This is a genomic window from Pontibacter rufus, assembly GCF_015694705.1.
In the GTDB taxonomy this organism is placed as follows: Bacteria; Bacteroidota; Bacteroidia; order Cytophagales; family Hymenobacteraceae; genus Pontibacter; species Pontibacter rufus.
The window spans coordinates 115344-213690 of the sequence record NZ_JADQDR010000010.1 but is presented as its reverse complement, the minus strand read 5'-3'; the positions used below and the strand labels follow the sequence as shown (position 1 = coordinate 213690).

The window sequence follows — 98347 nt, the reverse complement described above, 5'->3', positions numbered from 1 at the left end:
AGAAAAACAGCAGCTAACACTGTGTAAACGGCAGCATCGGCCGACGACCTTCGCCGCCGTTTACACTAGTCCGTTAGTGCCAAGTTTAAGAAAGACCAATGGACAGAGAATATTTTCAATTTTATGACGGAGAGAAAATGGGCATTAAGACCATTGAAGACGGAGTGATTATTCCTGCCGTTTATGACTTTGTAGAACCTTTTTCTGACGGACTTTTTAATGTAACACAAGCGAACACTCATGCTTATTTTGACTGCTATGGGAAAATTGTTCTTCCTTTTCAAAACAAATATGAATCATACGGAAATTTTACTGAAGGACTTGCACGTGTTAGAATAAATGAAATGTGGGGCTACATAGACAAAGCAGGAAAAGAAACAATAAAACCTCAATTTCATTTCGCTGAAGAATTTTCAAATGAATTTGCTATCGTAAGGAATTCTGAAGACAAATATGGAGCAATTGACAAAACAGGGAAATTAATCATCGACTATGAATTTCGTATTCTAACGAAATTTGAAAATGGTTACGCAAGATTTGGTGACTATAAAACTTACGGACTTATTGACAAATCTGGAAAGATTGTGATTCCTCAAGAATACATTCACATTGGACCAGTTGAAAACAATAAAGTGAAAGTTCAAATTAAAGAGGGTGAAAAGTATAAGGAAGGCGTTCTGACAATCGGAGGGTCTGTTGAATGGAATAATAACCTTGATAAAGTAAATGAATTTAATCTGAAACGAAAACAATTCATTACAATGACCGAAGAACTCATTCAAACAATGTATAGTGACGGTTGCCCTTGCGAATACCAAAGATTTAGAAACTACATTCAATGGGATAAGCCAGTTAGTTTTCTTGACCAACAAGAAATCTTTTTCATTTTCTCAAAGCACTTAGAAAAAGATGTCGACAATTCAATTAAATGTAAATCGTGCGGAACGACCTATCTTGAAAGTTGGGAGGAGTATAGTATAGCATTACAAGTAATTAATGTCAAAATAACAAAGACAGGAAATTTCACAGAGAAAGGCGCAAAAGTCCAATCTAACATTCCAGTTAGTCTTGGCTTTCACGGTTATGACATAGACAAATTAAAAAAAACATATAAGCAGACAGACAACGAAACTGTAATTAATTACCTGAAAGAAAAACCTGGCACTAACAGCACCTTGCCAAAAGCGGGGCGTTCGTGGGTACAGAAACTTTTCGGCAATTAATAAACATTAGTGGTAGCTTGACAGGTTGGTGCTCCGAAAGCCCCGCCTTCGGCAAGCTGCAAACCGTTGGCATAAATTTATAATAAGAAGAAGGCAATGAAAAAAATACTTATTGGGATTGTTATAGGTATTGGACTCTTGTTCCTTTTCATACTAGTTAAGGGATTATTCGTTGCTCAACTTGAGGTTCCGAAAAACCATGTAACTGTCCGAATTTCAATAAAGTCTAAGAATGAAATTGATAAATTAACCTTGACCTCTTCAAGTTCTAAACAAATAATCAAGTTAGAAGGACAAACTGAAACTGTAATAATATTTCCAAATCCAGGAGAAGGTACTTTTAAAATTTGCATTTTATTTTCTGATGGAAAAGAAGTTTGCAGCAAGGAGAGTTACGTAGAAGCTGGTTACTCACCAAAACTAGAACTTACTGATAACGAAATAAGAACCGTTGAGTGGAATTGATTATAATAGGTTCTGGAAATGGAAAGAAAAACTAATGCCAACGGCCTCGTGTAAACGGCAACTTCGGCCGACGGCCTCCGCCGCCGCTTACACGAGGCCGTTGGCTTTAATGTAAATTATGGAAAAAGAGAATCTGTTTCAGGGACATTTAAAGCTTACTACCTTTTGCTACTTCAAGGACTCCAACACTTGGAATTTTAATTTTGAAGAAAAGGTAATCCTTCAATCAGAGTGTCTTTGGAGATTCTTAGGTAATGGAAAAATCAGATATACATCTAATGACCATGGACAAAGGTATGGGCTTGAAAGACCTTTAGACTTAGAGAAAGAAATAAAGGAACTTCTGCACAACTATGCATTGCTTAGAATAGGTCGAAATTTAATGACAGGGGATTTATACTTTGAATTTGATAAGGAATATAAATTCGAACTACTAACTGACTCTATCGGATTTGAAAATTGGTCTCTTAATGTAAACTCGAATCTGATAATTGGCTTAGGTCAAGGAGATGTAGCACGGTTTGAATGAAGAATCACTTAAGCCAACCAAGTATAGCAGTTACGCTTCGGCTACGCCTTGCCATCTGCTACACGAGCATGTTAGGGGCAATAAAAAAAATGGAAGAAGAATCAGAAGAATACACAAAGGTTTACTTTGAGTTCTTCAACGACATTCTCGACGAGGATTATGTTGAAAGCGTTTGGGCGGCTGTTGTGGACGAAACAGAAGGGCTTTACAAATTGAAGAATATTCCCTTCTTCGTGAAAGGCTATTCCAGTGAGGACACCGTCTACGCTGAATTGGAAGATGATAGATTAGTTGTGAAAGGACTTGTAGAAGAATCAGGTAACAGCACCTTGCAGATTATTTGTTTTAAAGAAGAAAGCGCCGAACAAATACAGAAACGACTGGAAGAATTCGGATGCGCCTGGGAAGGGAGTCACCTACCTGGATACTTTTCGGTTGACGTTTCAGCAGACTTAGATTATGAACCGATAAGGGAATATCTAGTTGACCTAGAAGAAAAAGAAATATTGAGCTACAGAGAAGCTTGTTTGGCTCATAAAGAATAAAAAAGAAAAATTACTGCCCCAAACATTGTGTAAACGGCATCTTCGGCCGACGGCCTCGCCGCCGCTTACACGAGACCGTTGTGGGTAAATTGAATTATGAAGAAAAACTTTGCTCTTGAATTGCAAGAAGGCTTTATAAGTCTTGTAGCAGAAGATGATAATTCTGTTGCCGAGAGGCGTGCTCCGTTGGGCAAGAAATTTATTGATTTTAAAAGAATTAAAAAGGGCTGCAATATAATTCATGAAGATTGTTCTGGTTTTCCTGAAGATTCAAAAGGAAATGCTTCCAATATTTATTGTCTTGATGATAGCTTTCAGATAAAGTGGAGTATTGAAGTTCCATTAGATAATAACTGCTTTCCAAATCCTATCCAGTGGCACAGGAAGATGGAAAAGAAGAATGACAGCAAAGGGAATTTAAACCTTACTTATGTAACCAATACCGAAACATTCACATGTGCTGACTGGCGTGGAGTAACAGTTTCAGTAGAATATGAGACAGGGAAAACGATAGAATCTGAACTTACAAAATAAATCTACCCACAACACTGCACATAAGCCAAGCAGCGGCTATGCCTTGCTCGCTTTATGTACTAACCGTTGTGGTAAATAAAGTATTATGAAAACAAAATTATACTACTTGGTTTTTCTCTGGGCTTGCTTAGGTTGTGCATCAATCGGCGACAGTACACCTGATGAAGAATGGAATAGAAAAACTGTACAGTACAGTGCCTTTACCGATAAAGAGCAATACGGCAAAGCTTTGACTATTGCATTGGAACAAGTGAGAACTGCAGAAAATGAGTTTCCCAAAAGTATATACATGGCAGATGCCTACAACAGACTTGGGCTTGCTTACAGAAACATAAAGGACTTTCAGAAGGCAGAGCAGTACCTGAAGAAATCTTTAGTAATAGCTAATGCACAAAATACGATAACCACATCCATTCACCAGAACCTTGCACTTGTTTATAAAGAAACTGGTAAATTGGATTTAGCTATTGCCTCCATTCAAGATGCACTGGACAGCTACGCAACTGAGCCTGTAGTTGATAGTACGTCAATGTATCATGCAAAAGTGATACTGGTGGAACTATTGACTATAAAGCAAGACTACGAACAAGCATTTAACCTGCTGAAAGAAACTGTAGAATACAGCTTAGCAACAGGAGACTCTTCTTTATTAATGGGTGCAACTTCTGCCTATGTTGAATTAAGCATGCACCTTGGGCAATATGAAGATGCACTCAAAGGAGCTGAAAGGCTTAGGTTGTACTATGAGAGAAGTGGTGAAAATGAGAGATATGCTAATGCCATAAATCATAAAGGGGCTGTTTATTTTGTGAAACAAGACTACGAAAGGGCTATCGAATATTTCGAAAAAGCAGCAGAAAATAAATTAAGCCATTTCAAAGACTCATCATACATCGCAATACAACTAAAGAATATAGCCTTGGCTTATGAAAGAAATGGAAATAAGGCAGCAGCAGCAGAATATTATAAATTGTACGAAAGTGCAAAAAAATAACTTACCACAACAAAACCTATAGTGCATAAACGCACCATAGCCAAGCCGTTGGCTGTAAACTCAAATCATAGAAAATGCAACAAACAAAGCTGCTTGGCATAACTACTTTCCTATCTTGCCTCGTCTCAGCTTGTGGACTGTTCTACTACTAATGCCCATGCTTTGCAAGAAGTGCAGTATCTAAGTGTGACAGGATTTAACAATGAAGCATTCTTCGAACAATGAAAGGCAAAAGGATTTAAACAATTTATGCATATTACTGACTACATCTCATATATTTTCCAAGGAGAAAAATACGAAAGTATACATCAATACATTACAAAACAGCCAAAAGAATATTATGAGGAACAGGACAGTGCTCTAGAAATGGAGCTCTGGCGCTTCTATTATCACAACGTATTTCTAGCAAAACAGCTCTCTTCCATGTCAGCCTTCCTGGACTACCACATGTTCAAGTTCATGGGTGAGCTCAGCGACTTTATTTACTTCGTTAGGATGAGCCCTGAGTGGATACCCATGGAAGCGGTGGAATTCATATCCAATACCAGATTCAGATCCGATCTTGCACTTGTCCTAGTGGACTGGCTGGAGAAAAGAAAGCAACAGGCAGAGCGAAGCCCTGTGCAGTCGGTAGTTCGAGATTATAGAATAAAGGTCATGCGTGAGGGCGAGCAGGTCTCCATCGAGGAGATAGAGCGGTTCTTTATCATGAAGCTGTGCCGGCCCAGGAAAAGGGGCCGCAAGAATATCGTGGAGGAAAGCCTGGTAAAGCATTGGGTGCACACCTGCTTTCACGGATCGGATCTAAGGCTGGAGAGTGTTAAAATTCAGGTAAACGGAAGCCAGAAGGATATCCTGGAGGCTGTGTACGAGTTCTTCGACAAGGTTGACACCGATACGTCCTCAATACACGCCTACTGCTACATGCTGATAGACACATTCGATAAATTTTCAAAATACATTGACCTGGTGACAGGAGAATACAGAGTGGAAGCTCTGGGAGCGAACTTCGCCCGCCATGGTAAGAAAACCAAGAGCTTCTGATATAATAAAAATTGACGGAATTTATGACGTAAAAACAGACGAAAGACGTACTTCCCCACCACGCGCAGTTGTTTCTGAAATTGCCTTCATAAACACTTAACGATTAAGTTTATGATAGAGCTATTTCTACTTTTAACCCTTGCGCGAGGGGCGGTTGCAGCAACTGCCTGGCGCTTTTTCATGAAAAATCATGTCGCACCCTCTTCTGAGCGTGACGCATCATGATGCCTGTAAGTATATTTCAAAACTTCAACCAAATCACAGAGAACCTGCCCATCGGGCAGATTCTCCGCCGCATCCAAAGCGGGGTGTATTGCAGCCAAGTAGAGCAGGTGCGCCTGCTGCTGCAACAAGGGGAAACGGAAGCCTACGAGCAGGCGAAGAAAAGTTTGCCTGCCTTCACACCCTCCGGCATCTTTCAGGGCGGACGCAAAGAAAAGCACCTGCAGGCTTACTCAGGAGTTATCGTGCTGGATCTGGACAAGCTCGCTGATGAAAAACTGGCAAAAGCAAAGCAAAAAAGCTGTGCATCGCCCTATACCTACGCCGCCTTCACCAGCCCATCGGGCAACGGCCTGAAGGTGCTGGTGCGGGTGACAAGTGCAGCCGGTGCTCATAAACAGGCCTATAGCCAGGTAAAGGAGCACTATGAACTTCTGCTGGGGCTGAAGGTGGACGAATCGGGCAGTGACGTGACGCGACTGTGTTTTGTCTCCTTTGATAGCGGCCTTTACCAGAATGCGTCAGCGTCAGTCTTCCCGGTGCAGGCTGCTGCTGAGCCCATTACCAATACCAGCAACAAAAAACAGTTACAGTTAGGCAATAGCAGGCAGCCGCAAAGCAATACGCCATTATCTGACGCAGAAGCGGTGTACAGCCACTGCATTGCACTCACCAAGCGCAGGTACAGCTATGCGGAAGGGGGCCGCAACAGCTTTGTGCACCAGCTGGCCTGCAACCTGAACCGTTATGGCATAGCGCAGGCGGAGGCGCTTAACTTCCTGCTCTGCGACTACAACTACAACGAGCAGGAGGTGACAGCATCTGTTAAAAGCGCCTATGCCCATGTGCAGGAACACGGCACTTTTACACTCCGCCCTGACACGAGCAGAAAACAACAGTCCAAAGCCGCATCAGCAACGCGGACGCATCTGGCGGCAACGGCATCGGCAACACGGCCAGCTGCTGACTTAGATGACTCAGAGCAGCATCCTTCCAGAGAAGGGGCATCCGGTGACACCCACATCGACAGAATAGAGGAATTCCTGCTGGCACGTTATGAATTCCGCTATAACAATGTCATCAGCAGGGCTGAATATAGCACCAGTGAAAAAGGAAAGTGGAAGCCGCTGAGTGACCGGGCAGAGAACAGCATGCTGCGCGAGCTGAAGAAAGCTGGGGTGCGCGTGAGCCAGGCAGAGCTACGCGTGCTGCTCACCTCCGACTTCTGCCCGCTCTATGATCCATTCAAAGCCTACTTCGAAAGCCTGCCTGATTGGGACGGCGAGACCGACCACATCGGCGAGCTTGCCGCAACTGTCTCCACCACCGATACCGAGCAGTGGCAGCTGTGTTTTCGGAAGTGGTTTGTGGCCATGGTGGCGGGGGTGCTAGATGAGACCGTCGTCAACCACGCACTCATCGTGCTCAGCGGTGGACAGGGCCTGGGCAAGACGACCTGGGTGCTGAACCTAATACCTCTACAACTGAAAGCATACCTGTACTCGGGCGAGATAAACCCCAATAATAAGGATACGCTGCAGCAATTGTCGGAGAACATGCTCATCAACCTGGACGAGCTGGAGAACCTGAACCGCTCGGAAATCGGTGCCTTGAAGGAGATGGTGACCAAAAGCGAAATAAAAGTACGGAAAGCCTATGGGCACCACCACGAGAAAATGCCCAGAAGGGCCAGCTTCGCGGGATCTGTGAACACGGCCCAGTTCCTCAACGACACTACCGGTAGCAGGCGCTTTCTCTGTTTTGAAGTCACCGATATCAACTACCGGCACGAAGTGTACCTTGCTGTGGCCTACGCCCAGGCGCTGCATCTTTTCAAAGCAGGTTATCGCTTCTGGTTTGACAAAGAAGAGATAAAACGCGTCACCTACAGCAACGAGCGCTTTCAGGTGCGGAGCGTGGAGGAAGAACTGCTGCTTACTTGGTTTGAAAAAGCGATGGATAATGAGGCATGCCTGTTCCTGACCACCTCACAGATTGCAGCTAAACTTGCCGAGAAGGCGAAGATTACTGTGAGCGATGCCAGCGCTAACAAGCTGGGCAAGGCGCTGCGCAAGCACGGCTTTGAGCGGAAAAAGCGGGGCAGCAGCTACGGCTATCTCATGCGGGAACTGAGCTGGGAGGAAGTAGCAGCCAACAACAGCCAGTTGCCTGCCACTACTCCGGAATCTGCCCCGCCGTTCTAACACAGCAGTCTCCTGTAAACGGGTAAGATGGGTAAGCAAGGTTCGGGTAAAAAGAAATGCACCTTACCCGGAGATGAAGCAGCAGGGGTTAAAAAATATTAAAACCGCTGCGGTGCCTTCCAAAGGCCTTTTTCGCTCCGGATGGTGCTCTGCCATAGGCTCAGAAAAGAGCGGGTAAGCTTTTGTTGCAAACTCTGCTTACCCATCTTACCCGCCATACTGGGTGGTTTAAACAGCCACTGCGGAAAAGTAAAAATAAAAACATCAAAAAGTTTAGAGGCCTGATAAGATATTGAATATTTTATTACATTTGGGTAATAAAAGCATAATAAGTGAAAATCATAGACGTCATCCACAAGTTCATCACGCACCGGGAGCTACTCTGGGGTTCTCAGGGAAACTTCCTCGCCTTCATGGAGCATTACCACAGCCGCATGTTCTCTGTCCGGGACGCGCTCGTCACACCCAAGCGCTTCCACGACTGGCTGCGCGAAGGCCTGCTTCCACTGGAAGTACCGGAAGGAAAGAAAAACCTGATGAGCCTGCCTGAATTCATCTGGGTCCGGCTCATCGACAAACTGCGCCAGGTGGGCACGCCCCTGGAGCACATCCGCGAGCTGAAAGATTTCCTGTTCACGCCCATAGACCCGGAGTACCTCCAGCAGGTACTCCGGGAACAGCAGGGGGCGAGGGCTACGCTCCGGCGCCAGTTTGACGGCATAGGGCTTGATGCCCAGCAGAGGCAGTTGGTGGAAGACAAGCTGGAAGCGGAGGATTTCTTCTCCGTGCTGGAGGGCATCGGGCAGACGGTGCTGGACTCGGTGCTACTGCGGCTGCTACTCACCTCCGACGAGGCGGGTGTTATGCTGATGCCCAGCGGCTACTTCCGGGTGTGGCTGGAGAGTATGGGGGAACCCAGGATGAACCAGACGCATGTATACCTATCCATCAGCGAAGAGTTGAGCCTGTTCCGCTCCAACAGCCTGCGGGAGCAAAAATCAGAGCCACTCAACCAGGTCTCCGATGAGGAGTGGCAGGTAATCTGGGCCATCCGCAACAGAAGGGCCAAGGAAGTGACAGTGAACTTTGTGGAGAAGGGAGAGCAGCGGCGGCTGGACATCACCACCACCACAGATGAAGTGCTGGACCTGAGAGACGTGAATGAAGAAGCTATTCTGCGTATCCTGCAGGGCAAATTCCTCGATGTGAGGCTGAAGGGGCAGGACGGTAAGACACTTTATATAGAGCGGAGAAAGCGCAGGCGGGTTTAAGGGTTGCTATCGGTTGCTATCGTTTGATTTGGGTTGCTGCTGCAGGCAAACCATCGTTTGCAACGAGCACCAACCCAAATCAACCGTCAAAACAAACAGCTGCCAACCGAAACCAAACGCTAAAACAGACGGGTGCCAACCCAAATCAATCCAAAAACAACCAGAACAAACAAAATCAACCGGGAATTACAACTGCTAAACACATGCTGAGCATGGCTATAGCTTCTTAACGGCACTGAAAGCCTCAGGCCTATAAAGAAAAGAGCTCTTGTACCGGAAAAACCGGACAGCAGCGCTAACGGAATACTCCGTGAACACCTTAACCAACCAAAAACAACCTTTAACAAAAGCGCAAAGCCAGCAAAAAAAGACAAGCCAGCAGGCACAGCAACCAGCAACAAACAATTTCAGACAAGAGGAATACCAACAACAGACACTCCAACAGCAGCAGCAGGAAGAAGGGCTCTACCAGCAGGTAAAGCAGGACGAGGCGCTTGGGGCATACCATACAGCAAAGCTGCTGGGCACACCAGGATACACCCACCTGACAGCAGAGGAAGCAGGCGGAATGGTAGAGCAGATGCTCAGGCTCACCACCCTCCTGTATGAGATGCTGCTGGAAGAAGAAGCAAACAGGAAGGCGCATCCGGCTATTCAGGGCATCGAAGAGCCGGCCCAACCAAAAACAACCCAAATCAAACATAAAAAACCGCGGCAGCACATAAGAAAATGAGAAAGCAACCGGATTCAAACGCCAGCGCAACCAAAAGCAACCAAGTTCAAACCACAAGTAAATCAGCAGCAACCAAGAACAGACCGGCAGCAACCGGAAACAACCAGGGTTTGCGCATCTTCGCCTATCCGCAACAGATTGGGAAAAAGAAAAGCAAGGCCGTTACCAGGGGAAAAGTAGCTGTTATTTATACGCGCGTCTCCACCAAAGAACAGGCTGAGACAAACCAGAGCCTGGAAACGCAGCTGGAGCGCTGCCGCCTTTATGCTGAGCGCCACGGCTATGAGGTGGTGGAGACCTTTGGTGGCACTTACGAGAGCGCCAAGAACGATGAACGCAAGCACTTCCAGCTCATGCTCGACTTTGTGAAGAAGAGCCGCCACAAAGTAGGCTACATCATCGTCTATAGTCACGACCGCTTCTCCCGCTCAGGCTCCAATGCCATCTACATCACCGACCAGCTAAGCCAGCTGGGAATATCAGTCGTAGCTGTTACCCAGCCGGTGGACACGATGACGGCCTCTGGAAAGCTGCAGCAGGGCATCCAGTTCCTTTTCTCTCTGCCGGTAGCAATACCAAAATCAGCTAAAAGCCTGCAAATTATATGTTTGCAGGCTTTTTTATTTTTTGAGCTCTACCAGATTGTTCATTTTTTCGCATAAAAGAGGTGCATAATCCTGTGAGTTCAATTGAGGGTGCTATTTATTCACCAGAATTTACATAACAAACTAATTATCAATATGTACAAAGGCTGTGCATCTTGATTACGGTTGACTACAAAGCTACTTTTGTTTAACTTTTAAAGTCACCGATTATAAACCTTGGCAGCTTCAATTTTACTGGTAACTCCGTCGGGCTTGTGACAAAAGGGAGAAACTACATTGCTTACCCCCGCGCGCTCGACCCGTTTTGTTTCCTTTTGAATGAGTGAATCATCCTCTAATGATAATCGTGAAGGCAAATTCATTTCCCGCCCGCATACTTTTAAAACAAATTGCTACACTAAACCTTCAAGTTTGCTATAAACCCAAAGCAGACCACTTCAGTGAAATAGCAATCAGGCGATAGCAGCCAGGAGCTAAGGCTATCTCTTAAACTGACTGAGCCATTCGGTTGCATTGTCCCTGTTAGTGAACATCCGTGTAGGGTTTAGGGGCTTGTTTACCATGATATAAAAATTTGCCATCATTCTCAGTACTGGAGAACTTACTAAAATAGCACTGGCAGAAACTAACTCGTTCCCTTCGTTTGCGAGATAATCCCGGGCTTCTTTTGTGGACTGTTTTACCTTGGTTATATCAAACACGCAGGGGTAGGACTCCCCCGCAACGAATTCCAGCCTATCCTTCACGCAAGTCTTGGCAATGACTATATCCAGCATGTTAATCTCTTTGAGATCACAGTACATAACTCCGTCCTGACAAAGAAATTTTAAATGTTCTGTTTCTTTGAATTTTGTTTTGAAAGATTCTCCTAAATTTGCCATAATTTTGTATTAATTTAATTCTGCCTTATCAAGCAAGAAGCAATCACAAATATAATAAATATGGCTAAAATTAGGCATAACAACATGCTTGACACAGTTGATTCTGTGCTGTCAGTATCCAAAAAGAAAGGCATTATTCACCTGCATGCGGAAGATGAAGCCCTTGATGGGCAGACACTCACATTGAATGGTCAAAAAGTACTTCATTTTGGGACGTGCGGGTATTTGGGGCTTGAGCATCACCCTGAAGTGAAGAGAGGTGCCATAGAAGCCATTGAACGCTATGGCACCCAATTCCCCATGTCAAGGACGTATATATCAAGTCCTTTGTATAGAGAGTTAGAAAGAATGATACAGGAAATGTACCAGGCCCACGTGGTAATTTCTAAAAACTGTACACTTGCTCACCTGACGACGATACCGAGTATTATACGACAAACCGACTTGGTTATATTGGATCATCAAGTACATGCCAGTGTGCAGGAGGCGGTGAAGAAGATGCTAAGCCAAGGTATTAACATTGAGATGATCCGACACAATAACCTTGAGATGCTAGAAGAGCGCATCAAGAAGCAGAGAAGTAACTATGACCGGATATGGTACATGGCTGACGGGGTTTACTCTATGTATGGTGATTTTGCACCTATTAAAGAAATGATTGCCCTGGCAGAGAAATACGAGCAATTGCATTTATACGTGGATGATGCGCATGGTATTAGTTGGGCGGGTAAGTATGGCACAGGCTATGTCATGAGTCAGATGGAGAATGGTCTGTATCGCAAAATGATTCTGACAGCTAATTTGGGTAAAGGCTTCGGTGCCTGTGGCGGTTTGTCACTATTCCCCAACGAAGATTGGTACGATAAAGTAAATAATTTTGGTGGCCCGCTTACTTTTTCTGTTCAGATAGAACCTGCTACGCTTGGTGCCGCCCTGGCATCTGCCAGAATTCACAGGAGCGATGAATTCATTGGCTATCAGAAGGAACTGCAGAATAGAATAGCCTATTTTAACAGATTGTTAAGACAGACGGATTTACCGTTGGTGCATGAAAATGAAAGCCCTATTTTTTATATCGGCACAGGTACCATGGACATGGGCAACTACCTTGTGCAGGAGCTAATCAAGGCTGGTATTTACGTTAACCTGGCTACCTTCCCGGCCGTGCCAGCCAAGAATATCGGAATACGTATCACTATCTCTCTGAACAATTCCTATCAGGCAATTGATGAATTGGTCAGCAAACTGAAACTTCACTTTAAAAGAGCGCTTCTGGAAACAGACCAATCTCTGGAAAAAATCAGAAAGGCTTTCAAAATGGCTTCTAAGGGTACATTACCAGTCATGGGGGAGCCTGCCGCCGATATTCTAACCGTTGAGCGCCATACTACTATCGAAGAAATTGATGCGTCGGTATGGAATCAGTACCTTGGTAAGAACGCCATGTTTGACTGGGACGGCCTGAAATTCCTGGAAACATCCTTCAAGGGCAATGAGGAAAAGGAAAACAACTGGCGTTTCAGATACTACAAAGTGGAAGATCCCCAAGGAAAGCTTATCCTGATGACCTTTATGATTGTGGCACTGCAGAAAGACGATATGCTTTCTCAGGTTTCCATCTCAAAGGCAATTGAGGAAGAAAGACAGGTCAACCCCTATCACCTTACTTCTACGGGAATCATTATGGGAAGCTTATTTACAGAAGGGAATCATATGTTTATTGACAGGGAAAGCCCTTACTGGAGAAAAGCACTGAAGGCACTTATCAGTGAACTGTACAAAGAGCAGGATCTAGAGGGGGCCAGCAATATCCTGCTTAGAGACATGGATGCGAATGATCGGGAAATGGATGAATTCATGGTGGAACAGGATTTCGTGAAAATAGATTTGCCGGAATCCTGTGTAGTAGAAGATCTTAACTGGAACACCGAAGAAGAATTCAGAAAAACGCTCTCCCGGAAAAGCAGAGAGCACTTTGCACCCGGCATCAAACGGAACGAGCATTTTTATGAAGTTCAGGTAAAAGATCAATTGTCTGAAGATGAGTTACAGTATGCCTTTGCTCTTTTCAAGAATGTGAAGAACCATAACCTGGCGATCAACAATTTTCTTTATGCTGATAAACTCTTCAATAACATGAATGAGAGTGATGCCTGGGAATTTATATTGCTTTATATCAAAGAGGAATACTCCGCCAACAGAAGACCGGTATCGGTTTGCTTTTGCCATAAAAACGTTGACAATGTGTACAGTCCTATGTTGATCGGAATGGATTATGACTATCTGATGGAATATGGTGTGTATAGACAAACGCTTTATCAGGCAATCAGGAGGGCTAATGCTTTACATTGCAAAAAGGTGAATTTCGGTATCTCAGCCTCCATCGAAAAGAAGAAACTGGGTGCCACACTCTATCCGAAAGTGGGCTACTACCAGGCCAAAGACAACTTTACAATGGAGATGTTGGAGGCCACTATTGCCATTGAGAAAGCTTAGGGCGGCCATCAAATTTACAATCGTTTAAATATATCCACATGAAAGTTCTTCAAGAGAGAATTGAGGAAATAATTACACTAATTGCCGAAGTAGCCAACGGAAACTTTGACTATGAGATCGATACTTCAGAAACAGGTGATGAATTGGATGCCATTATTTCCGGTATCAGCATGCTGGGACAGGAACTGAAGAATTCTACTGTTTCCAGAGACTTTATGCAGAGCATTTACAGGGGGGTAGTGGACATGCTTTTAATTTTGAACCCCGATTTCACTGTCCGGAATGTTAATGAGGCTTATGAGGAGTTACTGGGGTATCAGGAAGAGGAACTGAAAGGGCTGCATCTTTCTGAACTCGTTCATGAGCATGATAAACCTGCCCTTATGAACCTCCTGGAGAATTTTCAGGATAAGGGAAAGTACCTGAATGTTGAGTTATCCCTCAGTACCAAGCAGGAACATTCTATACCTGCCTCCTGCTCTTTTTCTTACCTGATGAGCAATGAGAAAGAAGTGGATGGTATCCTGGTCATTGCTAAGGATATCACTGAAATCAAAAAGAAGGAGCGCGAACTTAAGGATGCAAAAAATAAGGCGGAGGCGGCCAGTGAGGCGAAGAGCAACTTTCTGTCAAGCATGAGCCATGAGATCAGGACGCCGCTAAACGGAGTTATGGGCTTTACGGGCTTGCTGATGGAAACTGACCTGAGTGAATCCCAGGCACATTATGTCCATCTTATTAGGACCTCCGGCTCCACACTCACAAGGCTTCTTAATGATATCCTGGATCTGCATCGCATAGAAAGTGACAAATTATTCCTTGAGATGATTCCTTTCAATATCCGTGAAAGTGTCTTATCTAACCTGGAGCCCTACAGGCAGTTGGCTCAAAGTAAAAATCTTTCTTTTACTTATTCCTTTAGCGAGTCATTACCTGCAGTAGTATTAGGCGACCCCACCCGTATAGGGCAGATGCTCATAAATCTGGTAAGCAATGCCATCAAATTCACAGAGCATGGAAGTGTACACGTGCATCTGGAGGCAGTAGGGGAGCAGGAGGAATTTAAGCTTAAATGTACCGTTACTGATACAGGCATTGGCATTCCAGAAGAAAAACAGGCTATAATTTTTGATTCTTTTACGCAATCTGATCAGTCAGTCACCCGCAATTATGGTGGGTCCGGGCTCGGGCTCTCCATCAGCAGAAAGTTAGCGAGTCTGATGCAGGGCAAGTTAGGTGTTGCCAGTCCTGTGCCGGGTCAGCCTAACGGCTCTTGCTTTTGGTTCTCGGTTACACTAAAGTCTGCACAAAGCCAGGAGGGCAGCAGTAAAAATGCTGACATCGATACAGAATTTAAATTACAGAAAGATACTCAAATACTGGTTGTTGATGATAATGCACTGAATGTGATGCTGATGGAGGATGTATTAGGAAACTTGGGAGCTACCGTTACTACAGCCCAAAGCGGAAAAGAAGCTGTAGAAACTGCCCGGTTGAAATCCTTTGATTTGGTGTTCATGGATATAGAGATGCCCAATATGAATGGGTTGGAAGCGGCCATGCTGCTCAGGAATCTGAATTTTAGCAGCCCCATTATAGCATTTTCCGCCAATGCTTACAAAGATGACATCCAGAAAAGCATTGAAGCGGGTATGAATGATCATTTATGTAAACCTTTTGACAGCGATGAGTTAACAGATTTGCTTAGGAAGTGGATATAATGACATTAAAATAACTATACGATAAAGAGTGCAGCCAAGGCAAAAGAGCTGTTTTTACCCTTGTTGTGAACTGTTACGTTGTTGACGCCTTGGCTGCGCCCTATTAAAGGTGCGTTACGCTGTTTACTCTTGTTACTTAGTAATACTAAACATATAGGTTTATAGTATATGACGGTAGTTATATTATACCGCTATCTTGTAATGATTGATTATAAACTTATATTTCGAACAGGAACCCTACAAATGAAATCAATGAAGATAATTTGCCTCCTTGGCCTTCTCTTGATTTTATAGTAGCATGTGACAAATCAGATCCAGAGCCAGCCACCAAAACTATCATAACGGCAGGGGGTAACGGTCAGGGCATAGCTGCTAATTAGTTAGGCAACGACAACGTGAATGAGGTGATGTGGATATTAGAGGACTAATAGCAAATGCCTGCTCAGGAATAAAACATCCGGAGCAGGCATTTGCATTAGTTTTATACTTACTACCCCATGAAATTAAATCCAGGTAGCTGGGCAAAAGAGAACAAGATAAGGGATGAAAGGCTGAAAGGATAATGTGCCCTGTAAATCAATCAGCTATATTTGCTTTTGACTTCTTTATACTTAATTCTGGCTTTATACTAAGTTTTCTCAAGATAAATGAACAGCCACAACCTGAAAATTGCCATTGTCTTCCTCTGCCTGTTTTCCTTTACAGGGCAGGCGCAATCAAACAAAAACAAAGCGTTGTTTATTATTGTTGACGGCATCCCGGCTGATGTTGTCGAAAAAATCAGTACGCCTAACATCGATGAAATAGCTGCCGTTGGCGGGTATACAAGAGCTTATGTTGGCGGTGAAAAGGGCGGTTATTCGCAAACTCCTACCATTTCAGCGGTAGGCTATAACAGCCTGCTGACGGGCACCTGGGTAAATAAGCACAACGTATGGGATAATGATATCGAAGCACCTGACTATCATTACTGGAGCATTTTCAGATACTTGAAAGAGCAGTATCCGGAAAAGAAGGCGGCTGTTTTTTCCTCCTGGCTCGATAACCGGACAAAGCTTGTAGGGGAAGGGCTACCCGAAACCGGCAACATCAAATTAGATTATCATTTCGACGGGCTGGAGCTGGATACTGTTCATTTCCCTCATGACAAAAAGAAGGAATACATGCACCGGATAGACGCGCGGGTAACTGATGAAGCAGCCCGGTATGTACGGACGGAAGCACCGGATTTATCATGGGTATACCTGGAATACACAGACGACATGGGGCACCGCTACGGCGACAGCGAGCAGATGTATCGTGCCGTTGAAATGGCAGACGAACAGATAGGCCGTATTTGGGAAGCTATTAAGTACCGCGAGAAACAGTTTCAGGAAGATTGGCTGCTGGTAATTACGACCGATCATGGCCGTGACAGCAATAGCGGCAAAGGACACGGCGGCCAATCTGAGCGGGAACGCACTACCTGGATTGTAACCAATGCAAATGACCTGAACGCCAGCTTTCAGGAGCATCCTGGCATTGTGGATATTATGCCAAGTATTGCCCGCTTTATGGATATAAATATCCCGCGTGAGAATTTGATGGAACTGGATGGCGTTCCTTTTATAGGCGACATCTCTATTAGCAAGCCAGCCGCATCTTACCAGGATGGCGAAATCCAGCTAAGCTGGAAGGCATTGGGAAAGAAAGGTAAAGTAAAGGTATGGATGGCTACAACCAATAATTTTAAAACAGGCGGTAAAGACAAGTATAAATTACTGAAAGCGGTGCCCCTCAAGCAGGAAAAAGCTACTCTTTCTGTGGAGGATTTACCCTCTGATTTTTATAAAATTGTGCTGGAGGCACCTCATAATATGGTTAACCGGTGGATTATACTTAAAGATAAGCAGCAAGGCGAAGAATAAAATAAATGCCCTCTGCCTGTTGTCTGCCAAGTATGATGACCTTTCAAATATGAGCTTTTTCAAATACATCATTTATATTCACTAATGGATACCAGGAGAGATTTTATAAAACAAGCCGCGCTATTGGCAGGAGGCGCCGGCATGTGGAATACGCTGCCTGCTTCTGTTATGAAAGCCTTGGCGATTGACCCGGAACAGGGAAGTACCTTTTACGATGCCGAACATGTGGTATTGCTGATGCAGGAGAACCGCTCCTTTGACCATTGTTTCGGGACGCTTCAGGGAGTAAGAGGCTTTAATGATCCACGTGCCATTCAGCTTCCGAACAAGAACCTGGTATGGCTGCAGTCAGATGCGGCAGGCCGCACCTATGCGCCCTTCCGCCTGGATATAAAAGATACAAAAGCCACCTGGATGAGTTCGCTGCCCCATTCCTGGGAGAACCAGGTAGATGCCCGTAACCAGGGCAAGTTTGACCAGTGGCTGGAAGCAAAACGCTCAGGACATGAAGCGTACAAAGATATTCCGCTTACCCTGGGCTATTATACCCGCGAGGATGTTCCTTTTTATTATGCGCTGGCAGACGCCTTTACCGTGTGTGACCAGCACTTTTGTTCTTCGCTGACCGGCACTACCACCAACCGGCTGTTTTTCTGGAGTGGTACCTTGAAAGGCAAGCCCGGCGACATCGCCAATGTCCGTAACTCAGATGTGAATTATGAGAAGGAAGTAAGCTGGAAGACATTTCCCGAACGGCTTGAGGAAAACGATATCTCCTGGAAAGTATACCAGAACGAGCTGAGCATTTCAACTGAACTGAGCGGGGAAGACGAAGCCTGGCTGGCAAACTTTACAGACAATAACCTGGAATGGTTTACGCAGTACAATGTACGTTTCAGTAAAGCCCATTATACTTACTTACAAGGAAGGCTGGCAGCCTTGCCCCAGGAAATAGCCGGACTTGAAGCTCAGTGTAAAACGCTTTCAGGCAAAGAGAAAGCGGCAGCGGCCGAAAAACTTCAGCAAAAGAAAGAGGAGCTGATATCTGTAAAGGAAGCGCTGGACAAGTGGAACCCTGAGAATTTCAGGAAGCTTTCTGACCGCGAGCAAAGTCTGCACGAAAAAGCCTTTGTAACGAATACCGGCGACCCGCATTACCACGAAACGGAAACCCTGGCCTATCAGGAGAATGGCAACGAGCGCAGCATGAAAGTACCGAAAGGTGACGTGCTGCATCAGTTCCGCGCAGATGTAGCAAAGGGCAAATTGCCCACCGTGTCGTGGCTGGTGGCACCGGAGAATTTCTCCGATCACCCCAGCGCTCCCTGGTATGGCGCCTGGTATGTTTCTGAAGTGCTGGATATCTTAACACAGAATCCCGAAGTTTGGAAGAAAACCATTTTCATTCTGACTTATGATGAAAATGACGGGTGCTTTGATCACATTCCGCCCTTTGTTGCGCCAAAACCAAACGATCCTGACAGCGGAAAAGTATCGGAAGGCATTGATACGGCCGATGAATATGTAACGATACAAGAGGAACTGCGCCGCAGAGACATGGACGAACGCTATGCCCGCGAAAGTCCTGTTGGCCTGGGTTACCGGGTGCCGATGGTTATCGCCTCGCCCTGGACGCGGGGAGGTTGGGTAAATTCAGAAGTTTGCGACAGCACCTCCACGTTACAGTTCCTGGAAAAATTCCTGGGCAGGAAAACAGGGAAGAATATTAAAGAAGCCAACATCAGCACCTGGCGCCGTGCGGTTACCGGTGATTTGACCTCGGCTTTCAGACCCTACAAGGGCGAAGAAATAAAACTGCCCGCTTTTGTGAAACAAGAACCATTTGTGAAAAGCATCTACAATGCCAGATTCAAAAAGCTGCCGTCGGATTATAAACTGCTCAGTACAGAAGAAATCGGGCAGATAAACGCTACTCCCGTTGGCTCGCCATTATTGCCACAGCAGGAAGAGGGAACCCGGCCATCCTGTGCCCTGCCTTATGAGTTGTACGTGGACGGTAACCTAAGCGAAGACAAGAAAACATTTGAAATCACTTTTGATGCGGCCGATAATGTCTTTGGCCATGATGCGGCCGGAGCGCCTTTTAATGTATATGCTCCGGGTAAATACCTGCAGGGCGGCAAAGATGAAAACATGCGTTTTGAAGCTGTAAAGGCCTGGGCTTATGCTGTAAATGCAGGAAGCCGGATTGCGCACAAATGGCCGCTTGACCATTTTGAAGACGGGAACTATCATCTGAGGGTATATGGCCCAAATGGTTTTTTCAGAGAGTTTGGGGGCAGCCAGCAAGACCCGGCGGTAGATGTACGTGTGGGTTACCAACGGAAGACAGGAATGATGCGCGCTAAGTTGTCGGGCCGTGTGGAATTGAAGATAAAAAACCACAGCGCAGGAAAGCAAAGGATTCAGATTGTAGACCATGCCTACAAAAACCCGCCCGTAACCAAAGAAATTGCCGCCCTGGCAGAAGCCGTTGTGCAGATAGATACAAAACCAAGTTCGGGCTGGTATGATTTCTCTGTCCGGGTGCAGGGAAACCCAAGTTATGAGAGAAGGTATGCCGGAAGAGTGGAAACCGGAAATCCCTCACAAAGCGACCCGTTTATGGGCAGAGTTTAATAACGACCGAACCGGCCTAACCAAGAAAGCAATTGTCGATAGAATAAAAATTGTGGATTTGCCGATAAAAGTGAAGGGTAGAAAAGGTTATGCAGCTAGTGCATATTGGTTGCACCCTGAAGTTTCAGCCCGAGACAGCGGATGCCGTTCTCGCTGAAGGTATAAACAGTTGTGTTTCCGGCATCAGCTACGTAAAGCATGTGTTTTTACCGACTTCTATACCTGTAGGTCTTATAAAAACCGGAGCATCATTGCCGGCAGTTGTATAAGTGGTGACAAGCTCTCCTGTTACGGTAAATTTACGATACGCTTGTTACCTGTATCCGCAACATACATACTGCCATCCGGCCCTACGGCTACGTCAACAGCGGTCTCAAAAGAGCTCAGTTCCAGTAGAAATTGTCCTTCGCTGCTAAATTTTCTTCCAACGTGCTTATATACATCTGTAACGTAGATGCTGCCGTCCGGGCTACTGCAATTCCCTCAACATAGGAGCCGGTATATTGGCTGGTCAGCATATGCTTAAACTTCCCTCTCCACCACAACACCAGCAGGAGTAGAAAGGGTAGCACCGATAAGGTGTTTTGTTTCCAGAGCTGTTTTCTGGGCCTTACATTCTGAATTCACCAACACGATAATCAATAAAAGAAGTAAAATGCTAACGATGTATTTGTTTGTCAACATAGCTTAGATCATTATTAGCTGATTTTGTAAGTTTGTTCAAAGAGTGCGATAGCGGAATGTCTAAAACGCTCCTCAGCCAATTTAAATCCAGGAGAGTAGAGAATGGTTACACAAAAATTTAGGCTTACATTACTGCTCATGCTTTCCATTACATTGAGTTTTACTGCCTTTGCAAAGGAAGTATTCCCGGATGGAACATCTATACCGGACTGGTTCCGGCAAAACAAACCTACGGATATAAGTAAATTAGGAAAGCAATACCATATTACAGACTATAACGTCACCAACGACAGTACCCTCCTCCAGACAAAACGCATACAGGCAGTTATAGACAAAGCTTCTGAGAATGGCGGCGGTGTTGTCATTATTCCCAAAGGTACCTTCCTGAGTGGTTCGCTCTTCTTTAAAAAAGGCACCCACCTGTACCTGGAAGAAGGCGGCAAGCTAAAGGGCAGTGACGACATCAGCAATTTTCCCCTGGTGATGACCCGAATGGAAGGGCAAACGCTGAAATATTTTGCTGCGCTGGTCAATGCCGATGGCCTGGATGGATTTACCATTTCCGGTAAAGGCACTATCGATGGCAACGGACTGCGTTACTGGAAATCGTTCTGGCTACGGCGTGCATTTAATCCAAATGCCACCAATATGGATGAGATGAGGCCGCGGCTGATCTACATCTCCAACTGCAAAAATGTCCAGTTGTCGGGCGTAAAATTTATAAACTCACCTTTCTGGACAACCCACTTATATAAAAGCGAAAACGTAAAGCTGCTCGACCTGTACATCCACTCTCCCAAAGAGCCTGTAAAAGCGCCGAGTACGGATGCCGTGGATATAGACGCTTGTAAAAATATCCTCATCAAAAACTGCTACATGTCGGTAAATGATGATGCCGTGGCGCTAAAAGGCGGCAAAGGGCCGCGGGCAGACAAGGACCCGAATAACGGAGGAAACTATAACATCATCATCGAAGACTGCACTTATGGATTCTGCCATGGCGCTTTAACTTTCGGAAGCGAGTCTTTGCATGACCGTAACATCATTTTACGACGGATAAAGATAAACCAAGCTGAGCGTTTGCTTTGGTTCAAAATGCGCCCGGACACCCCACAGATTTACGAATATGTACTGGTTGAAGACATCACAGGTCATGACATAGGTAACTTCATCTTCATACAGCCCTGGACCCAATTCTTCGACCTGAAAGGGGAACAGGTATCGGGGACGTCTGTTATCCGCCACATAACCATGCGAAACATAGAACTGGATTGTGAAAACTTTTTTAATGTGGGAGCGGCAAAAGAAATCAAACCTTCTCAGGGCTTTGGGTATAAGATGTCGGACTTTACATTTGAAAACATTGATGTAACCGCAAAGAATTATCTCGAGATAGATGCTTCCATCATAGAAAATTTAAAACTCAAGAACGTAACTGTTAATAAGAAGAAACTTTTCCAGAAATAACTACCCTTAATATTTACCGGCTGAAAGAATCATATATTCTTCTCAGCCTGCTTTTTTGGCTCTGCTGTTTGACCGCGCCGACAGCCTGCAGCAGTCACCCTTGTTTAAGATTGGTGGCACCCCGATTTTAAACATAACGGAAAGGCAAAGGGAGTTTTTGAATACCCTATTCCAGAAAATGATAGAGGAGCAGCAAAATGACTATACTTACAAAGACGACCTAATCCGCAATTACATCCATCTCATCATACATGAAGCGCTGAAGTTACAGCCTTCTGAAAACTTTGATAAACAGAAAAATGCTTCATCGCGCATCACGGCTGTGTTCCTGGAGCTTTTAGAAAGGCAGTTCCCAATTGAAAGCACGGACCGTCCGCTCCAGTTAAAGACAGCACAGAAGTATGCTGATTCTCTTTCCCTGCATGTAAATTATCTGAACCGCGCCGTGAAAGAAGTGACCGGCAAGCCCACCACAGCGCATATTTCTGAGCGCATCATTACTGAGGCAAAAGCCCTTTTGCAACATACCGACTGGAACATTGCCGACATTGCCTATGCCCTTGGCTTTGAATACCCCACCTATTTTAACAATTATTTCAAACGATTGACCGGCACAAATCTTAAGAGGCTGAGAGCTCAGGAGGTTTGAAATCCTTAATCATTGGTTTGATTATCATTATCTATTCCGGTAATGATCGACGTACTTTTGTAGTATGGTATCAAATGCAATTATTATGGGTAAGTTTGAAAAAGAAAGTTTCTCCTACCATAGCGATAAAGATATTTTCGATAGAATGAAAGCCGGAGAACCCATACGACTGGATGATCCTGAGTATGCAAAAGTATAGGAAGTTGTTTCCCGGACGATACAGTTGTCGGCTAAGCTCAACACTTCCACCTATATTAACCAGATCCGGGAGCGGTTGAGCGAAATCATCGGTAAGGAACTGGATGAGAGCACCACCATCTTTGCTCCCTTCTACACCAATTTTGGCCGGTTTATCCAGATAGGCAAAAATGTCTTTATCAATCATGCCTGTTCTTTCCTGGACATGGGTGGCATTACCATCGAAGATCATGTTCTGGTAGGACCGAAAGTTAACCTCATCACCGAAAATCATTCATTAGATCCTGCAAGCAGAAGAGCGCTGTTTTGTAAGCCGATCCTCATCAAACGCAATGCCTGGATTGGTGCGGCTGTTACCATATTGCCGGGCGTAACCATTGGCGAAAATGCAGTAGTGGCGGCAGGGGCAGTGGTTTCCAAATATGTTGCGGCAAATACGGTTGTAGGTGGTGTGCCTGCTAAGTTCATCAAAACAATATAAAGCAAACTCTAAAGTGAAGCAGCTTAGCAAAGGCTGCAGAGGACCGTAATGTGGAGTTTACAGGGAGTGAAATGGAATATACAAGTGGTACTGTACATACATTTAGATAAAGATATGCACCCTATCCATCGTGCGTTTAATGATTTCTACCGTACACCTCGTGGCGGATGTACACCTAAAGGAAGTTGGCCGGAGTTTATAACGCATCTGACACTGAGTAGCAGCATTAAATTCAAGAAATTTTATCCTTTCAATGCCATAGAAACGATTTCACCTCGTCCTAAGCTTTTCATCACGGGTGATAAGGCGCACTCAAAAGAGTTTAGCGACGATGCTTTCAAACGTGCAGCGGAGCCAAAAGAACTATAAATAGTTTCGGGTGCCGGACATTTGGATTCGTACGACAGAGAGAGAAACTTATCCCGTTTGACAAATTAACCTCCTTCTTCACTCAAAACTTAAAATAACTTAGTGCAGGTATGGAAGGTAGTATAGGTATTGGTGGTAATTTATAGTCCAGCAAATAAAATCGATTCACATTATCCTACAATCAAGTTAATCAATATGGAAGCAGTAAAAGCAACAGCAGAAGGCGCAAAAGCCATTAACGCAACCCAAGTTAAAGCATTCGGCACGGAAGCAGCCGAAGCACCTCTGCAAGAATTGAACATAAACCGCAGAAACCCTAAACCACATGACGTAGCGATTGAAATACTGTATTGTGGTGTTTGCCATTCCGACCTTCATACGGCAAGAAATGAATGGCACAGTACCATTTACCCATGTGTGCCTGGTCATGAAATCGTGGGTAAAGTTGTTAGCGTTGGTAATCATGTCAGCAAGTTTAAAGTAGGCGATTTGGCGGCGGTAGGCTGTATGGTAGATAGCTGCCGCGAATGCCAGTATTGTAAAGAAGGCTTGGAACAATATTGCGAAGAAGGCAATACCGGAACATATAACTCGCCTGACAAGCACCTGGGAACACAAACTCATGGCGGGTATTCAGAAAGCATAGTGGTAGATGAAGCCTTTGTTTTACGGGTACCTGAAAATCTTGATCTGGCAGCTACCGCACCTTTATTGTGTGCAGGCATTACCACTTATTCGCCGCTGAAGCATTGGCATGTAGGTCCCGGCCAGAAAGTGGGGGTTGTTGGCCTTGGTGGTTTAGGGCACATGGCCGTTAAAATTGCTAAAGCTATGGGTGCAGATGTGATCGTATTCACCACTTCACCTTCAAAGGTTGAGGATGCGAAACGTTTGGGTGCTGATGATGTAGTTCTCTCAAAAGATGAAGAGCAAATGAGACGATATGCAGGCAAACTACATTTCGTACTAGATGCCGTTTCCGCACAGCATGACATCAATGCCTACCTGAATCTGTTACGGGTAGACGGTTCTTTGGCATTGGTAGGAGCACCGGAACAACCTCTTCCGGTAGCAGCATTCAGTCTTATTCCATACCGCAGAAGCTTCGCCGGGTCGATGATTGGCGGCATCGCAGAAACACAGGAAATGCTGGACTTCTGTGGCAAACATAACATCGTTTCGGATATAGAGATGATTAACATCCAGCAGATCAATGAGGCATATGAACGTTTGCTGAAAGGGGATGTCAAGTATCGTTTTGTAATTGATATGGCATCTTTAAAGAATGAAGATACTAAACAAGCATAAAATCACTCGCAATGGAGATTACAAGAACAGGTTCAAAGCCTTCTTTTAAAGGGCCGGAAGACTGGTTTACCGGTGCTGTACGGATAGATCCTTTGTTTGATGCCAATGATGCAAGACGTGGTGGAGCAGCTATGATTACATTCGAGCCGGGTGCAAGAACGGCATGGCATACGCATCCACTCGGACAAACCCTGCTTGTTGTATCCGGTTGTGGTTGGGTACAGAAAGAAGGCGGCCCTGTTGAGGAAGTTCATCCCGGCGACGTAGTTTGGTTTGAGCCAAACGAAAAGCATTGGCATGGCGCTACGGCAACTAGCTACGGCAACTAATGGTATGTCGCATGTTGCCATTCAGGAAAACTTGAATGGTAAAGTAGGGGACTGGATGGAGAAAGTAACAGACGAACAGTATAGCCGTTCTAAATAGGTTTGTCGAAAGGAACAATCGCCATTTGGGGGATTGTTCCTTTTTATTTTACCAGCTATGCAAGTATACGCTGCTTCGTTGTGTCACTCTCATGTACGTTCTGAAATTATGTCTCGTCCTAAAATAGGTTTACACAAACTGTAAACAAGATAGATGTCGCAAATCAGATCATCTATTTACCAGGTAATAAACGTAACATAAAAATATTTTTAAAGTATACTAAAACTAGTCATAGAGCTATTTCTTAGATGAAATGTGAGATAAGTAACTCCTGGCTTTATTCTCTGACAACTCCCTCTACTGGTACCACAATTGTCTTTTGTATTAAAGGTAAATGTCGGTTTTTCTCTTACTCCTTCTAATTAACTACACCTTTCTTGTTGCTTCTGTGCACTAACACTATAATGCATTTCGAGTAATTTATATTGTTACTGGTCAGAGTAGATTTAGGGATACGTTCTTCATTTTAATTTTTGAAATTATGTCATGGATTTCAGGTAATTGTCAGGATGATCGAAACTTTTCCTGTTATTACGGATCGGTTTCTGGGGAGTGGCAAACGTGGTGCCGGGACTCGGATGAACCTTGCCCTCAATACGATAGCGGTGGATGGTTAATAAAATACGAAGACCATAGACAGAGTAGTGGAGGGTGGTAATTTTAATATATGGCCATTTCCTGAACTGGCCATATCTGTTACTATAAGCTCCATTTCTTTCATACTTTACTACTTATTCTATTTTCCTTTTAAATTTTAAATCAATGGCATATTCCAGACTTGATCCCAGGAACAATCAAAGAGTTTCAGAAATAGTACAGAGAATTGCACATGTAAATTACATTCCGTTAGTTCATGAGCATGACATGCTAGAAATTGAGAAAGTGTTCCGCAGTATTCCCTCCCTGGACTTCCCTATAAACAGCGCTGCTGAGCTGATAGAAAAACTGGGTGGCTCGGGAAAGGAATACACGATTGCAGAAGTAAATGTAGATCCAATGCGGATGATTAAATACATGCCCTCTTACTATTTTCCCATCGCCTCAATCGAAAATTTTATTGAAAAATTAGCAGATCTTATAAGAGATAACCGCAAGCAGGTAGATGTGCCAAGAGAAATGGAATCGATTAGACGATATGTGGCCCATCTTCAATTTCCTATCCGTTCAGCTGAGGAATTATCCAGGCAAATGAATGAAAACGAACAATATGCCTTTCAAGGTAGGTATGTAAATGCCCGGGAAATGATCAAAAAAATACCGGAAGAGGTATTCCCCTTTGAATCTCCTGAAGATTTTGAGATGAAAATAATGTCAGTAATGGTTAACAGGCCTCTAATCGTCAGGGATTAAGGTCTTTGCTATTGTTATTTTCTCTGTTGCCTATTAAGCAGTAAAACTGTTTATTAAAATACCTAAAGAATGTACAATAGATAAATCTACAAAATCATTCCGAAGCTTAGACTTAAAACAAAGCATAAGCCCTATAGCTATCAGTATCAGAAACAGGAAGCAGGTATCCAGAGATCTGGCAGCTCAAATTAGAGCGAGTATACTCTTAGATCAAGACCAGTTACCAAGAAAATATAGACTATCGGACCAGAAAGGAGCTGATAACCACAACAATACTCATCCATACAGAAACATTTAATATAAAGTTTTGAGAGGTGAGGGGTTCGTTTTCTCTCCCTGCGTTGCTTTATTTTCCTGTTTATCCGGGTAACCCATATACTTAAATTCTAAACGGCTTCTAAATGAGCGACTGGCCCGTACCTTTTTTACTGGATGAATTGTGGCTAAAAACCCGCCGGACCATTGTACACAAACTTGAAGAAAAGAGCTTGTGGTTGAATTCAGATGAGTACAGCGCGCTATGGAGTGGACAAAAGGAGGAGGGGCTGGTACTTAGGAATAGCCTCCTTAAAGATGCCCTCGGGCCGGATGATTTTGCTGTAATTAACTCCGAAGCAGCTTTCGGAAAGCTTAACCATGTATTGAAACATAAACTGCCTTTTTCCCTTGCCTTCGGGTATGAATTAGGAGCCGGCTTTCACACATTAGTTTCAGGAGATCAGGAGCGGAAGCACCAGATAGCGCAAACTACTTCCCTGTTCAATTTAGGTATTTCATTATTTGATTTTTTCCTGGATAGCTCGGAAGAAGAAGTAAAAGATGAATTTAAATCGATTTTTAACAGCCAGGCTCTTCATGAGATCCAAGGCAATAAGCACGCAGGTTCGATCTTTTATAAGCGCTGTGACACAATAGAGCAAAATGAAATCAGGATCTTGTTGAAGGTGATCGCCTGCTTTTATCAAACCCTTTATTCAACTGTTCAAGAAGCTGATAACAGACATGCTTTAAAAAAAATCAACCAATTATTGTTACAGGCTTATCAGGCCGAGATAAATTCCCAATTACAGGAGGATATAAATGAGGAAGTAAATTTAAGACAGGTATCGAAAAGCAAATCAACATTACCGTTCAGAATTATAAAGAATATAGCTGTTGCGCAAACGAAAGCAGATAAAAACATTGAGCAATCTGTTGAAAGGCTGTCCTATACAATAGGAGAGATCTTTTGGTTGCTCGATGATCTGGCGGATGCGGTTTCTGATTATCAAACCAATCAATTGAATTCACTTTTCTGTAATCAGGAAGGTAAGGGTTGTATAATGGGTGAAGGCGCCATCACGCAAATCCTGGCGACAGATAATCTGCCTCGTTTAGTAAATCATCTTTGCTCGAAAATTCAAAGAGTGGAACTTTCAATTTCTTCCTCAGGAACAGATAATGAAGCAGATCTACGGTTCAGGCAAATACTACTATTTTATATAAGAGACTGGCTTAGTTAAATCTCCATATGGTTGTAAGTGAATCGTTACAGGAAGAACTTAAAAGGAGCATTAACCTTGGCACCCGGTACATCCATGGGAAAAGGGCGCCGGATGGACTCTGGTATGATTTTGACACCTTGGCTGGTGCATCATCCGAATGGGTTAGTGGTTTTGTCTTGAGCTCTTTGTCTCTTTTGGCTGATTACTCTTGCCCGATTGACAAGGCACATAAAATACTTTTAACCAGACAGAGAGCAAATGGTGGCTGGGCCTATAATCACAAAGTCCCGACAGATGCAGATAGCACTTCCTGGGTAATGATGGCTTTCAGTGGTTTGCCACTCTGGCGGCCTTCAGCGATGATCAGGGGTATTAATTTTATCAGAGATCATTTTAATACCGATGATGGTGGTTTTACAACTTATGCGCCAAAAGATCATATCGAGCAATATATTGAAGCAAACAAAAATCTGACAAAGGGATGGCTGGGTTCTCATACATGCGTAACGGCAGTGGCAGTGCAAAGCCTTTTATTTAATAAGCTTTATTCAGACCAGCAAATTGTTAACAGGGCCTGCCGGTTTTTAACGGAGAACCAGCAATCCAATAAACTCTGGAACTCTTATTGGTGGCAGGGCAATGCCTATAGCACTTTCCATTGCCTGAAAGCCTTGTTGCTGGCAAAACATATTTCTATCAGGGATGCAAAAAAAATTATAGACGTAGTTATCAGCAGAATGTCTGTCGAAGGTTATTGGGTAGAAAACAACGAAAGGAGCCTGTTTAATACTGCCCTGTTCTTACGAACAGTACTGCTTTTGCCTGATAAAAGAAGAATAAAAACTGTTTCAAAGTGTATTGACTATCTTTTACAAAGCCAGCTTACGGATGGTAGCTGGCCTTCTGCACCCATCCTCCGGATTCCGCCACCTATGATCTCTAATCCTGAAACCCTGATACAGTGGAGAACAGGTGAAATGGGTACTGGTGTAATTATCGAAGACCAGAATAAGCTATTTACGACTGCAACCATAAGTTCAGCCCTGCATCTATACAATAAAATGTTTCTTAACTAAGCAATAAGCTGTTTTAAACACCAGCTCTTATTCAAGTTCAATTTAAAACAAGGAGGTTGTTATGCCTACACTTTCAAATTACTGGTTCAAGGATACAGACTTTCGTGGTGAAACTGTTTTTTTAAGTATTCAGCATCCCGCCGGCGGCTGGGCTTGGATTAACTGGTCAAACATTGGGGAGAAACGCAGCACGCTCACCTGGGAACGTGAAGATAGAGAAGTAACTTACGACTTAGTAAGTCTTCTGAATAATCCTATTGTTCTGAATTTGATAGACAGCAGTTTAGGAGATGCACAACGCACATCAGATTTAAGGATTGGATGGGTGCCGAGAAAATATCTGCCATATTCATCATCAGGCGGAGCTTTGGATTTGTTTCTTCGCCTGTCTTTCAATTTCCACATTTCTACACCCTGGTATTGTACTGATGCTGACGGGCACATAGATTATATTATTGCTTGCTTTTTAGATAGTACTGGCACCGTTGGCGCTCGTGTTGATGGCTGGGCATATGACTATGATGGTGGCGGTCCGTTTTGTACAGGTGAGATATCAGGCAGGTTAAGTTCAGCAGTACCAGGTGCAATCGGCACCCTCCAGGAACAATTAGATAATTTTCTGGGCCTTTTAGGCAGGAGACAGTTTGACCTACTCTATTATTTACCTGGCAGCGCGGAGAAGTCCGGTTCTGGAACTACGAACGTAAACGACCGAGTTTCACTGGCTTTACTTCCCCGTTAACCCCTAAAGTATACTATAATGGAAAATTCAAGTCATTTCTTCAAAGACCTTCTTAACAACTTACAAGGTTGTCTAAAGGAATTTAATTGTGCTTCTGATATAAAGATATCAGAACAGGATGCCATTCTCTATGGTAAAATTTCACATGATGGTGAAAGGTATACTATAGTTGTTCATCTTAAAGAGGAGAATTACATACCTAGAACAAGCGGCGTGGGGAAATCCATAATGCCGGAAGATACGGCGCAAAAAATCAGAATGCCTAATCTGGATGTTCAAACCTCTCAAGCAGGAAAGTCTCATTGCTCTGAAGATGAACAGGTTGAAATAAAGAATAAATTTATTGAGGACGCCAATGACATTGGCAGAGAGTTCCTGAAGAAGATGAAAAAGTGATGTATAAAAGAGACGCATAAAATATTGCGGCTTCAGGTATTTTATAATACGCTCTCTTGCAGGAGTTCCTCACCAGAGAAGAAAGATAGCCCTTGTCTCCGTAGCACTTGCTCCTGAGCCCCTTTAGCCCCATTGTTTGTATAAACCGCATTTTTGGAGGCTTCTGGTAATGCAGCATGCTTTCAAAATTCATCCCTGATACAAGGCAAAGTTAGCCTTACATTAGCAACTCTTTAATTACTTCTGCCAGCTTTTCGGTTAGCGCTCTTCTGGAGTATCGGGCATAGTTGATGTAAGGTAAATCCAGGTTCGGGTTGATCTTCCAGGCTTTGCTCATCTGGATCATATGGTCGAGCATCAGGTCGTAGGCAGCGTAGTGGAAAAGGCGGCCTGCCCCGCACTCGTCTATAATATGGTCGGTATCGGAATGCACGGGGCCCAGGCAGATAATTTGCTTGTTGGAGGCCAGGTATTCGAATAATTTTCCGGGTACGTTGGCGTACACGCTCGGCACATCGGCCATCGCCAGCAGGAGCGCAGTGCTTTCCATCAGGTATTTGATGGCCTGATCGTGCGGCACATAAGGTATAAATTCGGTGATGCCCAGCACGCCTGCTTTCTCAATCCGCTGCTTTATGCCCTCCGATACTTTGCCCACAAAACGGAGCTTGTAGTTTATCTCGCTGTGCACCGATAGCAGATGCGCCATTACTTTCAGGAATACATCAATGTTGTAGTTTTCGGTAATGGTGCCGGCGTACGTTATCAGAAATGTATCTTTGGGTGGCACAGAAGGGTATCTAAAATCATCCTCATCGAAGCCGTTCGGAATCACATGGATCTTGTCTGCGCTTATACTTACCGGCTTGTTCAGGAAAAGGCGCTTGGTGTCCTCGCTGGTAACAATTATGGCATCAGCCTCTGCCAGCACCTGGCGCTCATACTTTTCGTCGACGCTTTTGGCTAGCTGTGTGTGGTAAAGCTGATCGTAATAATGGATGTTCGTCCAGGGGTCACGCAGGTCGGCTATCCATTTCAGGTTATACTTTTTGCGCAGTTTCAGGCCGATCAGCTGTGTAGAATGTGGTGGACTAGTGGTGATGATGGCTCTATACCTGCCATCTTTCAGCAACTCGCCGGCTTTTTTTAAGGCATGTTTGTTCCAGCCCACCCGGGCATCCGGTATAAACAGGTTACCGCGCACAAATTTGAAGACCTTATCTAAAAAGGAATCTTCCGACTCCTGGTTGGCAAAGCCGCTGTACGGAATCTCTTTTTTTCCGGACAGTTTTTTGTAATACTCAAATGGTTCAGACGTAGCTGTTTTGTAAACCTCCAGACCTTCAGGAACTTCGTCCAGCAACGTATTGTCCAGCAGCGGGTAGGAGGCCTGCTTTTCATCTACTGTAAGTATGGTGGGGATAATGCCGGACTGCGGAAAATATTTTACAAACTTGAGTCCGCGCTGCACACCCGGGCCGCCTGAAGGAGGCCAGTAGTAGGAGATGTATAAGAGATGGAGAGCGTCTTGCTTTTTCAAAGTTTTCGTTTTGTGAGCTGAGTTCTCAAATATAAAAAAATTATACCAGTATGGCTTTACGAACGGATGTGCCTGCTGTTGTGTACGGTTATAATCTGTATGTAAACTGATTGATATGAGGGCAAAAGAGCTGAAATTGTTAAAACAGTATGGCCGCTATCAGGTATGTTGAAGGTGCGTAACTCCAAAAGAGGCCAGACAGTGCTTTTCTGCATGCATCCTAGTAGCAATTAAGCGATATTTTTGCAGCCCATACGTTAACCTTCCTGTACAGCAGCGTACTTAAAAGATAAACCAGACCGCATATTTATACTTATGATGTATTACATAAATCTCGGCAATCAGAGGGGCTGACAATTTATAATTAACTTATATTTCCTTATTTTTGTAGGTAAATCCAGAGAAAGAGATGTTTGATAATTTAAGTAACAAACTAGATCGTGCCTTTAAAACACTTAAAGGCCAGGGCAGCATCACCGAAATAAACGTAGCAGCAACTATAAAAGAGGTGCGCCGCGCGCTGGTAGATGCTGATGTTAACTATAAAGTAGCTAAAACTGTTACCGACAAAATCAAAGAAGAGGCCATGGGCCGCGATGTTTTGATTGCCGTATCGCCGGGACAGTTGATGGTGAAAATCGTATACGAGGAGCTGACGCAGCTGATGGGTGGCGAGAAGCAGGACATCACCATTAAAGGCGATCCGGCTGTTATCCTGATTGCCGGTTTGCAGGGTTCCGGTAAAACAACCTTTACGGGCAAGCTGGCCAACTACCTCAAAAAGCAAAACCGCAATGTGTTGGTAGCAGCCTGCGACGTGTACCGCCCCGCTGCCATAAACCAACTGCAGGTGCTGGCCGGTCAGGTGGGTGTGGAAGCCTACACAGAACTGGAAAACAAGAACCCGGTGCAGATTGCCCTGAATGCGATTGAGTTTGCGAAGAAAAATAACAAGAAAGTAGTCATCATTGATACCGCTGGTCGTTTGGCCGTGGACGAGGCGATGATGAAAGAAATAGCTGAAATAAAAGCGGCCGTGAAGCCAACCGAAACCTTGTTTGTGGTGGATGCCATGACGGGCCAGGATGCGGTAAACACAGCCAAAACCTTTAACGAGCGCATTAACTTCGACGGCGTGGTACTGACCAAGCTGGACGGTGACTCGCGTGGCGGGGCGGCCCTTTCGATCCGTGCCATTGTAGAAAAGCCAATCAAGTTTATCTCGACAGGTGAAAAAATGGAGGCGCTCGACCTGTTCTACCCCGATAGGATGGCGCAGCGTATCCTGGGTATGGGCGACGTTATCTCGCTGGTAGAGCGTGCGCAACAGGCTTTCGATGAGGACGAGGCGAAGCGTATCAACAAGAAAATCCGCAAAAATCAGTTCAACTTCGACGACTTCCTGACGCAGCTGGAGCAAATCAAGAAGATGGGCGACATCAAAGATCTGGTAGGTATGATTCCGGGTGTGGGCAAAGCTTTGAAGGATGTGGAGATTGACGAAAATGCCTTTAAGCCGATCGAGGCCATCATCAAGTCGATGACACCCCACGAGCGCGAAAATCCGGACGTAATCAGCGGCAGCCGCCGGGCCCGTATAGCAAAAGGTAGCGGCACCGACATTACGCAGGTAAACAACCTGATGAAGCAGTTTAACGACATGCGCAAAATGATGCGTTCGATGAACAAAATGTCCGGCAAGCGCGGCGGCCTTGCCAACATGGCCAACATGATGAAGCGCTAATTACATCATTTATAAAAAAGAAGTCCGTTATACTTCAAAGTATAACGGACTTCTTTTTTATAATAAACTATAGTTTGCTGCACTTTCAGGCGAAATATTAACCTCAGCCTTTGTGCCCTGCGATCCTCCGGATTTGCGTAAGTATGGCCCGGACTTTCAGTACTTTCTTTTATCTTCTTTGCGCTCCCAGGTTTTAAAAGCCTGCTGCGCCTCTTCAGGCAGCAGTTGCTCCATCGGTATGGCGCGATAAGGCAAATCCTTTTCCAGTTCCTGGTATATAAACGCATCATCAAAGCCTATGGCGGCGGCATCCTGCTTGGTGTTGCCATAGTATACCTTGCGGAAGCGGGCCCAGTAAATGGCTCCCAGGCACATAGGGCAGGGCTCACAACTGGTATACAGATCGCAGTCGGTCAGCTCGTGGGTGCCTAAAAAATGGCTTGCTTTCCGGATGGCATCCACTTCGGCATGCGCAGTGGGGTCGTTGGAGCGAAGTACATTGTTAAAGCCCCGCGCTATAATTTCGCCGTGGCGCACCACTACCGCCCCGAAGGGGCCGCCATATCCTTCTTCCATTTTTTCTACGGACAGGCGGATAGCTTCCTGCATAAATACTTTTCTTTGTTCCGTTGTTTCAATTGTGCCTGAAATCATTCTTTTTGCTAATCTTTATTTTATACTTGTTCAGTTGTATGGTATACGGCAGCTTGCCCGTAGAGCCGATATAAAAGTCATAGCTTTCATGTAACGCAAAATAGCTTACACCACACTTGTGCCATTTCCTGCATACTCGTGGTGTAAGCTACTACGGTCTTTTACCCGCTGAAAATAACGGGCAATATCAATTCAGCAAGGTGTATTCCTATACCATTATAAAATTTAATTATTCAAACCCTGTCTATAGCTATACGCGGCAGTTTGCGCTTGGTTCGGCTTATCATGTTAGCACTCTATTTTGGCCGGCAGGGAACATTATCCTGCCTGTAGCTGATAGGGTGCGACACTGGCACCTGGTATCTTATACCTGATGGCTGCGTATCAAAGGCTAGGATTCCAACTATAAATTAAATAAAAAGATGAAAAAACAAGCAACAACGTGGCTCGGCATGCTGCTATTCCTGACAATATTTGGCGCATGCTCCACAACAAAAGAAGTTGAAGACGATGTACAGGACGAACTGGCTGATTTCAGGAGCTGGGTTAGCACCACGACGGCTGATGTGGCCAATAGAACAGAAGAGGACTGGGAGCAGGCCAGGCAGGATTTCAGGATGCGCACGCAGGAACTCGACCAGAAGCAAAACGAATTCTCTGAAGACATAAAACAAGATTACCAGGAGCTAAAGCAAGAGTTTATAGATACCGACGAGATGTATACGCGCAGCCACCAGGAGGCCAAAAAGGCGGAATGGGAACATAACCTGTTGGGCCGCTGGGCCGATTTAGCTTCCATCAACGAAACAAATGTGCAGGAGGCTTATGTCGCATTTATGGAAAACGTGCGTGCAAAGCACCAGAGCTGGACGGACCAGGAATGGGAAATGGCTGAAATGGTGATGAACACCTTAAACGAACACAAAAAAGAAATAAACGGCGACATTCCGACTGACACGGAAGTGAAGATAAAAGCGCTGCAGCTCGAATTTCATACTTTAGAAACAGCAGCCGACGTAACAGATTAAACGATGATGCGCCCTTCGGCGGCATCGCCATATAATTGTGCCTGCCCCTGTAAATGTCTGTAACCGCTATACCAGGCCAGCAGGCATTCGAGTTGGTGCCAGTTTTTTGGCGGCTGCTTTAAAGTATAAGGCAGCATTTGCTGCAGTGCATCGGCGAAAGACGGGAGCGCTGCAGCATTTTTTTTATAGCCGTTCAGTTGCGGTAGCAACAGCCTTACAAGTTGTGCCGGATAGGTTTCCAGCATGGCTGTGCCCTGCGCTGCCAGTTGCGTCCGGAGTTTTATAGCCCTTGCGGTCAGGCCGCCAATAAACATCGGCGACATAGCCTGCACTTCGCGGTCGGCGGCACGGTAAAAGAAGTCAGCAGCAGGTGTAGCAGGAGCCTGCCCATACACTACCGGTAAAGTAAGGGGAGCATCTATAAAGATAATGGCTGGCTTAAGTTGTTTAACTATGTTAAGTATAAAAGCGTCTGCATCCTGCCCCTGTTCGATTTGCCATACTTGTAATTGCTGCTCCACAACCATAGCGGCCGCGGTGGTGCCTGCCAGTTTAGCGCCATAATCTATACCCATGTGTACCGGCAAGTTTTTCATAATTCTTTGTTATACTTATGATGAGGGGTAATGATTGTTGTGAGACAAATTTAGCTACATCATCCGGTTTGTGTATCTTGTCAACCCAATGCCGGCCGGGAGAGGCCCGTTACCAGGAGCGGGTATGATGCCTTATACTTCGTTTCCGGAGCCATGTTCAGTTAATTTATACTTCATTACAGCTTTTTGATTTCATGAATACGCACAAATCTCCTGAGTTATACCTGGTTAAAGCTTTTACAGAGACGAAAGAAGGTGGAAATGCCGCTGGTGTGGTGCTGCATGCCGATACACTGGCGCAGCAGCAGAAACAGCAAATAGCCGCCGGCCTGGGTTTCTCCGAAACTGCCTTTGTATCTGCATCTGAAATAGGAGATGTGAAAGTGGAGTTTTTTACGCCAAACCGACAGATTCCGCACTGCGGCCATGCGACCATTGCTACTTTTAGCCTGCTGCTGCAAAAAGGGCTAGTGCAGGAGCCCGGCGCTGTTAAAGAGTCCATTGAAGGGCCGCGGCAGATTGACTTGCTACACGGCAAAGTATACCAGGCGCAGCTGGCTCCAAAGTATACGCACCTGTCCGAAACCACTGTTACAGCAGATGAAATAGCTAGGTCCTTAAACCTGCCTTCTAAGTATAAGTTTCCTGCTGAACCTGTCGTTGCCAGCACTGGCTTAGGCTTCTTGCTGGTGCAACTACAGCATGCAAGCGAACTGCAGGCATTGCAGCCGGATCAGGAAAGTATTGCCCGTATCTCCGAAAGGCTAAACGTGGTGGGATATTATGTTTTCACGACAGCTGCCCAGGGAGCTGATGCAACCACACGCATGTTTGCGCCGGGTTACGGCATACCGGAAGAGTCGGCTACAGGTATGGCAGCCGGACCGCTGGCCTGCTACTTACACGATTACTCCGGCTTTAGCAAAACGAATTACCTTATTCACCAGGGCTATCTTATGCAGCCGCCATCGCCTAGCCAGCTGGAGGTGCAACTACAAACAGATGCCGCCGGGCGTATAACAGAGCTAAAGGCAGGAGGCAAGGCCGTTATTGTACAGCAATTGCCCCTGAAGGTGTAGTGGTATCGGGTTCAAAACGACTGCGCATAGTTTTGTATAAAGTACCGGCGTTCCAATAACCGCTGGCAATGGTACGGCGAATGGTATAAAGGGGCTCCTGTGCATCGCGGTGGGTGGCCAATTGAAAGGCAGCCACAAAGCCGCGCTGTTTGAGTTCCGGAATGGCTTGCTCGTTCCACAGCCCGAAAGGGTAGGCAAAGTATAACACAGGCTTGCCCGTAATCTCCTCTAGTTGCCGGGTGGGTTTTTCTACCTGCGTTACCCAGTCATTGCCAGCAAATTTCTTCACGTTGTGGTGGTCCCAGGTATGCGAGCCAATTACGTGGCCTTTATCTGAGAGCTCTTTTACCTGCGCCCTGGTCATATAACGTGGCCTCCCCAGCGATACCGTCATCACAAAGAACACACCTTTAAAGCCATACTTGTCCAGCACGGGTAAGGCATTGGTGTACTGGTCGAGGTTGGTATCATCGAAGGTGAGCATGACAGGCTTAGGCGGCAGCGGCTTGCCATAGTTTAGATAATCGAGTAGCTGGTCGGGCAGTATGGCGTGATAACCGCTGTCGGCGAGCATTTTGATGTGCTCCTCGAAACGTGCCACCGGTACAATATAATCTTTGCCCTGCTTTGAGTCTGAAGCGCGCCAGTCGCGGATTTGATGATAGCACAGAATGGGCACCTGCGGCCGGGCATAAATGGTGGCTGCATCGGCTGGAATTGTATCAGCTGGCGGAGCAGTGGTTGCAACCGTAACGGCTGACACGCTGGAGTCCGGAACTGCAGCAGCAGTTGAATGTGCTCCTGCTTCCTGCTGCGAGTCAGCCGTTTTGTGTTGATCGCAGGAAAAAAGAATGGCAGCAGATAAGCTGATGAGGGTAGTGGCCAAGCCTGTCCGGGTAAGCATAAGGTTAGCTGAATAAGCCTCTAAAGTATGAAAATTCAGGCATATCTTCCATACTTCAGAGGCTTATTTCTGCTTAGTATTGTCCCTCAATATTTTCCATATACTTCTGACCTGAGCCGGTATTGAGCAGCAGGATGTGGCTATCCGGATTTAAGTCGCCTGTGGCTGCCAGCTGGCGGGCGGCCATCCAGAGCGCTGCGCCTTCCGGTGCCACAAACAAGCCTTCATGTCGGCTCAGTTCCCGCAATCCTTCCAGCATCTGCTCGTCGGTTATACTTATGGCAGTGCCTCCGGATTCGCGAAGCACCTGCAGCATCATCTGCTCGCCTAAGGGGCGCGGCACGGCCAGGCCATTCGCGATGGTGGACTTGCCAACATATTGCTGCGCATTTGCCTGCCGGCCCATAAAGGTGTCTACCAGGGGTTGGCAGTTGGCGGCCTGCACGGCTATCATGCGCGGCAATTTTATACTTTGCGGCAGCCAGCCCAGCGCCTGCATTTCCCGGAAAGCTTTCCAAATGCCGATCAGGCCGGTGCCGCCGCCAGCGGGGTACAATATCACATCGGGCAAGGTCCAGTTCAGTTGCTCTGCAATTTCGTAGCCCATTGTCTTTTTCCCCTCCAGGCGGTATGGCTCCTTTAGTGTCGATACATCCAGCAGTTGATTGCCGGCATTTATACTTTTGGCCTTGGCGGCACAGTCGTTGATGAGGCCATCTACCAGTACCACTTCGGCGCCATACCAGTAACACTCTTCTTTAAATGCCTTGGGCGTATGGCGCGGCATTACTACCACGGCCCGCATACCGGCTTTGGCACAGTAAGCAGCCATCGCCACGCCTGCATTGCCGGCGGTAGGTATAATGCAACCCTCCACGCCAAATTCCTTTGCTTTGGAGATAGCCATACTTAAGCCCCGCGCTTTAAAGGAGCCGGTTGGGTTCTGGCCTTCGTCTTTCAGCTGCAGATGCGCAAAATCATACTTGCTGCTCAGGTTTTGCAGGGATAAAACAGGGGTAAAGCCTTCACACAGGCTCACAATATTTTCATCTGCCAATACAGGCAATAACTCGCGGTAGCGCCACATGGTTGCTTCCCGGAGCTGAAGTTTGTCTTTAAAGAGCGGCCGCTTCAGATCATACTGGCTTACGAGGGGCATGGCGCAGCATACTGAAACCGTTTGCAGCTCAAAAGGGGAGTAACGGGTGCCGCAGGCAGCACAGGTGAGCGTGTAGAGGCGGCTTTTGGTGGCAATAGTAGTTTCCATCATCATATAAATACGATGCGAAGTAGCCTAACAGTTATGACGAAACAAAATAGTGTTTCGGAATAGGCTATTCCATAATGGAATACTGGCGTTTGGTAAACTGCACGAAATCCTAGATAGGAAAGTTGTTTTCAGTGACCTTGCGCTCCTACTCACTCCTTACTTTCCTATCAAGTATCCAATGATTCCACTTCCAATTGTAAATGCCCACCAATATCTTTCGAATACCCACCAAATGTTCTTTACTTTTTCGAACTCTTTAAGCTTTTCATCAAGAATACGTATTCGGCTCTCTTGCTCTCTTAGAGTCTGAGCATATTCAAAATTTTCATTTTGTAGTATCAAATTTTCTTTCTGTAATCTCTTCGATTCATTTTCTTCTTCAACTCTATTCTGCTCTTTTTCGAACTCAACTTTAAAGCCACCATTTTGGAAGAATATTTCAGCTTTACCATCATCTACTAATCCTACATTGAATACTGATACCTGAGTTGCTGATATTTCGGAATCTAAATTAAAGATCCAAGGTGATTCCGCATCGACTTTCACAAAGCCTTTATCTTGAAATTTGTATGCTATCTGCTTCGCTAATGCTGTGTTACCATTACAAACTGAGACTATATCTTCAAGTATGATGCTTTTACTCGCAATTAACAAAGCTAAAGCTTTCTCATAATAATGGATAGAATTGGCATTTATCATATCATTTAAATAATCGATAAAAATAGTTATTGTATGCCATATTACATTTCTGTACTAAACCTTCATTAATGCAATAGGTTTTCCACATCAGAATACTGGCGTTTGGTGAACTGCACGAAATCTTTGTAAGGAAAGTTGTTTTCGGTGCCCTTGCGCTGAATAAAATTAAAAGTGCGTTTCACTGTCAGGCCCTGGATTGGCACCTCTACCAGCTCGCCCGACTGCAGCTCTTTGCTCACGGCCTGCCGCGGCAAAAAAGAAAGGCAGGTATCCACGCGGACAAAGTTTTTCAGGGCCTCGGTGCCGCCCAGTCGTATTTTAAGGGGCAGGTCCAGCAGCCGTATGCCTTTAGCAGCCAGTGCCTCTTCCAGCACCGCCAGGGTACCCGAGCCGGACTCACGCAGGGCCAGCGGTGTATCAAACAGGTCGTTTACTTCCAGCGGGTGTTTCTTGATAGGGTTTTTAGAGGAGCAAACGGCAATTACGTCATCCGTCAGGAAGGGGGTATAAGTTACGTTGCTCACTTTGTTGATGCCTTCCACAATGCCCATATCTATTTCATGGTCTAACAGTGCTTTCAGGATATTTTCGCTGTTGCGGTTTTTGAGTGTGAGCTGCACGTTGGGATGCAGCTGCAGGTAAGCCGACATAAGGGGCGGCAGTACGTAGAGGGAAATAGTAGTGCTGGCCCCGAGCACCATACTTACCTGCGGCGAAAACTGCTCGTCCAGCGCCCGTAGTTCCTGGTACAGTTCGTTTTGCAGCTGCCGGGCTTCGAGTAACTTTTTATACAGCAGTTTGCCGGCTTGCGTTAATGCCACCGTATTGCCCAGCCGCTCAAAAAGGCCGGTTTTATACTGTTCCTCCAGCGCTTTTACCTGCTTGCTGATAGCAGACTGGCTGATGTAGAGCGTCTGGCTGGCTTTGGTAAAACTCAGCAGGCGGGCTACCTCCATAAAAACTTCGTGCTTGTAAGAGATCATAAGAAAGAGAAGATACCAGGTACAGCAATGAGATCAAAGATACAGGTTTTATACTTTGATCTGATGTTATGCAGGTTCATCTTGTCCCCCTCTGAAGGGGAACTTTTTAGCAAGTGTATTTCTCATCCTTTTGCATAACGTCAGGTATACTCATTGCTGTTTATACTTGATTAATGTGAGCCGTTAACTTAAAGTCCGCGAATTTTTTCAGAGACCTGCCTGTGAAGGTATGGCACCAAAACAAGCAGCGCAACGGCGCTACATGACCTCCCCAAAGGCTTTGGCAACCAGAAAAGCAGCGGTTGCGGCGGCCACACCAATCAGCGTTACTTTCAGGGCTCCGGCCAAGGCTGGCTGTCCGGTAACTTTGCTTTTGAAATAGCCGAAAATCATCAGGCACAGGATGGTAAGTATAGCAGATACCAGCAGGCCTTGCGACGGCGCAGACGTGAAAATATAACCTGCCAGCGGAATTAGGCCGCCAACTGCATAAGACAAGCCAATGGTAACGGCGCTGTTGCGCGCCCTTTCCGGGTGCGGTTCCTCCAGGCCCAGTTCATAACGCATCATAAATTCAACCCACTGCTTTTTATCTTTTGCCAGCTCATCGGCTATCATCTGCTGTATGCCCGGGCTCAGGCCGTAACCGGCAAAAATCTCCTTGATCTCTGCTTTCTCTTTTTCAGGCACATGGGCCACCTCCGCATATTCCCGATCCAACTCGGCCTGGTAATGATCCAGCTCCGTTCTGCCAGCCAGGTAACCGCCCAGCCCCATGGCAATGCTGCCCGCCACAATTTCGGCGATACCGGCCGTGATGATAACGGCATTACTTTGCACCGCTCCGCTTAAACCGGCAGCCAGTGCAAAAGGCACCGTCAGCCCATCGGACATGCCTATGACCATATCCCTGATAAAGTCGGAGCTGCGCAGGTGTTCTTCTTTGTGTAAGTGCATCGCTTTTTACTGATGCTTTACGAGCAGTCGCCGGTAGTTGGTTTAGCAGAACAAAACAGCACACCGCACCGGCACAGGCTGCTGCAATGGAGATGTCTACCTTTTATTTCAGCAGGTTGCGTTTGATATGGTGTACCTGGCGAAGGTGGTGGTTAAAGTGGTCCTGCAGGAAGGTGAGGGTTTGCTGCATGGTGAGCGGCCCTATGTGTGGGTGCCTGAAGAGGCATTTGTTGCTTAAGTCCTGCGGCAGCTCCGAAAGCACATCCTCCAGCTTAAACCGCACCTGATCCCATTCGGAGCGCAGCACCGGCAGGGAAGATATGGCAGGCACAGTAGCAACTGATTCGGGCGCTTTATATTTCCTGCCGGATTTCAGGGCCAGTGTTAAAAGGAAAGATTTGATACTATTGGAAAGCGTTGCGCTGTGCAGTTCTGCCTGCCTGGCTATCTTGTGCTCCACGTAGTTTACCGTCTGCTTCTCGGCCAGCACCAGATGCGCTATTATTTGGTTGATAGACCATTTGCCTGCTGCCGGATAGGTGTTCAGCAGGTTATCGCCCAGGCCTTCGAGTTCGTCCAGCAGGAGGTTGCGCGACTGCTCCAACCGTAAGTATTTTGCTTCCAGGGCTGCATTCATAAAACGGACAGGGTTACAAAAGACGAATTATACTAATTATGGCTAACATAATGTTAAAGCTAATCAAAATCTGATTAAGTAACCGGACAAAATTAATGCTGCGTTCTAAGTATCTTATCGTGCAGTAGAAAAACTCGATTATTAAGTATAAACAGAAATAAAGTCTTGTGCCTGATGTCCCCGAAATAATCGGGATGTTCCACTTGATACTTATGTACTTTTACTTATTGCAAGGCACGCCCATAAGTATAGAAATGCTGCTGGCTCACAGCTGAAAGCGTCTGTTTGGGTTGCTGAAGCGGATTGGTGTATATTGTTGGTCAGCTACTGTTTTGTTGCGTACTTTGCCTGCTAATCTAAAGAAATGAAAGAAAAAAACGACCCCCTGGGCACCGCCATGCTGGACTACCTGCAAGCCCCTGCGCCTGCGGACATTATCGTGGAAAGCAATCTGGCCGAAGACGACACAATTCCGGTAGCATACCTGTTCCGTACTGTGGAGGAAATGCCTGAATTGGAGCAGTTTGCTTTGGAGGCCTGCCGGGGACATGTGCTGGATGTAGGGGCGGGGGCAGGTTGCCACGCGCTTGCTTTGCAGCAGCAGGGCTTGGCAGTAACTGCCCTCGATACCTCAGCCGGCGCCATAGAAGCCATGCGGCAGCAGGGAATAAAACAGGTCGTACACCGCGATTTCTTCGATTTGAAAAATCAACGCTACGATACCTTGCTGTTGCTGATGAACGGCATCGGCATTGCCGGCACGCTGGCGGGGCTGGACCGGCTGCTGGCACATGCCAGAACGCTGCTGCACCCAAACGGGCAAATTCTGCTCGAATCGGCCGATATCCTCTACATGTATGAAGAGGAGGATGGCTCAGTGCTGCTGGACCTGAACGCGGGCTATTATGGTGAAGTAAAGTATAACATGCTGTATAAAGACCAGGAAAGCGGCTGGTTTGACTGGCTTTTTGTAGATGCGGCCATCCTGCAGGATTATGCCGGCAAGCACGGTTATGCCATGGAGCTGCTGTACGAGGGGGAATTCGGGAATTACCTGGCCAGGCTTACTCCGGAACAAGTATAAGATCCTGTTTTGCCATACTGCAGTAGGATATGCCTGTACAAAATAGTTGCCTATCATCATCACTTTTCCGTTCTTTGGTATAAATGATGCAAGCCACTGCATTTCCGGCTTAGTTTAAAGAGGAGTTGCAATAGGAACAAGGCCTGTTTATACTTGCTGAGATGCAGAACTATCATATCCTCAAAAAGCGCATGTATAAAAGATTAAAATCTACCTGGGAGTTAACGAAGCTGACCTTTTCGGATTTCATAGAGGATGCGGCGCTGGATCGTGCTGCCATGATAGGTTTCTATACTATCTTCTCGCTTCCGGCAGTGCTCATTATCACTATCCGCATAGCGGGGGCCGTGTTTGGAGATGACGCCGTGCGGGGGCAGGTTGTGCAGCAGATTAGCGGCATTGTGGGGCACGACAGTGCAGCACAGATCCAGAGCATCATTGAAAATGCAAGCTTGTCGCCGGCCAGTACGGTAGGTACCATTGTAGGGGTGTGTACCATGATTTTTACTGCAACCACCGTGTTTGTAGCCTTGCAGGATTCGCTGAATGTCATCTGGGAAGTACAAGCCAAACCAGAGAAAGGCTGGCTGAAGCTGATTGTGGACAGGGTGCTTTCGCTGGCGCTGGTGGTGAGCCTCGGCTTCCTGCTGCTGGTATCGCTCACGATAGACATTGTACTGGGCGTGGTGAATGATTTCCTGCGGGAACAATTTTCAGGCTTCGCCATTTACCTCATCACCACAGGCAACATCCTGGTGTCGGTATTTATCAGCATTGTTATTTTTGCCGCTATCTTTAAAGTGCTGCCGGATGCCAAAATAAAGTGGTACAATGTGTGGATAGGCGCTACTGTTACGGCAGTTCTATTTGTGCTTGGCAAGTACATCCTGAGCTTATACTTTCAGCACGAACCGCTGGCCGATACCTATGGCGCGGCGGGTTCGCTGGTGCTGATTCTGATATGGGTATACTATACTTCTATTATTTTTTTGCTGGGAGCAGAGTTCACCCAGGTCTACTCCCGCGAGAATGATCGCGGCATCATCCCGCAGGATAATGCTGTTAAAGTAGAGGTGAAGAAGGTTGAAAAGGAAAGCTGATTAGATGCAATACCATACTTGCTGCAGGCCCGGCTGTAATACTGTTTTATCCTGCTTTCAGGTAAAAAGAACAAGGATCTGTTCAGCTTATCTTTTTGCCCAGCAGCTTATCAGTTCCGGATTTAATTAGCTCGACGACAGGATTGGTTAAGCTCAGCAGCGCGCTACGTATAAAGTAAGGAGGAGTATAAACAGAAAAGGCGAAGCTGCACAGCTTCGCCTTTTCTGTATTTTTTAGAGTAAGAGCAGCTTAAGCTTTCTTATACATTACTTGCTTTACGGCTTCTACGGTGCGTGCTACATTGGGCAGCGAGGCTTCGATCAGGGTTGGTGCATACGGAAGCGGCACATCGCGACAGGTAACGCGTTTTACCGGTGCATCCATGTAGTCGAAAGCATTGCTCTGGATATGGTAAGCCAGCTCCGCAGAGATGGATGCCAGCGGCCAGGCTTCTTCTACTACTACCATGCGGTTGGTTTTCTTTACAGATTCCACCAGCGTTTTATAGTCAATGGGGCGAACAGTACGCAGGTCGATTACTTCTGCGTTTATACCTTCTTTGGCCAGTTCGTCGGCAGCGGCAAGCGCTACTTTCATTATCTTGCCAAACGACACGATGGTTACATCCGTGCCTTCGCGCTTGATATCGGCTACGCCAATTGGCAGCAGGTATTCTTCTTCCGGCACCTCGCCTTTGTCGCCATACATCTGCTCCGATTCCATAAAAATAACCGGATCGTTGTCGCGAATGGCAGATTTCAGCAGGCCTTTGGCATCGTAAGGGTTAGAAGGCACCACTACTTTCAGGCCGGGCGTGTTGGCGTACCAGTTCTCGAAGTTCTGCGAGTGCTGCGACGACAACATACCGGCGCTGCCTGTAGGGCCGCGGAACACCATCGGCGCACCATACTGGCCACCGGACATGGACATTAATTTAGCAGCAGCGTTGATTACCTGGTCGATGGCCACCAACGAGAAGTTGAAAGTCATAAACTCGATAACAGGACGCAGGCCGTTCATGGCAGCGCCCACACCGATACCGGCGAAACCAAGTTCAGCAATAGGGGTATCCACTACGCGCTCCGGACCAAATTCGTCCAGCATACCCTGGCTCACTTTGTAGGCGCCGTTATACTCCGCTACTTCCTCACCCATCAGAAATACGCGCTCATCGCGGCGCATTTCCTCCGACAAGGCTTCGCGCAGGGCTTCTCTAAATTGTATACTTCGCATATAAATATTTCATTCTCGGTTCAGTGGGTAAAATTAAGAGAAGTCTGTCAATTTACAATGTACTTGCCACATTTCTGCTGCATAAGTTCCTCCTGCAGGCACATTTTACGCGGCTGATGTTAAATGACACATCGCCATACCTGTGCTGCATCATGCTTATAACTTTTGCAAATCAGCACTGCTTTTCAGCACTTATTTGTTTTGCCTGCTACAGGCCATCAGAAATCTTATTTTGCTTTACAGGTAATGGTGACACATCTTCTCGTAAACTTTCGCCGTAAAAAATACATCGTAAACTATATTTGTACGTTATTGGTTATACTTGCCTAAGCTAATAATTTTTAGCTGAAGCATAGATGACAGTATTTTGTTCAGAATAACATTCCTTTAAATGAAAAGGCTTCAGTACTTTATCGAATCACGGGCGTTTGGTGTTTGTACGATGCTGGGTGAAAAATTAGGTTTTGCCAGCAGCAGCATTCGCCTGACCTTTATCTACCTTTCGTTCCTGACGATGGGTTCGCCGGTGATTATTTACCTGGCGCTGGCTTTCTGGATGAACGTGCGAAAGCACCTGCGCCGTGAGCGCAGCACCGTCTGGGACCTATAGCTCCTGCACCGTCCGCTTTTGCCTGACAAAATAGGCCCATACCACGCTGCCCCTGTAAACGCCTGCCATGTACGGGAAATTACTTTTATGTGGTTGCGCTTTGCGGCGGCTGCGCCAGTAATGGCGCTTGCGGAATACAGCCAGGTGGGCGTCCAGCACCGCTTTGGCATCGCCCTGCTGCCCGGCCAGCAGCATCCGTAAAGCCGCAGTCCAGTCGAGTACTATACGCAGAGCCATGGTCGGGAAAAGCTCCCGGGCAGGCAGGTTTTTATACAGCAGTGCCAGCCCGTTGCGGAAATTAAGGAAGGTTTTGCGCGGATTGGATTTATGCAGCGTGCCGCCGCCTACGTGGTATACCTGGCTGTGGCCGTTATACATCACTTTATAACCGGCATTCTGGGCACGCCAGCAAAAGTCAATTTCCTCCATGTGCGCGAAAAATTCCGGTTCCAGCCCACCCAGGGTATGGTATACTTCGCTGCGCACAAACAGGCAGGCGCCGGTTGCCCAGAAGATCTCCTGCACATCATTATACTGCCCGTAGTCCTCTTCCAGCGTTTCGAACAGGCGGCCACGGCAAAACGGATACCCGACAGCATCTATCATACCGCCACCGGCACCGGCATATTCCAGGAAACAGGGGTGCTGCTGCGCATTTATTTTCGGCTGGCAAACGGCTATACCTGCATCGGACTCCATCAGGTTCAGGATCGGAATTGTCCAGCCGGGCGGAACGTCCACATCAGAATTCAGCAGCACGTAGTAGGAGGCCTGTACCTGGCGCAGCGCCCGGTTGTACCCTTCGCAGAAGCCATAATTTTCGGGTAGCAGGATGAGGCGCACCTGTGGAAAATGTGCCTGCAGAAAAGCAACAGAACCATCGGTGGAAGCATTGTCGGCCACAATGATTTCGCAGCCTGAACTGTTTGCTACAACCGACGGCAGAAACTGCTGCAGGTAGCGGAGCCCGTTCCAGTTAAGTATAACAACGGCTGTGTGCGGCGTACTAAAGGCCAAGGCTGCCGAGGTCTAAACCCGGAATATTGGGCAACAAGCCTTCTGTCTGCTTTTTTATCTCTTCCTGCGCGCGTTCCCCGGCTGTCAGCATGGCATTGTTCACGGCCGCAACCACCAGATCATTCACCATGTCCTGGTCGTTGGTATTCAGAATCGATTCGTCTATTTCTATTTTCAGGAGCTTGCGCTGTCCGTTTACCGTCGCTTTCACCAGCCCGGCACCGGATTCTGCCGTAACTGTGATGTGCTGTAAATTATCCTGTGCTTCTTTCATTTTGGCCTGGACTTCTTTCATCTTGCCCATCATGCCGAACATATCAAACATAGTTTTTCTTTTTAAAGTATCTGTACGAGGCTAAAGCATCTTTGCCTGTGGCGCACGCAAAGATACAAGCATAATATCTAAAGTATAAGTATAGAGTATCTGAATTGGGATTCCAGGAATGATACTTTATGTTACTTCCTTTTTGCCAAAAGAATAATACGTCTTTTTGGTTCTATCATCCTGGAGGGATCTTGTGAGTTACCTGCATGTAGCTCACAAGATCCTTCCAGGATGACAAATTCTTACAACTCAAATAAGCCTTAACTGCATCTGTCTTATAGAGTAAAGGCAGTAAAATTAAATTAGACCTGTTTCAAAATTTGTACTTCATACATCCTGTCCATCCCAAAATCCTGATAATCCGGATTCAGACAAATACGAAACCTGAGCGAGGAGCACTATAAAATTTATCGCCAAAATGCTTTTATACTTGCACGTTATAAGTATAGCTATCGCAGCAGCGTGACTGTGCCGGTTCGTTGTTTGGGGCTGCCTGCGGCTGTCGTTATGCTGATATCGTAGGCATAGGCTCCGGCAGGCGCCTGCGTGCCTTTGTAAGTGCCGTCCCAGCCTGCCGTCGCGTCCGACGATTCGTATACCACGTTTCCCATGCTGTTGTAAATACGCATCCTGAAATTTTCAAAAAAACGGCCTTTCACTTCAAATACATCGTTCAGACCGTCATTGTTGGGCGTAAAGGCGCTTGGTATGTAAAGTTGCAGCGGCTGCTCCAGTGTCCGGATGTTGGAGTAGGTGATAGCCGTATCATTTTTTGCGGAGGCTTTGATGCGATAAAGCAGGAGTGATTCAGCGCCAAGGATTCTGTCGGTGTAAGCGTTGCCGCTGGCCGGGTAGCTGGCAATAAGCTGTTTATCCGGGCTTAGCAGCTCTACTGTATACTGTTCCACGCCATCCGTAAAGCCTTCATACTTGGTCCAGTTCAGGTTGGTGCTTCCGTCTGCAGCGCTCGCGGCCTGCAGGAGTATGGGGCAGGTGATATTGCTGGGGGCGGAGCTGTTGCCGCAGGCGTCGGTGTAACCGGCGCGGTAGCAGGGTGCTTTGTTTATGTCTATAGCCGCATCCGTATAAGTGTTTTGCGGCGATGAGGCCAATGCTTCATAGTTTGCGCCGGCTATACTTCGCTCAAAAGTAACCTGCTGCGCCTGTTGCCCCTGCGGAACATCCAGTGTGAGTTGTAACTGGTTATTTAAATCGAAAGTAGAAACTAAATGGCCCTTGGGTGGCGTAGCCGTTGAAGAAATCTCTGCCTGCTGCGTCACGGAAGCTGACTGCACATCGTCCGGATATAAAGCTATCAGCTGGTAAGTATAGTTTTGGCCACAACTTACGTCTGTATCGGAGTAACTGGTAGTAGCTTTATCTATGGTTTTAAGGAGGCTGCCGTTGCGGTAAAGTGCATAGCCTTCCGAAGCGCCGGGCAAGGAATTCCAGTTCAGCGCTATTTCCTTTTCTGCAGGGGTAGCGCTCAGCACAACGTTGCCTATAACATTAGAGAATTCATTTAACACAGTGCCGCAATCGTCTATGGGGCGGATGCGATACAAAGCGCTTTCTGTTGTATTGATGCCGGTGAGCTGGTGCACAAACGTCGCCTGCACCACCTTGCTGATGGTTGCGATGACCCTGAAACCGATGCTTGTGTTTTTTTGCTGCTCAATCAAATAGCTCCGGCCCGGCTGCAGGTTCTGTAAAGTGAGCTGCAACTGCCCTGATACTGCCTGTTGCTGCACCTCAAGTTTGGCGAGCTTCGGCGCCGGTATTTTTCCTTGTACAGTAATTTCCTGTGTGGCTGTGCCCTGGCAGGGAGCGCCGGTAAAGGAACCGGTAAGGGTAAGCGTGTAAGTACCTTCAGTGGCGTAAGTATGGCTGTACTGGCCGCCTGGTATTGCCGGCTGTTGCTGCCCGTCGCCAAAGTTCAGGATGTAGCGGTCGTAGCGCTGGTCGGTTATAGAAACGTTGATGTTCCGGCTGGCGCAGGCGGTAGTTGTAAAATCAGGCGGTATTACCTCCTTTACTTCATATACCTGCGATACGGTGTCGGTGAGGGTGGCGCCGCCATAATTGGCAATCTGCAGCACCCGGTATTTGCCGGGAGCATGGTAGGTATGTTTTTTCTCCGGCGATGCCGGTGTCGGAATTGCGCTGCCATTTTTGTAGTCAAATACATAGTACTCGTTCTCGTCGGGCACCTTGTTGCCACAGTCCTGAAAAGAGACTTCCTGATCTGCGCACAGCGTTGTGATTTCCTGCCCCTGCGCATCGTAGGCTTTAAAGCAGCCGGGGGTTTCGCTCTGTGCCGAAGCAGAGAAGAAGCCTGCAAGTATAAATAATATGGCGAACAGGAATTTCAAAAATGATATCAGTTTGGCTGCTTCTTTTATTTACATAATGTACAAACACAAAAAATTATTGTGTAGAGGGATGCTTTTACATACTTGTTGGATAAATGGTAACGAAGCTGAAGTTTAGGTGTGCTTAGACACGGATATTTTTATTCTTTCAAAGTTATTCTTGATACGTTTTATTGTTTCATACTTAGTGAAGTCTTCAATGTCAAGCCTATAGGAATTCGTGGTAGTTTCAACTATAATCTTGTCCAGACCAATGTTTATATTCTTGATAGTTTTAATTGGTATAGTTTTAACTGAGTCATCTTCTTTTAATTTGTATTGGATATCAAATTCGCGCCATTCAATGAATTGTCCTGTTCGGCCTATGGCATTTCTAAAGCTTCTGAAGGTCAAATAGATCGAGAATACTATCAACAGACAGTCAAGCAAAAAACCCGTTGTACCAGAATGGTTTGTTCTGGTAGAAACTTTATATGCTAATATTATTACAGAAATAAAACCTATATAAAAGAATAGCTTTTTAAACTTCTCCATTCTTTTAGATTCAACCCTGTCAATTGGCTGAGCTTCCATTGGGTTATAGATTTCCTTTACAGTAAGGCTTAATGATGCTGTTAAAAAGTATAAGTATGAAGAAAAGCGATGCTTTGCATGATATCGTGGTGCAGCACGCGATCAGTAGACACAAACGGTATCTTATCGCGGTAAGCGGCTACCAGCTTTTCAAGTATAGGTGAGGTTTGCAGCGGCCTCCGGAAATCCAGCGCCTGCACCGCATTCATCAGTTCAATAGCCAGCACACGTTCAGTGTTGTGTACCACCTGGTAAAGTTTGGTAGCCGCGTTGGCACCCATACTTACATGGTCTTCCTGGTTGTTGGACGATGGGATAGAGTCGACAGAGGCGGGCGTACACAACTGCTTGCTCTGGCTTACGATAGAAGCTGCCGTGTACTGGCTAATCATAAAGCCTGAATTCAGCCCCGGCTCTGCTACCAGAAACTCGGGCAGCCCGCGCAAACCGGAAATCAGCTGATAAGTGCGGCGCTCGGAGATGCTGCCCAGTTCGGTCACCGCGATAGCCAGAAAGTCCAGCGCCAGTGCCAGCGGCTGCCCATGAAAGTTACCACCTGAAATAATGGTGTCTTCCTCCGGAAAGATGTTCGGGTTATCCGTTACCGAATTTATTTCTGTCAGAAACACCTGCCCTGCGTAGCGGATAGCATCTTTGGAAGCCCCGTGCACCTGCGGCATACAGCGGAAAGAGTAGGGGTCCTGCACGTGCTGCTTCTCGCGCACAATAATTTCACTGCCCTCCAATAGCTCCCGGACAACCTGCGCTGTTTCCAGCTGCCCCTGGTGCGGCCTGATGCGGTGAATGAGTTCGTTAAACGGTTCTATGCGGCCATCAAAGGCATCCAGCGATAGCGCGCCCACCATGTCGGCCTGTGCAGACAGGCGGTTTGCCATCAGCAAAGTATACACACCATAAGCGCTCATAAACTGCGTGCCGTTGAGCAGAGCCAGACCTTCCTTTGCCTTCAAAGTAATGGGCTCCCAACTGAACATTTCCAGTACGTGCTCGCTGGCCAGCTTATAGCCCTGAAAGTATACTTCGCCCAAACCCAGCAGCGGCAGGCACAGGTGTGCCAATGGCGCCAGGTCGCCGCTTGCGCCCAACGATCCCTGCTGGTATACTATCGGGTAAATATCGCGGTTATAGAAGTCGATGAGGCGCTTTACCGTTTTCAGCTGCACCCCGCTGTGGCCATAAGCCAGCGACTGAATTTTGAGCAGCAGCATGAGTTTTACCACCTCATGCGGTGCTTCGGCGCCGGTGCCGCAGGCATGCGACATCATCAGATTACGCTGCAGTTGCTCTACATCGCTGGTGGGAATTTTACGGTTGCACAGTGCGCCAAAACCCGTGTTAATACCGTAGATGCTGCCTTCAGCGCCGCCGATTTTTTGGTGCAGGTACTCGTAGCAACGCACAATGCGGTGCTCCGCTTCTTCCGAAAGTGCCAGCGTATACTTCTGCGTCAGCACCGTTTCAACAGTCTCCAGTGTCAGGTACTCGCCGGAAATGTAATGTATGTTATCCATGGAGCCGTTTATCTGGTGAGATGGGCGATAACATCGTTGATAGCCAGTTCCTGCTGTTCGCCGCGTTGCATGTTGCGCAGTTTAAGCCGCCCGCTTGCCATTTCCTCAGAGCCAATCAGCAGCGCATAAGGGATGTTTTTCTGATCGGCATAACTCAACTGCTTTTTCAGTTTGGCTGCTTCGGGGTATAGTTCGGCGGCAATGCCTGCATCGCGCAGTTGCTGCAGCAAAGGCAAAGCATACAACTCCGATTCCTTATCGAACTGTACGATTAGCACTTTGGTGCCTGCCTGGCTGCTGTCCGGGAAGAGCTGCAATTCGTCCAGCACATCGTAAATACGGTCTACGCCAAACGAAAAGCCCACGCCCGACACACCCGGCAGTCCAAACATGCCCGTCAGGTTATCGTAGCGGCCGCCCCCGCTGATGCTGCCCATACTTACATTGTTAACTTTTACCTCGAAGATGCAGCCGGTGTAATAGGAGAGGCCCCGTGCCAGGGTTACGTCCAGCAGCAGGCGCGGAATACCGGACGCATTTTGCGCTGATAATGCCTGGCTGTTGAGACCCAGTAAGTATGCCCACACTTCGCGCAGATCTTTCAGGCCGCGCTGCCCTTCTGCTGTTTCGCCAAGTATAACCTGCAATTGCTCCAGCAGCTCTTCGTTGCTGCCGCTCAAAGTATAAAGGGGCTCCAGCTTGTCAACAGCTTTTTCAGAAATGCCGCGCTCCAGCAGCTCCTTGCGCACGCCTTCCGGCCCGATTTTATCCAGCTTGTCAATGGCTACACAGATATCGCTCTCGCGGCCTTTTTCGCCAATGGCTTCGGCTATACCTGCCAGCACACCGCGGTGGTTTATTTTGATAGTGAAATCTGTAAGGCCGAGGGTGCTAAGCACTTCGTTTATCATCTGCACAATCTCGGCTTCGCAGAGCAGTGAACTGGTGCCAACTACGTCGGCGTCGCACTGGTAAAACTCGCGGTAACGACCTTTTTGCGGCCTGTCGGCACGCCATACGGGCTGAATCTGGTAGCGCTTAAACGGAAATGTAATCTCGTTGCGGTTCATCACCACGAAGCGGGCAAAAGGTACTGTCAGGTCGTAGCGCAGCGCCTTTTCTGATACTTTGCGTGTCAGGTGTTTGTGCCCTTTGCTGATGTCTTCAGGAGTGGTCTTAGCTAGGAAATCGCCGGAATTCAGGATTTTGAAGATCAGCTGATCGCCTTCCTCGCCATACTTGCCCGTCAGCACCGACAGTTGCTCCATGGCCGGGGTTTCGAGGGGCAGGTAGCCAAATTTCTCGAAGGTGCGCCTGATAATGCCGAAAATATAATTACGTTTGACCACCACAGCAGGGCCAAAATCGCGTGTTCCTTTGGGTATACTTGGTTTCTCTTTGCTCATGCTTTCGCCAGTTTGCCGGCGAAGTTACTAAAACTGTAGCAAAAGCGGGTGGAGAGTTGAGAAGATGCAGTAGTTTACTTTCAGCTGTGCAGAAGGGCAAATTTAAAAAGCAGCTTTATCGCCTTTAACAACATTATAAATGGTATAAAAAATTATCTTCAGGTCAAGCAAAAACGACCAGTTTACAAGATAGAAGATATCCAGCTTTACACGGCCCCGTATCTGGTATAGCTCAGAGGTGTCGCCCCGATAGCCGCGCACCTGCGAGAGGCCCGTAATACCAGGCTTGATGAAGTGGCGCACCATGTATTTGTTCGCTACCTGCGCGTATTCTTCCCCTAACTTCAACATATGCGGCCTTGGCCCGACTATGGACATCTGGCCTAACAACACATTAAAAAACTGGGGAAGCTCGTCTATACTCGTTTTTCGGATAAAAGCCCCGACAGGCGTAATGCGGGAGTCTCCTTTGCGTGCAAGCAGCAGGTTGGCATCATCATTCACATACATACTTCTCAGTTTATAACACTGGAAATCTTTGTTATCTATGCCCGAACGCGTCTGCTTGAAGAAAACAGGACCTTTAGACGTGATTTTAATCGCCAGCGCCACCAATGGTATCAGCCACGACAAAACAAAAAGTATAACGGCAAGAGAGAAGACGATATCAAAAGCTCTTTTGATGAATTTATTAATGACATCATCCAGGGGCAGTGCCCGGACAAGGAGCACCGGGAAAACGTCATTAAAATCTATTTTCAATTTCTGGTAGGGCTGGCTGCCGGGTACCGGTAAAAATTTAATGCGAATCAGGTTATTGTCTGCGAAATCAAGAAGCTGCGTTATTTCATGCTTGTCTAATTCATAAGGGCAGCAATAAATCTCATCCACATCATTTAGCAGGGCAAAAGTTTCTATTTCGCTGATCCGGCCTTTTAAGGTGACTCCGTCCGTGCTTTTATTATCAAAAAAGCCCAGGAAGTTATAGCCATACTCGGGGTGCATTTTGAAAAAGTATTCAAGTTCCAGTCCGGTATCGTTCAGGCCGGCGATGATGACATTGCGCAGGTTGTAGCCATTTCTCCTGTAAATTCTCAGCGCCGTGGTGACGGCAACTCTCCAGAAAACTATCAGGCATGTTAAAATCAGGTAGTGCAAGAAAAGAGCTTCCCGCGGCACAGATACAATTTCAGCCAGGTTAAGCCCTGCTTCAATTAAAACAATGTAAAGCAATATCGCTTTCAGAGCCGTAAACACCACATTTATTCTTCTGGTGACGCGATTTACTTTATAAGTACCTAGTAAAGCCGTGCAAAGCAGCCAACTGGTTAAAGAAAAGAGAAATGATACCAGATAATTGGGTTCATCTGTCACTGAGTGGCTAAGGACATATGCCAGAACAATGGATATTGCTATGGCGGCAATATCACCTAAGAAGTGAATTAACTTAATGTATTTTGAATATAAACCAGACATTTTTAAGTAGTCAGATAGTATAAATTCGGATTAGAACCAGCAAGCGCACTTTATTAACTAAGTTGGCTGGTAATGATTAAAAACGAACATTGTCCTGTGCTCAAAAATAATGTATAACTATGATATAGGACAGCTTTAATTTAGAAATGCACCTGGTTAGCGAAACAGGGCCTGGCTTATAGGTATATGGCTGTAGTAACTTCAGGCTGCAATTGTATCTGCCTGCAAATAGCAGCATACTTCGTACCGGAAATTTAATAACGTACTTACAGTTTTATTCAGGATGAGCGGAGACCGTAATTTCATCCTTTTTATAGTAAATTATGATGGCTGCGCAGATGCAAAAAATAAAAATGGAATCCTGGCGTGCCAGCAAATTTTCTGTAAAACAATTAAATGCAAAAACGATTACAAAAAACTGAGCTGCCAGATCCGCCTCTTTCCTTGATTTGAAAAATAAGTAAAGGAATAATGCTAAGAGCAGAATCAAACCCAGGATGCCATAACTTAAGAGCATATTCAGGTATTCGTTATGCGTGTTAAAATTCTCTTTAGACTCATAAATCCAGGCCCAGTAAGTTTTATTTATAGATTCTTCTTTATAACAGTTGTTAAGTTTATCCTGGGTGGTGCTGGCGCTTCTGTTTCCTAAAAATATATTAAAGTCCCTGTCCGTAAATTGCCGGTATGCGCATTCCCAGATTAGAATTCTGGGTTCGCCCTTGCCCTGCAGCAGATAAATAAAACGTTCGCTGAACCGGTTGTACTGGCTCAGCACCGAAATGCTCAGGACCATAAAAAGAATAAGCCCGGCTATCGTCTTTAAATTCAGGATTCCTCTTTTCCTTAAATATTCATAAACAAAGTATAAGCAAACAATTATCAGCGCAACGACCGACAAGCGGGCTACAACCAGGAAAACTGATATAATTGCTATCGCGAGCCCCAGGTAGTAGACAGGATGAATCTTAAGCCCTTTTCTGAAAAGCAGGGATAAAACATAACTGAAACTTAGCGTTTGGATTAATCCAAAGTATGGCCTGTGAATATACGTAATCTCATTTACCCGGGCCCCGACTGTTGGTAAATAACCAAGCTCGCTGTAAATTCTGTAAGCGGAATAGAAGGAATAAATGCCAAGTATAAGCGCCAGGCTGAAAAGCCCCTGCCAAAACCCTTTTCTGACCAGGTGGACTTTAGCCTGCGGCATTAAACCGAAGGCCAAAGGCATAAAGAGCAAAGCAAAGCTCTTCTCAACTATCTTGTATTCGGTATGAAAATCTTTGGCATAAAACAGACCTGTTAAATACAAAAGGAAAATAGACAAGAAGAGGTATAAACCTGCGTGGTGTTTAAAGTTATGGATGTTTTTATAGTGCTGCACAAGCACAAGCAGTATAAAAATAATAAGGGGGATATTGGCGTAGATTGGTTTAAACGGCAACAAAAATATGCACAGCCAGATTAATATCCTTTCAAATGAAATTGCCTGTGCAGTTAGTCTATTTAGCATACTGAAGGTATAAACTTTCTAAAGCCTGTATGTTTTTATCTATAATAAAATGCCTAAGAAACTCATTATAGGCGCCTTTCCCCATCTCTGTTACTTTGTCTCTGTTCCTGAGCAAATCAATAATAGCAGCAGCGCTTTCCTGTGCTGGTAAATCAATATCAATTAAAAGACCGCTGTTTTGATCTGCCACACAATCCTTATTGCCATCAACATCCGACAAGATACAGGGCTTGCCCAAAGACATGGCTTCCAGAACGGCGTAAGACAAACCTTCATACCTTGAAAGAGAGATGTAAAGCAAACTATGGCTCAGGATCGAAAGCGTTTCCTCCCGGGAGGTCCATTCAAAAAATCGGACAACATGCTCCAGGTTATTTGCTGCAATAAACTCTTTTGCCTTTTCCAGATCCGGAGAGTAATGCCCCACCCCCAGCATGTATAACTTTAAAGCGGGGAGAGCTTTATGTATTTCCCTGAAAGCCTGCAGCAGGTAAAGCGTGTTCTTCTGGTAAGAAGGACGCCCAACGGTGCAGATATAATTGCTGGTATTATCAAAAACAGGCTCCTGCGAAGGCCTTGGCAAAGAATTATTTATCACAAAGGTTCTTTCCTGCGGATAATGGGCATCCTGAACAGCACGCCGGCCTTCGGATTCGGAACACGCTATTACATAACTGTTTGTATAGCTGTAAAGCCTTTCCAGAGACTTGAAAACAAAGCTTTTGAGACTGTTGCCGGCACTTAAAAACGAAAAAGCATGAGGCGTATAGAAAGCAGGTATTTGTAATATTGCTCCGATGGTTCTGCCTGTTATTCCGCTTTTAGCGCTATGGCAATGAATAATATCTGGCGATTCGGCCTTTACTATTTTAAGTGCCTGGCCCAGCAGCTTTGTATCTTTTAAAAGACGGATGTCTCTCTCAAAGTCTAAAGTATAGGTTTTAACAACTCTGCCCGATTTGTACGTGATGGGTAGCTGGTTCTGCTCATTATCTCTGAGAATGATCAACTCAAACTTAGCCTCATCAATATTTGCTGCCACCAATCTGATATAAGTCTCTACGCCGCTAAGTACCAGTGCTATATGTAAGACCTTTACTTTCCTTTCCAAAGTATCCGCTTTTTGAGAGATTCTACAATGTTTCTGGGAATGAACAATAAGATGCTCGCCCTGGTGATTCCCATGATGGGGTAGTAGCCAAACTTAAAGTTTTCCTTTATTATTTTAATTCTGGTTTGGAGTTGCGTACTTCTTCTGGTTGAAGAAATACCGCCTGCGGTATTGATCTCGAAGCGTACCAGCACTTCGGGTAAATTCGCTGTTTTAAAATTCCGGACAAATTTAAAAAAAAAGGCATAATCCTCTGCAGCAGGGTAATCGTAAGGATATTCTTTGATAACATCCAGCGCCTCTTTCCGGAACATCACCGTGGGGTGTATAAACATGTTGTTTAAGAACATCTTCTTTTCGATATCTTCATGTGCCGCAGGCAAATGCAGCTGATAGAGGGGATTGCCATTTACATCTATAGCTTCTGCCCAGGTGCCCAGCAACTGAATATCAGCGTTGTTTTCCATGAACTCCAGTTGTTTATGGATGCGCTGAGGCATATTGATATCGCCGCAATCCAACCTGGCTATAAACTGGTAATCGTTTTCCTTTATCCAGTCTAATCCTTTGTTAAGGGCAGTTTCGATTCCACTGTTTTGCTCCAGATATAAAAAGAATACTTCTCCTGTGGCCTTAAATAATTCCTGAATTTTATTTTCATCAATCGGCGCTATACTTCCATCATCCACCACCAGTACATCGCAGGGTTCATTCTCTGAAAAGGAAGCAATTGTTTTTTGCAGGCCTTCAGGATCGTTGTAATGCGGAATGAGAACAACTGCCTTACGATGATCTCTCATTTTTGATAAGAATTATGGATAAGGACAAAGCTAACCAATACCCTGTTAATCTGAACGAATCCCACTGCAGATAAACAAATATATAGCCAACTATAGTAATGAGGCTTATCGTTGCTAAGATGGTCAGCACGAAAGATTGTGCTTTAAACCTCTTTCTTATTAAAAACAACTTCAATGCTAACAGTAAATTAATGGCGAAGAAGAAGAAGGCGGTAAAGAATCCTGTTTCTGCAGCTAACCTGGTAAACATGGAGAAGCCCGGCGGCCATATAGGAAGATTCGTATTGGCCCAGTTCCTGATTTCATAGCTGTTATTATAGGACCAAATGGAGTAATAGGCAGGAAAGTAGAAGCCCTGCTGGCCAAAGCCAACGCCGAATACCGGATTATCCAAGGCTATTTCCAGTGCGGCTTCCTGGGTGCTCCACCGCGATATGCTGGATTCCTGCAAGTTGCTGTCTTCCGATACAGAGATGGACTTGATACGCTCAATAATCTTGTCACTTGAAACATACAGCATTATTGCCAGGGCCGCTAAAATAAACGGAGACAGGTAAATAGCCTTTTTAAACTTCCGGCCGGTAATTCTGCGCTTTACCTGCAGGGCAAAAAATAAAATAACCTGTAGACTGATAATCACCAGACCCGATCTGGAGCCGGAGAAGTATACCAGAACTAATATAGAGAGCAGGAGAAAGCAGTTCCTGAAAAGTTTACCGGGCTGAGTCAGAAAGTAACTTAACAGCCAGGGCACGGCAAAAACCAGGTACAGGGTCAGAAAAGGAGGCTCTGGCGTAATCGATCGTATTCTTCCGTAAGCCACATAGTGGAATTTCTGCCCGGTTCTGATGATTGGGTCTATGCTTTTCAGAAAGGGCGTAAAGAGTTCTATATGATAGATATGCATTATCTCGAAAAAAGCATAGCCTAATACAATAAAATAAGATAGTACAATTGCCTTTCTTATGCGGAACAATATCTTCTCAAAACTTATGTGGCATAAGATATTATAGAAGATATGGCAGACAATTACGCCATAAAAAAGAAGCAGGAAATACTGAAGTATAAACTTGCCGTAACCGCTTTTACCTTTAAAAATATGGTCGAAGCTGTTTAGAGATACAACAGAATTGGCAAATACCAGCAGGATAAAAAGGAGGAATAAAAAATAATACCTGTCTGATATGATTCTTATTCGTTTCTGAAAGAGGATGGTTGCCACAAATAGCGGCACAGAAATAAACAGAAGAATGTGTGCAGAAGCATCAGCCTGAAGCTCACCTAAGAATGGAAGCCCCGGTACTCCGGTAAAAGGGAGCAAAAAGACTACCAGAAGCAGAAAAAGCCAGTTTAACTTATTTAGCCTGATTTTCAGATGCATTTTGTACGCTTTTGAAAAACGCTAAACGTTCTTTCTCTTTTGCATTTAATCCTATCAACGGTTCTACTACCGACCTTTCAGTTTTCTTTCCGTGCCAGGCTCTGACAAAGTTTTTTATGCTGTCAATGCTCTGAACTACATTTTCCTCGAAATTACCAATATCCAATATGAAATCCTGCCCTTCCAGATCAGTGTCTTTGTAGCCCAAAATAACAGGCAGGCCAAAAGCACAGTATTCCCGTACTTTTAATGGGCAGGCCTCGTCCATATTCTTTCTATGCAGTGCTAATGTACCAATACCTATGTCGGCAGTAGCATACAAAGTTTTAAGGGAATCTTTTCGTAAGTAACCATGGCAAATAATATTATCAGTCATCTCAGGTAGATTGGCTTTTTCATAGCCAACCAGATGAAAAGTAAACTCTGGTAGCAAGCTGGCTAATCTTAAAATTTTATCCACACCATGCCACGAGTAACCTGGCATTCCAACAAATATCAGAGAGGGCTTATTAGAAAAGCTAGCAGTGAGGGTATGAGCAGGTATTTCATCATTAAAAACGAAGCCATTGCTAACTGTTTTGATATATGGAACTAAGCCCTGATAATATTCCCCAATTTCATTGGTCACACTTACAACTCCAAGTACATGCTTTAAAATCTTTTTGCGGCCATAGGTATATATAATTCTTCTGACTTTACCCTCCAGCTTTATTTCTTCTAAATCATTGGTGTTTGCCTCTAAAATTATAGGTGCTTTTTGAGAAAAAATTCTGTGTATGCCTGGAAACCAGATTCCCTGCCGATAATAAATTATATCAGGAGAAAAGTCTTGCAGACTCCTGGCAATTGCTTGACTGCTTAAAATCTTGTTAAGGTAATTTTGTACTTGTCCACTAAAAAAAGATGCTATAGGGTTCAAGAAAGTTTCTGAGCTTACATCAATAATATTCTTCCTGTTTCTTACTTCAGAGCTAAGGACTGAAGGGAATGAGAAAATTTTTACATCATGCCCTTCCTGTGCCCATGAGTTTGTCTGGCCTTTTATTTTTTTTGTAACGCCTGTTTCTTCGGTGATGTCTACTTCGACTAGGTATGCAATCCTCATTACTTTCTATTTTGTAAAAGCTACGATTTTACCTGCGGCATGTCCGTCGCAAAATGCTGCCCGGATTCTTTATTTATAAACTGAGGGCGCGCTCCAATAATGGTAACTATTTTCATTAATTATTTTTTAGAACTATCCCGAATTTTTTAAACCACTGATGAAATGTTAATAATCTGAAGTAAACTGAGCCAATATGAATATCCTCTTCTCCTTTTATGAGCTTGTCAAACGAAGCCATAATCTGGTCAGGGTTTACAAGCTGGTTTAAATCCTTGCAGGCTTCCGTTAATTTCTGCCGTACTGCGTCTTTATGTTGCTGAATCCAGACAGTTTCCGGAGTAACAAAGCCCATTTTATCATGCCTGTTTTTAATCTTATCGGGGATGGTCGCATCCAGCGCTTCGCGCAGCACATACTTTGTTTTACCATTATGTATTTTATAGTCGTCGGGCAAACTAACTATAAATTCTACAAGCCTGTAGTCCAAAAAGGGCACCCGCGACTCAATAGAATGCGCCATTGAGTTTCTGTCTTCATAATGCAGCAGCATCGGAAGGTTGGAGACGCACAACTGGTCGTAGGACATGTCGGTAATGCTGGAAAAGAAAGCAGGGCTATAACAATCTTCTGTGTTGCTAATGCTATCTTGAAGTATCGGCGTGCTGGTTTGGCGAAGTTTCTGAGCTAACCCGGAAGGCATAATAGACTTGGCTACAAACTGCCATGCTTTTTTTGCGCTGTACCCGTGCAGGTTTTGCAGGGCAGCAGTTTCTTCCATAATCCGCCCCAGTTTAAGGTCCTTCAGTAAACCCATCAGGTGGGCATCATGAAAGGGAGGGTAGCCGGCCAGCGACTCATCGGCGCCCTGGCCATCTAACATCACTATAAGGCCGTTTTTGCGTGCTTCCTCAAATACGCACCATTGTGCAAAAATGCTGGACGAGGAAAAAGGCTCATCCTGGTGCCAGACTAATGTATCAAGTGCATCAAACAAAGTATCTAAATCCGGGTAAACCTTATGAGATTTTACCCCTGTTTTATTTATTACTTCATCAATAAACTGCTGCTCATCATACTTTTTTATACTTGAGCAGGCAGATACAGTCTCTTGTATGTCGTGCTTGTTCTCTTCTCTTAAAACTTTATTAACAGAGCACACAATCGAAGTGCTATCCAGGCCGCCGGACAAACAGGAGCCGACTTTTACATCAGAACGAAGCCTGAGCTTTACAGCATCTGTAAACAGGTCGAAAAATTCCTGCTTTGCCTCCTGGAAAGTACCTTTATAAGGCGCAACGTTTTCCCGGAGATTATACCATTGATACACACTAACACTGCTGTCCGAAAGGTTAAATACCAGGTTATGACCGCCACGCAGCTGCTTTACATCAGAAAAAAGTGTGTCTGCTGTGTGGTCGAAAATGCCGTGCCTGATAAAATCTGCCGCCCTGGAAGTATGCAGAACCGGCTGCCAGTCGGGTAACGTGCTGAATTGCTTTATTTCAGAGGCAAAAGCAAAGTAAGCTTCTGTTTTACGGTAGTAGAAAGGCTTTACGCCAAACCGATCGCGGCTGCAAAACAGGGTATCGTTGCTTCTGTCCAGAATGGCGAAAGCCCACATGCCGTTGAACCGCTTCACACATGTTTCCTGCCAGTAATCGTAAGCTGCCAGAATAACTTCTGAATCTGTACCGGATACAAAGCTGTAACCCGCTTTTTGCAGCTCCTGCTTTATTTCTAAATAATTAAATATTTCGCCGTTAAATACAAGTGTATATTTTTCGCCAAGGTGCATTGGCTGGTGGCCAGCGGGGCTAAGATCAAGTATGGAAAGCCTCCGGTGGCCAAAGGCTAAATTCTTATAAAAGAAGAAACCGTCATCATCCGGACCCCGATGGGAGATGATATCATTGTAAGCTTTGATTAGAGAAGAATCAACCTGCTTTTCTTTTAAACTTATAATTCCGCTTATACCACACATTATCTTTTAGAGTATTTTATTATAAGAAAGAGGTAAAACAGGTACTGTACAACTTCGTTTATGCCGTAAAGATAGATAAAAGTTGTAAGAGGTTGAAAAGTACCAATGTAAAGTATACTTACAGTAGTGATAAAGTAGAAAAATTGCCAGAGTGAAAGCACCTTTAACTTGTCATTAACCACAAGAACAGAACTCAGCGGAGAAGCAATAAACCTTACGGCAAAAGGGATAGCCAGCACCTGTGCATAATGCCCGGAAGCAGTCCATTCTTCTCCAAAAATATAGGAAAACAGGAACTCCCCGGCAAAAAGTAAAACAACTGTAGGCGGGATAGACAGGAAGAAAAGCTTTTTAGCTGTGTCGATAACTAAAGGTCTTAAATCCTGCCCTTCATTTTTTAATTCTGCTATCTTCTGGTAATAAACTTGGCCTACTGCGCTGCTAATCAAGGACAAGGGAATGTTAACAATCCGGTAGGTTAAACCGAAAAGCCCCGCTGATGCAATACTGAAATAAGTTGAAAGTATAAAAACCGGCGCCTGCATCGAAGCGTTATCAAGTAGCGCCGAAGGAGTATAAAAGCTAAGAAACCTCCTGTATTTCCGTAATATCCCCCGTATAGCATCCTTGGTTAATAAATGCCTGAACCGCCATAGTTGTATAAAGAATTTTTTGCCGGCTACCCCAACAAACAGCACCTGCCCCAGTAAATAGGCAACTATCAATCCATTAAAATAGCTGCCCTGCAGCTGGCTTAAACCTACCTGTGCGGTGCCATTGCCTACCGATTGTGCTACTTTGCTTTGAGACAGCAGCATATACTTCTTGCTTCTGCCGTGCCAGTACGTGAGCACATTGGTTAAGCCTAACAGGGCAATTGAAAGCGGGATAAAGTATAAACCTTCGTTTAAGTGGACAGAAAGCTCTGATGAGAAGATAAGAATTGCTGCTGCAGATAGTATAGTTGTGCAGGCCACTAACAGCACCGAAACCCAGGCCAGGAGCTGGCCTTCAAGCCGCTTCGCCGGTAGAATAATAGCCATCTCATACTTGGCTGCTGAAACACTTCCGACTACGGTGATGATGCTGACAAATAACGTGAGGCTTCCGAAAGCAGCAGGAGAGTAGATGCGCGCTATTACAGGTGATAACAGCATAGGGATTACCTGTGCTATTAAGGTGCCTGAAAACAGCGTAATTATATTCTTTAAGAATATATTTTCCTTTAACCTGTCCCTGAATTTAAGTAGCAAATTTGTAGCTGGGAATTCCTGTAAGTATAAATCGGAGTTATGTTCAGCGTTAAGGCTATCGTATCAGTACAGGCGAGACCTGCTCGTTTCGGGCCGACTGTACTTTAAGATAGTACATACCTGGTTTAAGGGTGTGTATGCTCAGATCTAAGAAATCCTGGTTGATGTCCTTCATAAAGCTCTTTTCATACATACTTCTGCCAACTGCATCATACAGTACTAATTTCACTTCTTCGCTATAAGGAGAAACAAGCTCAACCCTGAAATTCCCCTCGTTCGGGTTCGGGTATATAATGGATGTTATGAAATCGGCAAACAAGGGATAGTCTTTGGCAATGCTTATCACGTTTGATGTTTTACAGCCAAACTCATCTGTTAGCACCACATGATAGTTACCGGGCGCTGTAACAACCAGGCTGCTATCTGCACCGGGTATAAGTTTATTATCAGCATACCACTCGTAAGCATCATAACCTGCCGGAGCCGTAATGATTCTTTCTTTTAAAGTAATCTGCTTCCTGAAGTTCTTTTTGTTCAGCCTGATTGTGTTTGTGGCAAAAATTTTACCGCGGTTATTTTTAACTACCAGCTGGTACTCGCCGCCTGTTAAAAGATATAAAGAGTCGCTGTTATTCCCTTCAAGCGGCAGGTTGTCCTTGTACCATTGGTACTGAACGATGCTGTCAGGGTCGGCAGCGGCTGCTTTCAGATACAACTGATTATCACAAACCCCAACTACATTAGAAATTAAAGAGATTTTTGCAGAAGGAATACTACTCAGGAAGTTATTTACCATTGGCTGCGGAAAGCTATGGCCCTGAGTATGTGATACGAATTCCGTATTTTCTACATCCTGGAAGAAAGTTTTTGTATAGCCGTTGAAGGCCTCGATTTGATAGATACCATACTCATTTCTGGCCCAGCTAAAAAAGTAATTGGTATGCTGCTTCTTTATCGTTTCATGAAGATACTCATTGGAATAAGTCGTTACCAGATCAGGAATCACTATCTGATCCTGGTTAGCCCACTCAAAGTCATCTCTGGTGATAGTAAATCCGGAAGCAACAACTGTAGCAGCAGGAGCAGATTGAAGGGAAACTAACAAAGCAGCCGAAGCGCCCTGTGATAAACCAAGTATAAAAACCCTGTCGTAATTTTGCTTTAAATACTTAGCCGTTGCAATAGCATTAATAAGGTAGCTGGCAGAATAAGAGCCGCCTACATTTATATAATAATTGGTTATAAAAGAGAAATTCAGCTTATATCCTTTTCGGTGAATGGCCAGGAAATCCTCATTGGGTTTTACCGAAATATAAATATCTCCAAAATCTGATACCTGATTTACAATATCGCCATGATACCCTATACCCTGAAAAATTTCTGTCGCCTGGTTGTTCCCTGAGCCGGGAATAATCAGTATTGCCGTTTTTGATTTGGTACCCGCGTCATGGTATTTGGTCAGGGAATAAGAGTTATACAAGCTGCTGTCGATATTATACTCCAGCTTAAAGATGTTTTCGTTCAGGCTGGAAGCAGTTGCTAGTTCCAGAGAGTCGTAGGCGCCGTAAAATGACTTGGCCGGCACATAATAGGAGCTTAACTGCCTGTTAAGTTCTTCTATGGTGTTTACTTCCGGGTTAACCAGCTCAAAGGAATGATTGATAGGGACTGTAAAGCCAGCCTGTAAAATTGCATCATCACTTATATTCTGTGCAAAGCCCGCGGTTTGAATTAAAAGGACCAGGCAGGCAACTATACTTCCTAAAGCAGCTTTCATAAGGTTCATGGCAGATATCTTTTCAGATTGATTCGGAAAATAGCAGAGAGCAGCTTAATGCTTGAGCGCATATATTCTTTCAATGATGTCAACTACTTTCAATCCTTCCAGCGCGTTAGTCGTAATCGTGTTTCTGCCTTTCAAAGTATCTACCACATTCTCAATTACATAGTGATGGTTCTGTGCAGAGCCTTTGTAAGCGCCATAATCGTTTCCGGGGTTGGTGGGTGCCAGTTCAGGCATCATGTAATCCCTGATATGGCAATATTCCACCTCATTCATGTACTGGCCGCCAATTTTGATACTGCCGTTTTCAGCAATTATGGTCATGCTGCTCTCAAAGTTCTGGTTCCATATCGAGGTCGAATAATTCAAGGAACCCATACCTCCGTTTACGAAGTCAAAGCTTACAAAGCCCGAATCCTCGAAATCAGTGGAATGCTGATGATTAAAATCTTTGAATTTAGCGCTTATGTTTTCGATGTCCCCGAAGAGCCAGTACATGATATCTATAAAGTGCGAAAACTGTGTAAACAAAGTTCCGCCATCCAGTTCCTGCTTGCCATGCCAGCTATCAGCTTTGTAATAGCGATCATCCCTGTTCCAGTAGCAGTTAAGCTGCACCATAAAAATCTTACCCAATACACCGTCTTCTATCAATTCTTTTATCCAGACGGAGGGTGGCGAGTACCTGTTCTGCATCACCGCGAATACATGCTTATGCACATGCAGGGCCTTGAAGATGAGCTTTTCTGCATCAAGCTTGGTTAGGGCCATCGGCTTTTCCACCACAATGTGCTTGCGTGCCTCCAGGCTGGTCATGGCCTGCCTGGCATGAAGCCCGTTTGGTGAAGCAATATTAACAACATCCACCTCTATGCCACTTGCCAGCAATTCTTCCAGCGTTTTAAAAAGAGGCACGTTAAACTGATCAATGCCAAGCTGCTCCTTATTTTTAATGTCAACGAGGGCTACCAACTCAGACTCCTCATTTTCCGTTATCATTTGCGCATGCCTTTTGCCAATATGGCCACAGCCAACTACTGCAAATTTTACTTTGTCACTCATTTTGTTTTTAGCTTATTTTTTGAACGCGGCCTGATACTAAAATATATTTCTGGTTACTCTCCGGGCATAAAGCCTCTCCGGATGTGCTGAACTTTAGTTTATGACCAAATTCACTCATCCAGCCGGTTTGTTTAGCAGGGTTTCCTACTACCAATGCATAAGCAGGTACATCTTTTGTCACAACTGCTCCCGCCCCAATAAAAGCATATTCTCCTATATCATGGCCACAAACTATCGTAGCATTAGCGCCGATTGAGGCACCTTTGCCCACATGGGTTTTAGCATACTGCCCGCGCCTGTTTACAGCACTGCGGGGATTCGTGACATTTGTGAAAACCATGGATGGGCCCAGAAAGACATCATCTCCACAGGTAACACCTGTATAAATCGAGACATTGTTCTGCACCTTTACATTGTTGCCCAGTATAACCTCGGGAGATATTACCACATTCTGGCCGATGTTGCAATTCTGGCCAATGGTACAATTCGACATAATATGAGAAAAATGCCAGATTTTTGTGCCATCTCCAATCTTACAACCCTCATCTATAATGGCAGTTTCATGATTATAATACTCCATTAATTTAAATTATTAGCTGCTAAAAATTCCTTGATGCTGTCTGTAATATACTGCAGTTCTTCTTCGGTCTGTTCTGTATGGATGGGAATAGACAGAACCTGGGCCGAGAGCTGTTCTGAAACAGGAAAGTCTCCCTGCGTATACCCATAGTTTGTATAGGCTTTCTGAAGATGCAGCGGCACAGGATAATACACCATAGTAGGGATGCCCTTTACCTGGAGAAAAGAACGGAGTGCTTCTCTCTCAAAGGTATTGCATTTTATGGTGTACTGGTGGAAGACATGACTGGTGTTTTGGGCACGTGCAGGTATACTGATAGCATCAAAGCCTTTTAGCTCAGCATCGTAAAAAGCTGCGGACTTGCTTCTTCTGAGGCTGAAGTCATTCAGCTGGGGCAATTTTACCCTTAGTATAGCTGCCTGCAAGGTATCAAGCCTGGAATTTACGCCAACGATGTCGTGATGATACTTTATCCTTTGCCCATGGTTGGCAATCATCTTTAATTTAATGGCTAGCGCATCGTCATTTACAAACAACGCGCCGCCGTCCCCGTAGCAGCCTAAGTTTTTAGAGGGAAAGAAAGAGGTCGTGCCGATGTGGCTTATTGTGCCGGCTTTCCGGGTTGTTCCATCCGGGAAAGTATAATCTGCGCCGATAGCCTGCGCCGTGTCTTCTATCACAAAGATATCATGCTTTTGCGCTATAGCCATAATGCCTTCCATATCGGCACACTGGCCAAATAGATGCACAGGAACTATGGCCTTTGTTTTGGGTGTAATATTTTTCTCAATCTCCTCTACTGATATCAGAAAAGTATCCGGATATACATCGACGAAGACAGGCGTAAGACCCAGCAAAGCAATTACTTCGGCAGTGGCGACATAAGTGAAGGCAGGAACAATCACTTCATCTCCGGGCTTCAGATCGAGCGCCATCATGGCAAGTTGTAAAGCGTCGGTGCCGTTTGCGCAGGGAATTACATGCTTTGCGTTGTTATAATCAGCAAGCTCTTTTGCGAAGAGTTCAACGGCCGGACCATTGATAAAGGAGGTAGCCTGAAGAATTTCTGACATTGCTGCGTCAATATCCTGCTTCAATCTTTGATATTGACGCTGTAGGTCAACCATTTGTATTATCATAGGGTAATCTGAGGGTAGCAAAACGGATCTAAACCTTTGTTTGAGAAAATCCTGGAACAGTAAAAAATGTAATCACTCCGCAAAAGTAATAAAATTAAATAGAAAGAAATAAGACTATTATGCCTTATAGAACTATACTTGTATATTTGCAAAAACAATGAATATGTATCAGTTAGAGGAACGGGATAAGCACAAAAGGCTTGAAAATCAGGATGAAATAGATTTGGGAGTTATTTTTGAGCGCATTGGCAGAATACCACAAAAGGTAGGAAACCGGCTTAAGTATACTTTTAAAGCTGTTTATAACAATCTGAAGGTTGTGTCGCTGGTTGTTTTGCTTGGTATAGGGCTCGGTTATGCTGCATATTATGTAACCAAGCCATACTATACTTCATCCATGACCTTGATTCTGTCTAACATCCGGAATGAGTTTATGGAAACCCAGCTTGACAAGCTTTCAGTTATGATAAATGAAGATAACTTTGAAGCTGTTTCAAAGAGCCTGGATATAAGCCCTGATGCCGCCGGGCAAATTAAAGGGATGAATTTCTATAATCTGGATCAGGATAGAGTAGCGGAAGACAGCATTCTGACGGGATCCCCTTTCCGGATAGAACTTCAGTTATACAACAACGCCCTCTTTAGTACGATGGAGCCAGCTTTGGCAAACTACCTGGAAAATAACCGTTACTTTTCGAAGCAGAAGCGCATTCGCCAGCAACAGATTATAAGCCTGATCTCTAAGTATAAAGATGAAATTGCATCATTGGATAGCGTAAAAACAGCAGTCGTAAACCCTAGAGGGCCTGTAAATGGCTTTGTATATGGCCAGCCCATTGATCCTGCCAATCTTTACAGAGAGAGTATAGATATGTACCAGCGGCAGATTGCATTACAGGCAGAACTGGAGCGGTTAGATAATGTGGAGGTGGTGACTGGATTTGTATCGAGATTAAACCCTACCGGGCCTAAGTTGCTTAAATACCTTCTGATTGGGGCTCTTTTAGGTTTTATTATAGGATTAATCATCGCACTCAGGCGTGAAGCTGTTAAAAGAGAGAAATTGTCATACTAGTTCAGGAAGTATAAAATAAAACGGCCGCTGTTCCTCCGAACAGCGGCCGTTTTATTTTATACTTCCTGATGTTACTCTTCCTTACGTGTTACCCAGCTCAGATTATACAGATCTTTCCTGCGGTCTTTCAGGTTGCGCACGCTGCCGCCGGAGTTCAGGTCTTTGAGTAAGTCCAGATCCAAATCGGCAATCAGCGTCATCTCCGTATTAGGCGTAGCTTCGGCAATAACCGCATCGTGCGGGAAGGCAAAGTCGGAAGGGGAGAACACAGCAGACTGCGAATACTGGATGTCCATGTTCTCTACTTTGGGCAGGTTGCCTACACTGCCGGTGATGGCCACATAGCACTCGTTTTCGATGGCGCGGGCCTGCGAGCAGAGGCGCACGCGCAGGTACGCATTCTTGGTGTCGGTCCAGAAAGGCACAAATAGGATTTTCATATCCATATCGGAAAGCATACGCGCCAGCTCCGGAAACTCCACGTCGTAGCAAATCAGGATGCCGATTTTACCGATGTCTGTGTCGAAAATCTTCAGCTTGTGGCCGCCACGCATGCCCCAGTAGTGCGATTCGTCGGGCGTTACGTGCAGCTTATACTGCGAATCATAGGTGCCATCGCGGCGGCAAAGGTAGCTTACGTTGTACAGCTTGTTATCGTAGTACTCCGGCATACTGCCAGCTATAATGTTTATGTTATAAGAGAGTGCCAGGTGGATCATGCGCTCCCGTATCTCCTCGGTATACTCTGCCATACTTCTGATAGCTTCAGAAGGAGATTCCTCGTTGGTGAGCGCCATCAGCGGGGCGTTAAAGAACTCCGGAAACACCACAATATCCGATTTATAGGAACTGACGGTATCTACAAAGAACTCTACCTGCTGCATAAAATCATCGAGATCCTTCACCGCCCGCATCTGCCACTGCACAATACCAATGCGCACCACGGTTTTACGGCCGCCTATCAGTTCCTCTTTCTCCTCGTAATACACGTTGATCCACTCCAGCAGCGTAGCGTACGAGCGGGATTCCTTGTCGTCGGGCAGGTAATTCTTCAGGATTTTGCGGACGTGGAAATCATTGCTGAGCTGGAAAGAAAGCACCGGGTCTGAGAGCTCCTTGTTGCGCACCATCTCAATATACTTGGCTGGTGTCAGCTTGTCGGCATAGTCTTTATATCCCGGTATGCGGCCGCCGGCAATAATGCCGCGCAGGTTCAGGTTCTCGCATATTTCTTTGCGGGCGTCGTATAGGCGGCGGCCCAGGCGCAGGTTGCGGTACTCGGGGTGTACAAACACATCAATGCCATACAAGGTAGCGCCATCAGGGTCATGCGACTTAAAAGTGCCATTATCGATGATTTGCTCATAGGTGTGTTTGTCGCCATACTTATCATAGTTGATGATCAGGCTGAGAGCGGCGGCCACTACCTTTCCGTTGTCTTCAATGCAAATCTGCCCTTCCGGAAACTTCTTCAGCAGGTTAGAAAATTCTTTGCGGGTCCAGGCACCGTCAATGCTACGGTAAACCATGTCCATAATTTCCTTTACCTCGTTGTAATCTTTCAGCACCAGTTGGCGCAGCAGTAATCTATGTTCAAAATTCGTTTCTATTTTTTCGCTCATTTGTAATGTATAAGTCTGTTATACCTGTAAGCCTATACGTGCTGTAAGTATGATTATGGTATAGTATAAAAGAAGCAAAGCTTATTTCTATACTTTGGGGTACACAAAATTAACAAAAAAGCGCAGTGCTCAGGCTGCGCTTTTTGCTTGGCGGTCCGGACGAGTTAGAATTGTATCTCCAGGATATCGCCTTCCACGATGAGTTTACCCGCTGTGGCTGCCTGTATGTCTTCTACCGTAACACCCGGCGCGCGTTCCAGCAGCTTAAATCCGCCTTCCGGAAGCACCTCCAGCACCGCCAGGTCCGTTACAATTTTCTTTACGCAGTGCACACCCGTGATAGGCAGGGTACATTCCGGCAGAAGCTTGGAAGATCCGTCGCGGGCGGTATGTTGCATGGCGACAATGATGTTTTTGGCAGAAGCTACCAGATCCATGGCGCCGCCCATTCCTTTTACCATTTTGCCCGGTATCTTCCAGTTGGCAATATCGCCGTTCTCCGACACCTCCATGGCGCCCAGAATCGTCAGGTTTATGTGTTCGCCGCGGATCATGCCAAAGCTTTCGGCAGAGCTGAACAGGGCGGAGCCGGGCAGTGTGGTAACCGTTTGCTTGCCTGCATTGATCAGATCGGCGTCTACTTCCTCATCTGTGGGGAAGGGGCCCATGCCCAGCAGCCCGTTTTCTGACTGCAGCACAACTTCTACACCTTCGGGTATGTAATTAGACACCAGTGTCGGGATGCCAATGCCCAGGTTTACGTACATGCCGCTTTCTACCTCTCTGGCAATACGTTTCGCAATTCCGTGTTTATCCATAGTAATGTGCTGATTTTTAATGTGCTAATGTGCTAACCCTTATTGCGTTGCTTTCTTAATGTATTAACTTTTCTTAGAGTTAGATATGATTTTGGATAAAAGTTTTTGAATTTCCAGTAACTTTTCAAGCCTACCTGCAATATCAGGGTAGCCAGGGCTATATTTGCAGAGTAATAGCCAATATTCAGTTTTGCTTGCTTCTTTCGCGGCAATTTTCAGCTTATGTATGAAATCGGCTTTGCTTTCTGCATGTTGAGCTTCTCTTATATTTGCACCGATAGATGTTCCGCTTTTGAGCAGTTGATTTGAGATAATATACTTCCGGTCATTTTCAAGAGCCTCGGCATATCGGATAATATCCAAGGCAAATTGAAAAGATTTATTTAGAACAGGATTATTTTCAGTACTCTCCAGTTTAATTTCATCCCTAGCCATAGAGACAGCACATTAGCACATTAGAAAATCAGCACATTAAGAAGTCCGTACCGTCCGCTGCTCAATGCGCTTTTCATACGTTTCGCCCTGGTAAATGCGCTGCACGTAAATGCCCGGCGTATGAATCTGGTTCGGGTCCAGCTCGCCGGCAGGCACCAGTTCTTCCACTTCAGCTACCGTGATTTTGCCGGCAGCGGCCATCATCGGGTTAAAGTTGCGGGCCGTGCCTTTGTAGATCAGGTTACCGGCGGTGTCGCCTTTCCAGGCTTTCACGAGAGCGAAGTCCGCTTTCAGCCAGCTTTCCAGCAGGTACATTTTGCCGTAAAATTCACGGGTTTCTTTGCCTTCGCCTATCTCTGTGCCATACCCAGCTGGCGTGAAAAAAGCGGGGATGCCCGCGCCACCGGCTCTGATGCGCTCGGCCAGCGTACCCTGTGGTGTCAGTTCCACTTCCAGTTCGCCAGACAGCAGCTGGCGCTCAAACTCGGCATTCTCGCCTACATAGCTGGCAATCATTTTTTTTACCAGGTGCTTCTGCAATAGCAGACCGATGCCGAAATCATCTACTCCGGCGTTGTTAGAGATGCAGATGAGGTTTTTTACTCCCAAACGGAGCAGTTCCTGAATGGAATTTTCGGGGATGCCACAGAGACCGAAACCGCCCAGCATCAGCGTCATGCCATCCGTAATGCCCTGCAGCGCTTCCTGCGCGTCTTTTACAGTTTTATTTATCATAGTTGATAGTGTGCTAATGGTTTAATGTGCTGCTATGTTGCTAAGGAATGTATACCATAGCGATCTCTTGCCATTAATCATTTACGCAATTAAGTTGATGGAAAGGTAAGATAGATATAAAAAAGCCATATCGAAATTTGACATGGCTTTAAGAATACCTGGCAAGGCAGGGATGAAAACATTAACAGAATTGCGATAAATGTAACCGGAACAGCGGAAGTTCATGCCGCATGAATACACTCATTCACTCAAAATTAATTAGCCCATCAGTACATTAAATCATTAGCCCATTAATGCCTGTTCCGCCGCCTCTTTGTCTTTTGCCAGTTGCGCTTTCAGCGCCTCCAGGCCGTTAAATTTCTGTTCCAGCCGCAGCTGTTTTACAAATTCAACCCTTATGCTTTGGCCATAAATGTCCTGATCGAAGTTGAGAATATGCACTTCCAGTGTCAGTTTTTTGCCATCTATGGTGGGGCGCACGCCGATGTTCATCATCCCCGCATAGCGCGTTTCGCCCACCCACACCCATACGGCATACACGCCATTGGCAGGTACCAGTTTGTGCGGCGCGGGCAAGGCCAGGTTGGCTGTGGGATAGCCAATGGTGCGGCCAAGTTTATTTCCTTCCTCTACGGTGGAGGTCAGGGTATAATGCCGGCCCAGGTAGCGGCTGGCGGTTTCAACGTCGCCGCTTTCCAGGGCTTTTCTGATTTTGGTGGAGCTTACGGCTACGTCGTCCACGTCCTGCCGCGGAATTTCTTCTACCTCAAAGCCATACTGTTGCGCCCGCGCTTTCAGGTTCTCGAAGCTGCCTTCGCGGTTCTTGCCGAAGCGGTGATCATAACCAATAATCAGCACCTTGGTATTGATGGCTTTTACCAGGATATCAGTGATAAAGCTGCGGGAGCTGGTGCGCGAAAATGCTTTGGTGAAAGGTATGATGAGCAGGTAGTCGATGCCGAAGCTGCTGAGCTCCTGTATGCGCTCGTCGATGGTGGAGAGTAGTTTCAGGTCGTTATCCTCCGGAAAAAGTACCAGGCGGGGATGCGGCCAGAATGTAATCACCACGCTTTGCCCGCCTGTTTCCTTTGCCCGCTCTGTTACACGGCGCAATATTTTCTGGTGGCCAATGTGCGCGCCATCGAAAGTACCGCTGGTGACAACGGCATACTTCAGTTTCGGGAAATCAGCTATATCACGGATTACTTCCATTTGCCTCTTCTAGCTGCTGTCGTCTTATCTGCTGCACATCTTCTATCGTCAGGGCATCTGCCAGAGTATACGCACCAATGCGCGTCCGTTCCAGTGAGCCCAGGAAAGCGCCGCAGCCCAACCGTTCACCCAAATCATGGGCCAGGCTGCGGATGTAGGTGCCTTTGCTGCATACTACCCGGAACGTTATTACTTCGCCTTCTATGGCCGTAATATCGAAAGCCTTGATCGTAATGGTGCGTGGTTTGAGCTCGGCGGCTTTGCCTTTACGGGCCAGATCGTAGGCGCGTTTGCCGTCCACCATCACGGCGCTGTAGATGGGCGGTATCTGTTCTATCGTGCCCACAAAACTATCTGCTGCCGCTTTTATGGCTTCAGGTGTGATATGGCTGATGTCGCGCGTTTCGGTTATGGTTGTTTCGCGGTCGTAAGAAGGGGTGGTTTTGCCCAGTATGATGGTACCGGTATATTCCTTTTCCTGCCCCTGAATCTCGTCGATGCGCTTGGTATACTTGCCGGTGCAAAGTATCAGCAGGCCGGTAGCCAGCGGATCTAAAGTGCCGGCATGCCCCACCTTCTTCTCCCGGATAATGTTGCGCACTTTCTTCACCACGTCAAACGAGGTCCAGTCCAGCGGCTTGTTTATCAACAGTATTTCGCCTGCGGCAAAATCATACGCCATAATTATACTTTTAAATCAATACCCATCGCCAGCAGCGCCAGCAACGCCACACCCAGGGCAATCCGGTAATAGCCAAACAGCTTAAAGCCATACCTGGTCAGCACGCTGATAAAGAAGCGGATGGCAATCATCGCGACAATAAAAGCCACAAAATTACCAATCAGCAGCAGCTTCAGATCATCCGGCCTGATTACCTCAAAGCTGTTCTGAATTTTTACCCAGTCAAACTTTACCAGATCCGAAATTTCGAGGCCCAGCAGGTCGGTTACGAGTTTATAGCTGGCTGCAGCCAGCATGGTCGGTACAGCCAGAAAGAAAGAAAACTCTGCCGCGGCTTTGCGGTTGATGCCCTGCGCCATACCACCAATGATGGAAGCCGCCGAGCGCGACACGCCCGGGATCATGGCCACGCATTGCGCCAGGCCAATCAGGAATGCATTTTTGTACGAGATGTGGTCTTCGGTGGCATGGCGGAACCACTTATCCACGTATAGCAGTACTACGCCACCGATTACGAGCATAATGGCCACCACGGCCACACTTTCCAGCATGGCATCTATAAAATCATTGAGGGCAAAGCCGATGACAGCAGCCGGTATAAAGGCCAGCAACAGCTTTTTATAAAAGGTGAAGCCCTGCACAAAACGCCGCCAGTACAGCACCACCACCGACAGGATAGCGCCGAATTGTATGTTCACCTCAAATATCTTTGTGATCGGAAGCTCGTTGATGCCCATCAGGCTGGCCGCAATGATCATGTGTCCGGTAGAGGAAACAGGCAGAAACTCTGTCAGTCCTTCTACAATGGCTAAAATAATAGCCTGCCATACATCCATTTATACCTGCTTTTTGTCTTTCACAAGAATAGCAAAAAGCTCCACCACGAAGCCGGCCAGCACCACCATCGGGCCCAGCGTAATACCTAAAAAGCCGAGGCCATACTGCTCATCATCCAGTGTCATGATGATGAAACCAACAGCCAGTACCACAATGCCGATCAGCATTAATACATAATTTTTTCTGCCAAAGGCAAGCTTACTTTTATTTTCCATATTAGTATAATTCGTCTAATGACATGCGCAGGTATTTCCGCACAGATCTGTAAGAGCTCAGGAAACCTATCACACAGCCAATTACCACCAGGGCCCCCATCAGCAGATAAGTCTGTTCGTCGTTGCGCAGCAGTTGCAGCTCCGTTATTTCGTGGTAGGCGTATTGCATCAGGGCAAACAGCAGGGCAGAGGCAATAAGGCCGCTCACAATACCCTGCCATGTGGCGCGGTTCAGGAAAGGACGCTGTATGAAGTATGAGGTAGCCCCCACCAGCTGCATACTCCGTATCAGGAAGCGTTGCGAGTAGAGCGCCAGTTTAATCGTGTTGTTTATCAGGATGATGACCACCAATACCAGGATAGCGGCAAACCCCAGTAGTATGATGCTGATTTTCTGCAGGTTACTGTTGATGGACTGAATCAGACTTTCCACATACTGCACTTCGTATACGCCATCCGTGTCCTGCAGGTCAAGCTTTATACTTTTGAGCTCGGGCGTGCCGGCGTGGTCGGCATCAATCCGCAGCACATAAGCATCGCGCAGCGGGTTTTCGCCCAGCAGCGTCAGGAAGTCCTCATTTGTTTCATTCAGCAGCAGTTTGGCAGCTTCGTCTTTCGATACAAAACGCACCTGCGCCGTATCAGCTTTGTAAGCCACGTATTCTTTAGCGGCAAAACTTTTCTGCATGCGTGCCAGCTGTACTTCCGACAGGTCGCGGTCCAGGTATACCTGCATTTCTATACTTTCCTTGACGTTCTCCGAAAGTGTATGGGCATGTATGAGCAGCAAGCCGAACACCCCGATAACAAACAGGGCCAGCGTAATACTGAACACGACCATGGCGTGCGGGTAATTTCCGAGTTTCTTTTTCCTGATTGATTTACGTTGGTTTGCCATAACGAATGCTTCCTGCAAAAATAGAGATTATTATTTAACAATGTAGAGCAGCTTTTCCGAATTACGACTTCCAGGTTCCGAATTTGTGCTCCTCTGCCGGCGCTGCCTGCTTAAAGCAGGGCAGCACACGAAACGCGATTTACAGTTCCAACCTTGGATCCGAATCAAGTATAATCTGCTCACGGGGTTCGTTGCGTGGTTTGTTGCGGGTAAAAATCTCCCGGAAACTGTCGAAGCGTTTGGTGTGCAGCACGCTTATACTTTGCCTGGTGGTAGCACCACTGGCGCCCAGTCGTTGCGGAATAGTATTATACTCCAGCCGCAGCCGCAGCTCCCCGCTTTTTGTCAGGTAATATTCTACCGACCAGTCACCCTGGTAGCCGCTGCCCGTGGTGGTGCCATCGGCGGAGGTGCCGTTGCCAATGCCTGCTTCGCTGGTGACACGCAGCCTGCCCTGCAGAAAAGTATAGCTAAGCCTCACCTGCAACGCGGACAAGGCATTCTGGTCGAGCGCCCCCAGGCCGATATCTATTTCCAGGTTGTTGTCGATGGTGTTGAGGAAGTTGCCAAGCTGGCTGGAGAGCAGGCTGCCCAGGCTGCCGCCCACGGCCACAGCTCCCGCGCCTTCTGCGGCAAAGGTACCCTGCGGCGACAGGCGCTGCAGCACCAGCAGGCTGAACACCTGCCTGTTCAGTTCACTCTCGTCGTTTTTAATGGAGCTGATAAGGCTCGACAGCGTGATCTGCACATTTTGCGGCAGCTGGTCGAAGCTGATGCCTAATTCTATCTGCGGACTGAGCAGTTGCCCGTTTAAGTCAATGATGGCTGTTATGGGATAGCGGCCCTGCAGCACGCCCGTTTCATCGTTTGGCAGCAGGCCGCTGAGCGAGGCCATCTGGGTATAAGTTGCGGTAATATCCATCACGCCGGCCAGCGGATCGCCGTTCCAGGTGATGGTGCCACCGGGGCTGATATCGAACTCGCGCGTAACAAGGCCTTCCAGCAGGTTCAGGTTATAGGCGCCGTTCGTGATCTCGAAGGTGCCAAACATGTTAAAATCGCCGCGTGTATCGATGGTCATGCGGATATCGCCGTTGCCGGAACCACGGATCACGTCGCCCGTCGTGCGGTCGATGATAATCTCAAAATACGCGTCATCCGTTACTCCCAGGTTAAAGTTCAGGTTAATGCCCGACAGATCAACTTTGTCCTGCTCCACAGCCACAGCTGTGCCGGTGCTGTCGGTTTCGTTGTGGTTTACAAATTTGATGAAGTCTTTGCGTGCTACTTCCGTCTGGTTGTCGAGCGGCAGCACAATGCGGGTGTTCTCGTTGCTGCGGGCATCTACGTTTATGCTGAGATTTTCTACAGGGCCCAGCACGCTGGCGGTGCCTGTGGCAAAAGCGGTACCGTAAAACAACTCGTTCTGTTCGCTGGTGGTGTTCAGCACCATAAAGTCGCGGTACTGCGCCTGCAGGTCAATTACCATGTTCTGGAAACCATCATGTGCAATGCCGCCCGACACAGTGGCTTTGTTGCCAAAAACATCCTGCAACTGGGCGTTTCGGAAACTGATGCTGTTGGGGCCAAAGTATACCCTGTCTGAAAACTTATAGGTGGTGTTCAGGTAATCAAACGTAAACTGCCCGTTGTTGACCATCACAGACCCCTTGAGGATAGGATAATCGAGGCGCCCCAGCACCCGGATGCGGCCTTCCATGCCGCCATCCAGGTCCGACATAATCGGATTCAGTATCGGCTCCACCAGTTTCAGGTTTGCATTATCCATCACAGCGAGCAGGTCCAGCTGATCTTCCTGCGCCTGCGGATTGTAATTGCCCGTTACCGAAAGCACTTTTTTGTCGTTACGCACAATGCCTATATCCACGGTGGCCAGCTCGCTGGCTTTGCTCCAGTTGGTGCTGCCGTTCACGTTGCCGATGTAAATGGTATCCATCCGGAAGGAATCTGCCTGTATGGAGGCGTCGAGCAGGGCCTGGCTATACACATCCTGCGCCACCAGCTCCCCGTTTAGCCTGCCGGCAATGTTCATGGTGATGAGCGGGTTGAGGTTGCTTAAATCGAAGTTTTCCACCTGCACCAGCAGCTTGCTGTCCGGCGCATCCGATATGGTGCCCTGTGCGCTGATGGTCTGGTTTTGGTTGGATAGCACGAAATTCTCGAATACCAGCTGGCGGCCGTTATCGCTTATGTATAAAGTGTTGCCGGGATTAAAAACCCAGGGATTCTCACGCAGGGTGATGTTGGATTTGTCGAACACGACCTGCACCTGGTTTTCCAGGAAGTTAAGGTCGCCCGTAATGGTGGCACGATTGCTTTGCTCCGGTTGCCTTAAACTCGTGGCAAAATTGATGGTACGTTCGTTCCAGATGCCTTCCACATAAAAGTCCTGCGTTTCACCCGCGCCCGGCAGCACCTGCCTGGCAGAGGTAAACAGGGCAGAAGCGAGCACATCGGGTTTTTGCTGCAGCTTGGAGGTATTGAGTTCCAGCTTGTTGCCATACAGTTTAAAGTCGTTGTACAGGATGGTATCCAGCGTAGCATAGGCTTCCAGGATAATGGTGCTGCTGTGCCGGAAAGAGCCTTCTACTTTCGAAAAATCTGAAATAACCAAATCAGGCATAAACAATTGCAATGCCGGGTTAATGTGCTTCAGGTAAATGTCATAGCTCAGGGCATACTCGTCTGTGTTGGTGTTGGGCTTGCGGCGGTAATAAGCTGCGGTAGCTGCCTCGTCGCTTTCGAAATTAAGCTCATACTCCTGCGCAAGCTGCTGCAGGTCGTTTATAAGTATAGAATAATCGAAGTTGCCGTTTACGCTTAAAGCGAGCAGGTCGGAACTGAGTTGCAGGCTGCGGCTGCCGCCGTCTATCTCCGAATGGATAACCACAGAATCGATGGGCAGCGTTTTACCGTTATACATAACGTAGGCGCTGTCGAACCGGGCGGCGCCTTCAAAGGCATCCAGTTGCAGGCCTTCAAAATTAAGATCAGCCTCGGCGCTGATAACGAGCGGCTGCTTAGAAAGGTGTAGTGCCTGTAAATCAACCCGCTCCAGGTCGGCAACCAGGTTAAAGGCCTTTTTGCCGCTGGCCATACTTACCGATCCATCGGCGGTGAATGTCAGGTTAGGGTCGCTGGAAGATACTTTACCGGTAAAAGTCTGGTTGCGGAGGCTGCCCTTCGCCACAATGTTTTTATAGTTGTAGTCCAGCAACTGTGCCTGGTTGATAGTCGCATCCAGGGTCAGGTTGGCATCCTGCAGCGTAAAACCCGAGCCGGCCACGCGGCCCGCCAGCGATACAGTCCGGATTTGATCGGTATTCAGCAACTTGCCCAGGTTAAAGCCGCTGGTCTTCAGGTAGCCTTTGTAGGACGAGGCGCGGGTATTGTCGTCTATCTTCAGGTTGATGTCTGATTGCACATTGCCGAGCGCGGTAGCAAAGCTGCCGTTGGCCACAAAGTCATCGTAGAAGCCCAGGAAGCGGCCTTCGAGCTGTACTGTGCCCAGCCTTGCCGCTACTTCATAGACATTCTGCGGCAAAAACTGTTTGATGTCACTGGCATTGATGGTAGAGGGCTTCAGGAGCAGGCTGGCAAAAGTTTCCTCCGTGTTGGGCAAGCCATCAGCGTTGATGTTCCCGACAATATGCGTATGCCGGCCATACTTCAGGTCTACATTGCGGGCCGAGAAATCCTTTACTTTGCCCTTAAACTCACCGGAACTTACCAGCAGGTTCTCGTCATACGCTTTTAACTGCGGGGCAAAAGTGGCAATATCCTGCGCGTACAGTTTAGAGTCACGCAGGTTGATGGTCATCGTTACGCTGTCAATAAACGAAGTAAAGTTACTGAACTGGTTATAGTCGAAGCGCACGTAGTGCTGCAGGTTGCTTTTGTTCAGCTTTAAATCCAGCGAATCAAACTCCCAGAAGGTTGGCGCATACGTCATGCGCGTATCCAGGTTATGCAAATGCGTGTTGGAGCGCGTTTCGATGGCGCTCAGGTCCGTAATATTTACTTTGAGGGTATCTTCCAGCACGAACGCATCAAAGCTGCCCGAAATGCTGTCGAGGCGCAGGTGGAAGTAATCCATACCATTAGCAGCGCGGGGTTTGTTGAAGTCGTCGTAAGTGAAATGGCCGTTTTGAAGTATAAGCTCGTCAATGGAAAAATCGAACGGCTGCGACGTTTTGGTGGTGTCTTTAACAATAAGTTTGTTCAGGGCGCTGATAAAGGTACTCAGGTTGAGCGAATCGGAACCTTCATACTTCACAAGGTTGGCGTGGGGCTGCTGCAGTTCGAGCGAGGCTATACTGAGTTTGTTCGGGTGAAGGATGGAAAAGGCGCTGATATCAGCCTCGGCACGGCCCACGTAAAACATTTCCTCGTCGTGGCGGTCCAGCACGCGCACCTTCTCCAGTATCACATTGCTGAAAAACTCAATGTCCACGCTGCCGATGGTTACCTGGTGGTTCAGCGTTTCAGATAAGTATGCCGCCGCCTTTTGGGCTACTTTGGTTTGCACCGATGGCAGCCGGATAGCCACGAAAACGGTGGCAAAGAGCAGCAAAAGGAACAGGAAGAGCCCCAACACTATTTTTAGAAGTGCTTTTCCTATAACTTTGAAGTAATTTATGGACTGTTCCTTTTCCAAAAGATGACTGAACCTACAATTTTAGCAATAGAATCTTCCTGCGACGAAACCGCTGCCGCCGTGATCCGTGGCGGCAAAGTGTTGTCAAACATAGTCGCTACCCAGGCTGTGCACGAGCAGTATGGCGGCGTGGTGCCTGAACTGGCCTCCCGCGCCCATCAGCAGAATATTATCCCAGTCGTTTCGCAGGCCATGCTTGGGGCAAATGTAGCGAAAAATGAGCTAAATGCCGTTGCTTTTACGCGCGGTCCGGGCCTGCTGGGCGCACTGCTGGTGGGCTGCTCTTTTGCCAAATCTTTTGCGCTGGGCCTGGGCATTCCCCTTATCGAAGTAAACCACATGCAGGCGCACATCCTGGCGCATTTTATCGACGATCCGAAGCCGGCTTTCCCGTTCCTGTGCCTGACCGTGAGCGGCGGCCATACCCAGATTGTGCTCGTTAAAGACCACCTCGACATGGAAATCATCGGGCAAACCACCGACGATGCCGTCGGCGAGGCCTTCGATAAAACCGCCAAAATGCTGGGGCTGCCTTATCCCGGCGGCCCCATGCTCGACAAAATGGCTGCACAAGGCAATCCGGAGGCTTTTTCTTTTCCGGTCGGCAACATGCCCGGCTACGATTATTCGTTCAGTGGCATCAAAACCTCCGTGTTATACTTCCTGAAAAATCAAACGAAAGAAAACCCGGATTTTGTGCAGGACAACATAGCCAATATCTGTGCCAGTGTGCAGCATACGCTCATCAAAACATTGCTGAAGAAGCTGGTGCAGGCATCGCAGGATTTAGGGATAAAAGAAATTGCCATTGCCGGGGGCGTTTCGGCAAATACGGGCCTGCGGCAGGCATTGCAGAATGATGGCAGCAAGTATGGCTGGAACGTATACATTCCGGCTTTCCAGTATTGTACCGATAATGCAGCCATGATAGCCATAGCAGCTCATTACCAATACCTTAAAGGCGACTTTGCCACACAGTACGTAAGTCCGGAGCCAAGGCTGAGAATTTGACTAGGATTTTTAGGATCAAGGGATTGTAGGATTTTGTCTGGACTGTGGTTGATCTGATTTTATGGAGGTGTAATTAAGATTTAACTGGATCAGTTATTTGCTATAGAAATTCATGAAGAAGCTCGGAAAAGTTAATAACAAAATTATACATTATCAAAGGCACAACACCTCAGACAATTGGGCAGTAGAAATGCCAACAGAGAATTGGCTTTTGATGGCCATATCAGATGATAAAACCTCAACTATTTTAGACGAAATAGTAAGGAAAAGTATAGATAGGGACGTTTGTTTCGTCTGTACTCTTGGGAAGCAGGCAGAAGAATTTCATGATACTTTTGATGAAATAATAGCCCTCAGAAAAGCAGATATTGAGAAGGCTCACCTTCCAGATTACGATATAATGACTACTTGGCATACTGATTTTGAAGATGGAGTTTGGTTTGCTACCTTTTTGGCTCGAGATGAAGAGCAGGAAATCAAAACAGTGTTCTGTCTTGATGCAGGCAGAGAAAGATCTGAAAAAAGAATTGCAGAGTTAATCAAGAAAATAAATAAGGGATGGGTGCCTAATGATAAGTAAAGGGGAAGTATAAATCACAGATTTTTATCGGGTTAATCTTCTCATCCTGATAATCCTGATTCAGACAAATGATACAGCCAGGCGACACCCGCACCTACAGCAAACACGTAACGGAAGCAGACTTTGCCCGGTTTGAAGATGGGCTGGTACATGCCGTTTGCGCTACGTTTGCGCTGGCGCAGGCTGCCGAATGGGCCGGCCGTCTGTTTGTGCTGGACATCAAAGGAGAAGATGAAGAAGGTATAGGTACTTTTCTGACAATCAACCATAAAGCGCCTGCCTTTGCAGGAGAGACGGTGAAGATTGTGGCAACCCTTATCAGGCACGAAGGCAATGAAGTTGTCTGTAGCTTTACGGCCAGCGTGGGCACGCGCCTGGTAGCAGACGGAGAAACGGGCCAGAAAATTTTGAAAAAAGAAAAATTAGCCAAAGTTTTGGCTTCTAAGCAAGTATAAATGGCGAAAGAGAAAGACAGGATTCAGAAGTTTGTAAACATTGTAAACCGCAAGGCTTCCTTCGAGTACCAGTTCCTGGATAAGTATACGGCAGGCATTATGCTGAAAGGCACTGAAATCAAATCGATACGCGAGGGCAAGGTGAACATGCAGGATGGTTACTGTGTGTTCCAGAACGGAGAGCTGTGGCTGCATAATTTACATATTGCCACTTACACCGAAGGCACGCACTACAACCACGAGCCGATGCGCACCCGCAAACTGCTGCTGAACAAAAAGGAACTGCGGCGGCTGGAGGGAAAAGCGGAGGAGCAGGGCGTCACCATCATTCCCACGCGTGTGTTTATCAACGACAGGGGATTTGCTAAAGTAGAGATTGCACTGGCACGCGGTAAGAAGCTGTACGACAAGCGCCAGGACATCAAAGAAAAGGACGTACAGCGCGAAATGGACAGGAGCGGATATTAGCGCTGATGCGCAATTCCGAATTAAGAATTCCGAATTACGAATGTATTCGGAAAGAGTATTTTAGGAAGTATAAAGTATAAGTATAAACTGAGGGCATATGTATAGCGGTTTTAGTATAGCAGAAATAATCATTAGCCCTCCATTCGTAATTCTTAATTCAAAATTCAAAAAGTGGACTACGGAATTTGCATGTTGAGCCTGGTGCCTTTGCGCGCCGAAACATCTGACAAAGCGGAACTGGTAACGCAGCTGCTTTTCGGAGAGTGCTATGAGCTGGTGGACAGGCAGGACAACTGGTTGTATGTGCAGCTGGCCACTGATGGCTACCGCGGCTGGATTGATCACAAGCAACACACGCCTGTTCCGGTTGCATACTTTGAAGAATGGCGGGCAGTCACACATCCGCGCGCTACCGATTTGGTGCAGGTGGTGGGCAATGCCGAAACCCGTATTCCGGTCGGCATAGGCAGCTATCTGCCTTTCTTCGATGGAACAGCTATCCGCGTAAATGATCAGCGCCTCCACTATCATGGCCATGCCTCTGATCCAGCAGCCAAGGCAAATGCCACACAACTGGCAGAAGTGGCGAAAAGCTTTCTGAAAGCGCCCTACCTGTGGGGCGGCAAATCCGTTTTCGGCATCGACTGCTCGGGTTTTGTACAGCAGGTATACGGCATCTGCGGCTACCAGCTACCGCGCGATGCCTGGCAGCAGGTCGAACATGGGCAGGAAGTGCACTTTGTCACCCAAACGCAGCCCGGCGATTTAGCTTTTTTTGCGAACAGCGAGGGCCGCATCACGCATGTGGGGCTGATGCTGGAAGAACAGAAAATTATGCATGCCCACGGCGAAGTGCGCATCGACACCCTGGACCATAATGGCATTTACAACAGCGATTTTAAGCGCTATACCCACCAGTTGCGGATCATCAAACGCATCTTTTAACTTTTGTTGCTTTTTCTTTCGATTTATACTATAATAGTGGATTTAATTCCCGTAGAAGTATAGCGTAAAAGCGAGAGCAGCCATGAAAGATAAAGTTCTAATCCTGAACCAAGACTTCAGCGCCATAGCCGTTTGCACGGTGCAAAAGGCTTTTTTGCTGGTATACCTGGACAAAGCGGAAGCCGTTTCTACTGCTGAGGGAGCCTTCCTGCACTCTGTCAGCTGCACTTTTCCGGTGCCCTCCGTTATCCGGTTGCAGCATTATGTGCGGGTGCCTTACTATGGCATTGCGCTCAGCCGCCACAACGTTATGCGCCGCGACAACTATAGCTGCCAATACTGCGGCGCTGTCCGCAACCTTACCCTTGATCACCTGCTGCCGCGCTCCCGGGGAGGCGCTACCAATTGGCAAAACCTGATAACGGCCTGCTCGCGCTGCAATGCCCGCAAAGGCAACCGCACACCCGAGGAAGCCGGCCTGAAACTGCGCTCCAAACCCGGCAGGCCCTCGCTGCTATCGTTCCTGCAGCTGCACCTCACGCCACAGAACAACGACTGGCGCGTGTACCTGGGCATGGACAATTAAGTATGAAATCCAGGCAATGGAGGCGTTTACCTAAAATCATCTCTTGTCTTTTCCGATGCACTGCTAAACACCAGCCTGCGTGAACAACACCGCGAGCAGCTTCCTTATAAATCTCAGCTTCATCTGCTGCCTGCCGGTATCAAATTTAAAGCCCTGCCGGTTATCTGTATGCCAGGCATAAAATAACTATATTTTATTTAAATCCTTTTGATTTTTCCCTTACAGGATTAGCTTTGGAAATATATGTATATGCCAGGAGATTAAACGGCTGTTTTAAGCACAATTAACTGCGACCACAAAACGCTGCTGTTTGCTGCGGGCATCTGTCATTACCTTTAGAGGATAAAAACCATGCGTATGAAGAACGGGGAATTAATGCTGCGTAGCCGCGACTGGTTCGGAAGGTCCGGCAAGGATGGCTTTATTTACCGGGCCTGGATGAAGAAGCAGGGGATACCGGCCTATGAACTGGAAGGCAAACCCATCATCGGCATCTGCAATACCTGGTCGGAGCTGACGCCCTGCAATTCGCATTTCCGTGAATTGGCTGAGTCGGTGAAGCGGGGCGTGCTCGAAGCAGGCGGCTATCCGGTGGAATTTCCAGTGATGTCGCTGGGTGAGACGCTGATGAAGCCCACAGCCATGCTTTACCGCAACCTGGTAAGTATGGATGTGGAAGAATCTATCCGGGCCAACCCCCTGGATGGTGTGGTGCTGTTGTGCGGCTGCGATAAAACGACGCCTGCGCTGGTGATGGGCGCGTGCAGTGTAAACATACCTGCTATTGTGGTTTCCGGCGGGCCCATGCTCACAGGCAGGCACAAGGGCCGCAGCATCGGCACCAGCGATATCTGGCGCTTCAGCGAGGATTTGCGTGCCGGCAGGATGACGGATGAGGAACTGACACTGGCAGAAGCCGGCATGTGCCGGAGCGACGGCCATTGCGCGGTGATGGGTACTGCCTCCACGATGGCCTGTATGGTGGAAGCCTTGGGCCTCTCTCTACCTGATAATGCTGCCATCCCTGCACCCGACAGCGCCCGCAAAGTGCTGTCTCACCTGTCCGGGATAGAGATTGTGAAAATGGTGCGGGCAGACCGCAAGCCATCTGACATCCTGACAAGGGAGGCTTTTGAGAATGCGATAAGGGTAAACGCAGCCATAGGCGGCTCCACCAACTTTGTGATTCACTTACTCGCCATCGCCGGAAGAATTGGCGTGCCCCTGGCGCTGGAAGATTTCGACAAGTTCTCCGCAGGCATTCCGCTTATGGCCAACCTGCAGCCATCCGGCGAATTTTTTATGGAGGATCTCTATTATGCAGGAGGCTTGCAGGTGATTATGAGAGAACTCCAGGCGCACCTGCATACTGGCTGTATAACGGCAAACGGGAAAACTATTGCAGAAAACTTCAGCAATGCCTGCTGCTACAACGAGGCGGTGATAGCAAGAGCAGATAATCCGTTCAACGAGGTTTCGGGTATTGTGGTGCTGCAGGGCAATCTTTGCGAGAACGGCGCTGTTATCAAGCCTTCCGCGGCCAGCCCTCACCTGATGCAGCACAGGGGCAGGGCCGTTGTTTTTGAAAACATTGACGATTACAAGCACCGCATCGACGATCCAGGCCTGGAGGTAGATGAAAGCAGCGTGCTGGTGCTGAAGAACGTGGGTCCGAAAGGATATCCGGGCATGCCCGAGGTGGGCAACATGGGGCTTCCGGGCAGGCTGCTCGACAAAGGCATAACGGATATGGTACGTATCTCCGATGGCAGGATGAGCGGCACCGGGTTCGGAACCGTGGTGCTGCACGCATCGCCGGAAGCTGCCGCCGGAGGCAACTTCGCGGTGGTTCGTACCGGAGACATTATTGTGCTGGACGTGCCGAACCGCCTGCTCGCTGTTGAGGTACCGGCGGAGGAACTGGAGGAGCGGAAGCGCAACTGGAAGCCGCAGCCGGAGCATACAGCACGGGGCTATGTAAGCTTGTTTACGAAGCATGTGGAGCAGGCAAACCTGGGCGCTGACTTTGATTTCCTGAAAGGCATGTCAGGTAGTGAGGTAACCAGGGATTCCCATTAACATCCTCCTCAATCAGAGGATATAAGTATCGGGATGAAAGACACAAGACCTAGTATAAATAACTCAAGTTGCGATTTACAGAAATGGGTTAATATCTGATGCAGAAATTCCCCTCCCCGGAGGGGCTAGGGGTGGGTTAAATTTCAACATCGCTGGTAAATCGCAACTTGAGTTAAATTATAAATTTAAATATGCTCTTATTAAGTATAGATTCCTGATTATCAAATGAATAATATATAAATAAGTCTTAAGTCTAACGTCTTGATACTTGTGTCTATTTACATCTATTAAGTATAAAAGACTTTTATCTCTGAATAAACCTTTAAAATCATACTATGCTGACAGCGTCATTAAAACAACAGGTAGCCATTGTAACCGGAGCAGGGCAGGGCATCGGCTTCAGAATATGCCAGGAGCTGGCAAAGCATGGTACGGCGGTATTGCTAAACGATATTGATGAAGCACTGACAGCAAAAGCCGCTGCAAGTATAAACGAGCAGTATGGAAGTTGTATCGGCTTGGCCGGAGACGCTGCAGATCCCCATTTTATCCAGCAAATGGTAGATATGGCCGTTTCGGAATTTGGGAAGTTAACGGTTGCCATTGCAAATGCAGGTATCACCGTGTTCGGAGACTTTCTGACCTACACACCTGAAAACCTACAGAAAGTAACGCAGACCAACCTCGGCGGAAGCTTTTTCCTGGCGCAGGCAGCAGCAAAGCAAATAATTAAGCAGCAGTCCGGCGGAAGCATCCTGTTTATGTCTTCCGTAACGGGGCACCAGGCGCACAAAAACCTGGCGGCTTATGGCATGACCAAAGCTGCACTCGAGATGCTCGCCCGGAACCTTGTCATTGAATTATCGGCCTATGGGATCAGTGTAAATGCGCTGGCGCCCGGCGCAACGCTTACCGAGCGAACGGCGGAGGACAGGGATTACGAGAAAACATGGTCTGCTATCACGCCCATGGGCCGGCCGGCTTACCCGTCCGACATCGCGCATGCGGCCCTATTCCTGGTTTCAGAAAACGCCAGGCACATTACGGGGCAGTGCCTCGTCATCGACGGCGGGTGGACCTCCATCAGTCCATCGCCCTACGATTGAAAAGTATAGAGTACACGGGTTTACAAATATCCTATAGAAGCCCTGGTAAATGACCGCTTTTGGTGCCGCTTACCTGACTTCAGGCGGTGCGGGCTGCCAAATCCTGGGCCGGCAACAACGCGTAAATTTTCCATGTAAATCATTTAAATAGACCTTTATGTCAGCATTTACGGCCGAGCTGATCGGCACCATGTTCTTAATCCTGCTGGGCAATGGCGTGGTGGCCAACGTGGTGCTCAAAAGTACCAAGGGCAACAGCAGCGGCTGGATGGTGATTACCACCGGCTGGGCGCTTTCGGTTTTTGCCGGCGTCGTTATCGCGGCGCCTTACAGCGGCGCGCATCTGAACCCGGCTGTTACGCTGGGGCTGGCGCTGGTGGGCAAATTTGCCTGGGACCAGGTGGGCTGGTACATACTGGCGCAATTACTAGGGGCCATGCTCGGCGCACTGCTGGTATGGTTGGTATACAAACCGCATTTCGAGACAACGGAAGATCCGCTCTCGCAGCTGGCCGTGTTCAGTACCGGCCCTGCTATCCGGCACAGGCTTTCTAATTTGTTTAGCGAGGCGGTAGGTACTTTTGTGCTGATTTTCGTGGTCTTTTACTTCACCAATCCCGAGCTGGGAGAGGAGAAAACTCCCATCGGCATGGGCGCTTTGGGAGCCATCCCCGTCAGCTTCCTGGTGTGGGCCATCGGCTTGTCGCTGGGCGGCACGACGGGTTATGCCATCAACCCAGCCCGTGACCTGGGCCCCAGGCTGGTGCATACGCTGCTGCCCATCAAAAACAAATGCCACAGCGACTGGCCCTACGCCTGGATTCCGATACTCGGCCCTTTTTTAGGCGCTGCCGCAGCGGCCCTGTTATATTTACTTTTAAAAGCCTGAAAGATGAAAAAGAACCATTCCTATGTATTCCTCCTGTTTACCGGCCTGACTTTGACGTGCCTGGCGGGTTGTAAGACAAAAGCGCCATCAACGGTTGTGGCAGAGGAATTCCCTACCTTTTATATAGAGGGCCACCGCGGCACAAGGGGGCTGATGCCGGAGAACACCATCCCGGCCATGAAAAAGGCAGTGGACGTGGGTGCAAATGTTCTGGAACTGGACGTGCAGATCAGCAAGGACGGGCAGGTGATGGTCGCGCACGATCCCACGCTAAACACGGCCATCACGCTTTTGCCCAACGGAGACGAAATTCCGAAGGAAGATGCGAACAAGTATATTCTGCACCAGATGGACTATGCCGACATCCGCCGGTTCGATGTGGGCTCAAAGTATAACCCGGATTTCCCGCAGCAGCAAAAGCAGAAGGCCTATATTCCCTTGTTAGGGGAACTGATTGACTCTGTGGAGCAATACACCGCTGCCCAAGGGTTGCCGCCCGTTATCTATAACATCGAAATAAAAGCCGACCCTGCAAAAGATGGTATTTACCAGCCGGCGCCTGCGGAGCTTGTAAAACGGGTGATGGATGTGGTCAGCGAAAAGAAGATAGGGAACAGGTTCTATCTCCAGTCTTTCGACATCCGGCAGGTACAGGAAGTGCACCGGCAATATCCGCAGGTCGTCACCGGCTTCCTGACGTCGGACAAAAACGCCTCGCTGGAGGATAACCTCCGCCGCATTGGTTTCCGGCCCGATATTTACAGCCCGCATTACGGGTTAGTCACCGACAGCCTCGTAGCGGAAAGCCACCGCCAAGGCATGAAACTCATTCCCTGGACCGTCAATTCTCCGGAAGAGATAGAAAAGCTGCAGCAAATGGGTGTGGACGGCATAATAACAGATTATCCGAATCTTTTGGGTGGGAAGGAATAGGAGAGTGGTTGAGTAGAGATTGCGAGATAATAATGGGAAATACTGGAATGTAAATTCTTAATTCTCTGCTAATGCCAGCAGGTATTGATCTTCCTGAAAAACAAAGCGCGGCACCAGGTTACCTGGTGCCGCGCTGGCAGAGTTCATACTTTGCAGGCCGCAGCCATACTTGTATTAGAAAATAAACTTGGTGCTCAGGAAATTGGAATTTCCTTCGTTCACAATCTCATTGATGAGGTGCTTGTTGTTCTCGTTAAGCTTGGTCGCTACCAGCGAACGGATAGAGAACGAACGCAGCGCATCCACCACCGACAGGGTGCCCTCAGCACTGTCCTTGCGGCCGGTGAAAGGGAAGGTATCAGGCCCGCGCTGGCACTGGCAGTTGATGTTTACGCGGCTCACCTGGTTCACCAGCGGATCTATCAGAGAGGCCGTTTCAGCCGCATTGTTGCTGAAGATACTTACCTGCTGCCCGTGGGTAGATTCGATCAGGTATTCAATGGGCTCTTCCAAATCATCAAAAGGCACCACCGGAATTACGGGGCCGAACTGCTCTTCCCGGTATACTTTCATGTCTTTGCTGACAGGATAAAGTATGGCAGGGTACACAAACGACTCGAAAGCAGTACCACCGCCCTCGTTGATAACGCTTGCTCCGTGTGCGGTGGCATCATCAATCAAATCTTTGAGGTAGGCGGGTTTGTTTGGCTCCGGCAGCGGCGTTAAAGCCACGCCTTTCTCCCAGGGCATACCGATTTTTAGCTTGCCTACAGCCTCACTCAGCTGTTGCAGGAACTGATCTACCTTGGAGCGGTGTACAAAAATTATTTTAAGGGCAGTGCAGCGCTGGCCGTTAAAGGACAAGGCGCCGAGCACCGTTTCAGACACTGCCAGGTTCACGTCGGCATGTTCTGTAACAATGGCCGCATTTTTGGCATCAAGGCCCAGGATGGCACGCAGGCGGTTTACCTTTGGGTGCAGTTTCTTGAGTTCATCAGCCACTTTGCTGGAACCAATCAGGGTGAGGACGTTGATTTTGCCGGACTGCATCAAAGCCGGTACAATGGCATGGCCGCGTCCGTAAATGGTGTTTACCACTCCCTTGGGGAAACAGGTTCTGAAAGCCTCCAGCAACGGGTAGTGCAGTAAAGTGCCGTGCTTTGGCGGCTTAAACAGCAATGTATTGCCCATGATGAGCGCCGGAATCAGGGTGGTGAACGTTTCGTTCAGCGGGTAGTTGAAAGGGCCCATGCAAAGCACCACACCCAGCGGTGAGCGGCGTATCTGTGCCACAATGCCCTGCTCAATTTCGAAGCGGGACGACTGGCGATCCAAGTCTTTTAAGGCATCTATCGTCGCGTATATATACTCAACGGTACGGTCGAATTCTTTGATGGAATCAGCATAAGATTTGCCTATTTCCCACATGATGAGTTTCACGACGATGTCCTTCTTCTCTATCATTTTCTGGGTAAACTGCTCTACGCAGCGGATCCTATCCTGAACGCTCATGGTAGGCCACTGTCCGCGGCCATTGTCGTAGGCTGCTACGGCAGCGTCGAGCGCTTCCATGGCTTCCTTTTCGGTACATACGGGATAAGAACCAATTTTCTTTCGCTCGTAACCATCGGCTGTTTTAACAGCTACCGGCGAGTAAACGGAATGCGCCGCGCCATCCCACTGTTTCATTTCTCCATTGGAGAGATATTCGCGCTGGTTAATTTCCTGGTCCAGCTTATACTCGGCCGGGATCTGGCCTTCCTCCACGAAAATGGCCTTTACCTGATCTGCTACTTCATTAATGGTAAAATCTTCTACATTCATTCTTTTTAGATTTTATTTTAAAGGGTGCTATAATTCATTTATTGATAAGCAATTTAAAAACATGCGCCTGGTTGCTGCTCCCGCATCAACAGGTAAGGAGCTGAAGCAGATGCCGTTAATTACGCAGGAAAGCCCCTGTTGCTAAACCACATAAAGTGCAGCCACGCCGCTGAATGGAGCGAAATTAGCAGGTTTTTATCAGCGCATGCAGGCAGCCCAAAGAGGGCATAAACCAGTACGGAGATAAGGGATCTGCTTAAGCTTTCAGGCTTCCACAACATGAATGTAATTAATAAATGATATAAAAAAAACTTTTAAGAATAAATTTCAAATTAAAAGCCATTAAATCTTGCCAAACTATCAAGTTTGAATAGCTTATAATAGCAAATTTTAAATTTATAAAGAAAGCATGCTTTGGTCTATCAAGGCAGGTTGTCGTAAGCGCCGGACCAGCTTTGTACTGAAGCTTTACATGCCGGTTGCAGGAGTAATTCCTGACTGCTATACATGGTAATTCCGGCCGCTGAAGCGAAAACGGATGTTCCGCATCTGAAGAAGCTTTGGCGGGCAGTTTTGAAAGATGGATTTTAAAGTATAAAGCCCTGTAAACAGAATTTACAGGGCTTTACAGATGATACAGGCGTTCTGATAATCTATAAATTAAATACCAGGCGGGTAAACAGGAACCGGCCATTGTAGCCGTATTGCTGCGCACTGCGGGAGTAAACAAAACGGCCGGTGCCGGAGTTGGCGGCTGCCACTTTATCCGGGTAAACATCCAGCAGGTTGTTGGCGCCTATACTTAGTTTCAGGTTGCTGTTAAAAGTATAGCCAACGCTTACATCCGTTACTACTTTGCCGCTGTACCAGTCCTGCGCCGTCAGGGTGTTGGTGGCTTCCTGCACCTTGCCGAAGTAGGCGTTGCGCAGGAAAAAGTCCCAGGGCCCCATGTCGTAGCTAAGCGTTAAATTGCCTTTTGTCTGTGGCACCGCCGACTCGAGGTAAATACGGCTGGCTTCGTCGAAGTAAGTGCTCTCGCGACCTGCCAGGAGCGCCGAAGAATGTATGTCGCCCACCATGTTTGTTTTGGCAAAAGTGCCGGCGAGGCTACCCGTAAAGCGGCCGCCGCCAACATCGGTGCTATAGGTCAGCACGGCGTCAATTCCTCTTGTCTCGGTATCGATGGCGTTGGTGAAGAAGCGCGCAGTACCGGCATTTGCCTGATCCAGCAGGCGGTTTACTTCTTCTTCCTGCGGTGTTGGGTTGGTAGTTACCTTTCCAAACTGGCCGGTATACACCACGCGGTTGTTGATGCGGATGTAGTAGCCATCTACTGTCAGTTTAAAATCACCGAACCTGCTGGTCAGGCCGGTGCTGTAGTTGTAAGAAGTTTCCTGTTTCAGATCAGGTATACCCAACAGGTTGGCTACCCGGCTGTCGTTGGTAAAGGTACCGGACTCCACAAAAACGCCGCTCGTGAAAATGGTAGAGGTAGCGCTGTAATATTGCTGGTGCAGCGAGGGCGCCCGGAAGCCTGTGCTCACAGCCCCGCGCCATGTCAGCGCATCCGAGAATATATAGCGGCCGGCCAGCTTGCCATTCAGGGTGGAACCGAAATCAGAATAATTCTCGAACCGCGCGGCTGCATCCAGTAAGAACCTGCTCGTAAAATTCAGTTCCACATCTCCGTAGGCTGCAACGGAAGTACGCGCCACATCCACCGCATTGGCAGGGCTGAAACCGGGGAAAGACTGTGAGCCACCGGCAAAGGGAGATCCGTTTTCGGCAAAGCGGGTATTTACCGTGCCCAGCGGGTCCGGGATCAGGATGGGATTTCCGGCCGCATCGGTTCCTACCTGGGTGGCCTTGCCATAGTTTACATAAGATGCTTCTTCGCCGGCAATGATCTGGTAATTCTCGTAGCGGTGCTCTGCTCCGAAGGCTACGTTCACGCCGCTCATCACATCTTTAAAGAAACGACTGAAGTCAAGGTTGGTCGTGTTCTGGGTAAAAGCATAACCGCCGGCTTCAAAGCTGGTAGGCGAAGCGGTAAGGAGGGAGGCATTCATCGTGTTTTCCACGGAAAAATCAATAGCATTTTGTCCGTAGGTATTACTGAAATCTACTTTCCATTCGCCGAGTGATCCGCGTATGCCCACCGCCAGGGATTGATCCCTGTTGTCGGTTACAATTAAAGGAAGGAAACCGTTGGGATAAATGGTGGCATTGGTTTGCGTGAGCTGTGCGGGTGTCCGGTAAAAGGCGGCGCCTTCGCCGTGGCGCAGGTTAAGGCCCCCGAACGCATAAATTTCAGCTTCTTCGGTAACCGGAACAGCCGAGTTAAAGAACAGGCTTCCGCCGCGGTTAGCCGACTGCCCGACACGGCCGCTGAAGTAATCCCGGTCTAAACCTCTTCTGGCCAGTTCCTGCTCCGTAATATCTACGCCGGTTGGCACTTCGCCCGGGAAGGGGTTATTGTAATCAGTAAAAATAGTGCCGGTATAGTCGCCGCCACGGTCAGTATAATTCCGGTAGTCGTAAGAGCCCGACAGGTTCAGGAAGCCGCCGTTGGTGCCCAGGGGTACGCCATAGCTGGCATTGGCCTGCACGTTTTCGCCATCCATGCCGTCTTCAGAATTTTTAGAAACGTAAGCGCCTGTCGTCACATTGGCATCGAGCGAGTTTACCGCATCATTCAGGATAATATTGATAACACCTGCAATCGCATCAGAGCCATACTGGGCTGAGGCGCCATCGCGCAGAATTTCCACCCGCTTGATGGCCGCAGTCGGGATGGCGTTTAGGTCTGTACCTACAGAGCCTTTTCCGAAACTACCGTTAATGTTGACGAGCGAAGTAGTATGGCGTCTTTTCCCATTTATCAATACCAGCACCTGATCGGGCCCCAGGCCACGCAGGGAGGCAGGGTCGATGTGGTCGGTTCCGTCGGCCAGGGTTTGGGTATTGGAAGTAAAGGAGGGGGCGACATAGTTGAGGATTTGGTTCAGGGTTACCTGCGGCGCACTCTGTGTCACTTCACGGATATCGATTACGTCAACCGGCACTGGCGTGGTGAGTTGGGAGCGCGGTGCGCCACGGCTGCCGACAACCACTACTTCGTTCAGGTTCTGGGCAGCGGTCAGTTCAAAATCCAGTGTGGCTGTTTCGCCTGCTGCCACGGTTATGTTCTTTTGCACTGGCTCATAGCCGATATAGCTCGCCACCAAAGTATAGGTGCCCGGGCTGACCTGTAACTCGTACCGGCCATTGGCATCGGCGCTGGTGCCCGCCGACTGATCTATGGTTCGGACAGTAGCCCCGGCCAGCGGCTGGAAACGGTCCCGGACTGTGCCCTGAATTGTTTGTCCATACGTCTGATAAGACCAGGCCAGAACAATGGCTGTCATTAAGTAAATCTTGTTCATAGGTTAAATGTAAGTTACAATTAATAAGAAATTGTACGTGCAGCGGCAGACCTTAAGCCGGGAACTGCGCATGCTCCTGTAAATTATTTCTGCAAAGATACCCAGGAAACAGGATAACGTATGAAAATGTTTGTATCAACAAATAAGATTACAGAAGCGGCTTTATTTACATGTTGCCAGAAATCTTTGCTTTCTTACTGAAAGGGAAGGTGAATGAATACACAGCTCCGTAGGGATTTCACCGGATGCAGTATAAGTATAAATAAAATAGCTGCGATTTATCAGCGGTGTTGAAACCCTAGCCCCTCCCAAGAGGGGAATTTCTGCAAGAGTAACTAAAATTCCCTCCCCGGAGGAGTTAGGGGTAGGTTTACAGTATCAGATATGAACTCATTTTCTGTAAATCGCAACCTGGGTTAAATAAAATAGCTGCTGCGTATACCTCCGGCAAACGCAGCAGCTATTTATAATTGCTTGATACAGGTTCAAGCGCGCTTAATAGCTGATTATACTTTATAATGTAGTAGGGAACGCGAGCCCGCAGGCTCGCGCCCTTAAGCTAAATAGCGTAGCTGAAAATACTATGAAACAGCCCTGTTCCGGGATGATGGGCAAATCAGCCGCACCGGCAATCCCGCTATTTGCTAGTTAAGTACTTCTTCTGTACTGCCGCAGGTTAGCATGGCCTCGCCCATGTATGGATTGCGGATTTCCTTTTCAGCGCTTACCCAATAGCCGCCTTCGTTGTTGTTGGCCATCGGGCAGAACTGATAGTATAACGTCTCGCTGGTAGCATCAAACGCTTTTGCCAGGGTAAACGTAGCTTCAGAGAGTGCCTCAAAGTGATTGCGCTGCACAGCTACATCGGCTGCACCGGCAATTCCGGAGGCACTTTGTTTTATCTTTTCAAGCTTCTCTGTTGCAAACTGCTGTTGCTCGGCTGTCAGGCCGGCCACGTCAACATTTCCGGCAGCTGTTAATACAGCCTGTGCCTCCGTTTTCGCTACCTGCGGATCGGTGGCTACCAAAGCATCTTTTAACTTCAGGTAGCTGCCCAGAAGCTGTGCCACCTGCTGCTTGATGGGATCGGCTGCAGCGGCATAATCAGGAGCGTCCGCAACTGTATTATGCGTCGTACTTTCCGGGCTCATGGCCTCGTGGTTCATCGCCTGATGTTGTTCCTGTGCTGTGTCGGCGCTTTCCTGCTGTTTTTCGGTGCAGGCTGTGAAAGAAAAGGCAGCCACTAAGGCGCCAGTGATGGTGATACGCTGGATTGATCTTAAAGTCATGTTAATGTTAATTTATTTTAATGATTTAATTGATTTACAAATACAAAGGCAATCAGCATACCTACGATGAGGTAAATTGCCAGCTTTGCCCATTTTTTATAATTGTGTCTGGGCGGTTCGTCAGGCTCTATTTTACAACAGTCTTTCATCTTTTCTACATTTTCATTCCTGCCATCGGGCTGCTGCCTTTTTTGAGTTTATACTCGCTGTAGAGCAGGTAAGCGCCGGAAGTTACTACTTTATCGCCTGCTTTCAGGCCGGTAAGTATAGCCACGCGGTCGGCGCTTACTTCGCCCAGTGTTATCATGCGCGGTTCAAAGGTGTTCTCGCCGGTCTGTACCCATACATGGCTGCCCTGCTCTTCGCGGATTACGGCAT

Annotated in this window: 89 protein-coding genes (1 of these 89 running past the window's edge); 44 read left to right on the top strand and 45 right to left on the bottom strand. The window is 46.9% G+C overall.

The window, feature by feature from the left end; genetic code table 11:
* Positions 1-98 precede the first annotated feature (98 nt).
* The 11 genes from I2I11_RS17090 to I2I11_RS17040 all read left to right on the top strand — a co-directional run bounded on the left by I2I11_RS17090 (position 99) and on the right by I2I11_RS17040 (position 10426).
* A complete protein-coding gene (locus tag I2I11_RS17090) occupies positions 99-1223 on the top strand; it encodes a WG repeat-containing protein (RefSeq protein WP_196268948.1) in 1125 nt (374 codons plus the stop codon).
* A 96-nt stretch (positions 1224-1319) separates the two neighbouring features.
* Positions 1320-1688 carry a hypothetical protein gene (locus tag I2I11_RS17085; RefSeq protein WP_196268947.1) on the top strand — a complete coding sequence of 123 codons (369 nt, stop codon included), beginning with the start codon at positions 1320-1322 and terminating at the stop codon, positions 1686-1688.
* Positions 1689-1806: 118 nt separating this feature from the next.
* The gene (locus I2I11_RS17080) at positions 1807-2217 is read left to right on the top strand and encodes a hypothetical protein (protein WP_196268946.1); all 411 of its coding nucleotides are present in this window, start codon (positions 1807-1809) and stop codon (positions 2215-2217) included.
* Positions 2218-2306: 89 nt separating this feature from the next.
* Entirely contained in the window at positions 2307-2762 is a 456-nt protein-coding gene (locus I2I11_RS17075) for a DUF4265 domain-containing protein (RefSeq protein ID WP_196268945.1), read from the top strand.
* Between the two features lie 96 nt (positions 2763-2858).
* Positions 2859-3296 (top strand): hypothetical protein, encoded by a 438-nt coding sequence (locus tag I2I11_RS17070; RefSeq protein WP_196268944.1) that lies wholly within the window; start codon positions 2859-2861, stop codon positions 3294-3296.
* Positions 3297-3381: 85 nt separating this feature from the next.
* Positions 3382-4290: a tetratricopeptide repeat protein gene (locus I2I11_RS17065; RefSeq protein ID WP_196268943.1), complete on the top strand. Its 909-nt coding sequence runs from the start codon at positions 3382-3384 to the stop codon at positions 4288-4290.
* 249 nt (positions 4291-4539) lie between these two features.
* A complete protein-coding gene (locus tag I2I11_RS17060; protein ID WP_196268942.1) occupies positions 4540-5334 on the top strand; it encodes a hypothetical protein in 795 nt (264 codons plus the stop codon).
* 221 nt (positions 5335-5555) lie between these two features.
* Complete coding sequence (locus I2I11_RS17055) at positions 5556-7760, top strand: VapE domain-containing protein (protein ID WP_230680380.1); 2205 nt, start codon at positions 5556-5558, stop codon at positions 7758-7760.
* 332 nt (positions 7761-8092) lie between these two features.
* Positions 8093-9031 carry a MerR family transcriptional regulator gene (locus I2I11_RS17050; protein WP_196268941.1) on the top strand — a complete coding sequence of 313 codons (939 nt, stop codon included), beginning with the start codon at positions 8093-8095 and terminating at the stop codon, positions 9029-9031.
* A 310-nt stretch (positions 9032-9341) separates the two neighbouring features.
* Positions 9342-9764 (top strand): hypothetical protein, encoded by a 423-nt coding sequence (locus I2I11_RS17045; protein WP_196268940.1) that lies wholly within the window; start codon positions 9342-9344, stop codon positions 9762-9764.
* On the top strand, positions 9761-10426 hold the full coding sequence (locus I2I11_RS17040) for a recombinase family protein (RefSeq protein ID WP_230680379.1): 666 nt from the start codon (positions 9761-9763) through the stop codon (positions 10424-10426). Before I2I11_RS17045 ends, I2I11_RS17040 begins: the two co-directional genes overlap by 4 nt.
* A gap of 422 nt (positions 10427-10848) precedes the next feature.
* On the opposite strand, the gene I2I11_RS17035 is transcribed toward I2I11_RS17040, so the two are convergent.
* Entirely contained in the window at positions 10849-11250 is a 402-nt protein-coding gene (locus tag I2I11_RS17035) for a DUF7793 family protein (RefSeq protein WP_196268939.1), read from the bottom strand.
* An 84-nt stretch (positions 11251-11334) separates the two neighbouring features.
* Between I2I11_RS17035 and I2I11_RS17030 the strand changes: the two genes are divergently transcribed.
* The 4 genes from I2I11_RS17030 to I2I11_RS17015 all read left to right on the top strand — a co-directional run bounded on the left by I2I11_RS17030 (position 11335) and on the right by I2I11_RS17015 (position 20014).
* Positions 11335-13746 (top strand): bifunctional aminotransferase class I/II-fold pyridoxal phosphate-dependent enzyme/GNAT family N-acetyltransferase, encoded by a 2412-nt coding sequence (locus I2I11_RS17030; RefSeq protein WP_230680378.1) that lies wholly within the window; start codon positions 11335-11337, stop codon positions 13744-13746.
* Positions 13747-13784: 38 nt separating this feature from the next.
* Complete coding sequence (locus I2I11_RS17025; RefSeq protein ID WP_196268937.1) at positions 13785-15467, top strand: PAS domain-containing hybrid sensor histidine kinase/response regulator; 1683 nt, start codon at positions 13785-13787, stop codon at positions 15465-15467.
* A 647-nt stretch (positions 15468-16114) separates the two neighbouring features.
* On the top strand, positions 16115-17374 hold the full coding sequence (locus I2I11_RS17020) for an alkaline phosphatase family protein (protein WP_196268936.1): 1260 nt from the start codon (positions 16115-16117) through the stop codon (positions 17372-17374).
* 84 nt (positions 17375-17458) lie between these two features.
* Complete coding sequence (locus I2I11_RS17015) at positions 17459-20014, top strand: phosphocholine-specific phospholipase C (RefSeq protein WP_196268935.1); 2556 nt, start codon at positions 17459-17461, stop codon at positions 20012-20014.
* A 288-nt stretch (positions 20015-20302) separates the two neighbouring features.
* Here I2I11_RS17015 and I2I11_RS21610 read toward each other — a convergent pair whose 3' ends face one another.
* Together I2I11_RS21610 and I2I11_RS17005 are read right to left on the bottom strand one after the other, a co-directional pair.
* Entirely contained in the window at positions 20303-20401 is a 99-nt protein-coding gene (locus I2I11_RS21610; RefSeq protein ID WP_370583002.1) for a hypothetical protein, read from the bottom strand.
* 135 nt (positions 20402-20536) lie between these two features.
* The gene (locus tag I2I11_RS17005; RefSeq protein ID WP_196268934.1) at positions 20537-20698 is read right to left on the bottom strand and encodes a hypothetical protein; all 162 of its coding nucleotides are present in this window, start codon (positions 20696-20698) and stop codon (positions 20537-20539) included.
* Between the two features lie 138 nt (positions 20699-20836).
* Between I2I11_RS17005 and I2I11_RS17000 the strand changes: the two genes are divergently transcribed.
* The 12 genes from I2I11_RS17000 to I2I11_RS16945 all read left to right on the top strand — a co-directional run bounded on the left by I2I11_RS17000 (position 20837) and on the right by I2I11_RS16945 (position 30644).
* A complete protein-coding gene (locus I2I11_RS17000) occupies positions 20837-22165 on the top strand; it encodes a rhamnogalacturonidase (protein ID WP_230680377.1) in 1329 nt (442 codons plus the stop codon).
* 55 nt (positions 22166-22220) lie between these two features.
* Entirely contained in the window at positions 22221-22814 is a 594-nt protein-coding gene (locus I2I11_RS16995) for a helix-turn-helix domain-containing protein (protein WP_230680376.1), read from the top strand.
* A gap of 223 nt (positions 22815-23037) precedes the next feature.
* Entirely contained in the window at positions 23038-23493 is a 456-nt protein-coding gene (locus tag I2I11_RS16990; protein ID WP_370582999.1) for a DapH/DapD/GlmU-related protein, read from the top strand.
* 114 nt (positions 23494-23607) lie between these two features.
* Entirely contained in the window at positions 23608-23862 is a 255-nt protein-coding gene (locus tag I2I11_RS16985) for an alpha/beta hydrolase family protein (protein ID WP_196268932.1), read from the top strand.
* A gap of 195 nt (positions 23863-24057) precedes the next feature.
* The gene (locus I2I11_RS16980) at positions 24058-25170 is read left to right on the top strand and encodes an NAD(P)-dependent alcohol dehydrogenase (RefSeq protein ID WP_196268931.1); all 1113 of its coding nucleotides are present in this window, start codon (positions 24058-24060) and stop codon (positions 25168-25170) included.
* A gap of 11 nt (positions 25171-25181) precedes the next feature.
* The gene (locus I2I11_RS16975; protein WP_230680375.1) at positions 25182-25499 is read left to right on the top strand and encodes a (R)-mandelonitrile lyase; all 318 of its coding nucleotides are present in this window, start codon (positions 25182-25184) and stop codon (positions 25497-25499) included.
* A gap of 570 nt (positions 25500-26069) precedes the next feature.
* Positions 26070-26213: a hypothetical protein gene (locus tag I2I11_RS16970; RefSeq protein ID WP_196268930.1), complete on the top strand. Its 144-nt coding sequence runs from the start codon at positions 26070-26072 to the stop codon at positions 26211-26213.
* Between the two features lie 145 nt (positions 26214-26358).
* A complete protein-coding gene (locus tag I2I11_RS16965; protein ID WP_196268929.1) occupies positions 26359-26946 on the top strand; it encodes an MTH865 family protein in 588 nt (195 codons plus the stop codon).
* Positions 26947-27347: 401 nt separating this feature from the next.
* Positions 27348-28448: a hypothetical protein gene (locus tag I2I11_RS16960; protein WP_196268928.1), complete on the top strand. Its 1101-nt coding sequence runs from the start codon at positions 27348-27350 to the stop codon at positions 28446-28448.
* An 8-nt stretch (positions 28449-28456) separates the two neighbouring features.
* Complete coding sequence (locus I2I11_RS16955; protein ID WP_196268927.1) at positions 28457-29506, top strand: prenyltransferase/squalene oxidase repeat-containing protein; 1050 nt, start codon at positions 28457-28459, stop codon at positions 29504-29506.
* Between the two features lie 61 nt (positions 29507-29567).
* Positions 29568-30248: a hypothetical protein gene (locus tag I2I11_RS16950; RefSeq protein WP_196268926.1), complete on the top strand. Its 681-nt coding sequence runs from the start codon at positions 29568-29570 to the stop codon at positions 30246-30248.
* A gap of 18 nt (positions 30249-30266) precedes the next feature.
* Complete coding sequence (locus I2I11_RS16945) at positions 30267-30644, top strand: hypothetical protein (RefSeq protein WP_196268925.1); 378 nt, start codon at positions 30267-30269, stop codon at positions 30642-30644.
* Positions 30645-30861: 217 nt separating this feature from the next.
* Here the strand turns inward: I2I11_RS16945 and I2I11_RS16940 are convergent, their stop codons facing one another.
* The gene (locus tag I2I11_RS16940) at positions 30862-32184 is read right to left on the bottom strand and encodes a glycosyltransferase family 4 protein (protein WP_196268924.1); all 1323 of its coding nucleotides are present in this window, start codon (positions 32182-32184) and stop codon (positions 30862-30864) included.
* A 409-nt stretch (positions 32185-32593) separates the two neighbouring features.
* On the opposite strand from I2I11_RS16940, the gene ffh reads away from it, so the two are divergent.
* Complete coding sequence (gene ffh, locus I2I11_RS16935) at positions 32594-33928, top strand: signal recognition particle protein (protein WP_196268923.1); 1335 nt, start codon at positions 32594-32596, stop codon at positions 33926-33928.
* A 156-nt stretch (positions 33929-34084) separates the two neighbouring features.
* On the opposite strand, the gene I2I11_RS16930 is transcribed toward ffh, so the two are convergent.
* On the bottom strand, positions 34085-34582 hold the full coding sequence (locus I2I11_RS16930; protein ID WP_255531389.1) for a nucleoside deaminase: 498 nt from the start codon (positions 34580-34582) through the stop codon (positions 34085-34087).
* 422 nt (positions 34583-35004) lie between these two features.
* Here I2I11_RS16930 and I2I11_RS16925 point away from each other — a divergent pair, with 422 nt between their 5' ends.
* Positions 35005-35610 carry a hypothetical protein gene (locus tag I2I11_RS16925; protein ID WP_196268921.1) on the top strand — a complete coding sequence of 202 codons (606 nt, stop codon included), beginning with the start codon at positions 35005-35007 and terminating at the stop codon, positions 35608-35610.
* Here the strand turns inward: I2I11_RS16925 and I2I11_RS16920 are convergent.
* A complete protein-coding gene (locus I2I11_RS16920; RefSeq protein WP_196268920.1) occupies positions 35607-36206 on the bottom strand; it encodes a DUF429 domain-containing protein in 600 nt (199 codons plus the stop codon). The two genes, I2I11_RS16925 and I2I11_RS16920, sit on opposite strands and share 4 nt — an antisense overlap.
* Positions 36207-36400: 194 nt before the next feature.
* On the opposite strand from I2I11_RS16920, the gene I2I11_RS16915 reads away from it, so the two are divergent.
* Entirely contained in the window at positions 36401-37285 is an 885-nt protein-coding gene (locus tag I2I11_RS16915) for a PhzF family phenazine biosynthesis protein (RefSeq protein ID WP_196268919.1), read from the top strand.
* Here I2I11_RS16915 and I2I11_RS16910 read toward each other — a convergent pair.
* The 6 genes from I2I11_RS16910 to I2I11_RS16885 all read right to left on the bottom strand — a co-directional run bounded on the left by I2I11_RS16910 (position 37254) and on the right by I2I11_RS16885 (position 42735).
* A complete protein-coding gene (locus I2I11_RS16910; protein ID WP_196268918.1) occupies positions 37254-38189 on the bottom strand; it encodes a polysaccharide deacetylase family protein in 936 nt (311 codons plus the stop codon). The genes I2I11_RS16915 and I2I11_RS16910 overlap by 32 nt on opposite strands.
* Positions 38190-38262: 73 nt before the next feature.
* The gene (locus I2I11_RS16905; protein ID WP_230680374.1) at positions 38263-39462 is read right to left on the bottom strand and encodes a threonine synthase; all 1200 of its coding nucleotides are present in this window, start codon (positions 39460-39462) and stop codon (positions 38263-38265) included.
* Positions 39463-39615: 153 nt separating this feature from the next.
* A complete protein-coding gene (locus I2I11_RS16900; protein ID WP_196268917.1) occupies positions 39616-40158 on the bottom strand; it encodes a hypothetical protein in 543 nt (180 codons plus the stop codon).
* Positions 40159-40223: 65 nt separating this feature from the next.
* The gene (locus I2I11_RS16895) at positions 40224-41141 is read right to left on the bottom strand and encodes a LysR family transcriptional regulator (protein ID WP_196268916.1); all 918 of its coding nucleotides are present in this window, start codon (positions 41139-41141) and stop codon (positions 40224-40226) included.
* Between the two features lie 258 nt (positions 41142-41399).
* On the bottom strand, positions 41400-42098 hold the full coding sequence (locus I2I11_RS16890) for a VIT1/CCC1 transporter family protein (protein ID WP_196268915.1): 699 nt from the start codon (positions 42096-42098) through the stop codon (positions 41400-41402).
* 103 nt (positions 42099-42201) lie between these two features.
* Positions 42202-42735 carry a DinB family protein gene (locus I2I11_RS16885; protein ID WP_196268914.1) on the bottom strand — a complete coding sequence of 178 codons (534 nt, stop codon included), beginning with the start codon at positions 42733-42735 and terminating at the stop codon, positions 42202-42204.
* Positions 42736-43099: 364 nt separating this feature from the next.
* Here I2I11_RS16885 and I2I11_RS16880 point away from each other — a divergent pair, with 364 nt between their 5' ends.
* Both I2I11_RS16880 and I2I11_RS16875 read left to right on the top strand, forming a co-directional pair.
* On the top strand, positions 43100-43819 hold the full coding sequence (locus I2I11_RS16880; protein WP_196268913.1) for a class I SAM-dependent methyltransferase: 720 nt from the start codon (positions 43100-43102) through the stop codon (positions 43817-43819).
* Positions 43820-43980: 161 nt separating this feature from the next.
* Positions 43981-44919, top strand: a complete 939-nt coding sequence (locus I2I11_RS16875; protein ID WP_230680373.1) for a YihY/virulence factor BrkB family protein — start codon at positions 43981-43983, stop codon at positions 44917-44919.
* 250 nt (positions 44920-45169) lie between these two features.
* Here I2I11_RS16875 and I2I11_RS16870 read toward each other — a convergent pair whose 3' ends face one another.
* Complete coding sequence (locus tag I2I11_RS16870; protein WP_196268912.1) at positions 45170-46153, bottom strand: pyruvate dehydrogenase complex E1 component subunit beta; 984 nt, start codon at positions 46151-46153, stop codon at positions 45170-45172.
* Positions 46154-46544: 391 nt separating this feature from the next.
* Between I2I11_RS16870 and I2I11_RS16865 the strand changes: the two genes are divergently transcribed.
* Entirely contained in the window at positions 46545-46763 is a 219-nt protein-coding gene (locus tag I2I11_RS16865; protein WP_196268911.1) for a PspC domain-containing protein, read from the top strand.
* Here I2I11_RS16865 and I2I11_RS16860 read toward each other — a convergent pair.
* The 18 genes from I2I11_RS16860 to I2I11_RS16775 all read right to left on the bottom strand — a co-directional run bounded on the left by I2I11_RS16860 (position 46758) and on the right by I2I11_RS16775 (position 69160).
* Positions 46758-47780, bottom strand: a complete 1023-nt coding sequence (locus tag I2I11_RS16860) for a glycosyltransferase family 2 protein (protein WP_196268910.1) — start codon at positions 47778-47780, stop codon at positions 46758-46760. The two genes, I2I11_RS16865 and I2I11_RS16860, sit on opposite strands and share 6 nt — an antisense overlap.
* On the bottom strand, positions 47770-48105 hold the full coding sequence (locus I2I11_RS16855; protein WP_196268909.1) for a YbaB/EbfC family nucleoid-associated protein: 336 nt from the start codon (positions 48103-48105) through the stop codon (positions 47770-47772). Before I2I11_RS16855 ends, I2I11_RS16860 begins: the two co-directional genes overlap by 11 nt.
* 449 nt (positions 48106-48554) lie before the next feature.
* The gene (locus I2I11_RS16850) at positions 48555-50477 is read right to left on the bottom strand and encodes a T9SS type B sorting domain-containing protein (protein WP_196268908.1); all 1923 of its coding nucleotides are present in this window, start codon (positions 50475-50477) and stop codon (positions 48555-48557) included.
* A 114-nt stretch (positions 50478-50591) separates the two neighbouring features.
* Positions 50592-51050, bottom strand: coding sequence for a hypothetical protein (locus I2I11_RS16845; RefSeq protein ID WP_196268907.1), 459 nt, complete (start codon positions 51048-51050; stop codon positions 50592-50594).
* A 41-nt stretch (positions 51051-51091) separates the two neighbouring features.
* Positions 51092-52582: a histidine ammonia-lyase gene (gene hutH / locus I2I11_RS16840; RefSeq protein ID WP_196268906.1), complete on the bottom strand. Its 1491-nt coding sequence runs from the start codon at positions 52580-52582 to the stop codon at positions 51092-51094.
* A gap of 8 nt (positions 52583-52590) precedes the next feature.
* Entirely contained in the window at positions 52591-53988 is a 1398-nt protein-coding gene (gene hisS / locus I2I11_RS16835) for a histidine--tRNA ligase (RefSeq protein ID WP_196268905.1), read from the bottom strand.
* Between the two features lie 102 nt (positions 53989-54090).
* The gene (locus tag I2I11_RS16830; protein WP_196268904.1) at positions 54091-55464 is read right to left on the bottom strand and encodes an undecaprenyl-phosphate glucose phosphotransferase; all 1374 of its coding nucleotides are present in this window, start codon (positions 55462-55464) and stop codon (positions 54091-54093) included.
* Positions 55465-55738: 274 nt separating this feature from the next.
* Positions 55739-56848, bottom strand: coding sequence for an O-antigen ligase family protein (locus I2I11_RS16825; RefSeq protein ID WP_196268903.1), 1110 nt, complete (start codon positions 56846-56848; stop codon positions 55739-55741).
* 118 nt (positions 56849-56966) lie between these two features.
* Positions 56967-58088, bottom strand: coding sequence for a glycosyltransferase (locus I2I11_RS16820; RefSeq protein WP_196268902.1), 1122 nt, complete (start codon positions 58086-58088; stop codon positions 56967-56969).
* Positions 58073-58888, bottom strand: a complete 816-nt coding sequence (locus tag I2I11_RS16815) for a glycosyltransferase (protein ID WP_196268901.1) — start codon at positions 58886-58888, stop codon at positions 58073-58075. The genes I2I11_RS16820 and I2I11_RS16815 overlap by 16 nt, the downstream gene beginning before the upstream one ends.
* Complete coding sequence (locus I2I11_RS16810; protein WP_196268900.1) at positions 58872-59795, bottom strand: O-antigen ligase family protein; 924 nt, start codon at positions 59793-59795, stop codon at positions 58872-58874. Before I2I11_RS16810 ends, I2I11_RS16815 begins: the two co-directional genes overlap by 17 nt.
* Positions 59796-60243: 448 nt before the next feature.
* Positions 60244-61374 carry a glycosyltransferase gene (locus tag I2I11_RS16805; RefSeq protein WP_196268899.1) on the bottom strand — a complete coding sequence of 377 codons (1131 nt, stop codon included), beginning with the start codon at positions 61372-61374 and terminating at the stop codon, positions 60244-60246.
* Positions 61375-61489: 115 nt separating this feature from the next.
* Positions 61490-63355 (bottom strand): asparagine synthase (glutamine-hydrolyzing), encoded by a 1866-nt coding sequence (gene asnB, locus I2I11_RS16800; RefSeq protein ID WP_196268898.1) that lies wholly within the window; start codon positions 63353-63355, stop codon positions 61490-61492.
* Positions 63355-64512, bottom strand: a complete 1158-nt coding sequence (locus I2I11_RS16795) for an oligosaccharide flippase family protein (RefSeq protein WP_196268897.1) — start codon at positions 64510-64512, stop codon at positions 63355-63357. Before I2I11_RS16795 ends, asnB begins: the two co-directional genes overlap by 1 nt.
* A 151-nt stretch (positions 64513-64663) precedes the next feature.
* Complete coding sequence (locus I2I11_RS16790) at positions 64664-66385, bottom strand: T9SS type A sorting domain-containing protein (protein WP_196268896.1); 1722 nt, start codon at positions 66383-66385, stop codon at positions 64664-64666.
* A gap of 54 nt (positions 66386-66439) precedes the next feature.
* Positions 66440-67453: a Gfo/Idh/MocA family protein gene (locus tag I2I11_RS16785; protein WP_196268895.1), complete on the bottom strand. Its 1014-nt coding sequence runs from the start codon at positions 67451-67453 to the stop codon at positions 66440-66442.
* A gap of 7 nt (positions 67454-67460) precedes the next feature.
* Positions 67461-68033: an acyltransferase gene (locus tag I2I11_RS16780; protein ID WP_196268894.1), complete on the bottom strand. Its 573-nt coding sequence runs from the start codon at positions 68031-68033 to the stop codon at positions 67461-67463.
* Entirely contained in the window at positions 68033-69160 is a 1128-nt protein-coding gene (locus tag I2I11_RS16775) for a DegT/DnrJ/EryC1/StrS family aminotransferase (RefSeq protein WP_255531388.1), read from the bottom strand. The genes I2I11_RS16780 and I2I11_RS16775 overlap by 1 nt, the downstream gene beginning before the upstream one ends.
* A 175-nt stretch (positions 69161-69335) precedes the next feature.
* Between I2I11_RS16775 and I2I11_RS16770 the strand changes: the two genes are divergently transcribed.
* Positions 69336-70247 (top strand): chain length determinant protein, encoded by a 912-nt coding sequence (locus I2I11_RS16770; protein ID WP_196268893.1) that lies wholly within the window; start codon positions 69336-69338, stop codon positions 70245-70247.
* A gap of 71 nt (positions 70248-70318) precedes the next feature.
* On the opposite strand, the gene I2I11_RS16765 is transcribed toward I2I11_RS16770, so the two are convergent.
* The 10 genes from I2I11_RS16765 to I2I11_RS16720 all read right to left on the bottom strand — a co-directional run bounded on the left by I2I11_RS16765 (position 70319) and on the right by I2I11_RS16720 (position 82319).
* Positions 70319-71869 carry a carbon-nitrogen hydrolase family protein gene (locus I2I11_RS16765; protein ID WP_196268892.1) on the bottom strand — a complete coding sequence of 517 codons (1551 nt, stop codon included), beginning with the start codon at positions 71867-71869 and terminating at the stop codon, positions 70319-70321.
* A 164-nt stretch (positions 71870-72033) separates the two neighbouring features.
* Positions 72034-72693, bottom strand: coding sequence for a 3-oxoacid CoA-transferase subunit B (locus tag I2I11_RS16760; protein ID WP_196268958.1), 660 nt, complete (start codon positions 72691-72693; stop codon positions 72034-72036).
* A gap of 57 nt (positions 72694-72750) precedes the next feature.
* Complete coding sequence (locus I2I11_RS16755) at positions 72751-73122, bottom strand: four helix bundle protein (protein WP_196268891.1); 372 nt, start codon at positions 73120-73122, stop codon at positions 72751-72753.
* A gap of 36 nt (positions 73123-73158) precedes the next feature.
* The gene (locus I2I11_RS16750) at positions 73159-73857 is read right to left on the bottom strand and encodes a CoA transferase subunit A (RefSeq protein ID WP_196268890.1); all 699 of its coding nucleotides are present in this window, start codon (positions 73855-73857) and stop codon (positions 73159-73161) included.
* 282 nt (positions 73858-74139) lie between these two features.
* Positions 74140-75069 (bottom strand): bifunctional riboflavin kinase/FAD synthetase, encoded by a 930-nt coding sequence (locus I2I11_RS16745; protein WP_196268889.1) that lies wholly within the window; start codon positions 75067-75069, stop codon positions 74140-74142.
* Complete coding sequence (gene truB / locus I2I11_RS16740) at positions 75053-75751, bottom strand: tRNA pseudouridine(55) synthase TruB (RefSeq protein ID WP_196268888.1); 699 nt, start codon at positions 75749-75751, stop codon at positions 75053-75055. Before truB ends, I2I11_RS16745 begins: the two co-directional genes overlap by 17 nt.
* A 2-nt stretch (positions 75752-75753) precedes the next feature.
* On the bottom strand, positions 75754-76587 hold the full coding sequence (locus tag I2I11_RS16735) for an undecaprenyl-diphosphate phosphatase (protein ID WP_196268887.1): 834 nt from the start codon (positions 76585-76587) through the stop codon (positions 75754-75756).
* Entirely contained in the window at positions 76588-76803 is a 216-nt protein-coding gene (locus I2I11_RS16730; protein WP_196268886.1) for a DUF3098 domain-containing protein, read from the bottom strand. It abuts the gene before it with no gap.
* Position 76804: 1 nt separating this feature from the next.
* Positions 76805-77701: a cell division protein FtsX gene (locus I2I11_RS16725; RefSeq protein WP_196268885.1), complete on the bottom strand. Its 897-nt coding sequence runs from the start codon at positions 77699-77701 to the stop codon at positions 76805-76807.
* Between the two features lie 139 nt (positions 77702-77840).
* Entirely contained in the window at positions 77841-82319 is a 4479-nt protein-coding gene (locus I2I11_RS16720) for a translocation/assembly module TamB domain-containing protein (protein WP_196268884.1), read from the bottom strand.
* A 63-nt stretch (positions 82320-82382) separates the two neighbouring features.
* Between I2I11_RS16720 and tsaD the strand changes: the two genes are divergently transcribed.
* From tsaD to I2I11_RS16670, 10 genes are all read left to right on the top strand, one after another.
* The gene (gene tsaD / locus I2I11_RS16715) at positions 82383-83390 is read left to right on the top strand and encodes a tRNA (adenosine(37)-N6)-threonylcarbamoyltransferase complex transferase subunit TsaD (RefSeq protein ID WP_196268883.1); all 1008 of its coding nucleotides are present in this window, start codon (positions 82383-82385) and stop codon (positions 83388-83390) included.
* Positions 83391-83502: 112 nt separating this feature from the next.
* A complete protein-coding gene (locus I2I11_RS16710; RefSeq protein ID WP_196268882.1) occupies positions 83503-83970 on the top strand; it encodes a DUF7684 family protein in 468 nt (155 codons plus the stop codon).
* A gap of 68 nt (positions 83971-84038) precedes the next feature.
* Positions 84039-84425, top strand: a complete 387-nt coding sequence (locus I2I11_RS16705; protein WP_196268881.1) for a thioesterase family protein — start codon at positions 84039-84041, stop codon at positions 84423-84425.
* Entirely contained in the window at positions 84426-84893 is a 468-nt protein-coding gene (smpB, locus tag I2I11_RS16700; protein ID WP_196268880.1) for an SsrA-binding protein SmpB, read from the top strand.
* Between the two features lie 171 nt (positions 84894-85064).
* Positions 85065-85838 (top strand): C40 family peptidase, encoded by a 774-nt coding sequence (locus tag I2I11_RS16695; protein WP_370582997.1) that lies wholly within the window; start codon positions 85065-85067, stop codon positions 85836-85838.
* Between the two features lie 82 nt (positions 85839-85920).
* A complete protein-coding gene (locus tag I2I11_RS16690; RefSeq protein ID WP_196268879.1) occupies positions 85921-86424 on the top strand; it encodes an HNH endonuclease in 504 nt (167 codons plus the stop codon).
* Positions 86425-86775: 351 nt separating this feature from the next.
* Positions 86776-88503, top strand: a complete 1728-nt coding sequence (locus I2I11_RS16685; protein WP_370582996.1) for an IlvD/Edd family dehydratase — start codon at positions 86776-86778, stop codon at positions 88501-88503.
* Positions 88504-88838: 335 nt separating this feature from the next.
* On the top strand, positions 88839-89609 hold the full coding sequence (locus tag I2I11_RS16680; RefSeq protein WP_196268878.1) for an SDR family NAD(P)-dependent oxidoreductase: 771 nt from the start codon (positions 88839-88841) through the stop codon (positions 89607-89609).
* A gap of 157 nt (positions 89610-89766) precedes the next feature.
* A complete protein-coding gene (locus I2I11_RS16675) occupies positions 89767-90498 on the top strand; it encodes an MIP/aquaporin family protein (protein ID WP_196268877.1) in 732 nt (243 codons plus the stop codon).
* A 3-nt stretch (positions 90499-90501) separates the two neighbouring features.
* The gene (locus tag I2I11_RS16670; RefSeq protein ID WP_196268876.1) at positions 90502-91431 is read left to right on the top strand and encodes a glycerophosphodiester phosphodiesterase family protein; all 930 of its coding nucleotides are present in this window, start codon (positions 90502-90504) and stop codon (positions 91429-91431) included.
* A 174-nt stretch (positions 91432-91605) separates the two neighbouring features.
* Here I2I11_RS16670 and I2I11_RS16665 read toward each other — a convergent pair whose 3' ends face one another.
* From I2I11_RS16665 to I2I11_RS16650, 4 genes are all read right to left on the bottom strand, one after another.
* Complete coding sequence (locus tag I2I11_RS16665) at positions 91606-93255, bottom strand: NADP-dependent glyceraldehyde-3-phosphate dehydrogenase (protein ID WP_196268875.1); 1650 nt, start codon at positions 93253-93255, stop codon at positions 91606-91608.
* Positions 93256-93908: 653 nt separating this feature from the next.
* Entirely contained in the window at positions 93909-96680 is a 2772-nt protein-coding gene (locus tag I2I11_RS16660) for a TonB-dependent receptor (protein WP_196268874.1), read from the bottom strand.
* Positions 96681-97324: 644 nt separating this feature from the next.
* Positions 97325-97969 carry a DUF3347 domain-containing protein gene (locus tag I2I11_RS16655; protein WP_230680370.1) on the bottom strand — a complete coding sequence of 215 codons (645 nt, stop codon included), beginning with the start codon at positions 97967-97969 and terminating at the stop codon, positions 97325-97327.
* 154 nt (positions 97970-98123) lie between these two features.
* Positions 98124-98347: the end of an efflux RND transporter periplasmic adaptor subunit gene (locus I2I11_RS16650; protein ID WP_196268873.1), read on the bottom strand. It continues 985 nt past the right edge of the window; the window shows 224 of its 1209 coding nt (coding positions 986-1209); the start codon falls outside the window, past its right edge; the stop codon is at positions 98124-98126.

Bases quoted from the DNA above. Each gene is read 5' to 3' on its own strand.
- I2I11_RS16900 (WP_196268917.1), bottom strand. From the start codon at position 40,158: ATGATAAATGCCAATTCTATCCATTATTATGAGAAAGCTTTAGCTTTG.
- I2I11_RS17080 (WP_196268946.1), top strand. From the start codon at position 1,807: ATGGAAAAAGAGAATCTGTTTCAGGGACATTTAAAGCTTACTACCTTT.
- I2I11_RS16845 (WP_196268907.1), bottom strand. From the start codon at position 51,050: ATGGAAGCTCAGCCAATTGACAGGGTTGAATCTAAAAGAATGGAGAAG.
- I2I11_RS17070 (WP_196268944.1), top strand. From the start codon at position 2,859: ATGAAGAAAAACTTTGCTCTTGAATTGCAAGAAGGCTTTATAAGTCTT.
- smpB (WP_196268880.1), top strand. From the start codon at position 84,426: ATGGCGAAAGAGAAAGACAGGATTCAGAAGTTTGTAAACATTGTAAAC.
- I2I11_RS16785 (WP_196268895.1), bottom strand. From the start codon at position 67,453: ATGAGTGACAAAGTAAAATTTGCAGTAGTTGGCTGTGGCCATATTGGC.
- I2I11_RS16680 (WP_196268878.1), top strand. From the start codon at position 88,839: ATGCTGACAGCGTCATTAAAACAACAGGTAGCCATTGTAACCGGAGCA.
- I2I11_RS17090 (WP_196268948.1), top strand. From the start codon at position 99: ATGGACAGAGAATATTTTCAATTTTATGACGGAGAGAAAATGGGCATT.
- I2I11_RS16950 (WP_196268926.1), top strand. From the start codon at position 29,568: ATGCCTACACTTTCAAATTACTGGTTCAAGGATACAGACTTTCGTGGT.
- I2I11_RS16775 (WP_255531388.1), bottom strand. From the start codon at position 69,160: ATGGTTGACCTACAGCGTCAATATCAAAGATTGAAGCAGGATATTGAC.
- I2I11_RS16725 (WP_196268885.1), bottom strand. From the start codon at position 77,701: ATGGCAAACCAACGTAAATCAATCAGGAAAAAGAAACTCGGAAATTAC.
- I2I11_RS16815 (WP_196268901.1), bottom strand. From the start codon at position 58,888: ATGAGAGATCATCGTAAGGCAGTTGTTCTCATTCCGCATTACAACGAT.
- I2I11_RS16685 (WP_370582996.1), top strand. From the start codon at position 86,776: ATGCGTATGAAGAACGGGGAATTAATGCTGCGTAGCCGCGACTGGTTC.
- I2I11_RS16895 (WP_196268916.1), bottom strand. From the start codon at position 41,141: ATGATCTCTTACAAGCACGAAGTTTTTATGGAGGTAGCCCGCCTGCTG.
- I2I11_RS16750 (WP_196268890.1), bottom strand. From the start codon at position 73,857: ATGATAAATAAAACTGTAAAAGACGCGCAGGAAGCGCTGCAGGGCATT.
- I2I11_RS17025 (WP_196268937.1), top strand. From the start codon at position 13,785: ATGAAAGTTCTTCAAGAGAGAATTGAGGAAATAATTACACTAATTGCC.
- I2I11_RS16980 (WP_196268931.1), top strand. From the start codon at position 24,058: ATGGAAGCAGTAAAAGCAACAGCAGAAGGCGCAAAAGCCATTAACGCA.
- I2I11_RS16665 (WP_196268875.1), bottom strand. From the start codon at position 93,255: ATGAATGTAGAAGATTTTACCATTAATGAAGTAGCAGATCAGGTAAAG.
- hutH (WP_196268906.1), bottom strand. From the start codon at position 52,582: ATGGATAACATACATTACATTTCCGGCGAGTACCTGACACTGGAGACT.
- I2I11_RS16655 (WP_230680370.1), bottom strand. From the start codon at position 97,969: ATGACTTTAAGATCAATCCAGCGTATCACCATCACTGGCGCCTTAGTG.
- I2I11_RS16925 (WP_196268921.1), top strand. From the start codon at position 35,005: ATGAAAAAACAAGCAACAACGTGGCTCGGCATGCTGCTATTCCTGACA.
- I2I11_RS16865 (WP_196268911.1), top strand. From the start codon at position 46,545: ATGAAAAGGCTTCAGTACTTTATCGAATCACGGGCGTTTGGTGTTTGT.
- I2I11_RS17030 (WP_230680378.1), top strand. From the start codon at position 11,335: ATGCTTGACACAGTTGATTCTGTGCTGTCAGTATCCAAAAAGAAAGGC.
- asnB (WP_196268898.1), bottom strand. From the start codon at position 63,355: ATGTGTGGTATAAGCGGAATTATAAGTTTAAAAGAAAAGCAGGTTGAT.
- I2I11_RS16960 (WP_196268928.1), top strand. From the start codon at position 27,348: ATGAGCGACTGGCCCGTACCTTTTTTACTGGATGAATTGTGGCTAAAA.
- I2I11_RS16885 (WP_196268914.1), bottom strand. From the start codon at position 42,735: ATGAATGCAGCCCTGGAAGCAAAATACTTACGGTTGGAGCAGTCGCGC.
- I2I11_RS16745 (WP_196268889.1), bottom strand. From the start codon at position 75,069: ATGGAAGTAATCCGTGATATAGCTGATTTCCCGAAACTGAAGTATGCC.
- I2I11_RS16670 (WP_196268876.1), top strand. From the start codon at position 90,502: ATGAAAAAGAACCATTCCTATGTATTCCTCCTGTTTACCGGCCTGACT.
- I2I11_RS16730 (WP_196268886.1), bottom strand. From the start codon at position 76,803: ATGGAAAATAAAAGTAAGCTTGCCTTTGGCAGAAAAAATTATGTATTA.
- I2I11_RS17040 (WP_230680379.1), top strand. From the start codon at position 9,761: ATGAGAAAGCAACCGGATTCAAACGCCAGCGCAACCAAAAGCAACCAA.
- I2I11_RS16965 (WP_196268929.1), top strand. From the start codon at position 26,359: ATGGCATATTCCAGACTTGATCCCAGGAACAATCAAAGAGTTTCAGAA.
- I2I11_RS16880 (WP_196268913.1), top strand. From the start codon at position 43,100: ATGAAAGAAAAAAACGACCCCCTGGGCACCGCCATGCTGGACTACCTG.
- I2I11_RS17020 (WP_196268936.1), top strand. From the start codon at position 16,115: ATGAACAGCCACAACCTGAAAATTGCCATTGTCTTCCTCTGCCTGTTT.
- I2I11_RS16920 (WP_196268920.1), bottom strand. From the start codon at position 36,206: ATGAAAAACTTGCCGGTACACATGGGTATAGATTATGGCGCTAAACTG.
- I2I11_RS17055 (WP_230680380.1), top strand. From the start codon at position 5,556: ATGATGCCTGTAAGTATATTTCAAAACTTCAACCAAATCACAGAGAAC.
- I2I11_RS17000 (WP_230680377.1), top strand. From the start codon at position 20,837: ATGCTTTCCATTACATTGAGTTTTACTGCCTTTGCAAAGGAAGTATTC.
- I2I11_RS17015 (WP_196268935.1), top strand. From the start codon at position 17,459: ATGGATACCAGGAGAGATTTTATAAAACAAGCCGCGCTATTGGCAGGA.
- I2I11_RS16690 (WP_196268879.1), top strand. From the start codon at position 85,921: ATGAAAGATAAAGTTCTAATCCTGAACCAAGACTTCAGCGCCATAGCC.
- I2I11_RS16870 (WP_196268912.1), bottom strand. From the start codon at position 46,153: ATGCGAAGTATACAATTTAGAGAAGCCCTGCGCGAAGCCTTGTCGGAG.
- I2I11_RS16830 (WP_196268904.1), bottom strand. From the start codon at position 55,464: ATGTCTGGTTTATATTCAAAATACATTAAGTTAATTCACTTCTTAGGT.
- I2I11_RS17060 (WP_196268942.1), top strand. From the start codon at position 4,540: ATGCATATTACTGACTACATCTCATATATTTTCCAAGGAGAAAAATAC.
- truB (WP_196268888.1), bottom strand. From the start codon at position 75,751: ATGGCGTATGATTTTGCCGCAGGCGAAATACTGTTGATAAACAAGCCG.
- I2I11_RS16915 (WP_196268919.1), top strand. From the start codon at position 36,401: ATGAATACGCACAAATCTCCTGAGTTATACCTGGTTAAAGCTTTTACA.
- I2I11_RS16780 (WP_196268894.1), bottom strand. From the start codon at position 68,033: ATGGAGTATTATAATCATGAAACTGCCATTATAGATGAGGGTTGTAAG.
- I2I11_RS16675 (WP_196268877.1), top strand. From the start codon at position 89,767: ATGTCAGCATTTACGGCCGAGCTGATCGGCACCATGTTCTTAATCCTG.
- I2I11_RS16910 (WP_196268918.1), bottom strand. From the start codon at position 38,189: ATGCTTACCCGGACAGGCTTGGCCACTACCCTCATCAGCTTATCTGCT.
- I2I11_RS16735 (WP_196268887.1), bottom strand. From the start codon at position 76,587: ATGGATGTATGGCAGGCTATTATTTTAGCCATTGTAGAAGGACTGACA.
- I2I11_RS17065 (WP_196268943.1), top strand. From the start codon at position 3,382: ATGAAAACAAAATTATACTACTTGGTTTTTCTCTGGGCTTGCTTAGGT.
- I2I11_RS16975 (WP_230680375.1), top strand. From the start codon at position 25,182: ATGGAGATTACAAGAACAGGTTCAAAGCCTTCTTTTAAAGGGCCGGAA.
- ffh (WP_196268923.1), top strand. From the start codon at position 32,594: ATGTTTGATAATTTAAGTAACAAACTAGATCGTGCCTTTAAAACACTT.
- I2I11_RS17005 (WP_196268934.1), bottom strand. From the start codon at position 20,698: ATGTTGACAAACAAATACATCGTTAGCATTTTACTTCTTTTATTGATT.
- I2I11_RS16875 (WP_230680373.1), top strand. From the start codon at position 43,981: ATGCAGAACTATCATATCCTCAAAAAGCGCATGTATAAAAGATTAAAA.
- I2I11_RS16795 (WP_196268897.1), bottom strand. From the start codon at position 64,512: ATGCTGTTATCACCTGTAATAGCGCGCATCTACTCTCCTGCTGCTTTC.
- I2I11_RS16790 (WP_196268896.1), bottom strand. From the start codon at position 66,385: ATGAAAGCTGCTTTAGGAAGTATAGTTGCCTGCCTGGTCCTTTTAATT.
- I2I11_RS16660 (WP_196268874.1), bottom strand. From the start codon at position 96,680: ATGAACAAGATTTACTTAATGACAGCCATTGTTCTGGCCTGGTCTTAT.
- I2I11_RS16710 (WP_196268882.1), top strand. From the start codon at position 83,503: ATGAAGAAGCTCGGAAAAGTTAATAACAAAATTATACATTATCAAAGG.
- I2I11_RS16985 (WP_196268932.1), top strand. From the start codon at position 23,608: ATGCACCCTATCCATCGTGCGTTTAATGATTTCTACCGTACACCTCGT.
- I2I11_RS16765 (WP_196268892.1), bottom strand. From the start codon at position 71,869: ATGAGCGAAAAAATAGAAACGAATTTTGAACATAGATTACTGCTGCGC.
- I2I11_RS16755 (WP_196268891.1), bottom strand. From the start codon at position 73,122: ATGGCTAGGGATGAAATTAAACTGGAGAGTACTGAAAATAATCCTGTT.
- I2I11_RS16770 (WP_196268893.1), top strand. From the start codon at position 69,336: ATGTATCAGTTAGAGGAACGGGATAAGCACAAAAGGCTTGAAAATCAG.
- I2I11_RS16805 (WP_196268899.1), bottom strand. From the start codon at position 61,374: ATGAGGATTGCATACCTAGTCGAAGTAGACATCACCGAAGAAACAGGC.
- I2I11_RS17085 (WP_196268947.1), top strand. From the start codon at position 1,320: ATGAAAAAAATACTTATTGGGATTGTTATAGGTATTGGACTCTTGTTC.
- I2I11_RS17035 (WP_196268939.1), bottom strand. From the start codon at position 11,250: ATGGCAAATTTAGGAGAATCTTTCAAAACAAAATTCAAAGAAACAGAA.
- I2I11_RS16905 (WP_230680374.1), bottom strand. From the start codon at position 39,462: ATGATGATGGAAACTACTATTGCCACCAAAAGCCGCCTCTACACGCTC.
- I2I11_RS16930 (WP_255531389.1), bottom strand. From the start codon at position 34,582: ATGATTTCAGGCACAATTGAAACAACGGAACAAAGAAAAGTATTTATG.
- I2I11_RS16890 (WP_196268915.1), bottom strand. From the start codon at position 42,098: ATGCACTTACACAAAGAAGAACACCTGCGCAGCTCCGACTTTATCAGG.
- I2I11_RS17075 (WP_196268945.1), top strand. From the start codon at position 2,307: ATGGAAGAAGAATCAGAAGAATACACAAAGGTTTACTTTGAGTTCTTC.
- I2I11_RS16855 (WP_196268909.1), bottom strand. From the start codon at position 48,105: ATGTTTGATATGTTCGGCATGATGGGCAAGATGAAAGAAGTCCAGGCC.
- tsaD (WP_196268883.1), top strand. From the start codon at position 82,383: ATGACTGAACCTACAATTTTAGCAATAGAATCTTCCTGCGACGAAACC.
- I2I11_RS16810 (WP_196268900.1), bottom strand. From the start codon at position 59,795: ATGCATATCTATCATATAGAACTCTTTACGCCCTTTCTGAAAAGCATA.
- I2I11_RS16705 (WP_196268881.1), top strand. From the start codon at position 84,039: ATGATACAGCCAGGCGACACCCGCACCTACAGCAAACACGTAACGGAA.
- I2I11_RS16955 (WP_196268927.1), top strand. From the start codon at position 28,457: ATGGTTGTAAGTGAATCGTTACAGGAAGAACTTAAAAGGAGCATTAAC.
- I2I11_RS16945 (WP_196268925.1), top strand. From the start codon at position 30,267: ATGGAAAATTCAAGTCATTTCTTCAAAGACCTTCTTAACAACTTACAA.
- hisS (WP_196268905.1), bottom strand. From the start codon at position 53,988: ATGAGCAAAGAGAAACCAAGTATACCCAAAGGAACACGCGATTTTGGC.